Source organism: Pseudomonas sp. GW823-FHT03E05 (genome assembly GCF_058796855.1).
The window spans coordinates 628,371-742,872 of sequence record NZ_JBXAJB010000002.1; the positions used below are offsets into that span (position 1 = coordinate 628,371).

Annotated in this window: 97 protein-coding genes (2 of these 97 only partly in view); 35 read left to right on the plus strand and 62 right to left on the minus strand. The window is 63.4% G+C overall.

What is annotated here, in order from left to right; all coding sequences use genetic code 11:
- The 11 genes from lpxD to rpsB form a co-directional block, all read right to left on the minus strand.
- Positions 1-1,000, minus strand: the 5' portion of a protein-coding gene (lpxD, locus tag AC1RCO_RS10660) for a UDP-3-O-(3-hydroxymyristoyl)glucosamine N-acyltransferase (protein ID WP_011059534.1). Its footprint begins 56 nt before the window's first position; the window shows 1,000 of its 1,056 coding nt (coding positions 1-1,000); it begins with the start codon at positions 998-1,000; its stop codon lies off the left edge, out of view.
- Positions 1,001-1,003: 3 nt separating this feature from the next.
- Positions 1,004-1,507, minus strand: coding sequence for an OmpH/Skp family outer membrane protein (locus AC1RCO_RS10665; protein ID WP_011059533.1), 504 nt, complete (start codon positions 1,505-1,507; stop codon positions 1,004-1,006).
- Between the two features lie 45 nt (positions 1,508-1,552).
- Positions 1,553-3,943 carry an outer membrane protein assembly factor BamA gene (gene bamA, locus AC1RCO_RS10670; protein WP_011059532.1) on the minus strand — a complete coding sequence of 797 codons (2,391 nt, stop codon included), beginning with the start codon at positions 3,941-3,943 and terminating at the stop codon, positions 1,553-1,555.
- Between the two features lie 74 nt (positions 3,944-4,017).
- Complete coding sequence (gene rseP / locus AC1RCO_RS10675) at positions 4,018-5,370, minus strand: sigma E protease regulator RseP (RefSeq protein ID WP_011059531.1); 1,353 nt, start codon at positions 5,368-5,370, stop codon at positions 4,018-4,020.
- A gap of 49 nt (positions 5,371-5,419) precedes the next feature.
- Positions 5,420-6,610 (minus strand): 1-deoxy-D-xylulose-5-phosphate reductoisomerase, encoded by a 1,191-nt coding sequence (ispC, locus tag AC1RCO_RS10680; protein ID WP_125062630.1) that lies wholly within the window; start codon positions 6,608-6,610, stop codon positions 5,420-5,422.
- On the minus strand, positions 6,607-7,413 hold the full coding sequence (locus AC1RCO_RS10685; protein ID WP_011059529.1) for a phosphatidate cytidylyltransferase: 807 nt from the start codon (positions 7,411-7,413) through the stop codon (positions 6,607-6,609). Before AC1RCO_RS10685 ends, ispC begins: the two co-directional genes overlap by 4 nt.
- Positions 7,413-8,168: a polyprenyl diphosphate synthase gene (gene uppS, locus AC1RCO_RS10690; protein ID WP_011059528.1), complete on the minus strand. Its 756-nt coding sequence runs from the start codon at positions 8,166-8,168 to the stop codon at positions 7,413-7,415. The genes AC1RCO_RS10685 and uppS overlap by 1 nt, the downstream gene beginning before the upstream one ends.
- Before the next feature lie 15 nt (positions 8,169-8,183).
- Positions 8,184-8,741: a ribosome recycling factor gene (frr, locus tag AC1RCO_RS10695; RefSeq protein WP_011059527.1), complete on the minus strand. Its 558-nt coding sequence runs from the start codon at positions 8,739-8,741 to the stop codon at positions 8,184-8,186.
- The gene (gene pyrH / locus AC1RCO_RS10700; RefSeq protein ID WP_011059526.1) at positions 8,738-9,481 is read right to left on the minus strand and encodes a UMP kinase; all 744 of its coding nucleotides are present in this window, start codon (positions 9,479-9,481) and stop codon (positions 8,738-8,740) included. The genes frr and pyrH overlap by 4 nt, the downstream gene beginning before the upstream one ends.
- Positions 9,482-9,690: 209 nt before the next feature.
- Positions 9,691-10,557, minus strand: coding sequence for a translation elongation factor Ts (gene tsf / locus AC1RCO_RS10705; RefSeq protein WP_011059525.1), 867 nt, complete (start codon positions 10,555-10,557; stop codon positions 9,691-9,693).
- 203 nt (positions 10,558-10,760) lie between these two features.
- Positions 10,761-11,498 (minus strand): 30S ribosomal protein S2, encoded by a 738-nt coding sequence (rpsB, locus tag AC1RCO_RS10710; protein WP_011059524.1) that lies wholly within the window; start codon positions 11,496-11,498, stop codon positions 10,761-10,763.
- A 407-nt stretch (positions 11,499-11,905) separates the two neighbouring features.
- Between rpsB and map the strand changes: the two genes are divergently transcribed.
- From map to dapC, 3 genes are read left to right on the plus strand one after another with little or no spacing between them, the layout of a single operon-like run.
- Positions 11,906-12,688 (plus strand): type I methionyl aminopeptidase, encoded by a 783-nt coding sequence (gene map / locus AC1RCO_RS10715; RefSeq protein ID WP_011059523.1) that lies wholly within the window; start codon positions 11,906-11,908, stop codon positions 12,686-12,688.
- A gap of 48 nt (positions 12,689-12,736) precedes the next feature.
- Positions 12,737-15,439 carry a [protein-PII] uridylyltransferase gene (locus AC1RCO_RS10720; RefSeq protein ID WP_015634331.1) on the plus strand — a complete coding sequence of 901 codons (2,703 nt, stop codon included), beginning with the start codon at positions 12,737-12,739 and terminating at the stop codon, positions 15,437-15,439.
- Between the two features lie 38 nt (positions 15,440-15,477).
- Positions 15,478-16,677: a succinyldiaminopimelate transaminase gene (dapC, locus tag AC1RCO_RS10725; protein ID WP_065364550.1), complete on the plus strand. Its 1,200-nt coding sequence runs from the start codon at positions 15,478-15,480 to the stop codon at positions 16,675-16,677.
- Between the two features lie 55 nt (positions 16,678-16,732).
- On the opposite strand, the gene AC1RCO_RS10730 is transcribed toward dapC, so the two are convergent.
- A complete protein-coding gene (locus tag AC1RCO_RS10730) occupies positions 16,733-18,379 on the minus strand; it encodes a Na+/H+ antiporter (protein WP_015634329.1) in 1,647 nt (548 codons plus the stop codon).
- A gap of 237 nt (positions 18,380-18,616) precedes the next feature.
- Here AC1RCO_RS10730 and AC1RCO_RS10735 point away from each other — a divergent pair, with 237 nt between their 5' ends.
- The 4 genes from AC1RCO_RS10735 (at position 18,617) to AC1RCO_RS10750 (ending at position 21,736) form a co-directional block, all read left to right on the plus strand.
- The gene (locus tag AC1RCO_RS10735) at positions 18,617-18,979 is read left to right on the plus strand and encodes an ArsC family reductase (RefSeq protein WP_011059519.1); all 363 of its coding nucleotides are present in this window, start codon (positions 18,617-18,619) and stop codon (positions 18,977-18,979) included.
- Between the two features lie 33 nt (positions 18,980-19,012).
- On the plus strand, positions 19,013-20,047 hold the full coding sequence (gene dapD, locus AC1RCO_RS10740; RefSeq protein WP_011059518.1) for a 2,3,4,5-tetrahydropyridine-2,6-dicarboxylate N-succinyltransferase: 1,035 nt from the start codon (positions 19,013-19,015) through the stop codon (positions 20,045-20,047).
- Between the two features lie 76 nt (positions 20,048-20,123).
- Positions 20,124-21,329, plus strand: coding sequence for an aminotransferase class V-fold PLP-dependent enzyme (locus AC1RCO_RS10745; protein WP_404674126.1), 1,206 nt, complete (start codon positions 20,124-20,126; stop codon positions 21,327-21,329).
- Positions 21,326-21,736 carry a SufE family protein gene (locus AC1RCO_RS10750; RefSeq protein ID WP_065364552.1) on the plus strand — a complete coding sequence of 137 codons (411 nt, stop codon included), beginning with the start codon at positions 21,326-21,328 and terminating at the stop codon, positions 21,734-21,736. The genes AC1RCO_RS10745 and AC1RCO_RS10750 overlap by 4 nt, the downstream gene beginning before the upstream one ends.
- Positions 21,737-21,818: 82 nt before the next feature.
- Here the strand turns inward: AC1RCO_RS10750 and tcdA are convergent, their stop codons facing one another.
- Positions 21,819-22,634: a tRNA cyclic N6-threonylcarbamoyladenosine(37) synthase TcdA gene (tcdA, locus tag AC1RCO_RS10755; RefSeq protein ID WP_404674127.1), complete on the minus strand. Its 816-nt coding sequence runs from the start codon at positions 22,632-22,634 to the stop codon at positions 21,819-21,821.
- A gap of 217 nt (positions 22,635-22,851) precedes the next feature.
- Here tcdA and AC1RCO_RS10760 point away from each other — a divergent pair, with 217 nt between their 5' ends.
- From AC1RCO_RS10760 to AC1RCO_RS10775, 4 genes are all read left to right on the plus strand, one after another.
- A complete protein-coding gene (locus AC1RCO_RS10760) occupies positions 22,852-25,443 on the plus strand; it encodes a glycosyltransferase (RefSeq protein WP_011059514.1) in 2,592 nt (863 codons plus the stop codon).
- A 185-nt stretch (positions 25,444-25,628) separates the two neighbouring features.
- Positions 25,629-26,780, plus strand: a complete 1,152-nt coding sequence (gene dapE, locus AC1RCO_RS10765; protein ID WP_492617691.1) for a succinyl-diaminopimelate desuccinylase — start codon at positions 25,629-25,631, stop codon at positions 26,778-26,780.
- A complete protein-coding gene (locus AC1RCO_RS10770) occupies positions 26,780-27,589 on the plus strand; it encodes a putative RNA methyltransferase (RefSeq protein WP_041116198.1) in 810 nt (269 codons plus the stop codon). Before dapE ends, AC1RCO_RS10770 begins: the two co-directional genes overlap by 1 nt.
- A gap of 85 nt (positions 27,590-27,674) precedes the next feature.
- The gene (locus tag AC1RCO_RS10775; protein WP_011059511.1) at positions 27,675-28,052 is read left to right on the plus strand and encodes a hypothetical protein; all 378 of its coding nucleotides are present in this window, start codon (positions 27,675-27,677) and stop codon (positions 28,050-28,052) included.
- 103 nt (positions 28,053-28,155) lie between these two features.
- Here AC1RCO_RS10775 and AC1RCO_RS10780 read toward each other — a convergent pair whose 3' ends face one another.
- The gene (locus tag AC1RCO_RS10780; RefSeq protein ID WP_011059510.1) at positions 28,156-28,365 is read right to left on the minus strand and encodes a cold-shock protein; all 210 of its coding nucleotides are present in this window, start codon (positions 28,363-28,365) and stop codon (positions 28,156-28,158) included.
- A gap of 247 nt (positions 28,366-28,612) precedes the next feature.
- Between AC1RCO_RS10780 and plsB the strand changes: the two genes are divergently transcribed.
- Genes plsB through AC1RCO_RS10795 form a run of 3 tightly spaced genes read left to right on the plus strand, consistent with a single transcriptional unit; the run spans position 28,613 to position 32,282 of the window.
- Positions 28,613-31,117: a glycerol-3-phosphate 1-O-acyltransferase PlsB gene (gene plsB, locus AC1RCO_RS10785; protein WP_011059509.1), complete on the plus strand. Its 2,505-nt coding sequence runs from the start codon at positions 28,613-28,615 to the stop codon at positions 31,115-31,117.
- A 52-nt stretch (positions 31,118-31,169) separates the two neighbouring features.
- Entirely contained in the window at positions 31,170-31,568 is a 399-nt protein-coding gene (locus AC1RCO_RS10790; protein ID WP_011059508.1) for a YbaY family lipoprotein, read from the plus strand.
- A 24-nt stretch (positions 31,569-31,592) separates the two neighbouring features.
- Positions 31,593-32,282 (plus strand): DUF4197 domain-containing protein, encoded by a 690-nt coding sequence (locus tag AC1RCO_RS10795; protein WP_492617692.1) that lies wholly within the window; start codon positions 31,593-31,595, stop codon positions 32,280-32,282.
- Between the two features lie 122 nt (positions 32,283-32,404).
- On the opposite strand, the gene AC1RCO_RS10800 is transcribed toward AC1RCO_RS10795, so the two are convergent.
- Positions 32,405-35,461, minus strand: coding sequence for an efflux RND transporter permease subunit (locus AC1RCO_RS10800; protein ID WP_011059506.1), 3,057 nt, complete (start codon positions 35,459-35,461; stop codon positions 32,405-32,407).
- A gap of 6 nt (positions 35,462-35,467) precedes the next feature.
- Positions 35,468-36,556 carry an efflux RND transporter periplasmic adaptor subunit gene (locus AC1RCO_RS10805; protein WP_011059505.1) on the minus strand — a complete coding sequence of 363 codons (1,089 nt, stop codon included), beginning with the start codon at positions 36,554-36,556 and terminating at the stop codon, positions 35,468-35,470.
- Positions 36,557-36,650: 94 nt separating this feature from the next.
- Between AC1RCO_RS10805 and AC1RCO_RS10810 the strand changes: the two genes are divergently transcribed.
- The gene (locus AC1RCO_RS10810; RefSeq protein WP_015634319.1) at positions 36,651-37,286 is read left to right on the plus strand and encodes a TetR/AcrR family transcriptional regulator; all 636 of its coding nucleotides are present in this window, start codon (positions 36,651-36,653) and stop codon (positions 37,284-37,286) included.
- Positions 37,287-37,384: 98 nt separating this feature from the next.
- Here the strand turns inward: AC1RCO_RS10810 and AC1RCO_RS10815 are convergent, their stop codons facing one another.
- On the minus strand, positions 37,385-38,167 hold the full coding sequence (locus tag AC1RCO_RS10815; protein WP_019093907.1) for a class I SAM-dependent methyltransferase: 783 nt from the start codon (positions 38,165-38,167) through the stop codon (positions 37,385-37,387).
- Positions 38,168-38,261: 94 nt separating this feature from the next.
- On the opposite strand from AC1RCO_RS10815, the gene AC1RCO_RS10820 reads away from it, so the two are divergent.
- Complete coding sequence (locus AC1RCO_RS10820; protein ID WP_015634318.1) at positions 38,262-38,879, plus strand: hypothetical protein; 618 nt, start codon at positions 38,262-38,264, stop codon at positions 38,877-38,879.
- An 8-nt stretch (positions 38,880-38,887) separates the two neighbouring features.
- Here the strand turns inward: AC1RCO_RS10820 and AC1RCO_RS10825 are convergent, their stop codons facing one another.
- The 7 genes from AC1RCO_RS10825 to ppc form a co-directional block, all read right to left on the minus strand.
- Complete coding sequence (locus AC1RCO_RS10825) at positions 38,888-39,586, minus strand: extensin-like domain-containing protein (RefSeq protein WP_077933409.1); 699 nt, start codon at positions 39,584-39,586, stop codon at positions 38,888-38,890.
- Positions 39,587-39,599: 13 nt separating this feature from the next.
- On the minus strand, positions 39,600-40,430 hold the full coding sequence (locus tag AC1RCO_RS10830) for an isocitrate lyase/PEP mutase family protein (protein WP_065364557.1): 831 nt from the start codon (positions 40,428-40,430) through the stop codon (positions 39,600-39,602).
- 33 nt (positions 40,431-40,463) lie between these two features.
- Positions 40,464-41,324 carry a DUF72 domain-containing protein gene (locus tag AC1RCO_RS10835; protein WP_026020060.1) on the minus strand — a complete coding sequence of 287 codons (861 nt, stop codon included), beginning with the start codon at positions 41,322-41,324 and terminating at the stop codon, positions 40,464-40,466.
- Positions 41,321-41,623 (minus strand): hypothetical protein, encoded by a 303-nt coding sequence (locus AC1RCO_RS10840; protein WP_015634315.1) that lies wholly within the window; start codon positions 41,621-41,623, stop codon positions 41,321-41,323. The genes AC1RCO_RS10835 and AC1RCO_RS10840 overlap by 4 nt, the downstream gene beginning before the upstream one ends.
- Before the next feature lie 186 nt (positions 41,624-41,809).
- A complete protein-coding gene (tsaB, locus tag AC1RCO_RS10845; RefSeq protein ID WP_019093910.1) occupies positions 41,810-42,484 on the minus strand; it encodes a tRNA (adenosine(37)-N6)-threonylcarbamoyltransferase complex dimerization subunit type 1 TsaB in 675 nt (224 codons plus the stop codon).
- A 90-nt stretch (positions 42,485-42,574) separates the two neighbouring features.
- Positions 42,575-43,222, minus strand: a complete 648-nt coding sequence (adk, locus tag AC1RCO_RS10850; protein WP_015634313.1) for an adenylate kinase — start codon at positions 43,220-43,222, stop codon at positions 42,575-42,577.
- Between the two features lie 289 nt (positions 43,223-43,511).
- Positions 43,512-46,142 (minus strand): phosphoenolpyruvate carboxylase, encoded by a 2,631-nt coding sequence (ppc, locus tag AC1RCO_RS10855; protein WP_011059495.1) that lies wholly within the window; start codon positions 46,140-46,142, stop codon positions 43,512-43,514.
- A gap of 204 nt (positions 46,143-46,346) precedes the next feature.
- Here ppc and AC1RCO_RS10860 point away from each other — a divergent pair, with 204 nt between their 5' ends.
- From AC1RCO_RS10860 to lptF, 3 genes are all read left to right on the plus strand, one after another.
- Positions 46,347-46,691 carry a hypothetical protein gene (locus tag AC1RCO_RS10860; RefSeq protein WP_015634311.1) on the plus strand — a complete coding sequence of 115 codons (345 nt, stop codon included), beginning with the start codon at positions 46,347-46,349 and terminating at the stop codon, positions 46,689-46,691.
- A 288-nt stretch (positions 46,692-46,979) separates the two neighbouring features.
- Positions 46,980-47,393, plus strand: a complete 414-nt coding sequence (locus AC1RCO_RS10865) for a DUF4398 domain-containing protein (protein WP_011059493.1) — start codon at positions 46,980-46,982, stop codon at positions 47,391-47,393.
- 53 nt (positions 47,394-47,446) lie between these two features.
- Positions 47,447-48,235, plus strand: coding sequence for a lipotoxin F family OmpA-related lipoprotein LptF (gene lptF / locus AC1RCO_RS10870; RefSeq protein WP_011059492.1), 789 nt, complete (start codon positions 47,447-47,449; stop codon positions 48,233-48,235).
- A gap of 112 nt (positions 48,236-48,347) precedes the next feature.
- On the opposite strand, the gene AC1RCO_RS10875 is transcribed toward lptF, so the two are convergent.
- The 7 genes from AC1RCO_RS10875 to prfB all read right to left on the minus strand — a co-directional run bounded on the left by AC1RCO_RS10875 (position 48,348) and on the right by prfB (position 55,194).
- Positions 48,348-48,674 (minus strand): PA3694 family proteiin, encoded by a 327-nt coding sequence (locus AC1RCO_RS10875; protein ID WP_011059491.1) that lies wholly within the window; start codon positions 48,672-48,674, stop codon positions 48,348-48,350.
- On the minus strand, positions 48,671-49,597 hold the full coding sequence (locus AC1RCO_RS10880) for an alpha/beta hydrolase (protein ID WP_019093912.1): 927 nt from the start codon (positions 49,595-49,597) through the stop codon (positions 48,671-48,673). Before AC1RCO_RS10880 ends, AC1RCO_RS10875 begins: the two co-directional genes overlap by 4 nt.
- 117 nt (positions 49,598-49,714) lie before the next feature.
- Positions 49,715-50,992, minus strand: coding sequence for a flavohemoglobin expression-modulating QEGLA motif protein (locus AC1RCO_RS10885; protein WP_011059489.1), 1,278 nt, complete (start codon positions 50,990-50,992; stop codon positions 49,715-49,717).
- 35 nt (positions 50,993-51,027) lie between these two features.
- On the minus strand, positions 51,028-51,573 hold the full coding sequence (locus tag AC1RCO_RS10890) for a hypothetical protein (RefSeq protein ID WP_015634309.1): 546 nt from the start codon (positions 51,571-51,573) through the stop codon (positions 51,028-51,030).
- An 88-nt stretch (positions 51,574-51,661) separates the two neighbouring features.
- A complete protein-coding gene (locus AC1RCO_RS10895) occupies positions 51,662-52,378 on the minus strand; it encodes a TetR/AcrR family transcriptional regulator (protein WP_065364558.1) in 717 nt (238 codons plus the stop codon).
- Between the two features lie 105 nt (positions 52,379-52,483).
- Entirely contained in the window at positions 52,484-53,986 is a 1,503-nt protein-coding gene (gene lysS, locus AC1RCO_RS10900) for a lysine--tRNA ligase (protein ID WP_072451182.1), read from the minus strand.
- 112 nt (positions 53,987-54,098) lie between these two features.
- Positions 54,099-55,194 (minus strand): peptide chain release factor 2 gene (gene prfB, locus AC1RCO_RS10905; RefSeq protein WP_100255254.1). Its coding sequence is split into 2 segments (ribosomal slippage): positions 54,099-55,121 and positions 55,123-55,194, totalling 1,095 coding nucleotides; the frame shifts between segments, so codons are not numbered across the junction.
- Positions 55,195-55,382: 188 nt separating this feature from the next.
- Here prfB and AC1RCO_RS10910 point away from each other — a divergent pair.
- A complete protein-coding gene (locus tag AC1RCO_RS10910; RefSeq protein WP_492617693.1) occupies positions 55,383-55,898 on the plus strand; it encodes a hypothetical protein in 516 nt (171 codons plus the stop codon).
- A gap of 5 nt (positions 55,899-55,903) precedes the next feature.
- Here the strand turns inward: AC1RCO_RS10910 and AC1RCO_RS10915 are convergent, their stop codons facing one another.
- The 8 genes from AC1RCO_RS10915 to AC1RCO_RS10950 form a co-directional block, all read right to left on the minus strand.
- Complete coding sequence (locus AC1RCO_RS10915; protein WP_011059483.1) at positions 55,904-56,905, minus strand: response regulator; 1,002 nt, start codon at positions 56,903-56,905, stop codon at positions 55,904-55,906.
- Between the two features lie 48 nt (positions 56,906-56,953).
- On the minus strand, positions 56,954-57,964 hold the full coding sequence (locus AC1RCO_RS10920) for a chemotaxis response regulator protein-glutamate methylesterase (protein WP_011059482.1): 1,011 nt from the start codon (positions 57,962-57,964) through the stop codon (positions 56,954-56,956).
- Entirely contained in the window at positions 57,961-60,291 is a 2,331-nt protein-coding gene (locus AC1RCO_RS10925) for a hybrid sensor histidine kinase/response regulator (protein WP_011059481.1), read from the minus strand. Before AC1RCO_RS10925 ends, AC1RCO_RS10920 begins: the two co-directional genes overlap by 4 nt.
- A complete protein-coding gene (locus AC1RCO_RS10930) occupies positions 60,288-60,974 on the minus strand; it encodes a chemotaxis protein CheW (protein WP_015634305.1) in 687 nt (228 codons plus the stop codon). The genes AC1RCO_RS10925 and AC1RCO_RS10930 overlap by 4 nt, the downstream gene beginning before the upstream one ends.
- Complete coding sequence (locus AC1RCO_RS10935; RefSeq protein ID WP_492617694.1) at positions 60,971-62,245, minus strand: CheR family methyltransferase; 1,275 nt, start codon at positions 62,243-62,245, stop codon at positions 60,971-60,973. The genes AC1RCO_RS10930 and AC1RCO_RS10935 overlap by 4 nt, the downstream gene beginning before the upstream one ends.
- Positions 62,242-62,778 (minus strand): chemotaxis protein CheW, encoded by a 537-nt coding sequence (locus tag AC1RCO_RS10940; protein ID WP_011059478.1) that lies wholly within the window; start codon positions 62,776-62,778, stop codon positions 62,242-62,244. Before AC1RCO_RS10940 ends, AC1RCO_RS10935 begins: the two co-directional genes overlap by 4 nt.
- On the minus strand, positions 62,778-64,400 hold the full coding sequence (locus AC1RCO_RS10945; RefSeq protein WP_065364560.1) for a methyl-accepting chemotaxis protein: 1,623 nt from the start codon (positions 64,398-64,400) through the stop codon (positions 62,778-62,780). The genes AC1RCO_RS10940 and AC1RCO_RS10945 overlap by 1 nt, the downstream gene beginning before the upstream one ends.
- Before the next feature lie 216 nt (positions 64,401-64,616).
- Positions 64,617-65,342, minus strand: coding sequence for a tellurite resistance TerB family protein (locus tag AC1RCO_RS10950; RefSeq protein ID WP_011059476.1), 726 nt, complete (start codon positions 65,340-65,342; stop codon positions 64,617-64,619).
- 272 nt (positions 65,343-65,614) lie between these two features.
- On the opposite strand from AC1RCO_RS10950, the gene AC1RCO_RS10955 reads away from it, so the two are divergent.
- The 4 genes from AC1RCO_RS10955 (at position 65,615) to AC1RCO_RS10970 (ending at position 68,872) form a co-directional block, all read left to right on the plus strand.
- Complete coding sequence (locus AC1RCO_RS10955) at positions 65,615-66,025, plus strand: hypothetical protein (protein ID WP_053149228.1); 411 nt, start codon at positions 65,615-65,617, stop codon at positions 66,023-66,025.
- Positions 66,015-66,458, plus strand: coding sequence for a hypothetical protein (locus AC1RCO_RS10960; RefSeq protein ID WP_047284078.1), 444 nt, complete (start codon positions 66,015-66,017; stop codon positions 66,456-66,458). Before AC1RCO_RS10955 ends, AC1RCO_RS10960 begins: the two co-directional genes overlap by 11 nt.
- Positions 66,459-66,508: 50 nt before the next feature.
- Positions 66,509-67,531: a hypothetical protein gene (locus tag AC1RCO_RS10965; RefSeq protein WP_401402592.1), complete on the plus strand. Its 1,023-nt coding sequence runs from the start codon at positions 66,509-66,511 to the stop codon at positions 67,529-67,531.
- A 147-nt stretch (positions 67,532-67,678) separates the two neighbouring features.
- The gene (locus tag AC1RCO_RS10970; RefSeq protein WP_492617695.1) at positions 67,679-68,872 is read left to right on the plus strand and encodes a DUF418 domain-containing protein; all 1,194 of its coding nucleotides are present in this window, start codon (positions 67,679-67,681) and stop codon (positions 68,870-68,872) included.
- On the opposite strand, the gene AC1RCO_RS10975 is transcribed toward AC1RCO_RS10970, so the two are convergent.
- Complete coding sequence (locus tag AC1RCO_RS10975) at positions 68,869-69,402, minus strand: GNAT family N-acetyltransferase (protein WP_011059471.1); 534 nt, start codon at positions 69,400-69,402, stop codon at positions 68,869-68,871. The two genes, AC1RCO_RS10970 and AC1RCO_RS10975, sit on opposite strands and share 4 nt — an antisense overlap.
- A gap of 200 nt (positions 69,403-69,602) precedes the next feature.
- On the opposite strand from AC1RCO_RS10975, the gene AC1RCO_RS10980 reads away from it, so the two are divergent.
- Positions 69,603-71,222, plus strand: coding sequence for a glucan biosynthesis protein D (locus AC1RCO_RS10980; RefSeq protein ID WP_011059470.1), 1,620 nt, complete (start codon positions 69,603-69,605; stop codon positions 71,220-71,222).
- A 160-nt stretch (positions 71,223-71,382) separates the two neighbouring features.
- On the opposite strand, the gene AC1RCO_RS10985 is transcribed toward AC1RCO_RS10980, so the two are convergent.
- From AC1RCO_RS10985 to AC1RCO_RS10995, 3 genes are all read right to left on the minus strand, one after another.
- Positions 71,383-72,489, minus strand: a complete 1,107-nt coding sequence (locus tag AC1RCO_RS10985) for an NADH:flavin oxidoreductase/NADH oxidase (RefSeq protein WP_011059469.1) — start codon at positions 72,487-72,489, stop codon at positions 71,383-71,385.
- Between the two features lie 410 nt (positions 72,490-72,899).
- Positions 72,900-74,609 carry a single-stranded-DNA-specific exonuclease RecJ gene (recJ, locus tag AC1RCO_RS10990; RefSeq protein WP_072451195.1) on the minus strand — a complete coding sequence of 570 codons (1,710 nt, stop codon included), beginning with the start codon at positions 74,607-74,609 and terminating at the stop codon, positions 72,900-72,902.
- 57 nt (positions 74,610-74,666) lie between these two features.
- Complete coding sequence (locus AC1RCO_RS10995) at positions 74,667-75,209, minus strand: YaeQ family protein (protein WP_011059467.1); 543 nt, start codon at positions 75,207-75,209, stop codon at positions 74,667-74,669.
- Between the two features lie 219 nt (positions 75,210-75,428).
- On the opposite strand from AC1RCO_RS10995, the gene AC1RCO_RS11000 reads away from it, so the two are divergent.
- Together AC1RCO_RS11000 and AC1RCO_RS11005 are read left to right on the plus strand one after the other, a co-directional pair.
- Positions 75,429-77,165, plus strand: a complete 1,737-nt coding sequence (locus tag AC1RCO_RS11000; RefSeq protein ID WP_492617696.1) for a hypothetical protein — start codon at positions 75,429-75,431, stop codon at positions 77,163-77,165.
- A gap of 70 nt (positions 77,166-77,235) precedes the next feature.
- Positions 77,236-78,954, plus strand: a complete 1,719-nt coding sequence (locus tag AC1RCO_RS11005; RefSeq protein WP_065364565.1) for a tetratricopeptide repeat protein — start codon at positions 77,236-77,238, stop codon at positions 78,952-78,954.
- Positions 78,955-78,983: 29 nt separating this feature from the next.
- Here AC1RCO_RS11005 and AC1RCO_RS11010 read toward each other — a convergent pair whose 3' ends face one another.
- The 6 genes from AC1RCO_RS11010 to bacA all read right to left on the minus strand — a co-directional run bounded on the left by AC1RCO_RS11010 (position 78,984) and on the right by bacA (position 89,186).
- Positions 78,984-79,673 carry a phospholipase D-like domain-containing protein gene (locus tag AC1RCO_RS11010; protein WP_011059464.1) on the minus strand — a complete coding sequence of 230 codons (690 nt, stop codon included), beginning with the start codon at positions 79,671-79,673 and terminating at the stop codon, positions 78,984-78,986.
- 36 nt (positions 79,674-79,709) lie between these two features.
- Positions 79,710-84,857, minus strand: coding sequence for a DNA repair ATPase (locus AC1RCO_RS11015; RefSeq protein WP_445494462.1), 5,148 nt, complete (start codon positions 84,855-84,857; stop codon positions 79,710-79,712).
- A gap of 176 nt (positions 84,858-85,033) precedes the next feature.
- The gene (locus tag AC1RCO_RS11020; protein WP_011059462.1) at positions 85,034-87,109 is read right to left on the minus strand and encodes a flotillin family protein; all 2,076 of its coding nucleotides are present in this window, start codon (positions 87,107-87,109) and stop codon (positions 85,034-85,036) included.
- Positions 87,110-87,146: 37 nt separating this feature from the next.
- Positions 87,147-87,788, minus strand: a complete 642-nt coding sequence (locus tag AC1RCO_RS11025; RefSeq protein WP_011059461.1) for an OB-fold-containig protein — start codon at positions 87,786-87,788, stop codon at positions 87,147-87,149.
- Positions 87,789-87,854: 66 nt separating this feature from the next.
- Entirely contained in the window at positions 87,855-88,550 is a 696-nt protein-coding gene (locus AC1RCO_RS11030; RefSeq protein WP_015634287.1) for a PspA/IM30 family protein, read from the minus strand.
- Between the two features lie 15 nt (positions 88,551-88,565).
- Positions 88,566-89,186, minus strand: a complete 621-nt coding sequence (gene bacA, locus AC1RCO_RS11035) for a biofilm formation regulator BacA (protein ID WP_011059459.1) — start codon at positions 89,184-89,186, stop codon at positions 88,566-88,568.
- Between the two features lie 320 nt (positions 89,187-89,506).
- Between bacA and AC1RCO_RS11040 the strand changes: the two genes are divergently transcribed.
- Both AC1RCO_RS11040 and AC1RCO_RS11045 read left to right on the plus strand, forming a co-directional pair.
- Positions 89,507-90,706 (plus strand): CaiB/BaiF CoA transferase family protein, encoded by a 1,200-nt coding sequence (locus tag AC1RCO_RS11040; RefSeq protein WP_015634286.1) that lies wholly within the window; start codon positions 89,507-89,509, stop codon positions 90,704-90,706.
- Positions 90,707-90,782: 76 nt separating this feature from the next.
- The gene (locus AC1RCO_RS11045) at positions 90,783-91,634 is read left to right on the plus strand and encodes a TIGR02285 family protein (protein ID WP_065364568.1); all 852 of its coding nucleotides are present in this window, start codon (positions 90,783-90,785) and stop codon (positions 91,632-91,634) included.
- Between the two features lie 168 nt (positions 91,635-91,802).
- Here AC1RCO_RS11045 and AC1RCO_RS11050 read toward each other — a convergent pair whose 3' ends face one another.
- Complete coding sequence (locus AC1RCO_RS11050; RefSeq protein WP_011059456.1) at positions 91,803-92,090, minus strand: DUF3509 domain-containing protein; 288 nt, start codon at positions 92,088-92,090, stop codon at positions 91,803-91,805.
- A 208-nt stretch (positions 92,091-92,298) separates the two neighbouring features.
- Here AC1RCO_RS11050 and AC1RCO_RS11055 point away from each other — a divergent pair, with 208 nt between their 5' ends.
- Positions 92,299-92,961: a response regulator gene (locus AC1RCO_RS11055; RefSeq protein WP_011059455.1), complete on the plus strand. Its 663-nt coding sequence runs from the start codon at positions 92,299-92,301 to the stop codon at positions 92,959-92,961.
- Here AC1RCO_RS11055 and AC1RCO_RS11060 read toward each other — a convergent pair.
- The 6 genes from AC1RCO_RS11060 to xerD all read right to left on the minus strand — a co-directional run bounded on the left by AC1RCO_RS11060 (position 92,958) and on the right by xerD (position 102,744).
- Positions 92,958-94,217: an EAL domain-containing response regulator gene (locus tag AC1RCO_RS11060; protein WP_492617697.1), complete on the minus strand. Its 1,260-nt coding sequence runs from the start codon at positions 94,215-94,217 to the stop codon at positions 92,958-92,960. The genes AC1RCO_RS11055 and AC1RCO_RS11060 overlap by 4 nt on opposite strands.
- A 90-nt stretch (positions 94,218-94,307) precedes the next feature.
- A complete protein-coding gene (locus AC1RCO_RS11065) occupies positions 94,308-97,910 on the minus strand; it encodes an ATP-binding protein (RefSeq protein ID WP_492617698.1) in 3,603 nt (1,200 codons plus the stop codon).
- Between the two features lie 100 nt (positions 97,911-98,010).
- The gene (thrC, locus tag AC1RCO_RS11070; protein ID WP_011059452.1) at positions 98,011-99,420 is read right to left on the minus strand and encodes a threonine synthase; all 1,410 of its coding nucleotides are present in this window, start codon (positions 99,418-99,420) and stop codon (positions 98,011-98,013) included.
- Positions 99,421-99,527: 107 nt separating this feature from the next.
- On the minus strand, positions 99,528-100,832 hold the full coding sequence (locus AC1RCO_RS11075; protein ID WP_011059451.1) for a homoserine dehydrogenase: 1,305 nt from the start codon (positions 100,830-100,832) through the stop codon (positions 99,528-99,530).
- A 134-nt stretch (positions 100,833-100,966) separates the two neighbouring features.
- Positions 100,967-101,698, minus strand: a complete 732-nt coding sequence (locus AC1RCO_RS11080; RefSeq protein ID WP_011059450.1) for a thioredoxin fold domain-containing protein — start codon at positions 101,696-101,698, stop codon at positions 100,967-100,969.
- Positions 101,699-101,847: 149 nt separating this feature from the next.
- Positions 101,848-102,744 carry a site-specific tyrosine recombinase XerD gene (gene xerD / locus AC1RCO_RS11085; RefSeq protein WP_011059449.1) on the minus strand — a complete coding sequence of 299 codons (897 nt, stop codon included), beginning with the start codon at positions 102,742-102,744 and terminating at the stop codon, positions 101,848-101,850.
- A 107-nt stretch (positions 102,745-102,851) separates the two neighbouring features.
- Between xerD and AC1RCO_RS11090 the strand changes: the two genes are divergently transcribed.
- The gene (locus AC1RCO_RS11090) at positions 102,852-104,654 is read left to right on the plus strand and encodes a cation:proton antiporter (RefSeq protein WP_065364573.1); all 1,803 of its coding nucleotides are present in this window, start codon (positions 102,852-102,854) and stop codon (positions 104,652-104,654) included.
- A 69-nt stretch (positions 104,655-104,723) separates the two neighbouring features.
- Here the strand turns inward: AC1RCO_RS11090 and AC1RCO_RS11095 are convergent, their stop codons facing one another.
- The gene (locus AC1RCO_RS11095; RefSeq protein WP_019094772.1) at positions 104,724-105,137 is read right to left on the minus strand and encodes an acyl-CoA thioesterase; all 414 of its coding nucleotides are present in this window, start codon (positions 105,135-105,137) and stop codon (positions 104,724-104,726) included.
- A gap of 324 nt (positions 105,138-105,461) precedes the next feature.
- On the opposite strand from AC1RCO_RS11095, the gene AC1RCO_RS11100 reads away from it, so the two are divergent.
- Positions 105,462-107,588 carry a DUF4132 domain-containing protein gene (locus AC1RCO_RS11100; RefSeq protein WP_492617699.1) on the plus strand — a complete coding sequence of 709 codons (2,127 nt, stop codon included), beginning with the start codon at positions 105,462-105,464 and terminating at the stop codon, positions 107,586-107,588.
- A 58-nt stretch (positions 107,589-107,646) separates the two neighbouring features.
- Here AC1RCO_RS11100 and rplS read toward each other — a convergent pair whose 3' ends face one another.
- The 5 genes from rplS to ffh form a co-directional block, all read right to left on the minus strand.
- Positions 107,647-107,997, minus strand: a complete 351-nt coding sequence (rplS, locus tag AC1RCO_RS11105; protein ID WP_009047143.1) for a 50S ribosomal protein L19 — start codon at positions 107,995-107,997, stop codon at positions 107,647-107,649.
- 45 nt (positions 107,998-108,042) lie between these two features.
- Entirely contained in the window at positions 108,043-108,816 is a 774-nt protein-coding gene (gene trmD / locus AC1RCO_RS11110) for a tRNA (guanosine(37)-N1)-methyltransferase TrmD (RefSeq protein ID WP_019094770.1), read from the minus strand.
- Positions 108,798-109,334 (minus strand): ribosome maturation factor RimM, encoded by a 537-nt coding sequence (rimM, locus tag AC1RCO_RS11115; protein ID WP_011059444.1) that lies wholly within the window; start codon positions 109,332-109,334, stop codon positions 108,798-108,800. The genes trmD and rimM overlap by 19 nt, the downstream gene beginning before the upstream one ends.
- 5 nt (positions 109,335-109,339) lie before the next feature.
- A complete protein-coding gene (rpsP, locus tag AC1RCO_RS11120; RefSeq protein WP_007927680.1) occupies positions 109,340-109,591 on the minus strand; it encodes a 30S ribosomal protein S16 in 252 nt (83 codons plus the stop codon).
- Between the two features lie 250 nt (positions 109,592-109,841).
- Complete coding sequence (gene ffh, locus AC1RCO_RS11125) at positions 109,842-111,218, minus strand: signal recognition particle protein (protein ID WP_011059443.1); 1,377 nt, start codon at positions 111,216-111,218, stop codon at positions 109,842-109,844.
- 209 nt (positions 111,219-111,427) lie between these two features.
- Here ffh and AC1RCO_RS11130 point away from each other — a divergent pair, with 209 nt between their 5' ends.
- From AC1RCO_RS11130 to AC1RCO_RS11140, 3 genes are all read left to right on the plus strand, one after another.
- Positions 111,428-112,240 carry a cytochrome C assembly family protein gene (locus tag AC1RCO_RS11130; RefSeq protein ID WP_011059442.1) on the plus strand — a complete coding sequence of 271 codons (813 nt, stop codon included), beginning with the start codon at positions 111,428-111,430 and terminating at the stop codon, positions 112,238-112,240.
- A 9-nt stretch (positions 112,241-112,249) separates the two neighbouring features.
- Positions 112,250-113,479 (plus strand): transporter associated domain-containing protein, encoded by a 1,230-nt coding sequence (locus tag AC1RCO_RS11135; RefSeq protein WP_445494475.1) that lies wholly within the window; start codon positions 112,250-112,252, stop codon positions 113,477-113,479.
- Positions 113,480-113,769: 290 nt separating this feature from the next.
- Positions 113,770-114,502, plus strand: the 5' portion of a protein-coding gene (locus tag AC1RCO_RS11140) for an MFS transporter (RefSeq protein WP_492617700.1). Its footprint extends 584 nt past the window's final position; 733 of the gene's 1,317 nt are visible here — the first part of the coding sequence; its start codon is at positions 113,770-113,772; its stop codon lies off the right edge, out of view.

Here is a 114,502-nt window from a genome sequence, read left to right on the forward strand (position 1 = left end):
ACTGACGCAGGCGCCGTGCAAGGTCATCCAGCTGGCGGATGCGTGCCGCGCTTTTGCGCCACTCGGCAGCAGGCTGCATGGCCGTACCGGAAGAGTAGGCGCCCGGCTCGGTAATCGAGTGGGTCACCATGGTCATCCCGGTGAGGAATACGTTGTCGCAAATATCGATATGCCCAACCAGGCCCACGCCACCGGCGAGCATACAGTGCTTGCCGATCTTGGTACTGCCGGAGATCCCCACACAAGCAGCCATGGCGGTGTGATCACCGACCTGGACGTTGTGGGCGATCTGGATCTGGTTGTCCAGCTTCACGCCATTGCCAATGACGGTATCGGCCAGGGCACCGCGGTCGATCGCCGTGTTGACGCCGATTTCCACATCGTCACCGATGGTCACGCCGCCAATCTGGGCGATTTTCTGCCAGACGCCTTTTTCATTGGCAAAACCAAAGCCTTCACCCCCCAGCACAGCACCTGACTGAATGACCACACGCTTGCCGATACGCACGTCGTGATACAGGGTCACCCGTGGTGCCAACCAGCCACCTTCGCCGATTTCGCAGCGGGCGCCGATAAAGCAGTGAGCGCCGATGGTCACACCTGCAGCAATCCGCGCACCGCTCTCGATCACGGCAAAGGGGCCAATGCTGGCCGCAGGATCTACCTGCGCATCAGCGGCAATCACCGCAGAAGGATGAACACCTGCCTGTGCCTTTGGCTTGGGATCGAACAAATGGGAAATGCGCGCATAGGCCAGGTAGGGATCGGCCACTACCAGTGCATCACCGGCATAGGCTTCGGCATCCGCGGCCTTCAACAGCACCGCGCCGGCCTGACAATCCACCAGGTACTTGCGGTACTGGGGATTTGCCAAAAAGCTCAACTGAGCTGGGCCAGCCTCCTGCAAGGTGGCTAGCCCAGTGATTTCCTTCTCCCCGTCGCCACTCAAGGTGGCGCCGAGGAACTCGGCCAACTGGCCGAGCTTTATGGTCGCGGTCATGGCTTACTTCAGCTGATTCATACGCTCGATAACCTGGCGAGTGATGTCGTACTGAGGTTTGACATCAATCACTGCGCCACGCTCGAAGACCAGGTCGAAACCGCCTTTCTTGATGACTTCTTCCACAGCGCTGTCCAGCTTCGGCTTCAGCTGCTTGAGCATTTCGCGGTCGGCAACGGCTTTGGCTTCGTTCAGCTCCTTGGACTGGAACTGGAAGTCACGGGCCTTTTGCTTGAACTCGAGCTCCAGGCGTTCACGCTCGCCCTGCTGCATCTTGTCGCCACCGGCCACCAGACGGTCCTGGATGCCTTTGGCGCTGCTTTCCAGAGTCTTCAGCTTGGTCAACTGAGGGCCGAACTTTTTCTCGGCATCCACGGCGTACTTCTTGGCTGCGTCAGATTCCAGCAGGGCCATCTGATAGTTCAGGACGGCGATTTTCATTTCGGCAAATGCCGGGCTCGCGACCAGAACGGTGGCCAGGAGAACCAATTGAGTCAACTTACGCACGATGCACTCCTACAAAATCCATTGTCGTTATCTTGGATCAGGCTATTAGAAAGTCTGACCGAGAGAGAATTGGAACACCTGGGTTTCAGCGTCATCCGGTTTCTTGATCGGCATCGCCAGGGCGAAGCTCAATGGACCCAGAGCGGTGACCCAAGTCACACCGACACCAACCGAACTGGCCAGATTGCTCAGGCTGATATCGTTGCACTGCGTTTTCACGTTCGACGCCGCAATGGTGTTTGACGTGCTTTCACAGCGAGAGTTGAAGACGTTACCCACATCCCAGAACAAGGAGGTACGCAGCGAGCGCTGATCCTTGACGAAAGGCAACGGGAACAGCAACTCGGCACCACCCTGGATCAATACGTTACCGCCGAATGGCAGTGGATCCTGGTCCGGGTCGGCAGCCGTACCGACGTTACCGGTTACACCAACACCACGACTAGGAGTACTGCGTGGGCCCAGAGTGCTGTCCTTGAAGCCACGTACCGAGTTGAAGCCACCAGCATAGTAGTTCTCGTAGAACGGCAAGCCCTTGGTATCACCAAAGCCGTCGCCATAACCCAGCTCGGTATGGAAGCGCATGGTGTAGTTCTCACTCAACGGCGTGAACAACTGGCCACGGTAGTCGAGCTTGAAGAACGACAGGTCGCTGCCCGGGGTAGTGGTTTCCAGCACCAGGCTTTGCGAGTGACCGCGGGTCGCCAATACGCCTTTGTTCAGGGTCGACTCGGACCAGCCGGCCGAGGCCTTGAAGTTCAGGTAGCTGTCGCCCTGCTTGTTCACGAAGTCGAAGATTTCGTCGACGGTGTACAGGCCGGTCTTGATCTTGTCCTGCTGCGCAGTCAGACCGAAGGTCAGACGCGAAGTCTCGCTGATCGGGTAGCCCACGCTGACGCCGGCACCCAGGCTGTCCACCGCATAGCTGGCCACGTCGACGTCGAGGTCTTTGTAGTCAGTGGTGCGATAGAAGGCGTTGTAGCCCAGGCTCACGCCATCGGCGGTCCAGTAGGGGTCTACGTAGCCGAAGTTGTAGCGGCTCTGGTATTCGCTGCGGGTCAGGCCGATGCTGACCTTGTTACCGGTACCCAGGAAGTTGTTCTGGGTGATCGAACCACCGAGGATCAGGCCCGCGCTCTGGGCAAAGCCGACGCTGGCGGTGATCGAACCGGACGCTTGTTCTTCAACCGCGTAGTTCACGTCTACCTGGTCATCCACACCCGGCACGGCCGGGGTCTCGACGTTGACTTCCTTGAAGAAGCCCAGGCGCTCAAGACGGGTCTTGGATTGATCGATCAGGTAGGTCGAAGCCCAGCCGCCTTCCATCTGGCGCATCTCGCGACGCAGCACTTCGTCCTCTGACTTGGTGTTGCCACGGAAGTTGATGCGGTTGACGTAGGCACGCTTGCCCGGGTCCACCACAAAGGTGATGTCCACGGTGTGGTCTTCATCGTGAGGCTGAGGCACGCCGTTGACGTTGGCGAAGGTATAACCCTCGTTGCCCAGGCGGCGAGTGATGAGTTCGGAAGTGGTGGTCATCAGCTTGCGCGAGAACACCTGGCCCTTCTCCACCAGCAGCAGCGCCTTGACCTGGTCTTCAGGGACTTTCAGGTCACCGCTGAGCTTTACGTCACGAACGCTGTACTTCTCGCCTTCGTTAACGTTGACGGTGATGTAGACATGCTTCTTGTCCGGGGTGATGGACACCTGGGTCGAGGCGATATCCATGTTGATATAGCCGCGGTCCAGGTAGTAGGAACGCAGGCGCTCCAGGTCACCGGAGAGTTTTTCACGGGCGTACTTGTCGTCGTTCTTGAAGAACGACAGCCAGTTGGTGGTCTTGAGTTCGAACAGGCCGATCAGGTCTTCATCGGGAAAGACGGTGTTGCCTACCACGTTGATGTGCTGGATGGCTGCGACTGTGCCTTCGTTGATCTTGACCTTCAGGCCAACCCGGTTACGTGGCTGCGGCACGACTTCGGTTTCAACGCTGGCCGAGTAACGACCCTGAGCGACATATTGACGCTGCAGCTCGTTGCGCACGCCTTCGAGGGTCGCGCGCTGGAAGATTTCACCTTCCGCCAGGCCGGACTGCTTGAGCCCTTTCATCAGGTCGTCAGTGGAGATCGCCTTGTTGCCTTCGATCTCGATACTGGCAACCGACGGCCGTTCGACTACCGTGATGACCAGGACGTTGCCATCGCGGCCCAGCTGGATGTCTTGAAAGAAACCGGTTTTGAACAGCGCACGAGTGGATTCCACCAGGCGACGGTCGTCCGCCTGCTCGCCGACGTTCAACGGCAAGGCACCAAAGACGCTACCCGCGGAAACGCGCTGGAGGCCGTTGACGCGGATATCGGAGATAGTGAAGGACTCGGCGTGAACTTCGGCGATCATCAATACGGTGAGAACCGCAGTTAGCAGCAGACGTTTCATGAAGTCCTTTCTTATTCCAACTGGCAATAAACAAACTGCCGCAAAATGCGGCAGATTCGCAATTCAGCGAAGCGTTACAGACGACCCAGATCGTTGACCAGAGCAAGCAGCATGACTCCGACCACCAAGCTGATACCGATCTGTATCCCCCAACCTTGCACCCGATCCGACAAGGGACGACCACGCGCCCACTCGATCAGATAAAACAGCAAATGCCCCCCATCCAGTACCGGGATGGGCAACAAATTCAGAACACCCAGGCTAATACTCAGATAAGCAAGGAAATTCAAGAAATCAGCAATGCCCGACTGGGCAGAAGCGCCCGCCACTTTAGCAATGGTTATCGGTCCACTCAAGTTTTTTACCGAGAGCTCGCCGAACAACATTTTCTTCAGCGATTCGAGGGTCAGGACGCTCATGGTCCAGGTCCGTCGGGCCCCTTCACCAATCGCCTCCAACGGCCCGTAGCTGACCTCGCGAAGCATCTGCGGCGGCCAATCTACCGCTTTCACCCCGGCCCCCAGGTAGCCATTTGGCGCTTTGCTTTCGCCGCGGCTGGCCAAGGTCACGGGGACGTCGATTTGAGCACCATCGCGCTCGACATGCAGCACAATTTTCGTATCAGGGTGCACACGGACCCAATCCACCACTTGCTGCCAGTCATTGAGGGGCTGGCCATCAAGGGCCAACAGACGATCGCCGGTCTTCAGGCCAGCGGCCTGGGCCGGGCCCTTGGGGTCAAGTTCAGCCAGCACCGGCGGCAGGGCCGGACGCCACGGACGAATGCCCAGGGAGCGAATCGGATCCGGCTCATCAGCCCCTTTCAACCATTTATCCAATTCCAGCTGGCGTGGCGAATCCACAGTGGCGCCCTGCTCACGCACCAGCACCTGCAGCGCACCGCTTTCACCCAGGCGCCGCACCAGTTGCAGGTTCACGGCCGCCCAGCCGGTAGTCGGCTCGCCGTCGATGGCGACGATTTCCTGGCCGGCACTGAGCCCGGCCTTGGCAGCAATACTGCCAGCCTCTACATCACCGATGACCGGCCGCACCTGCTGGCTGCCCAGCATCGCCAGGGCCCAGAAAAACACCAGTGCGAGGAGGAAGTTGGCAATCGGACCGGCAGCAACAATCGCGATACGCTGGCGAACCGACTTGCGGTTGAAGGACTGATCGAGCTCCTCGGCAGCTACCTCGCCTTCACGCTCATCCAGCATCTTCACATAGCCGCCCAGCGGGATAGCGGCGATGACGAACTCGGTGCCGCGACGATCATGCCAGCGCAGCAAGGGCATGCCAAAGCCCACGGAGAAGCGCAGAACCTTGACGCCACAGCGACGGGCGACCCAGAAGTGACCGAATTCATGGAAGGTGACCAGCACACCCAGGGCTACCAGGGTGCCGACAATCATATAGAGCGCGCTCATCTACTTTCTCCGCAATCCTATTCGCCGCCACTCGCCCCGGTCGCGAATCCTATCGCCCGTTACGCTGCAACCATTGTTGCGCCAGGACTCGAGCCCTGGCGTCTGCCGCAAACACTGCGTCGAGTTCATTGACTGCGACCACAGGCTCACGGGTTAAAACCTCATCGATGATACTCGCGATCTCCGGGTAGCGGATGCGCCGCTCGAGAAACGCCGATACCGCCACCTCATTGGCCGCATTCAGCATGGCCGGAGCGCTGTTACCCGCCTCGGCAGCTTGCCGTGCCAGGCGCAGGCAAGGGAACCGCTGCTCGTCGGGTGCCTGGAAATCCAGGCGAGCAATGGCGAACAGATCCAGCGGCGCTACACCGGAATCAATGCGCTCCGGCCAGGCCAGGGCATTGGCGATCGGGGTGCGCATATCCGGATTACCCAACTGAGCCAGGACCGAGCCGTCGACGTAATCCACCAGCGAGTGGATCACGCTTTGCGGGTGCACCACCACTTCGACCTGGGAAGGCCTGGCATCAAATAGCCAGCAGGCCTCGATCAGTTCCAGCCCCTTGTTCATCATGCTTGCCGAGTCCACGGAGATCTTGCGCCCCATGGACCAGTTCGGATGGGCACAGGCCTGTTCGGGGGAAACATGCTCAAGCTCTTCCAGAGGCGTCTGACGGAAAGGACCGCCCGAAGCCGTCAGAAGAATACGTCGCACACCGACCCGACTCAGCCCGCGGGAAAAATCCGCGGGCATGCATTGAAAGATCGCATTGTGTTCACTGTCGATAGGCAACAGCACGGAACCACTCTTGCCCACTGCCTCCATGAACAGCGCGCCAGACATCACCAGCGCTTCCTTGTTGGCCAACAGGATCTTCTTGCCAGCCTCAACCGCCGCCAGAGTCGGGCGCAACCCCGCCGCACCGACAATCGCCGCCATCACGGCATCGACTTCCGGAGCCGAGGCCACCTCGCACAACCCCTGCTCCCCCACCAGCACCTGGGTAGCCAGGCCGGCGGCGCGCAAATCTTGCTGAAGGCGGCTGGCGGCCGCGGCCTCGGGCACCACCGCAAAACGGGGCTCATGTTTTACGCACAACGCCAGCAACTCGGCCAGACGCGTGAAGCCCGTCAGGGCAAACACTTGATAACGATCCGGATGACGGGCAATCACATCCAGGGTGCTCAGACCGATAGAGCCGGTAGCCCCCAGAACCGTGATCTGCTGTACAGCAGTCACAGCGCAGCCATCCACAACAGCACGGCAAACACCGGAATGGCCGCGGTCAGGCTGTCGATGCGGTCCAGCACCCCACCATGACCGGGCAGCAGGTTACTACTGTCCTTGATACCCGACTGGCGCTTGAACATGCTCTCGGTCAGGTCGCCGACCACCGAAATGAATACAACGATCGCTGCACCCAGCAGCCCCAGAATCATCTGCCCCAGGGTCCAGTCACGCACCAGCCCCACCACCGCGGTGATCACCAGGCTCAACGCCAGGCCGCCGTACACGCCCTCCCAGCTCTTGCCCGGGCTGACCTGGGGCGCCAGCTTGCGCTTGCCGAAGGCCTTGCCGGAGAAGTAGGCACCGATATCCGCACCCCACACCAGCACCATCACCGCCATGATCAACCAGTTGCCCAGTGGCAGTTGCTTGATGAACACCAGCCCTTGCCAGGCCGGCAGCAGGATCAGCAGGCCGATCAACAATTTGGGTGCGGCACCGGACCATTGCTCGCTGGAACGCGGATAGGTCAGCACCAGGTAGGTCGCCAGCGCCCACCACAGCACCGCAGCACCCAGCACCCAGGGCGCAACGCCCGGAACCAGATGCATCAGGAACAACAGCGCCGCCACCACCACGGCGAAGGCCACCCGAGCCGGCTGCGCCTCGAAGCCCGCCAGACGCGCCCACTCCCAGGCACCGAGGCTTACCACCAGACCGATGAACAGGGCGAACCCCGAGCCTTCGAGCAGGAAGAACCCGCACAAGGCGATCGGCAGCAGGATCAGCGCAGTAATGATTCGTTGTTTAAGCATTAAACCCGGGCTCCAGCCTCGACCTGCTCGCTCGTCTTACCGAAGCGCCGCTGCCGAGATGCGTAATCGGCCAGCGCATTGCGCATGGCTTCGTGTTTGAAGTCCGGCCAGAACAGGTCGGAGAAATACAGCTCGGCATAGGCCAGCTGCCACAACAGGAAATTGCTGATGCGATGCTCGCCACCGGTCCGGATGCACAGGTCCGGCAGCGGCAGGTCGCCGGTCGCCAGGCAGGTCTGCAGCAGGCCCGGAGTGATGTCCTCGGGCCGCAGATGCCCGGCCTGGACCTCGCGCGCCAGGCGTTGGGCGGCCTGAGCGATATCCCACTGGCCGCCATAGTTGGCGGCGATCTGCAGGATGAAACGATCACTACCCGCGGTAATGGCCTCCGCTTCGCGCATCGCCGCCTGCAACTCGGGATGGAAGCGTGAACGATCGCCAATGATCCGCAGGCTGATGTTGTTCTCGTTGAGGCGCTTGGCTTCACGACGCAGGGCCTTGAAGAACAGATCCATCAAGGCACTGACTTCGTCAGCCGGGCGCTGCCAGTTTTCACTGGAAAAGGCAAACAGGGTCAGCACCTCGACCTTGGCCTCAGCGCACACTTCGATCACTGCACGTACCGCATCGACACCCGCCTTATGCCCGGCGACACCCGGCATAAAGCGTTTTTTTGCCCAGCGGTTATTACCGTCCATGATGATCGCCACATGGCGCGGCACCGAGGACAACACAGACTGCTTGGTCTTTTCCATGAAAACGCCTGACCCTTATACGGCCATCAAGTCCTTTTCTTTTTCCTCAGTCGCCTTGGCGATCTGAGCTTCAAAGTCCTTGATCAGCTTATCGATTTCGGCGCTGCCACGGCGCTCTTCGTCTTCGCTGATTTCCTTGTCCTTGGTCAGCTTCTTCAACTCACCCAGGGCATCGCGGCGAATATTGCGCACTGCAACCCGCGCATCCTCGGCGGCAGCACGCGCCTGCTTGGTGAAGCCCTTGCGGGTTTCCTCGGTCAGCGGTGCCATCTTGATCAGCAGCAGCTCACCCAGGTTGGTCGGATTGAGGTTAAGACCGGCACTGCCGATGGCCTTGTCGATGGCTCCGAGCATATTGCGCTCGAACGGCACTACCTGCAGGGTCTGGGAGTCCTTCACGGTAACGTTGGCAACGCCACTCAACGGTGTGTCGGTACCGTAGTAAGGCACCATCACACTGCCCAGGATGCTGGGGTGAGCCTTGCCGGTGCGAATCTGGCCGAATGCATGGGCCAGGGACTCCAGGGATTTCTTCATGCGCTCTTGAGCGTCTTTCTTGATTTCGTTGATCATTGCTCGCCTTCCTCGATCAGGGTTCCTTCAGCGCCACCATGCACGATATTCAGCAGGGCGCCGGGCTTGTTCATGTTAAATACCCGCAGCGGCATCTTGTGGTCGCGGCACAGGCAGATTGCCGTCAGGTCCATCACTCCCAGCTTGCGATCCAGCACTTCATCGTAAGTCAGATGATCGAACTTCTCGGCATGCGGGTCCTTGAACGGGTCTGCAGTGTAAACACCATCGACCTTGGTTGCCTTGAGCACCACGTCGGCATCGATCTCAATAGCGCGCAGGCAGGCTGCGGAGTCGGTGGTGAAGAACGGGTTGCCGGTACCGGCCGCGAAGATCACCACCTCTTTGGAGTTCAGGTGGCGCATCGCCTTGCGACGGTCATAGTGATCGGTCACGCCGACCATGGAAATAGCCGACATCACGATGGCCGAGATATTCGCACGTTCCAGTGCATCACGCATGGCCAGGGCGTTCATCACAGTGGCCAGCATGCCCATGTGGTCGCCCGTGACCCGATCCATCCCGGCCGCGCTCAATGCAGCGCCACGGAACAGGTTGCCACCACCGATCACCAAGCCTACCTGGACGCCGATACCAACCAGCTGGCCGACTTCCAGCGCCATGCGATCCAGCACCTTGGGATCGATCCCGAACTCTTCCGAGCCCATCAGGGCCTCGCCGCTAAGCTTGAGTAGAATGCGTTTATAGCGAGCTTGATAACCACTGCCCTGCTGAGCCATTGCGAATCTCTCCTGCGGCGTATTTAAAAAATTCTTTGCGGGCTGTTTACAGCCTGCGTTCACTCTAGCTTGACGCTGTCACAGCGCCATCAGAACACGACTTTGTAAGGCGGTTCCGAGGATAAACAACTAAATTACCCTGCCCATTTGAAAAGAGGCTGCGCGCGTGAGCGGGCAGCCTCTTCTGGGCGACAGTTGAAAAAACCGTCTTACTGTTGCTTGGCAGCAGCCAGTTGTGCAGCAACTTCTTCGGCGAAGTTGTCTTCTTTCTTCTCGATGCCTTCACCTACCGCGAAACGGGTGAAGGAAACGATTTCAGCGCCGCCTTTCTTGGCCAGAGCACCTACGGTGATTTCTGGGTCCTTGACGAAAGCTTGCTCAACCAGGCTGGCTTCGGCCAGGAACTTGCTGATACGGCCAGCGATCATTTTTTCAACGATTTCGGCTGGCTTGCCTTTCATCTTGTCTTCGTTCAGCTGCAGGAACACAGCCTTTTCACGCTCGATCGCTTCAGCCGAAACTTGCGATGGCAGCAGGAACTCAGGGTTGCTGGCCGCTACGTGCATGGCGATGTCTTTGGCCAGTTCAACGGAACCGCCTTTCAGAACGACCGCAACACCGATCTTGTTGCCGTGCAGGTAGGTGCCGACCACGTCGCCTTCAACGCGAGCCAGACGACGGATGTTGACGTTCTCGCCAGTCTTGCCAACCAGGATCAGGCGGGCAGCTTCTTGAGCTTCGATCAGCGGAGCGGCGTCGGTCAGCTTGTCAGCGAAAGCCTTTTCCACGCTAGCGGCAACGAATGCCTTGAAATCGTCCTGCAGAGCCAGGAAGTCGGTCTGCGAGTTGACTTCCAGCAGGACAGCGGCTTTACCGTCGTCCTTGATGGCGATAGCGCCTTCAGCAGCAACGTTGCCTGCTTTCTTGGCAGCCTTGATGGCGCCGGAAGCACGCATGTCATCAATGGCTTTTTCGATGTCGCCGCCGGCCTTGGTCAAGGCCTTTTTGCAGTCCATCATGCCTTCGCCGGTACGCTCGCGCAGTTCTTTGACCAACGCTGCAGTAATCTCTGCCATTTTCAAAATCCTCTTGGATAGGTTTTCAACCATTCCACCCGATCGAACGGGCGCTCAATTCTTGGGCATTGCCCCGAAACCACTTCATAACAGCCCCGCATTACAGAAACTGTCGGGGCGCGACGACGAAATGATTTTCGAGTTGGCAAAAAGGGGGCCAAGCCCCCTTTTTGCGTGCTGAGTCAACGCTACGCGTCAGTTACTCAGGCTTCAGCCGCCGGTGCTGCAGCTTCTTCGAACACTTCGGTGCCGCCAGCAACGTTGTTGCGACCACGGATCACAGCGTCAGCCATCGAACCCATGTACAGCTGGATGGCGCGGATGGCGTCATCGTTGCCTGGGATGATGTAGTCAACGCCTTCCGGGCTGCTGTTGGTATCGACAACGCCGATGACCGGGATGCCCAGCTTGTTGGCTTCGGTGATCGCGATGCGCTCGTGGTCAACGTCGATCACGAACAGTGCGTCAGGCAGGCCGCCCATGTCCTTGATACCACCCAGGGAACGATCCAGCTTTTCCAGATCGCGAGTGCGCATCAGCGCCTCTTTCTTGGTCAGCTTGGCGAAGGTACCGTCTTCTGCTTGCACTTCAAGGTCACGCAGACGCTTGATGGAAGCACGGATGGTTTTGTAGTTGGTCAGCATGCCGCCCAACCAGCGGTGATCGACGTACGGCGAACCGCAACGTGCTGCTTCTTCAGCAACGATCTTGCCAGCGGAACGCTTGGTGCCGACGAACAGAATCTTGTTTTTGCCCTGGGCCAGACGCTCTACGAAAGTCAGAGCTTCGTTGAACATTGGCAGGGTTTTTTCAAGGTTGATGATGTGGATCTTGTTGCGCGCGCCGAAAATGTACTTGCCCATTTTCGGATTCCAGTAACGGGTTTGGTGACCGAAGTGCACACCGGCCTTCAGCATATCGCGCATGTTGACTTGGGACATGATAGTTCCTTAATAAGTCGGGTTAGGCCTCCACGTATCCCAATGACCAACCAACAGCTTGTGCTGAGGGCACCCAGGTCATCGTGTCGACACGTGTGTGGGTTTGAGCTTTTCGGGGCATCCCCGGAAAGCGGCGCATTTTATACCACAGCAAGGGCAAAAACGGAACCCGGATTCACACTCGGCGATCCGCAGGCATTTTGCCCGCCTCTTGGAATCGGTCCAGAATGCACCATTGTATAGAGAGAAGCGCCAGCAGAACCTCAGATTTGCGCTGAGCCTCTGTTAGAATCGCACCTTTGCGGCTTTTGAAAACCTTGCTGGCCCATCGTAGGCCAAGCTTTGCGCATGCGGGTTTTCGAGCCATTTCCGTGTTTATCGCGCCCCTGGGCGTCAAGAGAGCCTGTATGACCGTCACCCTCAAAACTCCCGAGGACATCGCCAAAATGCGTGTCGCCGGCAAACTGGCCGCCGACGTGCTGGAAATGATTGCCGAGCATGTCAAACCCGGTGTCACCACCGAAGAACTGGACCGCATCTGCCATGACTACATCGTCAATGTGCAGGGTGCGATCCCTGCCCCGCTGAACTACAAGGGCTTCCCCAAATCCATCTGCACCTCGATCAACCACGTGGTGTGCCACGGCATTCCCAACGAGAAGCCGCTGAAGGATGGCGACACCCTGAACATCGATGTGACCGTCATCAAGGACGGCTACCACGGCGACACCAGCCGCATGTTCCACGTTGGCACCGTGCCGGTCTGGGCCGAGCGCCTGTCGCAGATCACCCAGGAATGCATGTACAAGGCCATTGAACTGGTGAAACCGGGCTGCCGCCTGGGCGACATCGGCGAAGTGATCCAGAAGCACGCGGAAAAGAACGGTTTCTCGGTGGTTCGCGAGTTCTGCGGCCACGGCATCGGCAAGGTGTTCCACGAAGAGCCGCAGATCCTGCACTACGGCCGTGCCGGTACCGGCATGGAACTCAAGGCCGGCATGACCTTCACCATCGAGCCGATGATCAACCAGGGCAAGGCCGACACCAAGGTCCTGGGCGACGGCTGGACCGCCATCACCAAGGACCGCAAGCTCTCCGCGCAGTGGGAACACACCCTGCTGGTGACCGAGACCGGCTACGAGATCTTCACCCTGCGCAGCGATGACACCATCGCCCGGGTATCTGCCTGATCCACAACGCTGCGTCCCGACCTTATAGATAGAAAGGAAAGCCAATCGATGCCGCAGGTGGACCCCGAACTCTTCGACCGCGGCCAGTTCCAGGCGGAACTGGCCCTGAAGGCCAGCCCTATCGCCGCCTTCAAGAAGGCCATCCGCCAGGCACGGGAAGTGCTGGATACGCGCTTTCGCAGTGGGCGGGAGATCCGTCGGCTGATCGAAGACCGCGCCTGGTTCATCGATAACATCCTGCAAAAGGCCTGGGACCAGTTCAGCTGGAGCGACGACGCCGACATCGCCCTGGTGGCGGTCGGCGGCTACGGTCGCGGCGAGCTGCACCCCTATTCCGACATCGACCTGCTGATCCTCCTGGACAGCGCCGACCACGAAATTTTCCGCGACTCCATCGAACGCTTTCTTACCCTGCTCTGGGACATTGGCCTGGAAGTCGGGCAAAGCGTGCGCTCGGTGGACGAATGCGCCGAACAGGCGCGGGCCGACCTGACGGTGATCACCAACCTGATGGAAAGCCGCACCATTGCCGGCCCCGAGCACCTGCGCCAGCGCATGCTGCAAGTGACCAGCACCGAGCACATGTGGCCGAGCAAGGATTTCTTCCTGGCCAAGCGGGCCGAGCAGAAGGCCCGCCATCACAAGTACAACGACACCGAATACAACCTGGAGCCCAACGTCAAAGGCTCGCCGGGTGGGTTGCGGGACATCCAGACCATCCTCTGGGTCGCGCGCCGCCAGTACGGCACCCTGAACCTGCGGGCCCTGGCCGGCGAAGGCTTCCTGGTGGAAAGCGAAAACGCGCTCCTGGCCTCGTCCCAGGAGTTCCTGTGGAAGGTCCGCTACGCGCTGCACATGCTCGCGGGGCGCGCCGAGGACCGCCTGCTGCTCGATCACCAGCGCTCCATCGCCACCTTGCTGGGCTTCGAGGGCGAAGATGCGAAACAGAGCATCGAAAGCTTCATGCAGCAGTACTACCGGGTGGTGATGAGCATCGCCCAGTTGAGCGACCTGATCATCCAGCACTTCGAGGAGGTGATCCTCGCCCCCGAGGACGAGGCACCGCCACAGCCGATCAATGCGCGCTTCCAACTGCACGACGGCTACATCGAGGCGATCAACGACAACGTGTTCAAGCGCACGCCGTTCGCCATGCTGGAGATCTTCGTGCTGATGGCCCAGCACCCGGAAATCAAGGGCGTGCGCGCCGACACCATCCGCCTGCTGCGCGAACACCGGCATCTGATCGATGACGACTTCCGCCACGATATCCGCAACACCAGCCTGTTCATCGAGCTGTTCAAGTGCGAGATCGGCATCCACCGCAACCTGCGGCGGATGAACCGCTACGGCATTCTCGGACGCTACCTGCCGGAGTTCGGCTTCATCGTCGGGCAGATGCAGCACGACCTGTTCCACATCTATACCGTGGACGCCCACACGCTGAACCTGATCAAGCACCTGCGCAAAATGCAGTACACGCCGATCTCCGAGAAATTCCCGCTGGCCAGCAAGCTCATGGGCAAGCTGCCCAAGCCCGAGCTGATCTACCTGGCCGGTCTGTACCACGACATCGGCAAGGGCCGTCATGGCGATCACTCGGAAATCGGCGCCGTGGATGCCGAAGCCTTCTGCGTGCGCCACCAGTTGCCGCAGTGGGATACCCGGCTGATCGTCTGGCTGGTGCAGAACCACCTGGTGATGTCCACCACGGCTCAGCGCAAGGACTTGTCCGACCCGCAGGTGATTCACGATTTCGCACAGATCGTGGTCGACCAGACCCGCCTCGACTACCTCTACGTACTGACCGTCGCCGATATCTACGCCACCAACCCGACGCTGTGGAACTCCTGGCGCGCCAGCCTGTTGCGCCAGCTCTACACCGAGACCAAGCGAGCCCTGCGCCGCGGCCTGGAAAACCCGGTGGACCGCGAAGAGCAGATCCGCCAGACCCAGAGCGCCGCCCTGGACATCCTGGTGCGCAACGGCACCGACCCGGACGAAGTGGAACAACTCTGGTCCCAACTGGGGGACGACTACTTCCTGCGCCACACCGCCGGCGACGTGGCCTGGCACAGCGACGCGATCCTCCAGCAGCCGGCCGATGGCGGGCCACTGGTGCTGATCAAGGAAATCACCCAGCGCGAGTTCGAGGGCGGCACCCAGATCTTCATCTACGCCCCGGACCAGCACGACTTCTTCGCGGTGACCGTGGCCGCCATGGACCAGCTCAACCTGAACATCCATGACGCGCGCATCATCACCTCCAGCAGCCAGTTCACCCTCGACACCTACATCGTCCTGGACAACGACGGCGAATCCATCGGCAACAACCCGCAGCGAGTCGAGCAGATCCGCAAGGGCCTGACCGACGCCCTGCGCAACCCCGACGACTACCCGACCATCATCCAGCGCCGGGTGCCGCGCCAGCTCAAGCATTTTGCCTTCGCCCCCGAGGTGACTATCCACAACGACGCCCAACGCCCGGTGACCGTGCTGGAACTCAGCGCCCCGGATCGCCCGGGTTTGCTGGCGCGGATCGGCAAGATCTTCCTGGAGTTCGACCTGTCGCTGCAGAACGCCAAGATCGCCACCCTGGGCGAGCGCGTGGAAGACGTGTTCTTCATCACCGATGCGCACAACCAGCCCCTGTCCGACCCCCAGCTGTGCAGCCGCTTGCAGGATGCGATCGTCGAGCAGTTGAGCGTCAGCCACGAACCGACTATCGAAATGACCCGCCTGAGCATCTGACGGGTCCGAACCACCGCTTTGAGTGAGATACCGCCTCCATGAACAACGCTCTGAACCAGTTGCAGCCCTACCCGTTCGAAAAGCTGCGCGCCTTGCTCGGCACCGTGACGCCCAACCCGGACAAGCGCGCCATCGCCCTGTCCATCGGCGAACCCAAGCACCGCTCGCCAAGCTTTGTCGCCGAAGCCCTGGCCAGCAACCTCGATCAGATGGCGGTCTACCCCACCACCCTGGGCATCCCGGCGCTGCGCGAAGCCATCGCAGGCTGGTGCGAGCGGCGCTTTGGCGTGCCCGCGCTCTGGCTCGACCCGGCGCGCAATGTACTGCCGGTCAACGGCACCCGCGAAGCGCTGTTCGCCTTCACCCAGACCGTGGTCAACCGCGGCGAAGACGCCCTGGTGGTCAGCCCCAACCCCTTCTATCAGATCTACGAAGGCGCAGCCTTCCTCGCCGGGGCCAAGCCGCACTACCTGCCGTGCCTCGACGAAAACGGCTTCAACCCGGACTTCGACGCCGTGCCGGTGGAGATCTGGCAGCGCTGCCAGATCCTCTTCCTGTGCTCGCCGGGCAACCCCACCGGCGCGCTGATCCCGCTGGATACCCTGAAGAAGCTGATCGCACTGGCCGACGAGCACGACTTCGTGATCGCCGCCGACGAGTGCTACAGCGAGCTGTACTTCGACGAACAGACACCGCCGCCGGGCCTGCTCAGCGCCTGCGTCGAACTGGGCCGCAAGGACTTCAAGCGCTGCGTGGTGTTCCACAGCCTGTCCAAGCGCTCCAACCTGCCGGGCCTGCGCTCGGGCTTCGTCGCCGGTGATGCCGAGATTCTCAAGGGCTTCCTGCTGTACCGCACCTACCACGGCTGCGCCATGCCGGTGCAGACCCAACTGGCCAGCGTCGCCGCCTGGAACGACGAAGTGCACGTGCGCGCCAACCGCGCCTTGTACCGGGAGAAATTCGACGCGGTGCTGGCGATCCTTGCGCCCGTGATGGATGTGCAGCGCCCGGACGGCAGCTTCTACCTGTGGCCGAACGTGGCCGGGGATGACGCAGCCTTCTGCCGCGACCTGTTCGAACAGGAGCATGTGACCGTGGTTCCGGGCTCCTACCTGTCGCGAGAAGTGGACGGCACCAACCCGGGCGCCGGCCGGGTACGCATGGCACTGGTAGCACCGCTGGCGGAATGCGTGGAAGCCGCGGAACGGATTCGCGATTTCGTGCTGCGTCGCACTTGAGGCCTTTCGCCGGCAAGCCGGCTCCCACAGCAGGAGCCGACTGCCGGCGAACGCCTCACTTCACCTGCCCCAGATTGGCCTCGCTCATATCCAGGTCGGCCAGTACTTCGCGTAGCACATCGTCGCCAATCTGATGCTGGCGGCTCAGCCGATACAGCTCCAGCCGTTGCGCTCGCAGGGCCTTGATCCGCAGGCGCCGCTCCAGCAAGTCCATCTGGAACGCCAGGGCCTGGGCCTCGGCGGAATCGTTGTAGACCTCCAACTGATGCCGGTACTCGGCCATCAAGCGCCCCTTGAGTTCGGTAGCCAGGGCCGCCTGGGCAGCATCCGGGGTTTCACCGGTGTCAGCCACTTCTTCGGCTTCCAGGGCATGGATCGCCGCTTCGGCAGTCTTGCGCCAGGCATCCCGCACTTCCCCACGGCGCTTGTCGTCAGGGCTCTTCACAATGCCGCGCAGCAGCAGCGGCAGGGCAATGCAGGCCGCCACCAGGGACAGCAGGATCACCCCGGCAGCGATGAAGATCAGCAGGTCGCGCTCCGGAAAGGCTTCGCCGGCACCGAGAAACAACGGTACCGACATCACACCGGCCAGGGTTACCGCCCCGCGCACTCCACCCACGGTCAGCAACCAGCAGGAACGAGCGGTCGGCACCAGGGTCAATTCGCCCTTGCCGCGCCAGCGCCGCAGCAGGCCGGACAGGCGCCAGATGCTCTGCACCCAGATGAAACGCAACACCAGCAGCACCAGGAAAATCGCCACCACATCCAGGCAACGGTAGAACAGGGTCGGCCACAGCGAGGTCTCGTGACTGACCACGGCCTTGATGATGTCCGGCAGCTGCAACCCCAGGAGCAGGAAGATCAGGCCATTGAAGGCGAACTCCAGCAGTGACCAGACGCTGCGATTGAGCAGCCGGGTGCTGGTCTGGCGCGGCAGCAGGTCGAGCCAGCTCTGCATCATCCCCGCCGCCACCGCCGAGAGAATGCCCGAGGCCCCCAGGCGCTCGGCCAGCACATAGGCGGCGAACGGCAAAAGCAGCATGAACACCACGTGGGTCGCCGGGTCATCCCAGCCTCGGGCGATCATCCAGGCCCGCAGGCGCCCCACCAGCCAGCTCAGTGCCACCCCGACCGCCAGGCCGCCCACCGCCACCAGGACGAAGGTCAGGCTGGCGTTGGCCAGGGAGAACACCCCGGTCACCGCCGCTGCCAGGGCGAACTTGAAGGTCACCAGGCCCGAGGCGTCATTCATCAGCGCCTCCCCCTGGAGCATGTGCATCAGGGGCGTGGGCAAGCGATTCTGGGAAATCGCCGATACCGCCACGGCGTCGGTGGGCGAAAGCACGGCGGCCAGGGCAAAGGCCACCGGCAACGGAATGCTCGGCAGCAGCCAATGGATGAAGTAGCCGGCGCCCACCACGGTGAACAGCACCAGCCCTACTGCCAGGGTCAGGATCGGCCCGCGCAGGCGCCAGAATTCGCGCTTGGGCATGCGCCAGCCATCGGAAAACAACAGCGGCGGCAAGAACAGGAAGAGAAACAGCTCCGGGTCCAGGGCCACGTGCAGCCCCAGGGTCGGCCAGGCCAGCAAGGCGCCGGCGGCAATCTGCACCAGGGGCAGCGGCAGTGGAATCACCCGTCCGACAAGACGCGAGAGGCTCACCAGCATCAGCAGGATGAGGACGGTATAGGCGGTTTGCATAAAGCGGGCTTCCCGATCTGAAACTTCAAAGCAGACACACAACAGCGGCAGGAATTCACCGCAGAAGTGCCATATTAGCCGCTTAAGCTGCGTTTACGCCGCTGCACAAAAGTCGCAACGGCGCCCGGGCGTGGAAACACAATGCGACAAAGCCCCGCAGCAGCCGACGCCGAATCGGCGCGGTCGTGGCATAATCCGTGACCTTTCATCTCCAGCATCTCCAAAGGGGGCAATTCCTTGACCGCTTCAAGCAAAACGTTGCACCTTTTCGGCATCAAAGCCTGTGACACCATGAAAAAGGCGCGCACCTGGCTCGATGAACACGCTGTCAGCTATGACTTCCATGATTACAAAACCTCCGGCATTGACCGTGAGCACCTGAATCAGTGGTGCGACGAGCACGGCTGGCAGGTGGTGTTGAACCGCGCGGGCACGACCTTTCGCAAACTCGATGACGAAAGCAAAGCCGATCTCGACCAGGCGAAAGCCGTTGAACTGATGCTCGCGCAACCTTCGATGATCAAGCGCCCGGTGCTCGATCTCGGAGACAAGACCCTGATTGGCTTCAAGCCAGACCTTTACGCAGCAGCGCTCAAGTAAGCCTGCTCAATCAATTTCGCAAGAGGTAACTGCATGTCCACTACCCTGTTCAGCCTGGCATTCGGTGTCGGCACCCAGAACCGCCAAGGCGCTTGGCTGGAAGTGTTTTACGCATCGCCCCTGCTCCAGCCTGCGGCTGAAATCGTCGCTGCCGTAGCGCCGATCCTCGGCTACAGCGAAGGCAACCAGGCCATCACCTTCACCACCGCCCAGGCCGCGCAAATGGCCGATGCCCTGAAAAGCATCGACGCTACCCAGGCAGCCCTGCTGACCCGCCTGGCCGAAAGCCACAAGCCGCTGGTAGCGACCCTGCTGGCCGAAGACGCTCAACTGACCTCCACTCCAGAGGCCTACCTGAAGCTGCACCTGCTGTCCCACCGTCTGGTCAAGCCGCACGGCCTGAGCCTGGCCGGCGTGTTCCCGCTGCTGCCGAACGTGGCCTGGACCAGCCAGGGCGCGATCGACCTCGGCGAGCTGGCCGAGCGTCAACTGGAAGCCCGCCTGCGCGGCGAGCTGCTGGAAGTGTTCTCCGTGGACAAATTCCCGAAAATGACCGACTACGTGGTGCCGAGCGGCGTGCGTATCGCTGACAGTGCGCGGATCCGCCTGGGCGCCTACATCGGCGAAGGCACCACCGTGATGCACGAAGGTTTCGTCAACTTCAACGCCGGCACCGAAGGCCCGGGCATGATCGAAGGCCGGGTTTCCGCAGGCGTGTTCGTCGGCAAGGGGTCGGACCTGGGCGGCGGTTGCTCCACCATGGGCACCCTGTCGGGTGGCGGCAACATCGTGATCAAGGTCGGCGAAGGCTGCCTGATTGGCGCCAACGCCGGTATCGGCATCCCGCTGGGCGACCGCAATACCGTGGAGTCGGGCCTGTACGTGACCGCCGGCACCAAGGTGGCGCTGCTGGACGAGAACAACCAGCTGGTCAAAGTGCTCAAGGCCCGGGAACTGGCCGGCCAGCCGGACCTGCTGTTCCGTCGCAACTCGGAAACCGGCGCCGTGGAGTGCAAGACCCACAAGTCGGCCATCGAGCTGAACGAAGCGCTGCACGCTCACAACTAAGCAGCGATTCGGTTTCACTGGAACCGGCCAGGCGCTTATCATCGGCGCCCGGCCTGTTCAAACGAGTTCTGCCACCATGCTTGTAGCCTCCCCCTGGCGCGCCGACTTCCCGGCCATCGCCGCCCTGCATCGCCAGGACCAGACGTACCTGGACAACGCCGCCACCACGCAAAAACCCCAAGCCCTGCTGGACGCGCTGGCGCACTACTACGCCAATGGCGCGGCCAATGTGCATCGTGCGCAACACCTGCCCGGCGCCCACGCCACCCAAGCGTTCGAAGACAGCCGCAGCAAGGTCGGCCAATGGCTGAATGCCGGTGACAGTGGGCAAATCGTCTTCACCCACGGCGCGACCTCCGCGCTGAATCTTCTGGCCTACGGCCTGGAGCACCAATTTTCCCCGGGCGATGAAATCGTCATCAGCGCCCTGGAGCACCACGCCAATCTGCTGCCCTGGCAGCAACTGGCCCAACGTCGCGGTCTCAAGCTGCTGGTCCTGCCCCTGGACCCGGACGGCCTGATCGACGTCGACGCGGCAAGCCGCTTGATCGGCCCGCGCACCCGTTTGCTGGCGGTGAGCCAGCTGTCCAACGTGCTTGGCGCCTGGCAACCCTTGACCCCACTGCTGGCCATGGCCAGGGCCCAGGGCGCACTGACGGTGATCGACGGCGCCCAGGGCGTGGTCCATGGCCGCCACGATGTCCAGGCCCTGGGCTGCGACTTCTATGTGTTCTCCAGCCACAAGCTGTACGGCCCGGATGGGGTCGGCGTGCTGTTTGGCCGTCATGCAGCACTCAAGGGCCTGCGCCACTGGCAGTTCGGCGGTGAAATGGTCCAGGACGCCGATTACCAGCACGCCAGCTTCCGCCCCGCCCCCCTGGGCTTCGAGGCCGGTACACCGCCGATTGCCGGGGTCATCGGCCTGGGTGCCACCCTGGATTATCTCGCCGGCCTGGATCAGCAAGCACTGGCCGACCATGAAGCAGCGCTGCACGCCTACCTGCTGCACGGCTTGCAGGCGCGCAATGGCATCCGCCTGCTGGGCTCGCCGCAAGTGGCCCTGGTCAGTTTTGTCGTGGATGGGGTGCACAACGCCGACCTGGCGCACCTGCTGACCGAACAAGGCATTGCCGTACGCGCCGGGCATCACTGCGCCATGCCGCTGATGAAGAGCCTGGGGTTGGCCGGAGCGATTCGCGTGTCATTGGCGCTGTACAACGATTCCGAGGACCTGGAGCGTTTCTTCGAAGCCCTGGATCAGGCCCTGGAACTGCTGCGATGAGCCTGCCGGCGGATGCCGTCGCCGCCCTGGAGATTTTCCAGGGGGCTGCCGGCTGGGAACAGCGGGCGCGCCTGCTGATGCAATGGGGCGAGCGCCTGCCGCCCCTGAGCGAGGCCGACCGGGTCGAGGCCAACCGGGTGCACGGCTGTGAAAGCCAGGTCTGGCTGGTGGCGGCCCTGGAAAACGGTCATTGGCAGTTTGCCGCGGCCAGCGACGCGCGGCTGATTCGCGGGCTGGTGGCCCTGCTCCTGGCGCGGGTCAATGGCCTGACGGCACAGCAGTTGCGGGAAGTGGACCTGGCCGACTGGTTCAACCAGTTGGGCCTGTCGCGCCAGCTCTCGCCCTCGCGCAGTAATGGCCTGAACGCCGTCTTGCAACGCATGAGCGAACTGGCCAGCGCCCCCTAACTCCGTAGGAGCCTGCTTGCTGGCCAACAGGCCCATAAGCCTTGCACCCTCCTCGCGGCCCTCTTCGCTGGCAAGCCAGCTCCTACGGGGCGGCGGGCTTGCTGCGCTCCGACGGGCGGCGCACGCCGGCGACAATCTTGTCCACTGCCTTGGTCGCCGCCACCATGCCGAAGGTCGCGGTCACCATCATCACCGCGCCAAAGCCGCCGGCACAGTCGAGCTTGACGCCATCGCCGACAAAACTCTTCTGCAGGCAGATGCTGCCGTCCGGCTTCGGATAACGCAGCTGCTCGGTGGAAAACACGCAAGGCACGCTGTAGTGCCGGGTTACGGTGCGCGAGAAACCGTAGTCGCGGCGCAGGGTGGACCGCACCTTGGAGGCCAACGGGTCATTGAAGGTACGGTTCAGGTCGCAGACCTGGATCAGCGTCGGGTCGATCTGCCCCCCCGCGCCGCCGGTGGTGATGATCTGGATCTTGCGTCGCTTGCACCAGGCAATCAGCGCCGCCTTGGCATTGACACTGTCGATGCAGTCGATCACGCAATCGATGTCTGGGGTGATGTACTCGGCCATGGTCTCGCGGGTGACGAAGTCCGGCACCGCGTGCACCCTGCAGCCCGGATTGATGCCCCGCAGGCGTTCGGCCATGACCTCGACCTTGGGCTTGCCCACGGTGCTGTCCAGCGCGTGCAACTGGCGGTTGCTGTTGCTGACGCAGACATCGTCGAGGTCGAACAGCGAGATCTCGCCCACCCCGCAACGGGCGATGGCTTCCGCCGCCCAGGAACCGACCCCGCCGACGCCAACGATCGCCACATGGGCCGCCCGCAGCCGTTCCAGGCCTTCAATGCCATACAAACGGGCGACGCCGGCAAACCGTGGATCTTCTGTACTCATGACCATCACCTAAAAAACCGGCGCGCATTATAGGGCCTCAACGCGACAAGTTTTAACCTTGAAGCTACAAGTAAAGAACTTAAACCCGAATACAGTGCCCAAGGTCTGGCTTTCCTCTGTGCGCTGTACGCTCAGTTGAGGGCCGGTGTAGGATGCCCGCCGTTTGGCGCCTGCCAACCCTTCCCTCGTTCCACACCTTTTGGAACCCGAAATAGCTATGTCATCGCGTAAATTTGGACTCAACCTGGTGATAGTGCTGGCCATTGCCGCGCTGTTCACCGGTTTCTGGGCGCTGATCAATCGCCCGGTCTCGGCCCCCGACTGGCCGGAACAGATCTCCGGTTTTTCCTACTCGCCTTTCCAGCAGGGCCAGTTCCCGCAGAAGGACCAGTACCCGTCCGACGATGAAATGCGTCGCGACCTGGAGATCATGAGCAAGCTGACCGACAACATCCGTACCTATTCGGTGGACGGCAGCCTGGAAGACATCCCGAGGCTCGCGGAAGAGTTCGGCCTGCGCGTGACCCTGGGGATCTGGATCAGCCCGGACCTGGAGCGCAACGAGCGGGAAATCATGCGTGCCATCGAACTGGCCAATACCTCCCGCAGCGTCGTGCGGGTGGTGGTGGGTAACGAGGCGATCTTCCGCAAGGAAATCACCGCCGACCAACTGTCGGTGATTCTCGACCGGGTGCGTGCCGCGGTAAAAGTTCCGGTCACCACCTCGGAGCAATGGCACGTCTGGGAGGAAAACCCGGGGCTGGCCAAGCACGTCGACCTGATCGCGGCGCACATCCTGCCCTACTGGGAGTTCATCCCGGTGGACAAGGCCGAGCAGTTCGTCCTCGACCGCGCCCGGGACCTGAAGAAGATGTTCCCGAAAAAACCGCTGCTGCTGTCCGAAGTGGGCTGGCCGAGCAACGGCCGCATGCGTGGTGGCGCCGACGCCAGCCCGGCGGACCAGGCGATCTACCTGCGTACCCTGGTCAACAAGCTCAACCGCCAGGGCTACAACTACTTTGTCATCGAAGCCTTCGACCAGCCGTGGAAGGCCAGCGACGAAGGTTCGGTGGGCGCCTACTGGGGCGTGTTCAACGCCGCGCGCCAGCAGAAATTCAACTTCGAAGGCCCGGTGGTGGCCATCCCGCAATGGCGGGTGCTGGCCATCGGCTCGGTGGTGCTGGCGCTGCTGTCGCTGACCCTGCTGATGATCGACGGCTCGGCCCTGCGCCAGCGCGGCCGGACCTTCCTGACCTTTATCGCGTTCCTCTGCGGTTCGGTGCTGGTGTGGATCGGCTACGACTACAGCCAGCAATACAGCACCTGGTTCAGCCTGACGGTGGGCTTCCTCCTGGCCCTCGGCGCGCTGGGGGTGTTCATCGTGCTGCTGACCGAGGCCCATGAACTGGCCGAAGCGGTGTGGATCCACAAGCGCCGGCGCGAATTCCTGCCGGTGGAGGGGGACTCCAGCTACCGGCCGAAAGTCTCGATCCACGTGCCCTGCTACAACGAGCCGCCGGAGATGGTCAAACAGACCCTCAATGCCCTGGCCAACCTCGATTACCCGGACTTCGAAGTCCTGATCATCGACAACAACACCAAGGACCCGGCGGTCTGGGAACCGGTGCAGGCCTATTGCGAGACCCTCGGCCCGCGCTTCAAGTTCTTCCACGTCGCGCCCCTGGCCGGCTTCAAGGGCGGTGCGCTGAACTATCTGTTGCCGCACACCGCCAAGGACGCCGAAGTGATCGCGGTGATCGACTCCGACTACTGCGTCGACCGCAACTGGCTCAAGCACATGGTGCCGCACTTCGCCGATCCGAAGATCGCCATCGTGCAGTCGCCCCAGGACTATCGCGACCAGAACGAAAGCACCTTCAAGAAGCTCTGCTACGCGGAATACAAAGGCTTCTTCCATATCGGCATGGTCACCCGCAACGACCGTGACGCGATCATCCAGCACGGCACCATGACCATGACCCGACGCACAGTGCTCGAAGAGCTGGGCTGGGCCGACTGGTGCATCTGCGAAGACGCCGAGCTGGGCCTGCGGGTGTTCGAGAAAGGCCTGTCGGCGGCGTACCACCACGAAAGCTACGGCAAGGGCCTGATGCCCGACACCTTCATCGACTTCAAGAAGCAGCGTTTCCGCTGGGCCTATGGCGCGATCCAGATCATCAAGCGCCACACCGCCAGCCTGCTGCGCGGCAAGAACACCGAGCTGACCCGTGGCCAGCGCTACCACTTCCTCGCGGGCTGGCTGCCGTGGGTAGCGGACGGCATGAACATCTTCTTCACCGTCGGCGCCCTGCTGTGGTCGGCGGCGATGATCATCGTGCCGCAACGGGTCGACCCGCCGCTGCTGATCTTCGCCATCCCGCCGCTGGCGCTGTTCGTGTTCAAGGTGGGCAAGATCATCTTCCTCTACCGCCGTGCAGTGGGGGTCAACCTCAAGGACGCGTTCTGCGCGGCCCTGGCGGGCCTGGCCTTGTCCCACACCATCGCCAAGGCGGTGCTGTACGGCTTCTTCACCAGCAGCATTCCGTTCTTTCGCACCCCGAAGAACGCCGACAACCACGGCTTCTGGGTGGCGATCTCGGAAGCCCGGGAAGAGCTGTTCATCATGCTGCTGTTGTGGGGCGCGGCGCTGGGGATCTTCCTGGTGCAGGGCCTGCCGAGCAACGACATGCGCTTCTGGGTGACCATGCTCCTGGTGCAGTCTTTGCCTTACGTGGCAGCGCTGGTCATGGCCTTCCTTTCGTCGCTGCCAAAACCGGCGGAAGAAAGCCAGCCGGCTCCAGCTGCCTAAATCGATCCAAAGCACTAAACGGCGGCCTCTGGCCGCCGTTTTGCTTTAAGATATCCGCCATTTTGCGCGCCTCGCCCAACCCTGTAGGAGCTGGCTTGCCAGCGAACCAAGCAACGCGGTGTATCGATTAAACCGCCCTCGCCGCCCCGCCGGCTCCTGCACAATGCCTTGCACCGGAGTTACCCATGACGGCCCATGCCGAGCTTTCGCCGACCCTGCAACTTGCCTGTGATCTGATCCGTCGCCCCTCGGTGACGCCGATCGACGCCGACTGCCAGAAGCTGATGATGCAGCGCCTGGGGGATGCCGGCTTCAAGCTGGAACCGATGCGCATCGAGGACGTGGACAACTTCTGGGCCAGCCATGGCCAGCATGAAGGCCCGGTGCTGTGTTTTGCCGGCCACACCGACGTGGTGCCTACCGGCCCGGTCCAGGCCTGGCAGAACGACCCGTTCGACGCTCTGATCGACGAGCACGGCATGCTCTGCGGCCGTGGCGCAGCGGACATGAAGGGCAGCCTGGCAGCCATGCTGGTGGCCGCTGAGCGTTTCGTCACCGACTACCCGGACCACAAGGGCTCGGTAGCCTTCCTCATCACCAGCGACGAAGAAGGCCCCGCGCACCATGGCACCAAGGCCGTGGTGGAGCGCCTGGCAGCACGCAAGGAGCGCCTGGACTGGTGCATCGTCGGTGAGCCTTCGAGCACCAGCCTGGTGGGCGACGTGGTCAAGAACGGTCGTCGTGGCTCCCTCGGCGCCAAGCTCACCGTGCGCGGGGTACAGGGCCACGTGGCCTACCCGCACCTGGCGAAGAACCCGATCCACCTGGCGGCCGCAGCCCTGGCGGAACTGGCGGCGGAGCACTGGGATGACGGCAACGCCTTCTTCCCACCCACCAGTTTCCAGATCTCCAACCTCAATTCCGGCACCGGCGCCACCAACGTGATCCCCGGTGATCTGGTGGCGGTGTTCAACTTCCGCTTCTCCACCGAATCCACGGTGGAAGGCCTGCAGCAGCGGGTCGCGGCCATCCTCGACAAGCACGGCCTGGACTGGCATGTGGAGTGGGCCCTGTCCGGCCTGCCGTTCCTCACCGAACCCGGCGCCCTGCTGGACGCGGTATCGGCCAGCATCAAGCAGGTCACCGGGCGCGACACCAAGGCCTCCACCAGTGGCGGCACCTCCGACGGGCGCTTCATCGCCACCCTGGGCACCCAGGTGGTGGAACTGGGCCCGGTCAACGCCACCATCCATCAGGTCAACGAGCGGGTACTGGCCAGCGACCTCGATGTGCTGACCGAAATCTACTACCAGACCCTGATCAAGTTGCTCGCCTGATGCTTGCCTGTCCTCTCTGCAGTGCCCCGCTGAACGCCGTGGACAACGGCGTGGTCTGCCCGGCCGGGCATCGTTTCGACCGGGCACGCCAGGGCTACCTGAACCTGCTGCCGGTGCAGCACAAGAACAGCCGTGACCCGGGCGACAACCAGGCCATGGTCGAGGCCCGCCGCGACTTTCTCAACGCCGGGCACTACGCCCCGGTGGCCCGGCGCCTGGCGGAGCTGGCGGCAGAACGCGCGCCCCAGCGCTGGGTCGACATCGGCTGTGGCGAGGGTTACTACACCGCGCAACTGGCCCAGGCCCTGCCCGCTGCCGATGGCTACGCCCTGGATATTTCCCGGGAGGCGGTGAAGCGCGCCTGCCGTCGTGCCCCGCAACTGACCTGGATGGTCGCCAGCATGGCGCGCATCCCCCTGGCGGACGCCAGCTGCCAGTTCCTGGCCAGCGTCTTCAGCCCCCTCGACTGGCTGGAGGCCAAGCGCCTGCTCAGCCCCGGCGGCGGCCTGATGAAGGTAGGTCCCACCAGCGGCCACCTGATGGAACTGCGCGAACGCCTGTACGACGAAGTACGCGAATACACCGACGACAAGCACCTGGCCCTGGTGCCCGAAGGCATGGCCCTGGCCCACAGCGAAACCCTGGAGTTCAAGCTGCACCTGGAACGCCCGCAAGACCGCGCCAACCTGCTGGCCATGACGCCCCACGGCTGGCGCGCCAGCGCCGAGCGCCGCGCCGCGGTGATCGAGCAGGCCGAGCCTTTCGAGGTCAGCGTATCGATGCGCTACGATTACTTCGTGCTGCAATAACCCACTAAAACCCAAGGCCCCGAGCCTGTGCTCGCGGCCGAAGAAATCCGCGAATGGATTTTTCAGACCGGCAATGAGGACATCCATGCGCCAGCCCGATATCGAGATTTACCTGAAAGACGCCGACGTCGACTACAAGGCCATCGCCGCCTGGCTTGGCGCCGTGCTTGGCCCGTGCAGCGACTGGGTACAAAAAGGCCAGACCTACAAATGCACCGCAGGCCAGGTGCCCGTGACCTGGCTGCCCAAGGCCGTGGGCAAGTGGAACAGCCTGTACCTGGAAAGCGACCAGACCCCGTGGGATGACGACATCGCCTGCGCCCGCGCCGCCTTTGCCGCGTTGAATGTGGAGGTGCGCTGCGCACCGGGCAGCTGGGTCGAGGAAGAGGGTGAAGAGTCCGCCGATCGCTGGATTCGCATCAGCGCCGACGGTGAAGAAGAGATTACCTGGCGCACTGCCTGAACAGTGCATACCCGTAGGAGCCGGCTTGCCGGCGAAGAGGCCTTCAAGACTTGCGTTCGATAGACGGGCGCCTTCGCTGGCAAGCCAGCTCCTACAGGGTGGGTTACAGGCCGACGACGTCTTCGGCTTGCAGACCTTTCTGGCCTTCGACCACAGCGTATTCCACCTGCTGGCCTTCGGTCAGGGAGCGGTGGCCTTCGCCACGGATCGCCCGGTAGTGGACAAATACGTCCGCCCCGCCTTCACGCTGGATAAAACCGTAGCCCTTGGCGTCGTTGAACCACTTCACGTTGCCTGTCTCACGAGTAGTCATGAATCCATACCTCATTTTTTTATTATTGGATTGGCGCACTGCAACCAAACCCTGAGAACTTTCCCCCAGCCTGCCTCTCTATGAGTGAAAGCGATACGACCGCGGGAGAGTCGGCCGAGTATATGACAGGCGTAAAAACTCTCAACTCAATCTTGTTTCGGCGCTTTTTTGCCGATTTTCGGCGAATCCGGCACACTACCGGCCCCGAGCAGTTGCTCGGTTTTCTACTCACTCACGCAGAAGCCGTATGACCCGCTCCCCGATCCGCCGTCTTGTGTTTGGCACCTTGCGCCGACTGCTGTACCTCTGGGTCCGCTCGGAAACCATCAACCAGTCGTCCTTCACCCTCGACCTCGACCGCAGCCGACCGGTGTTCTACGTCCTGCAAAACCCGTCCCTGACCGATCTCGCCGTGGTCGATACCGAATGCACCAAGGCTGGACTGCCACGTCCGGTACTGCCGGTGTCGGTGGGCAACCTGCTGGAACCGGCGGCCTTCTTCTACCTGACCCCGGAGCCCGACTGGCTTGGTCGCCAGGACAAGCGCGGGGCGCCACCGACCCTGACCCGGCTGGTCAGCGCACTGACCCAGAATGCCGCCGAAGATGCACAGATCATTCCGGTCAGCGTGTTCTGGGGCCAGTCGCCGGACAGCGAGTCGAGCCCGTGGAAGCTGCTGTTCGCCGACAGCTGGGCGGTCACCGGGCGCCTGCGCCGGCTGCTGAGCATCATGATCCTGGGACGCAAGACCCGGGTGCAGTTCTCCGCACCGATCAACCTGCGCGAGCTGATCGAGCACAACAAGGGCCACGAGCGCACCGTGCGCATGGCCCAGCGCATCCTGCGGGTGCACTTTCGCAACCTCAAGGCTGCGGTCATCGGCCCGGACATTTCCCACCGGCGCAACCTGGTCAAGGGCCTGCTCAACCAGCCCCTGGTGAAACAGGCGATCCTCGACGAGGCCGAGCGCGAAAAGATTTCCCCGGAAAAAGCCAAGGCCCAGGCCCTGCGCTACGGCAACGAGATCGCCTCGGACTACACCTACACCGCGATCCGCTTCCTGGAAGTGGTGCTGAGCTGGTTCTGGAACAAGATCTACGACGGGATCAAGGTCAACCACCTCGAAGGCGTGCAGAAGATCGCCCAGGGCCACGAAGTGATCTACGTGCCCTGCCACCGCAGCCATATCGACTACCTGCTGCTGTCCTACCTGCTGTTTCGCAACGGCCTGACCCCGCCGCACATCGCCGCCGGGATCAACCTCAACATGCCGGTGATCGGCGGCCTGCTGCGTCGCGGCGGGGCCTTCTTCATGCGCCGCACCTTCAAGGGCAACCCGCTCTACACCTCGGTGTTCAACGAATACCTGCACACCTTGTTCACCAAGGGTTTCCCGGTGGAGTACTTCGTCGAGGGCGGCCGTTCGCGCACCGGGCGCATGCTGCAACCCAAGACCGGGATGCTGGCAATCACCCTGCGCAGCTTCCTGCGCTCCTCGCGCATGCCCATCGTCTTCGTACCGGTGTACATCGGCTATGAAAGGGTGCTGGAAGGCCGGACCTACCTGGGCGAGCTGCGCGGCGCGAGCAAGAAGAAAGAGTCGATCTTCGACATCTTCAAGGTCATCGGCGCCCTCAAGCAGCGCTTCGGCCAGGTGGCAGTGAACTTCGGCGAACCGATCAAGCTGGCGGAATTCCTCGACCAGGAACAGCCGGACTGGCGGACCCAGGAGCTGGGCCCGCAGTACCGCCCGGCCTGGCTCAATGAAACTACCAACCGTCTCGGCGAGCGGGTGGCCCAGCACCTCAACGAAGCCGCGGCGATCAACCCGGTGAACCTGGTGGCCCTGGCCCTACTCTCCACCACCCGTCTGGCCCTAGACGACCGCGCCATGGCGCGGGTCCTGGACCTGTACCTGGCACTGCTGCGTCGCGTTCCCTACTCGCCCCATACCACCTTGCCCGAAGGCGACGGCCGGGCTCTGATCCAGCACGTCAAGGACATGGACCTGCTGGCCGAACAGAGCGACGCCCTGGGCAAGATCCTCTACCTGGACGAGCAGAACGCCGTCCTGATGACCTACTACCGCAACAACGTGCTGCACATCTTCGCCCTACCGGCGTTGCTGGCGAGCTTCTTCCAGAGCTCGTCGCGCATGAGCCGCGAACAGATCCTGCGCTATACCCGCGCGCTCTATCCCTACCTGCAATCGGAGCTGTTCATCCGCTGGCCGCTGGATGAGCTGGACGCGGTGGTGGACCAGTGGCTGGAGGCCTTTGTCGAACAGGGCCTGCTGCGCTTCGAGAAGGACCTGTACCAGCGCCCGGCCCCAAGCTCGCGGCATTTCGTCCTGCTGACCCTGCTGTCCAAGAGCATTGCCCAGACCCTGCAACGCTTCTACATGGCTATTTCCCTGTTGCTCAACAGCGGCCAGAACAGCATCAGCGCCGAGGAGCTGGAAGACCTGTGCACGGTCATGGCCCAGCGCCTGTCGATCCTGCATGGCCTCAATGCCCCGGAGTTCTTCGACAAGAGCCTGTTCCGCCACTTTATCCAGACCCTGCTGGACCAGGGTGTGCTGCGCCGCGACGAAGCCGGCAAGCTGAGCTACCACGAAGCGCTGGGGGAACTGGCCGAAGGTGCCGCCAAGCGCGTGCTGCCGGCAGAAATTCGCCTGTCGATCCGCCAGGTCGCCCTGCACCGCAGCGAAGACGCCGCCGACCAGCTCGCGGCACCTGCGCAAAACGACTAGATTCTTACGGGCGCCGGGAGCAGCTGCGGCGCCCTCGATACGGAGATCCGCGATGAAAAAGCTCAGCCTGCTGGCCGCCACTGCGCTGCTCGGCGCTTGCCAGTCCATGAATCCCGCTGCCAAGGCCAGCCTCGACGGCGAAGTCTTCTACTTGCAGCGCATCGCCCTGCCTCCGGCCGCCACCCTGAGCGTGAGCCTGCAGGACGTGTCACTGGCCGACGCCCCTGCCGTGGTCCTGGCCGAGCAGAGCGGTCCGGTCAAGGGCCAGGTGCCGCTGCCCTTTCACCTCAGCTACGACCCGGCCCAGGTCAAGCCCGGCCACCGCTATTCGGTCAGCGCGCGGATTGAAGTGGCTGGCCAGCTGGTCTTCATCACCACCGAAAACAACGCCGTTAAACTCGACGGCAGCGACCCGCAGCCCTTGAAGCTGCGGGTCGACGCTGTTCGTTAATTCTTATTGCACAAGGAAGCCGCCATGCTCCGTACTTCGCTTCGTTTCACCAGCCTGTGCGCTGGCCTGTTGATCTCCGCCAGCGCCCTGGCCCTGTCCCTGAGCGACCTGTCCCAGGGTGACGCCAGCGGTGGCCTGAAAGATGCCCTGACCCAGAGTGCGCAGATCGCCGTCAAACAGCTGGGCACCCCAGGTGGTTTCAGCAACAACCCCGAGGTGCGCATCGAGCTGCCGGGCAACCTGGGCAAGGTCGCGAAAAAAATGAAACAGTTCGGCATGGGCGACCAGGTCGATCAGCTTGAAACCAGCATGAACAAGGCTGCCGAGGCCGCTGTGCCGCAAGCCCAGGCCCTGTTGGTGGATGCCGTGAAGAAGATGACCGTGGCTGACGCCAAGGGCATTCTTGCCGGCGGCAAGGACTCCGCCACCCAATACCTGGACAAGAGCAGCCGCGAGCAGATCCGCGCCAAGTTCCTGCCGATCGTCAAGCAGGCCACTGACCAGGTCGGCCTGGCCAAGCAGTACAACTCCTTCGCCGGCCAGGCTGCGACGCTCGGCGTGCTGGATGCCAAGAGCGCAAACATCGAGAGTTACGTGACCGAACAAGCCCTCAATGGCCTGTTCGAAATGATCGGCAAGCAGGAAGAAACCATTCGCCAGAACCCGGCGGCAGCCGCCACCAGCCTGGCCAAGAAAGTCTTCGGCACCCTGTAAGCCTCCCCGCTACCTGTAGGAGCCAGCTTGCCGGCGAAGATGTCGCCAGGACAAGCGCCTGCCCCAAGGGCCTCTTCGCCGGCAAGCCGGCTCCTACAGGATGTATTCCCGCATACCGGTTCCTAGGTTTTCTTGACCCTGAACCAGGCCGCATACAGCGCCGGCAGGAACAACAGGGTCAGCGCCGTCGCCACGATCAGCCCACCCATGATGGCCACTGCCATCGGCCCGAAGAACACACTGCGCGACAGCGGGATCATCGCCAGCACCGCCGCCAGGGCGGTCAGCACGATGGGCCGGAAACGCCGCACCGTGGCTTCGATGATCGCATCCCAGGGCTTGTGCCCCGCCTTGATGTCCTGCTCGATCTGGTCCACCAGGATCACCGAGTTGCGCATGATCATCCCCGACAGGGCAATGGTGCCGAGCATGGCCACGAAGCCGAAGGGCTGGCGGAACACCAGCAGGAACAAGGTGACCCCGATCAATCCCAGGGGCGCCGTGAGGAACACCATGGCCGTGCGCGAGAAACTGCGCAGCTGGATCATCAGCAAGGTCAGCACCACCACGATGAACAGCGGCACGCCGGCCTTCACCGAGTTCTGGCCCCGGGTCGAGTCCTCGACCGTGCCACCCACTTCCAGCAGGTAGCCATCGGGCAGCTCGGCGCGAACCGGCTCCAGGGTCGGCAGGATCTGCTGCACCAGGGTCGCCGGCTGCTCCTTGCCGTAGATGTCGGCGCGCACGGTGACGTTGGGCAGGCGGTTGCGGTGCCAGATCACCCCTTCTTCGAAGCCGTACTCCAGGGTTGCCACCTGGGACAGGGACACGCTCTGGCCATTCTCGGTAGGCACGGCCAAGCTCGGCAGCAACGACAGCTCGGTGCGTTCCTCGCGGGTGCCCCGCAGCAGGATCTCGATCAGCTCGTTGTCTTCCCGGTACTGGCTGACGGTGGAACCGATCAGCGAACTCTGGAGGAATTTCGACAGGTTGGCGGTGCTCACTCCCAAGGCCCGGGCCCGGTCCTGGTCGATGTTCAGGTAGACCACCTTGCTGGGCTCTTCCCAGTCCAGGTGCACGTTGACCACATGGGGGTTCTCTCGCACCTTGGCCGCTACCTTGCGCGCCAGGGCGCGGACTTCCTCAATGTGCTCGCCGGTGACCCGAAACTGCACCGGGTAGCCCACGGGCGGCCCGTTCTCCAGGCGCGTGACCCGCGAGCGCAGCGCCGGGAACTGCTCGTTGAGGGTTTCGATCAACCAGCCGCGCAGCTCTTCACGCTCCTCAATGCTCTTGGCCAGCACCACGAACTGGGCAAAGCTGGTGGCCGGCAGTTGCTGGTCCAGCGGCAGGTAGAACCGCGGCGAACCGGTGCCCACGTAGGCCACGTAGTTGTCGATGCCCGCATGCTCCTTGAGCAGGGCTTCCAGGCGCTTGACCTCATCGGCGGTGTTGCTCAGGGACGCGCCTTCCGCCAGCTTCAGGTCGACCATCAGTTCCAGGCGACCCGAGGCCGGGAAGAATTGCTGGGGAACGAAACGGAACAGCATCACCGAGCCGACGAACAGCAGGATGGTCAGGACGATCACCGTCTTGCGCCGCTCCACGCACCAGCCCACTACCCGCCGTACCCGCTGGTAGAAGGGTGTACCGTGGGGATTGGATTCGGCGCCGTGCTTGGCGGCGTGGATCTTCGCCAGGTCCGGCAGCAGTTTTTCCCCCAGGTACGGCACGAACACCACGGCTGCAATCCACGAGGCCACCAGGGCAATGGTCACCACCTGGAAGATCGAACGGGTGTATTCGCCCGTGCCGGACTGGGCCGTGGCGATCGGCAGGAAGCCCGCCGCAGTGATCAGGGTGCCGGTGAGCATGGGGAAGGCGGTACTGGTCCAGGCGAAGCTGGCGGCCTTGATCCGGTCGAAGCCCTGCTCCATCTTGATCGCCATCATCTCTACCGCAATGATCGCGTCGTCCACCAGCAAGCCCAGGGCCAGCACCAGCGCCCCCAGGGAAATCTTGTGCAGGCCGATCCCCAGGTAGTACATGGTGGCGAAGGTCATCGCCAGCACCAGGGGAATCGCCAGGGCCACCACCATCCCGGTCCGCACTCCCAGGGAGAAGAAACTCACCAGCAGCACGATGATCAGGGCCTCGGCCAGCACCCGGACGAACTCGCCCACCCCAGTCTTCACCGCCGCCGGCTGGTCGGATACCTTGCGCAGTTCCATCCCCGCCGGCAGGCTTTTCTGCAGGCGCGAGAACTCGCCTTCCAGGGCCTTGCCCAGCACCAGGATGTCACCCCCCTCCTTCATCGCCACAGCCAGGCCGATGGCGTCTTCACCCATGAAGCGCATGCGCGGCGCGGGCGGATCGTTGAAACCACGACGCACGTCCGCCACATCACCGATGCGGAAGGTACGACCGGCGACGCGGATCGGGAAATTGCGGATCTGCTCCACGGTCTGGAAATTGCCCGACACCCGCAGTTGCACCCGCTCGCTCGGGGTCTCGAAGAACCCGGCGGTGGACACTGCGTTCTGTTCTTCCAGGGCCTGTTGCACCGCCGCCAGGGGCAGGCCCAGGGTCGCCAGCTTGACGTTGGACAGCTCGATCCAGATTTTCTCGTCCTGCAGGCCCAGCAGGTCGACCTTGCCCACGTCCTTGACCCGTTGCAGCTGGATCTGGATGCGGTCGGCGTAGTCCTTGAGTACCGCGTAGTCGAAGCCCTGCCCGGTCAACGCATAGATATTGCCGAAGGTGGTGCCGAACTCATCGTTGAAGAACGGCCCCTGGATACCGGGCGGCAGGGTCTGCCGAATATCGCTGATCTTCTTGCGTACCTGGTACCACAGCTCGGGAACCTCGTTGGAGTGCATCGAGTCCCGGGCGATGAAGGTCACCTGGGACTCCCCCGGCCGCGAGAAGGACACGATGCGGTCGTACTCGCCAGTCTCCATCAGCTTCTTTTCAATGCGCTCGGTGACCTGGCGCGAGACTTCCTGGGCCGTGGCCCCGGGCCAGTTGGTGCGGATCACCATGGCCTTGAAGGTGAAAGGCGGATCCTCGCTCTGCCCCAGCTTGGTGTAGGACAGCGCACCGACAATGGCCAGCAGCAGCATCAGGAACAGAACGATCTGGCGATTGCGCAACGCCCAGGCGGAAAGGTTGAAACCCATCGGGGATTACTCCTTGGCCGCCAGATTGACCACGCGGTTGGAGCGATCCACCGGGCGCACCTGCAAGCCCTCATGGAGCACATGCACCCCCGCGGCCACCACCCAATCGCTGGCGCTCAGCCCTTCCAGCACCGGCACGCTCTTCTCGCCGAAGGCGCCGACCCGCACCGGGGTCTTGTGCAGGGTATTGTTGGCATCCACCCGCCAGACATAAGTCGCCCCGCCTTCCGCGGACAACGCCGACAGCGGCACCGACAGCGGCACCGCATCGCCGCTCTGGATGAACACCCGGGCACTCTGGCCCAGCTCGGCGGGAACCTTGCCGGCAGTGAAGGCAATACGCGCGGCGAAGGTCCGGGACTTGGGATCGGCAGCAGGCGACAGCTCGCGGATGCGCCCGTCGAAACGCTGGCCCGGCTGGGTCCAGAGCTCCACCGATACCGGCTGGCCGACCTTGAAGCGGCCGTAGTTCTGCTCGGGGAAGCTGATCAGCACCTCACGCTCGCCATCGGTGGCCAGGGTGAAGACCGTCTGCCCGGCCGCCACCACCTGCCCCACTTCCACCGCACGCTTGGCCACCACGCCGTCCTGCGGCGCGCGCAGCACCGCGTAGCCGGCCTGGTTGTTGGCCACATCGAACTCGGCCTTGATCTGCTTCAGGCGCGCTTCGCCGGAACGGTAGAGGTTCTCGGCGTTGTCGTATTGGGAATGGCTGACCATCTGCCGCTCCAGCAGGGTCTTGTAGCGATCACGCTCGGCGCGCACCAGGTTGAGGTTGGCGCTGGCTGCAGTGACCTGGGCCCGGGTGGCTTCAAGTTGCAGGCGCACGTCCTGCGGGTCGAGCTCCGCCAGGGGCTGGTTGGCCTTGACCCGCTCGCCCTCCTCCACCAGCCGTCGGCTGACCTTGCCGCCGATACGGAATGCCAGGTCCGGCTCATAGCGGGCGCGCACCTCGCCCGGGTAGCTGTCCGAAGCTCTTGCCGAGGGCTCTGGCTGGACCACCATGGCCGGCCGGATGCCAATTTGAACGGGCTCTTCGTGCCCACAAGCAGACAGAAAAAAAGCCAGGCTGACTGGCAAGGCATAGCGGAACATGGCGGCGACCTTTCGCTAATGGTGCTTGGAATATTTATACTGGCCGGTATGTTATTAATAGCAAACTCACCAGTCCAGTATTAACAGCGAAAAAATGTCCGACAATATTTCCGCAAACGTTGGGCCAGGCAGGCCCAAGGATCTGGCCAAGCGCCAGGCCATTCTCGAAGCAGCCAAAGTCCTGTTCTTGAGCAATGGCTACGCCAGTACCAGCATGGATGCGGTCGCCGCTGAGGCCGGGGTTTCAAAGCTCACGGTCTACAGCCATTTCAATGACAAGGAGACCTTGTTCACCGCCGCTGTGGTGGCCAAGTGCGAAGAACAGCTGCCCACGCTGATCTACGAACTGACCCCCGACACGCCGGTGGAGAATGTTCTGCTGAACATCGCCCGGGGCTTTCACCATCTGATCAACAGCGACGAGTCGGTGAACCTGCACCGCCTGATCATGACGCTGGGCAGCCAGGACCCCAAGCTCTCGCAGATCTTCATCGAGGCCGGTCCCGAACGGGTGCTGCTGGGCATGGAGCGGCTGCTGGCGAAGATCAATCAGCTGGGCACCCTGCGCATCGACAAGCCGCGCAACGCCGCCGAGCACTTTTTCTGCATGCTCAAGGGCGGGGCGAATTTCCGCCTGCTCTACGGCTGCGGCGAACCCTTGAGGGGCGCCGCCGCAGAGGAGCATGTGCAGGAAGTGGTGGCGCTGTTCATCCGCGCCTACCGGCCGTAGAAACCAGCAGGTGCAGGAGCTGGCTGATGTAGGAGCGGGCTTGCCAGCGAAGCGGACTGAAGACCGCCTTCGCCGGCAAGCCGGCTGCTACAGGGGGCTCAGGCCTTGAGGGCCTTCTTCGGGTAGATGTCGTAGCGGCTGGATTTGCCCTCCAGCCCATGGCTGGGCTTGGGCCCTTCGATGCACGGCGCCTTGCGCGGACGCTTGACCACCACCCGGTGGCTGGCCAGGGCCAGGGCCGCGGCGAGCAGGGCCGGGGCGTCGTTGTCATCGCCCACCAGTGGCCGGAACAAGCGCATTTCCTTCTTCACCAGGGCACTTTTCTCCCGATGGGGAAACATCGGGTCGAGGTAGATCACCTGGGGCGGTTCACCCTGCCAGTTGCGCATCAGCTCGATGGAATTGCCCTTGAGCAGGTGCATGCGGGCCACGATAGGCCCTACCTCGGCGTCCAGCGCAGCGCGGGCCAGGCCGTCTTCCAATAGCGCACCAATCAATGGCTGGCGCTCGATCAGGCTCATCTCGCAACCCAGGGTCGCCAGCACGAAGCCGTCCTTGCCCAGACCGGCCGTGGCATCCAGCACCCGTGGCCGCACGCCCTGGGCCACACCCACCGCCTTGGCGATCATCTGCCCGCTGCCGCCGCCGTACAGCCGCCGATGGGCTGCACCACCCTCGACGAAATCCACCCGTACCGGCCCGGGCGCGTCCGGCCCCAATTGCTGCAACTGCAGGCCCTGCTCCCCCACTTGCAAGGCGAACTCGGCCTCATCGACCTGCAGCGCCAGCCCCAGGCGCTCGGCCCATTGCTCGGCCGCTGGGGCGAATCCGGCGCCCAGGGCCTCGACTTTGATGCGGCAGGCTGCGGGTTGCTCATTCATTTGAAAACACACTCAAAAAATTAATGATCGGCAAAAACTGCCGATAACAGGACTATCGGCCATTTTGCCAGAGCTCAAGCGTCGACCGAGAGCAATGTCAGACATTCAACGCACATCGATAGGTTATATCTCGCCCCACGGCGACTATGGCCTGCGCAACTCCCAGGCACTGAGCGGCGTCAGCCATCTGTGGCAGGACTTCTTTGCCCAGGCCCTGGCCGAGCAACGGGGTGAAGGTGCGAGCGTTGAATCGGTACCGGCGGTGGCCATCGATGGCCCGGTTGAACCGGCTGGCGGCAGCGATGTGCTGGCGCAGATCGTCAATCAGCGTCATTGCGACGTGCAAGACACCGAGGTCCGCCCGCCGGAGCCGCTGTTCCTGCCTATCGCCGAGTTTGAAATGGACCTGCTGGATAAACCCGCCCCGCCCTTCCCGCCAGAAGAGATCGTGGCCCAGCAGCGCCAGCAGGATTTCGAAAGTGGCTGGGTACGCCCGATCGTGCTCAACGCCGGCCAGCCGATTCCTGCTCCAGGCCCTGCGCCGGAGCCCCGCCCACTGCACCTGCCGATCGCCGAATTCGAACTGGACCTGCTGGACAAACCCGCCGAGCCGTTCCCGCCTCAGGAACTCATCGAGCAACAGCGGGCGATGGACTTCGATATCGGCTGGGCCCGCCCACTGATCCTGCAGAACCTGCGCATCGCCGCCTGAGCCCAGCCTCAGCGACACACCCACCAAGGCCCTACATCCAGATGAAAGTGGTTGCGATGGGCATTGTTGTAGTCCGGCCCCAGCACCACGTTGAACGCATCACAGGCGCCATCCCGGGCCAGGCGCAGAAACCGGCCTTCATTGCTGTCCTTGGGCCAATCCCGGAGCACGCTGATGCTGCGCCCATCCCCCAGGCGAAAGCCGGCGATGTCCAGGGCGTTGGCACTGGCATGCTGGCTGCGGGCACCGCTCTCGCGGCTGTACATGTTGCGGCAGGCGAAACTGCCCAGGTGATCGACTCGCGCCACCCGCTGGCCGTACACCGCCTGCGCGGCCGACTGCAGCCCATGGCGCTCATACAGGGCAAAGGCCACCGCCAGCGGGCAACTGGCGAGAAAGCTGCTGCTCAGGGCCACGTCGCCACCCTGTACACGCAGGGTATTGCTCAATGGGCAAGCGACGTCCGTGCGGCTGTCGGGCTGGCGGCTGGTACGCAAACCCGAGCCCGCCAGCACCTGGTCGCACAGTTGCGGGTCATCCCGCAGCCGCGCCAGCTTGAAACGGGTCAACAGGTTGGGCTTGGCCCGCACGTCCAGCGGCGCCCAGGGATTCCAACTGTCCGCGACGGGCAACCAGCCCAGGCGAACACCGATCAACAACAGGGCGCCCAGCAACAACAAGGCGCCCAGGACTTTCACTACCCGCACAGACACTCCCGTTTCACGGCTGCTTGAACATTTGATTGATCTGCCCGAACGGCATCGCCCGGTCGGCAAAATCGAAACGCCCGTGGCTATGGATATCTTGCGCAGCCCGGTAGAAGGCTCCGTAAGCGGCCCGCGCCAGGGCCGAACCGACACTGATGCGCTTGACGCCCAGCTCCGACAATTGCGCCACGCTGAGGTTGAGGCCTCCCGACATCAGCACGTTCACCGGCTTGGGCGCCACCGCCCGCACCACCTGCTGGATATCCTCGGCACTGCCCAGGGCCGGGGCATAGAGCACATCGGCACCGGCCTCGGCAAAGGCCTGCAAGCGGCGAATGGTGTCTGCCAGATCATCACGCCCGTGCAGCAGGTTTTCCGCCCGGGCGGTCAGGGTAAAGGGAAAGGGCAGACTGCGAACGGCCGCCACGCAGGCCTCGATGCGTTCCACCGCCAGCTGGAAATCGTAGATCGGCTGCTCGGCATGGCCCGTGGCGTCCTCGATCGAAGCACCGACCACACCGCTGGCCGCCGCAAGAAGCAGCGCCTGGGCACAGCCTTCGGGGCTGTCGGAAAACCCGTTTTCCAGGTCCGCCGCCACCGGCAGGCTGCTGGCGCCGACGATGCTGCGCACGTTGTCCAGCGTGTCCTCCAGGCTGAGTGCACCTTCGGCATCCGGGCGCCCCAGGGAAAAGGCATAGCCGGCGCTGGTGGTGGCCAGGGCCTCGAAGCCGAGGCTGGCGAGCATCTTCGCCGAACCGGCATCCCAGGGGTTGGGAATGACGAAGGCTCCGGCGCGTTCATGCAGGGCCCTGAAGGCAGTGGCTCGAAGGGTTTGCGCGTCCATTGGCTCGCTCCTGAAGAAGGCCGTGAAGGCGCTTCAGAGCAAGCCGAGTTGCTCCGCAGCGGGCTCTCTGTATAACTCAGGCAATGCGGGCAAGCCAGGCAAACGTTGCATCAGCCGGGCGTGAAAACGCCGCGCCAGTTCGGCCGCCAGACGGTTGTCCGAAGTGTGCAGGAACACGTAGGGCGTACGCCCCTCTTCGATCCAGCCGGCGACCTTGTCGATCCAGGGCTCAAGGAAAGGATCGTTGGCCTCAAGCTCCGGATGACCGATGAAGCGCACCTGGGGAAACTGGGTGAAGGCTGCGGGGCGCGGTGGCACCTTGGGCTTTTTCGACTGCGCATGCAGCACCGCAGGAGCGGTCGACGTGCAACTGAACAGGGCCCGCGGGTCGAGGCAGATGCGTTCCACGCCACGCTCGCGCAGCAGCCGGTTGAGCATGCGCTCGGCATCGCCCTTGGTGAAGAACTCCGGATGTCGCACTTCCACCGCCAGCGGCCGCTCCAGGCCATCGATGAACCCGGCCAGTTCCGCCAGACGCTGGGGCGCAAAGCTGGCCGGCAACTGCAGCCACAGCGGCGACACCCGCTCACCCAGGGGGCTGAGCAGCTGGATAAAGGACTCAGCGGCGCTCAACTGCTCGCGCAGGTCGCCGCCGTGACTGATGTCACCGGGGAACTTGGCGGTAAAGCGAAAGTGCTCGGGCATGATCTCGGCCCAGCGCTGCACGGTTCCGGGCGCCGGCCGTGCATAGAAGGTGGTATTGCCTTCGACGGCGTTGAAGACCTGGCAATACAGGCCGAGGAAATCATTGGGCCGGGCGTCTTCCGGGTACAGGTACTCACGCCAGGCGTTTTCGCTCCAGGAAGGACAACCGAGGAAATAAGGCAGCATCAGATATGCAGGTCGAGACCCACCACTTCCATATCCCAATCGACAAAGCCGGCGGTGGTCAGGTAGCTGGCCAGGGCGTTGGCCACGCTCTTTTTCATCGCCCGCTGGAAGATCATGTCCTGGGGGCGGGCGGGAAGATTGCCGGTGCGTGGGGAAGAAGCCTGGGAACGGCTCTGGGCCGAAGGCTCGGGCTGCACTTCAATGGCGTCGGCATCGTCCAGGGACTCGTCTACCAGCGCACGGCCTTTGCGAGGCTTGCGCTTGATGGGGTAGGACTGAGAGGAGATGCCGTCTATACGCATACAGAAAAGCCCGGGGTCGATGATGGCAATTTAGCGGCACCGCTTCGACTTAGCAAATGCCCAAGTGATAACTAGAACACAGAAAAGCCAAAAGGTTTAAAACCGGGCAGGTTCAGGCTGAAAAAACGGACGATTGGCGGGCGTATGCAGGAGTTATCCACATAACCGCGCACATTTGTTCTGGGTTCAACGGGCCTTGGGAGTAGCGACCTTGTCCCGCAGATAGACAGGTTGGGCCTGGTCGGCAACGATCGCCTCGCCGCGCTCCCAGGCAAATTGCGCCAGGGTCAGCAGGTCGACCGCATGCGGCAGCATGCCGGCGTCCTGGCCGCTGAGTTCGACGGCAATGCGCTCGCCATACCCCCAACCGGTGCCCGCACCGAACCAGTCGCCGCTGGAGCCTTCGGGCAGGGCCGCGACTTCCGGCGGCAATACCGCTTCCGCGCCCACCAGGCGCATCTCGCCGGCAACTTCCTGGTAGCAGCCCCAATAGACTTCATCCATGCGCGCATCGATGGCCGAAGCCACCTGGGTCGCGCCATGCTCGCGCAGAGCCCGCTGGGCCAGCACCGCCAGGTTGGATACCGGCAGCACCGGGCGCTCCAGGGCAAAGGCCAGGCCCTGCACCACGCCGATGGCGATGCGCACCCCGGTGAAGGCGCCCGGGCCACGGCCAAAGGCAATGGCCTCGACCTGTTGCAAGGTCACCCCGGCATTGGCCAGCAGCTCCTGGATCATCGGCAACAGCTTCTGCGCATGCAGGCGCGGGATCACCTCGTAATGGCTCGTGACCTTGCCGTCATGCAGCAAAGCAACGGAGCAAGCTTCAGTCGCGGTGTCCAGGGCCAGCAAGGTGCTCATTCGGGGTTCCATAGGCATTGAAAAAAGTGACGCATTATAAACAGCAACGGCCCGCAAGCGGGCCGTTCAACGATCAAACGCTCAGGCAACTCAGCTCAGGGCTTCGAGTACCTTGCCGGTGATCACTTCCACCGAACCGACGCCAGGGATATGGCTGTACTTAGGCTTGCCCTGGGTGGCAGCCAGTTGCTGGTAGAACTCCACCAGCGGCTTGGTCTGCGAGTGGTAGACCGACAGGCGATGACGCACGGTTTCCTCGGTGTCGTCCTTGCGCTGCACCAGGTCTTCACCGGTGATGTCATCCTTGCCGGCGATCTTCGGCGGGTTATAGACGGTGTGGTAGACCCGGCCCGAAGCTTCGTGCACACGGCGACCGGCGATGCGCTGGACGATCTCTTCGTCGTCGACGGCGATTTCCACCACGTTGTCCAGCTCGACTCCGGCCTTCACCAGCGCTTCGGCCTGGGGAATGGTGCGCGGGAAGCCGTCGAACAGGAAGCCATTGGCGCAGTCGGCCTGGCTGATGCGTTCCTTGACCAGGTTGATGATCAGGTCATCGGACACCAGGCCACCGCTGTCCATCACGCTCTTGGCCTTCAGGCCCAGCTCGGTGCCGGCCTTGACCGCAGCACGCAGCATGTCACCGGTGGAGATCTGTGGAATACCGAACTTTTCGGTGATGAACTTTGCCTGAGTACCTTTACCGGCCCCGGGAGCTCCCAGCAGAATTACGCGCATCGATGTGCTCCTCAATTTTTTATTTAGAAACGCTCGGATTCGCCTCGTGGGGCCAATCTCAAAAATGGGGGTGTGGCCGCCCAAACGGCCAAAGGCTGATCAAGATACACAGCCGACACAGCGCACACAAGCAGTCGAAAGTCGGAGGAACCCGGCCCTTTTGTGCCCCATTGGCCGGGTAGAACAAGTCGCAACCCGACAACAAAGTGTCGCCAGATGAACCAGAACGACACCTCGCAATTGCCTTGATCGGGGCTGCCGCGCAGCTGGCCGGCAGCCCTCTCGCACCTCAGCCGGTATTGCGCAAGCCAGCGGCGATACCGGCCACGGAGACCAGCAACGCCTGTTCCACGGGGCTTCCTTGCGGCGCCTGCTGCTTGCGCGAGCGCGCCAGCAGCTCGGCCTGCAACAGATGCAGCGGGTCGAGGTAGGTGTTGCGCAGGCGGATGAACTCCAGGGTATCGGGGCTGTGCGCCAGCAGTTGCGACTGCCCGGTCAGGCCCAGGACCACCGCGCAAGCCTGCGACAATAGGTCGCGTAAATGCTCGCCCAACGGCAACAGTTCGGCCTCCACCAGGCGCTCGTCATAGGAGCGGGCAATATCCGCATCGGCCTTGGCCAGCACCATCTCCAGCATGTCGATGCGGGTGCGGAAAAACGGCCATTGCTCACGCATCTGCCCCAGCAGGTCACCCTCGCCACGGGCCAGGGCCTTGCTCAAGGCCGCTTCCCAGCCGAGCCAGGCGGGCAACATCAGGCGGGTCTGGGTCCAGCCGAAGATCCAGGGGATCGCCCGCAGGCTCTCGATGCCCCCGGCACGGCGCTTGGCCGGGCGGCTGCCCAGCGGCAGGCGGCCCAGCTCCTGTTCCGGAGTGGACTGGCGGAAGTACTCGACGAACTGCGGATTGTCCCGCACCACCTCGCGGTAGGCCCGGACGCCATCGCTGGCCAGCTCGTCCATCAGGTGACGCCAGGCCGGCTGCGGTGGCGGCGGCGGCAACAGGGTCGCCTCCAGTACCGCGGCCAGATAGAGATTGAGGTTCTGCTCGGCGATGTCCGGCAGGCCGAATTTGAAGCGGATCATTTCCCCTTGCTCGGTGGTGCGGAAACGCCCCGCCACCGAGCCCGGCGGCTGCGACAGAATGGCCGCGTGGGCCGGGCCGCCGCCACGCCCCACGGTGCCACCGCGGCCGTGGAACAGCAGCAGTTCCACCTGTTGCTCGCGGCAGATGTCCACCAGCCGCTCCTGGGCCCGGTACTGGGCCCAGGCAGCAGCCGTGGTGCCGGCATCCTTGGCCGAGTCGGAGTAGCCGATCATCACTTCCTGCGGCCCTTGCAGGCGCGAACGATAGCCCGGCATGTGCAGCAGTTTTTCCATCACCGGGCCGGCGTTGTCCAGGTCCGCCAGGGTCTCGAACAGAGGCACCACGCGCATCGGCCGCAGCACACCGGATTCCTTGAGCAGCAACTGCACTGCCAGCACATCGGAGGCCGCGCCGGCCATGGAAATCACATAGGAACCCAGGGACGCCGCTGGCGCACCAGCAATTTCGCGGCAGGTGGCGAGCACTTCGGCGGTGTCCGCCGAGGGCTTGAAATAGCCTGGCAACAACGGCCGACGGCTGCTCAGTTCGCGCATCAGGAAGGTGATGCGATCCTCCTCGCTCCAGTCCTCGTAACGCCCCAGGCCCAGGTAATCGGTGATTTCGGTCATGGCCGAGGTATGCCGGCTGGAATCCTGGCGTACATCCAGGCGCACCAGGAACAGACCGAAGGTCACTGCCCGGCGCAGACAGTCGAGCAGCGGCCCGTCGGCAATCACTCCCATGCCGCACTCGTGCAACGACTGGTAGCACAGCTGCAGCGGCTCCAGCAGGTCACGGTTGTTGTGCAACACCTCGGCGCCCGCCGGCACCGCCGCGCTGAGCGCCGCGTGGGCCCAGTTGCGGGTGGCCCGCAGGCGTTCGCGCAATTGCTTGAGCAGCGCCCGATAAGGCTCGGCGCTATCTCCGGCCCTGGCCAGGAGCGCCGGGCTGGCCTGCTGCATGGACAGCTCGGCCGCCAGGTGGTCGATGTCCCGCAGGTACAGGTCGGCGGCCATCCAGCGCGCCAGCAGCAGCACTTCGCGGGTTACCGCAGCGGTGACATTGGGGTTGCCATCACGGTCGCCGCCCATCCACGACGCAAAGCGGATCGGCGCCGACTCCAGCGGCAGGTGCAGCCCGGTGGCCTCGAACAAGGCCTTGTCGGCCTTGCGCAGGTAATTGGGGATCGCCTGCCACAGCGAATGCTCGATCACCGCAAAGCCCCACTTGGCTTCATCCACCGGAGTGGGTCGGGTCCGACGGATTTCCTCGGTGTGCCAGGCCTCGGCGATCAAGCGTTGCAGGCGCTCCTGGATCTGCCCGCGCTCGGCGCTGGTGAGGTCACGGTGGTCCTGGGCCGCCAGTTGCCCGGCAATCGCATCGTATTTCTGGATCAGGGTGCGGCGCGCCACTTCGGTGGGGTGAGCGGTCAGCACCAGCTCGATTTCCAGGCGCCCCAGTTGCCGGGCCAGAGCATCGGCGCTGTGCCCTTCGGCGCGCAGGCGAGCCAGCAGCTCCGGCAGCACCCGAGCCTCGAAGGGTGCAGGCTGCGACTCGTCGCGGCGGTGGATCAACTGATACTGCTCGGCGATGTTCGCCAGGTTGAGGAACTGGTTGAAGGCCCTGGCCACCGGCAGCAGTTCGTCCTCGCTCAACTGGTCGAGGCTGGCGCTCAGCTCGGCCCCCGGCGAGCCCCGGCGATCGGCCTTGGCGCCTTTGCGAATCTGCTCGATCTTGTCGAGGAAAGCCTCCCCGTACTGGTCGCGAATGGTATTGCCCAGCAGTTCCCCCAAGAGGTGAACGTCTTCGCGCAAGCGCGCATCAATATCGGTCATCGAGGTGTTCTCCAGCGGACTCAAGGCGGCACGGAAGGCTCAAGAGTGCCGCCTGCACACCTCGCTTAGCAAGCGTGGGGCAAAGCGCACCAAACCTTCGGCGATGCAGCTAGTCTCAAGCATAGGCCGCACGAGGGCCGCCTACCGGCCCCGGCCGGTCCACTCAACCCAGCCTGCCACGAGCAGGTGTTCATTGAGGTCATCATGAAAATCCGTGAACTTGCGCAACACTGGGAAGAAAACGCCAAGGGTCGCCTGACCCGGACCGGCTACCGGATTCACCTGGATGTGGAAGCCGCCGCACGCCTGGCCGCCCTTTCCGAGATGTACCCCAAACGCCAGACCGAAGAACTGCTCGGCGAACTGATCGGCGCCGCCCTGGAAGAGCTGGAGGCGAGCTTCCCCTACATCCAGGGCCAGCACGTCGTGGCCACCGATGAAGAGGGCGATCCACTGTACGAGGATGTGGGTCCCACCCCTCGTTTCCTGGCATTGTCGCGCCAGCATCTGCACCTGCTGGCGAGCCAGTCCGACAAGCCCAAGCACTGACCTTCCACACTCCCGCGCACACCTGACAATCATCCTTCCCGGCCCTGCAAAGGGTCGGGGATACCCCTGCGCACGGCAAAAGTTCCCGATCTAGAGCCCTGTCCGATGCGTCAGATTTTTTTCCGGCCAATCGCCATCTTTCTCTGAACTATTCAAAAAAGCCTCGGGTCACACCCATTAGCCATCACTGGAACGGCCGTTTCAAATTTTGCCATCAGCGCTCGTCGTCACTGAAGCGTCACGGCGCCAGAACCAGGATGGATTTTGATGTTTTCCAGGAGTTACCCAATGGAGTTGAAGACCATGAAGATCAGCACTGCCAAATCCTCGTTCACCTCTCTGCGCGGGCTGAAGCTGGCCGCGCTGGCCCTCGGTAGCAGCATGGTTCTGGCCGGTTGTGCCGGGAACCCGCCCACCGAGCAGTACGCGGTCACGCAATCTGCGGTCAATAGCGCAGTGAGCGCAGGCGGTACCGAATTTGCTGCCGTGGAAATGAAGTCGGCGCAGGACAAGCTCAAGCAAGCCGAGATTGCCATGCACGACAAGAAGTACGACGAAGCCCGCCGCCTGGCTGAACAAGCCGAGTGGGACGCCCGCGTAGCAGAGCGCAAGGCCCAGGCCGCCAAGGCCGAGCAGGCGCTGAAAGACTCGCAGAAAGGCGTTCAGGAACTGCGTCAGGAAGGCATGCGTAGCGTGCAATAAGAAGCCGCCGCCGATTCCCACGTACTCGTATTTGATTGAAAGGACGAACCATTATGCGCAAACAATTGATGATCCCAGCCCTGTTGGCCATGAGCGTAGCCCTGGCGGCCTGCTCCACCCCGCCTAACGCCAACCTGGAAAACGCCCGCACCAACTTCTCCGCCCTGCAGGCCAACCCGCAGGCCAGCAAGGTCGCCGCCCTGGAAACCAAGGACGCCGCCGACTGGATGGACAAGGCCGACAAGGCCTACCTGAACAAGGACGACGAGAAGAAGGTCGACCAACTGGCCTACCTGACCAACCAGCGGGTTGAAGTGGCCAAGGAAACCATTGCCCTGCGCACCGCCGAAGCCAAGCTCAAGGACGCCGGCGACCAGCGCGCCCGCGCCATCCTCGATGCCCGCGACGCGCAGATCAAGCAGTTGCAGGACAGCCTCAACGCCAAGCAGACCGACCGCGGCACCCTGGTGACCTTCGGTGACGTGCTGTTCGCCACCAACAAGTCCGACCTGAAATCCAGCGGCCTGGTGAACATCAACAAGCTGGCGCAATTCCTCCAGCAGAACCCCGATCGCAAGGTGATCGTCGAAGGCTACACCGACAGCACCGGCAGCGATTCCTACAACCAGTCGCTGTCCGAGCGCCGTGCCGGCTCGGTGCAGATGGCTCTGATCCGCATGGGTATCGACCCGGCGCGCATCGTCAGCCAGGGTTATGGCAAGGAATATCCGGTGGCCGATAACGGCAGTGTTTCCGGCCGCGCCATGAACCGTCGCGTGGAAGTCACCATCTCCAACGACAACCAGCCGGTAGCACCACGTTCGTCGGTCAGCCGCAACTGATCGGGCACCCTGCCTATATAGGCAGGTAAGACAAAACGCCGCCGACCTCTTCAGGTCGGCGGCGTTTTTTTATGCCGTTATCCATGTAGGAGCCGGCTTGCCGGCGAACAGATCACTGCTCCAGTTGCGGGGTTTCCTGCCCCATGCAACGCACGGCCTGCTTCTTCTTGTTCACCAGCACCCCGGTCAGGCCTTTCTGCTGGGTGTCGAACAGCACCAGTACACCGTCGATGCACTGGGCCACTTCATCGGCCGGTTGCAGGGAGATCTTGTAGTCCTCGCCGGGCACGGTCTTGAGCATGGTGAAGTCGCTGAGCAGCAATGCATCCTCCGGTTTGGCGAAGTGCAGGTAGCCGTAGTACCACAGGCTGCCCACGGTGACGATGATGCTGCAGATACCGGTGATGATCATGGGAATGGCGTTGCGTTCTTCACTCATTGCGGACTCTCTGGAGGTTCAACTGCTGAATTCGGGGGCGTCGGGTAATTGGGGATCTCCCCCAGGCGGCGCAACCCGTCGAAATGCTGCGGATCATCGAGGTAGCGCAGCATCACGCGGCGCCAGGTCGGATCGGCAAAGGTTTGCACATGGCCGCCGCGGGTCAGTTGCAGGACCCTGGGCGGGGGCGCAGCTTGATACACACGGATGCCATTGGAAAGGGGCACGATGGGATCGTCGATGCTGTGGTAGATCAGTTTCGGTACCCCGGTCAGGCGCGGCATCGAGTGAATCGCGCTGTCGGTGTCCGGCACCAGCCACGACAACGGCACCTGCAACGGCCAGGTCAGCCAGGAAGTGCTCAGGGCATAGCGCCCGACATCGCGATAACTGGCCGGTACGCCATCGAGGACGATGGCCTTGAGCTGGGCCTGACGTTCGGGGTGCTGTACCAGGTAGTGGATGGCCAGGGCGCCGCCCAGGCTTTGCCCCAGCACGATCAATGGCTTGCCCTGCACTTCGGGGGCCTGGTCCAGCCACTTGAACGCGGCATCCAGATCCTGATAGATCGCCGGCAGGCTCGGTGCACCTTCGGACAGGCCATAACCGCGATAGTCCACCAGCAGCACCTGATAGCCCTGCTCCGGCAGCCACCAACTACCCCCCAGGTGCCAGGCCAGATTGCCGCCGTTGCCATGCAGGTGCAGCACCGTGCCCTTGACCGCCACTCCGGGTTTGGCCGGCAGCCACCAGCCGTGCAGCTTGAGGCCATCGGCGGTGGTCAGGGTCACGTCACGGTATTCGAGCCTGGCCCGCTCAGGGGTGAAAGGCAGCCCGGGTTCGGGATAGAACAGCAACGAACTGCAGCCCTGCAGGCCCAGCAGCAGGGCAAATACCGCGCAACACTTCAGTAGCCGGCTCATCCGCAGCCCCCTGGCCTGTACCCGGATGGGCGCTGAAGGCCCTGCGGGCCTTGTCGCAGCCTGTGCCAGTGGCTACAGCTGTCTGTGGATACGTCCATGTACGCCCCCCGGCAGAAGTCAAAGAATGTTGGAGTAGTCCGCCTCGATCCGGTCCAGGCTCAGATGGTTGAGGAAGTTGGAGAAACACATCCAGGCCGACAGCGCGTTCATGTCGCGAAACTGTTCGGGCAGGTACTTGGGTGCCACCACCAGCCCTTCGTCCACCAGCTGGCGCAGGGTGCGCATGTCCTCGAGGGTGGTCTTGCCGCAGAACAGCAGCGGCACCTGCTCCAGCTTGCCCTTGCGCACAGCCAGCTGAATGTAGTTGTAAACCATGATGAAGCCCTTGAGGTAGGACAAGTCTTTGGTAAACGGCAGCCCCGTGGGCACCGACCCGCGGAACACCCGGCTGGCATTGCCGTAGCTCTCGGCCATCTCGAAGCCCTGCTCGCGGAAGAACTCGAACACCTGCAGGAAGTCCGCGCCCTCCTCCACCATATGGATGGCCCGGGTGCGGTTGGTCAGCTTGCGCAAGCGGCTGGGGTAAGAGGCAAAGGTGATGATCTCCATCAGGATCGCCAGCCCCTCCTGGGTCACCGTGGACGAGGGCGGGCCCTTGGCCAGGAAGGTGCAGATCGGCTGGTTGAGGCCGTTCAGGGTGGTGCCCACGTGCACCAGCCCCTCATGGACTTCCAGGGCTCGCACGTCACGGTTGTTGAACATCGCATCGCTGCGGATCTTGATGTAGTCGGCGCCCGCCGCGGCGTCGGCGACGATACCGTCGGACTCGAACACCCGGATGGTTTCCTCCGCCTCGCCGAACACCTTGTTCAGGCGGCTCTGCAGCAGGCTCACGGCATCCTTGGCACTCAGGGTCTTGGGTTCGTCCTTGAGATCGCCCCGACCGTCGATGTTGTTCAGGTAATCGGACATCATCAGCCCCAGGTCCGCCAGGGTCGGGTCGCCGGCATGGAAGGCATCGGATGCGGCGCCGTACAGCTCCTGCGAGATCAGGCCGAAGTCGCCGGTACCCCGTGCTTCGAGCATGCGTACCACCATGCGGTATTCCTTGCACATGCGGCGCATGATCTGCCCCACCGGGTTGAACTGGCCCAGTTGGCGGGTGATGTCGCGCTCGATGTTCTGGAATTCCAGCTTCACTGCGCCAGAATCGAAAGACAGTGGCCGCCCCTCGTAATAGGCGCGGTCCACCGCCGGCATTTCCTTGCCCTTGGCCTTGAGAAAGCCTTTGCGGACGTTCTCGTCCCACTTCACCGCATCCAGCACGCGGATCGGTGTCTGGGCCAGCACTATGCGATCGGACAAGGTGCGTATCGTCTGCTGGTAATCGTCCACCAAAAGCTCCTATTGAATGGGTCTGTAGCGCGGGGTCACTTGCCCACGCGCTTGAAGCGCGCCGCCTCGACGAACAAGTCGGAATTGGCGGGGTCGTCAAGGTAGGCGAAGACCTCGGGCAAGGGGCTGCTGATCAGCACGCCATCGCCTTCGGCCGTGGCCATGGGCTCACCGTTCAAGGCCTTTTGACCCAGGGCCTGGCGAATCTGTTCCAGGTCCAGGGTGTAAAGCACCAGTTCGTGCCTTGCCGTCAACTCGAAGCCGGCAATGCTGTAGTGCCCGCCAAAGGCCTGGGGCACCGCCGCTGACAGGTACCAGCGGTTGCCATGCCGGGACACGGTGAAATCATAGGTGTCCCGCGGGCGCGCCGTGCCGCCTGGGTAACTCGAGGCACGGTAGCGGTTGGCGCCGATCTGGCTGAGCTGGATGTTCAGCGGCTCGCCCCAGGCATTCTTGCTGGCCCACTTGCCCAGCAATTGGGCAGGCGCCGCCTGCGCAGCCGGCAGCGGCTCCTTGAAGGCCACCAGGCAACCGCTGAGCAGCAGGAACGACAGGGCAATCAGGACGCGCCAGGCTTGCATGCAACTCTCCCATGAACACCAGAATCACTGTAGCCGCTGGCGCGGGCCACGACCGCCAGGCCGCAGCCGGCAAGCCAGGCCGGGCGGCTCAGACCGAAGCCAGAACCAGATGCATGTAGCGCGTGAGGATGCCGAGCATCTCTTCTTCCACCAGCGGCTCGGCGCCGTTGAGCAGGCCCTGATATTCCATCCGGCCGATTATCGACGTCAATACCTTGGCATCCTGCTGCGGCTCCCGCGAGCCCAAGACCTGGAAAAACTGGCAAGTGCCGTGCAGCAGGATCTGCTGGTGCGAGCGCACCAGCTGCGCCAGGCGCGGGTTAAGCAAGGCTTCCTGGCGGAAGGCCTGTTCGGCCATCAAGTGTTCACGACGGGTATTCAACTGGCGCCGTACGTAATCGGCGGTCATACGCGCGATATCGTCGGCCAGTTGCGAGCGCGAGGCGGCGCTGCCGTCGCCATAGGCGACCATTTCCCGCAGCAGCCCCTCGTTGCTGGCCCACAGCTTGGCCATGAACGCCGCGCTGCGCTCCACGTACTGGGCAAAGGTATCGGTGAGCAGGTCATCGATATCCTTGAAGTAATAGGTGGTGGCCGACAAGGGCACACCGGCTTCGGCGGCCACCGCACGATGGCGCACGGCCCGCACGCCGTCACGCACGACAATGCGCATGGCGGCATCGAGAATATCCTGTCTACGCTGCTCACTGCCTTGGCGGCTGGCCTTGCGGCCCTGGTACTGAACACTTTCAGCCACCGCAGTGGCGATGCCAGCTGCACCTTCTTGAGCAATTGCGCGGTTCACGACAGGTATTCCCTCTTAAAAATCACACAGAATTAGAAGCGGTACGTCAGTTCCAACCAGACAATAAAAAGCCGCCTGATAAAGGCGGCTGATTATTCAGAGCACTTAAGCTTGCGGCCGCATGTGCGGGAACAGGATCACGTCGCGAATCGACGGCGAGTTGGTCAGCAACATCACCAGGCGGTCGATACCGATGCCCTCGCCGGCGGTGGGCGGCATACCGTATTCCAGGGCACGGACGAAGTCGGCGTCGTAGTGCATGGCTTCGTCATCACCGGCGTCCTTGTCCGCCACCTGGGCCATGAAGCGCTCTGCCTGGTCTTCCGCGTCGTTCAACTCGGAGTAGGCGTTGGCGATTTCGCGACCACCAATGAACAGCTCGAAACGGTCGGTGACGTTGGGGTTATCGTCGTTGCGACGGGCCAGCGGCGACACTTCGAACGGGTACTGGGTAATGAAGTGCGGCTGCTCCAGCTTGTGCTCCACCAGTTCCTCGAAAATCATCACCTGCAACTTGCCCAGGCCTTCGAAGCCCAGCACCTTGGCACCGGCCTTCTTGGCAATGGCGCGAGCCTTGTCGATGTCGTTCAGGTCATCAGCGGTCAGTTCGGGGTTGTACTTGAGGATCGAGTCGAACACCGACAGGCGCGCGAACGGCTCGCCGAAGTGGAACACCTTGTCGCCGTACGGCACGTCGGTGCTGCCCAGGACCAACTGCGCCAGTTCGCGGAACAGTTCTTCGGTCAGGTCCATGTTGTCTTCGTAGTCGGCGTAAGCCTGGTAGAACTCCAACATGGTGAATTCAGGGTTGTGACGGGTCGAAACGCCTTCGTTACGGAAGTTGCGGTTGATCTCGAACACTTTCTCGAAACCGCCAACCACCAGGCGCTTCAGATACAGCTCAGGGGCGATACGCAGGAACATTTCCATGTCCAGCGCGTTGTGGTGGGTTTCGAACGGCTTGGCCGCCGCGCCGCCAGGGATGGTCTGCAGCATCGGCGTTTCGACTTCGAGGAAGTCGCGCTTCATCAGGAAGCTGCGGATGTGGGCGATCACTTGCGAACGCACGCGGAAAGTCTGGCGTACTTCTTCGTTGACGATCAGGTCGACGTAGCGCTGACGGTAGCGCTGCTCGGTGTCGGTCAGGCCGTGGTGCTTGTCCGGCAGCGGGCGCAGCGACTTGGTCAGCAGGCGCACATTGGTCATTTCAACGTACAGGTCACCCTTGCCGGAACGGGCCAGAGTGCCTTCGGCAGCGATGATGTCGCCCATGTCCCAGGTCTTGACGCAGGCCAGGGTTTCTTCGGACAGGGTTTTACGGTTGACGTAGACCTGAATGCGACCGGTCATGTCCTGGATCACCATGAACGAGCCACGGTTGAGCATGATGCGACCGGCAACCTTGACCGGGATTGCAGCCTCTGCGAGCTCTTCCTTGGTCTTGTCCGCGTATTTCTTCTGCAGATCTTCGCAGTAGTTTTCGCGGCGGAAGTCGTTCGGGAAGGCATTGCCCTTGGCGCGCTCGGCAGCAAGCTTTTCCTTGCGCAGGGCGATCAGGGAGTTTTCTTCCTGTTGCAGGGCTTGCGGGTCGAGTTGTTGGTCGCTCATGTCTTTTGAAATTCCATCACAGGTTCATTGCCCCCAGGCCTTCGGCCTGGAGATCGCCGGCAAGCCGGCTCCTACGGGATCGCACCGTGTCAGCCGATCCCGTATTGCAGTATTACAAGCCCGATTTCAGGCTGGCTTCCAGGTATTCGTCGATGTCGCCGTCGAGTACCTTGTCGCAGTCGCTGCGTTCGATGTTGGTGCGCAGATCCTTGATCCGCGACGCATCGAGCACGTAGGAGCGGATCTGGTGACCCCAGCCGATGTCCGACTTGGTGTCTTCCAGCGCTTGCGACGCGGCGTTGCGCTTCTGCATTTCCTGCTCGTACAACTTGGCCCGCAGCATTTTCATGGCGGTGTCCTTGTTGGCGTGCTGGGAACGTTCGTTCTGGCAGCTGACCACGGTGTTGGTCGGTACGTGGGTGATACGTACGGCCGAGTCGGTGGTGTTTACGTGCTGACCACCGGCACCGGAGGAACGATAGGTGTCGATCCGCAGGTCTGCCGGGTTGATTTCGATTTCCACCTTGTCGTCGATCTCGGGCGAGACGAAAACGGCGGAAAACGAGGTGTGGCGACGGTTGCCGGAGTCGAACGGGCTCTTGCGCACCAGACGGTGCACGCCGATCTCGGTGCGCAGCCAGCCAAAGGCGTATTCGCCCTTGATGTGCACGGTCGCACCTTTGATACCGGCGACTTCACCGGCCGACAGTTCCATGATGGTCGCGTCGAAACCGCGTTTGTCGGCCCAGCGCAGGTACATGCGCAGCAGGATGTTGGCCCAGTCCTGGGCCTCGGTGCCGCCGGAGCCGGCCTGGATGTCCAGGTAGGCGTTGTTCGGGTCCATTTCGTGGCTGAACATGCGGCGGAATTCGAGCTTGGCGAGGTTTTCCTCGAGACGGGCCAGCTCGGCGACGACATCGCCCACCGCGCCTTCGTCCTCTTCCTCGACCGCCATGTCCAGCAGATCGCGGCAATCGGCCAGGCCGCCGTTCAGTTCGTCCAGGGTCTCGACGATCTGTGCCAGCGCTGCGCGCTCGCGGCCCAGTTCCTGGGCGTATTCGGGTTTGTTCCAGACACTCGGATCTTCAAGCTCGCGATTGACCTCGGTCAGACGCTCATGCTTTTGATCGTAGTCAAAGATACCCCCGAATAGTTTCGGAGCGCTCGGACAGGTCCTTGATGGTGTTCAGGATCGGGTTGATTTCCATGGGGGGCGGCACTCGTTGGCGAACTTTTGAAAGCCGGAGATTATAACGGAATCACTGATTCACGGCAGCCCGCTTAGCGGCTTTAAGCGCAATTAGACCCGCTAATTTAAGCGCCAGGACCTATACAATCCGAGCGTGAATGCCACTTCTCGCACTCGATTGCCAGCAGAACCAGGAAACAGCCCGCCATGGAGAGAACCCTCAGCGACTCGCAAATCCGCTACATCAAGGCCCGCGAGCGTCGCAATCTCAGGGGAGCACAGGCATTCATATGCCTGTTCCTGAGCCTGTTCGTGCTGATCCTGCTGCAAGGGGTCTGGCTGTTGATCTCCCCACAGCTGGCCTGCGCCCTGCTGGTGCCGTGGGCGATCTTCCTGTGGCGGTGGGTCTTCCATCGTCTGAAAGGCCAGCAAAGCGAGGTGGCAGCCCGGACCCAGTGGCTGCAAGGTCAATTCAGCGCCACCTGGGTCTCCAGCCACAGAAATGGCCACTTCAGCTACAGCTTCGGTGACTACCCCATCGCCGCCTGCTGCCGGCTGAACAACCTCTTCAACGAGAAAAGGCTCGACCTGCACACCCGATACAGGGTCGAAGCCGCCCTTCTCACCTGCTCGCAAACCGCAAGCCACAGCTACTACCTGTTCGGCGACACCCTGGTGCCCGTCACTCGGGCCCCGGCGACCGACGAGCAGCCTGGAAGCTGAGGCGGTTACTCGATCCCGACCTGGTTGCGGCCGTTGTTCTTGGCCAGGTACAGCCCCTTGTCCGCCGCCGAAATCAACTGCCGGCAATGGCTGTTGGGCTGCGGCGTTACGGTGGAAAGACCGATGCTGATGGTCAGGCTCGCGCCCTCCACCGGCGCGATATGGGGGATTTTCAAGGCTTCCACCGTCTGGCGCAGCTTCTCGGCCACCAGTCGCGCCCCGCCCGGCGAGGTATTGGGCAGCACCAGCACGAACTCTTCGCCGCCGTAGCGGGCCGGCAGGTCGGAAGGCCGGCTGCTGGCCTCGCGAATCGCCGTGGCCACCTTGCGCAGGGCTTCGTCGCCCTCCAGGTGGCCGAAGGTGTCGTTGTAGGTCTTGAAGTAGTCGACGTCGATCATCAACAGCGACAGCTGGCTCTGTTCACGCATCGCCCGCCGCCACTCCAGCTCCAGGTACTCATCGAAATGCCGGCGGTTGGACAGCCCGGTCAGGCCGTCGGAGTTCATCAGCCGTTGCAGCACCAGGTTGGTGTCCAGCAGTTGCTGCTGGCTGACCCGCAGGGCGCGGTAGGCCGCGTCACGCTGCAACAGGGTCATGTAGGAGCGGGAGTGATAGCGAATGCGCGCCACCAGCTCGATGTTGTCCGGCAGCTTGACCAGGTAGTCGTTGGCCCCGGCGGCAAAGGCCGCGCTCTTGATCAGCGGGTCTTCCTTGGTGGAGAGAACGATGATCGGGATGTTCTGGGTCGCCGGGTGGTTGCGGTACTCGCGCACCAGGGTCAGGCCGTCCAGGCCCGGCATCACCAGGTCCTGGAGAATCACCGTGGGCTTGATGCGGATCGCCTGGGCAATGGCCTGGTGCGGATCGGCGCAGAAGTGGAAATCGATGTTTTCCTCGTTCGCCAACCCACGCCGCACCGCTTCGCCGATCATGGCCTGGTCGTCCACCAGCAACACCATGGCGGCATTTTCGTCGGTCTTGAATTCGTCGAGCTGTAAATCATTCATGGGTTGTCACCTGAATTGCTACCTGGCCAGGACAGCTGCGTTTATCAGTCATTTGGCAAATATCTCCAGCAAACGTGGAGCGATCTTGTCCAGCGGGCGAATCTCTGAGGCGGCGCCGATGGCAGCGGCCGCCTTGGGCATGCCATACACCGCACTGCTGTTCTGGTCCTGGGCGATGGTCAGATAACCCTGATCACGCATCAGCTTCAAGCCCTGGGCGCCGTCACGGCCCATGCCGGTCAGCAGCACCCCCACCGCATCGCCATTCCAGAAACTGGCAACGCTCTCGAAAAACACATCGATGGAGGGCCGGTAGATCTCGTTCACCGGCTCGGCGGTATAGGCCAGGGTGCCGTTCTTCAATAGACGGATATGATGGTTGGTGCCCGCCAGCAGGACCTTGCCGCTTTGCGGCGGCTCGCCTTCCCGGGCCAGGCGCACCTCCAGGCCGGAGGCACTGCTGAGCCATTCGGCCATGCCTGCGGCAAACACCTGATCAACGTGCTGGACCAGCACGATGGCGGCGGCAAAGTCCTTTGGCAAGCCCTTGAGCAACACTTCCAGAGCCGCCGGCCCACCCGCGGAGGAGCCAATGGCCACCAGGCTCTGGCGTGGCGCACCGCTGCGCAGTGGCTGGGGCGCAGAACGCACCCGGCTGCCGCGCTGGCCGATCAGCCAACCGATATTGAGGATCTTGCGCAACAGTGGCGCCGCCGCTTCCTGGGCATTGCCCGCGCCCAGGGCCGGAGTGTCCACCACATCCAGCGCGCCGTGGCCCATGGCTTCGAACACCCGGTGCACATTCTGCTGGCGATCGACGGTGACGATCACGATGGCGCACGGCGACTCGGCCATGATCCGCCGCGTGGCCTCGACGCCATCCATCACCGGCATGATCAGGTCCATGAGAATCAGGTCCGGGGTCAGTTCGGCACAGTACTTCACCGCTTCCGCACCATTGGTGGCGACCCACACCACCTCGTGGCTGGGGTCGAAGGCCAGGGCACGGCGCAGGGCCTCCACGGCCATGGGCATGTCATTGACTATCGCTATCTTCATGCCCGCGCTCCTCCAATCAGTTCCACCACTGCATCCAGCAGGGCGTCGTCATGGAAACTGGCTTTGGCTAGATAATAGTCGGCACCGGCATCCAGTCCACGGCGCCGGTCTTCCTCACGGTCCTTGTAGGACACCACCATCACCGGCAGGGACTGCAGGCGATTGTCACGACGCAAGAGTGTGACCAATTCAATTCCATCCATTCGCGGCATGTCGATGTCGGTGATCAACAGGTCGAAGCTTTCCGAACGCAAGGCATTCCAGCCATCCATGCCATCCACTGCCACCGCCACGTCGTAACCGCGGTTGATCAGCAGCTTGCGTTGCAATTCACGCACCGTCAGCGAATCGTCCACCACCAGAATACGCTTGCGCGCGGCCTGTGCGTGCTGCTGATGGTTGCGCGCAATGCGCTCCAGACGCCCGGTATTGAGCAGTTTGTCCACCGAGCGCAGCATGTCCTCTACATCCACGATCAGCGCCACCCGGCCGTCATCGAGCAGGGCTCCGGCGGAGATGTCCTGAATCTTGCCCAGGCGGTCGTCCAGCGGCAGCACTACCAGGGTGCGCTCGCCGATGAAACGCTCCACGGCGATCCCGTACACCGCATCGCGCTCGCGGATCACCACCACTTTCAGAGTTGGCGCGCTTTCCTGGGTTGCCGGCCGCTGCAGCAACTGGCTGGCGGCGACCAGGCCGACATGCCGGCCTTCGTGCCAGAAATGCTGGCGCCCTTCCACCTGGACGATGGCCTCGGGCTCCAGGTCGCACATGCGTTCGATATGGGCCAGCGGGAAGGCGTAGGCCTCGTCGCCGACCTCCACCACCAGGCTGCGTACCACCGACAGGGTCAGCGGCACCTCCAGGTGGAAACGGCTGCCCTGGCCAGTGTCCTGTTCCAGCACCACCGCCCCGCGCAGCTGACGCACCATGTGCTGCACCGCATCCAGGCCGACGCCGCGACCGGAGACCTCGGTGACCTTGTCCCGCAGGCTGAAGCCCGGCAGGAACAGGAAGGTCAGCAACTCTTCCTCACTGAGCTGGGCCGCGGTCTGCGCCGGCGACAACTGGCGCTCGACAATGCTCTGGCGCAAACGCTCCAGATCGACCCCATTGCCGTCGTCACTGAGTTCCAGCACCAGCAGACCGGCCTGGTGGGATGCCCGCAGGCGAATCACCCCTTCCGCCGGCTTGCCCGCCAGCAGGCGCTGCTCCGGCAGTTCGATGCCGTGATCGACGGCGTTGCGCAGCAAGTGGGTCAGCGGCGCTTCGAGTTTCTCCAGCACATCGCGGTCGACCTGGGTCTTCTCCCCCTCGATCTCCAGGCGTACCTGCTTGCCCAGGCTGCGACCCAGGTCGCGAACCATGCGCACCTGGCCGGTGAGTACGTCGGCAAAGGGCCGCATGCGGCAGGCCAGCGCGGTGTCGTAGAGCACCTGGGCGCGCTGGCTGGCCTGCCAGCCGAATTCGTCGAGCTCGGCGGTTTTCTCCGCCAGCAACTGCTGGGATTCGGCCAGCAGGCGCCGCGCATCCGCCAGGGCCTCCTGAGCCTCCAGGCTCAAGGCATGTTCCTTGAGGTGCAGGTTGAGGTTTTCCAGGGCGGTCAGGCTGTTGCTCTGGATCCGCCGCAGGCGCTGCAAGGTGGCCAGGTAGGGCTTGAGCCGCTGGGTTTCCACCAGGGATTTGCTCGACAGGTCCAGCAGGCTGTTGAGACGTTCGGCCGTGACCCGCAGCACCCGCTCGCCGCCTTCAGTCATGCGCTTGCCCGGGCGAGCGGGCTCATGGGCGGGTTCGCTGGCAGCCAGCAGCACGGGCTCGGCCTCGGCCTCGGGCTCGCCCAGGAACGCTCCATGGGCTTGCACCGGGGCTTGCGGTTGTGCGATTGGCAGCTCCGGTACTGGCGGTTCCGGCATTTGCGCCGCCGGCATCGCGGCCCCTGGGGTCAACAGGCGCTCCATCAGGGCCACGTACAACGGGATGTCCGCGGCGACCAGCTCCGCACCGCCCGGGGTGGCGATGCGCATCAGCAGATCGGTGCCCTGCAGCAGGGCATCGATATGCTCGGGCTGCAGGTACAGCCGCCCTTCCTGGGCGCTCACCAGGCAGTCTTCCATCACGTGGGCAACGCTGACCCCGGCATCGACCCCGACAATCCGCGCCGCGCCCTTGAGGGAATGGGCTGCGCGCATGCAGGCTTCCAGCTGGTCGGCCTGGGTCGGGTTGCGCTCCAGGGCCAGCAGCCCGGTGCTGAGCACCTGGGTCTGGGCTTCGGCTTCCAGGCTGAACAGCTCCAGCAGCGAGGCGTCGCGCATCTGATCGGGGGTCATGTCAGGCTCCGGGTCACGGCCGCGAGCAATTGCTCTTCGTCCAGCAGGCGCAGGCTGCGCCCCTGCCATTGCAACACGCCACGGGTGTACTTGGCATTGGCCTGCTCGCCGGAGGCCGAGGCGCCGTTGAGGATGCGCTCGTCGATGGCGTGGATGCCGTGCACTTCGTCCACCGGCACCACCACCGGGCCTCCGGCGGCGCCGATGATCAGCATGCGCGGCATCACCCGTCCTCCCGCCGGCGCGGCCGGGGAAGGATCCAGCCCCAGAAGCTCGGTCAGCGACAGGCAGGCCACCAGCGCCCCGCGGACATTGGCCACCCCCAGCAGGGCGCGCGAGCGCTGGTGCGGCAAGGAATGAATCGCCTGCTGCGGTGCCACTTCCAGCAGGCAGCGGGTCGGCAGGCCCAGCCACTCTTCGCCGAGGCGGAACATCAGCAGCGAGCGAGTGACCACATCGCTGTCGGCCTCCAGCACCACCGAATGCTCGCGGTCCTCCTGGCGCAACGAATAGCGGTCCAGCAGGCGGGTGGCGGCGGCCGAATACACCGAGCAGTTGCGGCAATGAATGTGCTCGGCCAGCAACGGGCAGGACTTGTCGCCATGGATACCGATGCGGTTCCAGCAATCATCGATGGCCTGCGCATCTTCACGGGTGACGTCCAATGAATAGGGATGGCTCATCGTTTCAACTCACTGTCGGCAGAGCGAACGCTGCGGGCCGCGCGCTCCTGCAATCGTTGGGCCCCGGCCACATCACCCTGGGAAGCCAGCAGCGCGCCCAGGTGCGCCAGGGCTTCGGGGTGCTGGGGCGCCAGGTACAGGGCCTTGCGGTAGTAACCCTGGGCTTCCATGGCGTTGCCGGCCACATCACTGAGCAGGCCCAGCCAGTAGAACACCTGGGCCACCGGCTCGTGCTGCTGCAAATAACGCTCGCAGGCGGCACGGGCCTCGGCGCTCTTGCCCTCGTTGGCCAGGGCGGCAATGGTGGCCAGCAGGCTGGCGGCATCGCTTTCCATCAGCGCGCCGTCGCTCAACGGCGCCGCTACCGGGCGCCTGGCGAACGGCCGTGGGCGCGGCGCCGGGGGCACCACGCTGCGCACGGGAACCGGCAGCGGCAAGGGTTGCGGCAGCACCACCGGGGCCGGCTCGGGCTCATGGTGGCGGCTGAAGGCGAAGGACTGCGAGATGCCGATGGAGCGCATGCCCAGGCGGCCCAGGAGGCTGCCTTCGGCGGGGCCGATGAACAGCACGCCCTCTTCATGGGTCAGGCGCTTGAGCACCTCGAACACCTGGCGCTGGGTCGGCTGATCAAAATAGATCAGCAGGTTGCGGCAGAACACGAAATCGAAGGCCGGTTCACTGGCCAGCAAGCCCGGATCCAGGACATTGCCCACCTGCAACCGCACCTGCTCACGAACCCGCTCGCTCAGGCGATAACGCTCGCCTTCTTCAGGGTTGAAATGCCGCTCGCGAAACTCGATGGGCTGGCCACGAAAGGAATTCTTGCCGTACAGCGCAGCCTTGGCCCGCTCCACCGACAACGGGCTGACGTCCAGGCCGTCGACCTTGAACTGATGCGGCGCCAGGCCGCCATCGAGCAGGGCCATGGCGATGGAATAGGGCTCCTCGCCGGTGGAGCACGGCAGGCTCAACAGGCGCAGGGCCCGCATGCCCTTGATCTGCGCCAGCCGCGCCTTGGCCAGCTTGACCAGGGTAGCGAAGGATTCCGGATAGCGGAAAAACCAGGTTTCCGGAACGATCACCGCTTCGATCAGGGCCTGCTGCTCATCCCGCGAGCCTTGCAGTTTCTGCCAGTACTCATCGCTGCTGCGGGCATACAGGGCATTGCAGCGCTGGCGTACCGCGCGCTCTATGATCGCCGGCCCCACGGAGGCGACATCCAGGCCGATACGTTCCTTGAGGAAATCGAAAAATCGTTGCTCCTCGCTCATCGAGGCTCCTCAAGCGATGCCGGATCCAGGGGCACGGCGGGAAACAGCAGCTCACGCACCTTGAGGGGCAGCAGGTCGTCGACCCGCACCCATTGCAGCAGGCCCTGGGCGTCTTCGCGCACCGGCCCCAGGTATGGCGCCTGGCGGTTGTCCAGGCCATAGGGCTGGAACTGCGCCGGGTCGCAGCGCAGGGTGTCGTTGGCCTGCTCCAGCAACAGCCCGAGAATCCGCGCCGGCTGCCCGGCATCACCGCGGTAGTGCACCAGCACCAGCCGGGTACTGGTGCGCAACTGCGCCGGGCGGCCGAAGGTCAGCTCGCACAGGTCGATGACTGGCACCACCACGCCGCGATAGGCAAACACCCCGGCCACCCAGGACGGCGCCTGGGCAATGGGCTTGAGCTGCAGGCGCGGCAACACCTCCACCACATCCACGGCCTGCAGCGCATAGCGCTCCTGGCCGATGCGGAACACCAGGAACAGAGCATTCCTGGCGCCAGTTGCGCCGTTGCGCTTGTGCGCGAGCTCATCCATCAGACTTTGAAACGCGAAACGCCGCTGCGCAGCCCCACCGCCACCTGGCTCAGCTCGTCAATGGCAAAGCTGGCCTGGCGCAGGGACTCGACGGTCTGGCTGCTGGCATCCCCCAGTTGCACCAGGGCATGGTTGATCTGCTCGGCACCCGTGGCCTGGGCCTGCATGCCCTCATTGACCATCAACACCCGCGGAGCCAAGGCCTGGACCTGATGGATGATCTGCGACAGCTGTTCACCCACCTGCTGCACCTCGGCCATGCCGCGGCGCACCTCCTCGGAAAACTTGTCCATGCCCATGACCCCCGCCGACACCGCCGACTGGATCTCACGGACCATCTGCTCGATGTCATAGGTGGCCACTGCGGTCTGATCCGCCAGGCGCCGCACTTCAGTGGCGACCACGGCAAAACCACGGCCGTACTCGCCGGCCTTCTCGGCCTCGATGGCGGCGTTGAGCGACAGCAGGTTGGTCTGGTCGGCGACCTTGACGATGGTCACCACCACCTGGTTGATGTTGCCGGCCTTCTCGTTGAGGATCGCCAGCTTGGCGTTCACCAGGTCTGCCGCGCCCATCACCGAGTGCATGGTGTCTTCCATGCGCGCCAGGCCCTGCTGGCCGGAGCCGGCAAGCACCGAGGCCTGGTCGGCGGCGCTGGACACTTCGGTCATGGTGCGCACCAGGTCCCGGGAGGTCGCGGCGATCTCCCGCGAGGTGGCGCCGATTTCCGTGGTGGTGGCGGCCGTCTCGGTGGCGGTGGCCTGTTGCTGCTTGGAGGTGGCGGCGATCTCGGTCACCGAGGTGGTGACCTGCACCGAGGAGCGCTGGGCCTGGGACACCAGGGCGGTGAGCTCGGTCATCATGTCGTTGAAGCCGGTTTCCACGGCGCCGAACTCGTCCTTGCGGTCCAGGTTCAGGCGGCCGCTCAGGTCACCGGTGCGCATGATTTCCAGAATGCTCACGATGCGGTTCATCGGCGCCATGATTGCGCGCATCAGCAGCAGGCCGCAGAGCCCGGCAGCCAGCACCGCCAGCAGCAACGACACGCCCATGCTGACCTTGGCCGCGGCCACTGCATCGTCGATGGCGGCGGTGGCGGAGTCGGCCACGGCCTTGTTTTCGCTGATGATGTCGTTGAGTTTCATCCGCCCGGCGGTCCAGGCCGGGGTCAGTTGCTCATTGAACAGGCGGATTGCCTCGGCCTCCTGGCGACGCTGGTGCAGATCGAGCACGGCGGCCTGGATGCGGTTGAACTCCTGGTGGTCCTTCTCGAAGGCATCGAACTCGCTCTGGTCCTCGCGGCTGTTGATGGTCTGCTTGTAATTGGTCATCTGGGTCTGCAGGCGTTCTTCGAAGGCCTTGAAGTCCGCCTTGTCCTCGGCGCTGATGTCCTGATTCTGCTTGAGGCCGATGATTTCCTGGGTCTGCAGGTAGGTGTCGACCCAGGCGCTGCGGATCATCGAACTGAAATAGACCCCGGGCACCGCGTCATTGCGCATGCGCTCTTCACCGGATTCGATCTTCAACAGCCGCGAGTACGAGACGACGACCATCAACAGCATGATGGCGATAATCACCGCAAAGCTCGCCAAAATGCGTTGGCGCAACGTCCAGTTCTTCACAGTCAGTCCTCGAGGCCATTCAAAAATGTGGGGAGTATAGCCGAGGACGATGCAGGTTTTATGGGTGGTTTAGCACCACGGTTGGCACTTTCGATAAATTTGTGCACCCGCTCTGGATGGCGGCTCAGCGGCGGTTTTATCACCCCTGCCAAGGCAATTCGGCAAATCCACCCGGCAGAACCGCCATCCGTGGCGAACGGCACTCCCAGCGCCGCTTCAGAGATTGTTCTGGCGCACCTGGTTCTCCAGTTCGGCCTTGAGCCCCGGCGCCAGTTGCAACTGGCGCGCCAGCTCGTCCAGGTAGGCTTTTTCCATGAAGTGCTCTTCATCCACCAGCATCACGCTGGCCAGGTACATTTCCGCGGCCATTTCCGGCGTGCTCGCGGCCCGGGCGACGTCCGCCGGGTCCAGGGGCTTGTTCAGTTCACTGTGCAGCCACTGCTGCAATTGCGGGTCGTTGTCCAGTTTGCGGAACTCGCCCTCGATCAGCGCCCGCTCGCGCTCGTCCACATGGCCATCGGCCTTGGCCGCCGCCACCAGCGCCTTGAGGATCGCCTGGCTGTGCAATTCCACCTGCTGCGCCGGCAGGCGGTCCAGGGTCTGGGGTTCGCTGCGCGGGGCGGCGCCCTGCTGCGCCTGCCAGTTGCCGTAGGCTTTGTAGGCCAGCACGCCGAGGGCCGCGAGACCGCCGTAGGTCAGGGCCTTGCCTCCGTACTTGCGGGCCTTCTTGTTGCCCAGCAGCAGGCCCATGGCCCCGGCTGCCAAGGCACCGCCACCGGCGCCGGAAAGCAGCCCACCGAGGCCGCCGGACTGGCCACCGAGCAAGCCGCCGAGGCCGCCCTGCGAGCCCTTGCCGTGCTCCGCCGGCGCTGCGCCTGCCTTGTTCTGCAGCATTTCCTGGCCGGACCTGAGTAATTGATCGAGCAATCCACGGGTGTTCATCTGCTGCCTCCGGAAAATAGGTGTCATGTCGACACATAAGGCTGTAAGCCTAGAGAGAAGTGCCCGGGTCGATGCGGCGATAGTGCTTCTGAATGTTGCTTTGCCCGGCCTGGAACACCGGCGTCGCCCCACTGGATTGGCGCCCCGAGTTACGGCACTATCCGCCTCCTGAAAAGCACCGGCGCCACTGCCCGGGCTCACCCCAAACCTTCCGGCAGCAAGGATGCTCCCATGCCCCGTGACAACCCCACCACCGCCTGCGAGTGCCGCCCATGAGCCTGGACGCTGCCAGCCGTTATCAGGTGACGCGAATCCTCACCGGCCTGGTGCCCCATTGCCTGCCACCGCTGCTGTTCTACTACGCCCATGTCTGGGGCATACCGGTGTACCGCAGCCACTTCGGCGCTCTCGCCAAGGGCTTCGGTCTGGGGATGATGGTGGAACTGCTGCTGCAACTGCTGATCGTCGTCAGCTTCCTGCTGGTCCTGGTGCCCCAGCTCAAGGTCAAGCTGGTCCTGATTGGCACCCTGGCGCTGTTCACCGCCTGGGCAATGTTTCCCGACCATCCGATACGCGGCTACGTCTACTGCTTCCTGATGACCGTGCCGCCATTGCTGGCGATCTGGCTGGCGCAGGGTCTGTGCCGGCTGTGCCTGCCCAGGGAGCAGTTGCATGCCCAGTAGAAACACCCCAATTGCGCGCTTCTGGCTGGCGCTTGTACTGCTGATCATGGGCCGCCCCTGCCTGGCCATGAGCCTGGAGCAGCAGTTCGCCGGGCTTGCCGACTGCTCCATGGAAAACGTCTACCTGGACGCCAGCGACCACCAGCCCCGGGGCGCGTACTTCAGCGAACGCCAACTGCAGCCCTGCGAGCTGGACGAAGCCGCCCGCTATTGCGTCGACGACCAGTACCACGGCCTGGCAGTCAGCGCGGTGATGATTCCCTATCGCGGGCCGTTCTCGGTCCACGCCCTGTATCTCAAGGACAGTGTCGACAGCGTGCGCCAGCACCTGGGAACCGCCTTCTTCGGTGATGGCCGGGAACGCCCGCTGCTCACCGAAGACCGCCATACTCCCGGCAGCTCGGTGCTGTATTGCGACCCGCAAAGCCAATGAGCCTGCTTGCCCACATGCCTGTTCTGTATCGCCCCCGGATGACCCTGCCGATGCCCACCCCCCGTCGCTGTTTGCACCTGATCGCCCTGAGCCTGATGCTCGGTGCCGCCGCCCAGGCCGCCGCCGCACCTGCCTGCCCGTCCAGCGACCTGAAGGTCTTTGCCCAGGCCTTTGCCAGCAGCCCGGAACTGCAGCAGGCATTCACTGCCGTGCCACTGGTCGAGCAACGGCCGATCACTGACGAGCGCGGCCGGGAAGTCACCGCGCGCTACAAGCTCACGGGCGACACCCACCACCTGTTGACCCTGCTCGCCCCCAAGGCCCAGGCCGAAGCTGGCCTGCAGACCTTCTGGGAGGGCAATACCCTGGTGGTCAACGATCCCCTGGGCGATGTGGTGCAAGCCTTCGTCTTTGAACAGGGTGCCTGCTGGCAACTGGTGCGCGTCGAGCAATGGTCCATGGACGAATTGCTCACACACAACGCCCCCGCAGGCGAAAGCGCCCTGCAGCGACAGATGCGCAAGGCTGACCTGTTCCTGGGCTACGGTGGACGCGAGCAGTACCCGCTGACCGCGTACTTCTTCGAGCTCGGGCAACGCATCCTGCTCGATGCCGCCCGCCACGGCTCACCCAAGGCCGCGGTGCAGGCGGTCAGCCTCGGCTACTCGGGCATGGCCCCGGCGCTCAAGCCGGGGGAGCCGGAAGAACTGCTGCTGCCCTACGCCAAGACCGATGCCGAGGCGGCGCTGATGCTGTCCATGTACTACTGCGACCCAGTCGGCGATGGCTCGATCACCCAATGCCAGCAGCCGCGCAAGTCCGAAGAGCTGGTGCTGCGCACCGCCAGGGAACTGGATTCAGGCAGCGCCTTCTACTACCTGGGCAGTGGCTATGCCGATGGCCAGTGGGGCGTCACCGACAGACCCAGGGCCCTGGCCTGTCACCAGGAAGCACTCAAGCGCGGTGACCTGCATAGCCTCTGGCCGCTGACCTGGTGGAGCAAAAAGAATGAGATGCCGGCCAGCGGCGCCCAGTGCCTGGAACCTTCAGCGCCCGCCCAGGCGGGAAGCTGAGCCCGCATCTTGACGCTTTTTAACAAAATCCCCATAGCTGCGCCCCGGCCTGATCGGGTTAATTGAGCCTCTGGCTCGATCAACCCCGGAGGTCCGTTCCATGCGCTGTACCCCGCTTTCATCACCGCTGTTGCCGGTACCCCGCAGATGACGGCCTCCGGAGCGACGCAAGCAGCGCGCCTGGAGCAGGTGGACGCCCTGCGCGGTTTCGCCCTGCTGGGCATCCTGGCGGTGAATATCTGGTCCTTCGCCGATCCGTACTACGCCTCGTCGGTGAGCAACCCGGGCTACGCCAGTAGCCTTGACCACCTGGTTCGCTGGCTGGTGTCGGTGTTCTTCGAGACCAAGTTCTACCTGCTGTTCTCGTTCCTGTTCGGCTATAGCTTCACCTTGCAGATGACCTCCGCCGAACGCTCGGGGGAGCGCTTCGTGCCGCGCATGTTGCGCCGGCAACTGGCCTTGCTGGTGATCGGCCTGATCCACGGCGCCCTGCTGTTCTATGGCGAAATTCTCTCGCTGTACGCCGTGCTGGGGCTGGTCCTGCTGATGCTGCGCGGCTTGTCGGTCCGCTGGGCGGCGGCCCTGGCCGCACTGTTGATCAGCGGCACGGCGGCGCTGTTCCTGCTGTTCGGCATCACCCTGCTGGAGGCCGGCCTCTACACCGGCGCCGCCGATGGCGGGCCGGTACTCAAGGACCTGGCCCTGAGCGGCAGCGCCCTGCAAACCCTGGCCTACAACGCCTCGCACCTGCTGGAAACCGCCTCGGCGCTGTGGCTGCTGCAGGGCCCCTGCACCCTGGCAATGTTCCTGCTGGGCTATGTGGCGGGGCGCAACAAGCTGCTGGTGGCGCCCTACGCCTTCGAACCGCACCTGGCACGGCTGCTGAGGATCAGCCTGCCGCTGGGCCTGGGTGGCGCCCTGCTCTACGGCTACTGGCCGGCCTATGCGCCCGGCGGCGGCCTGGAAGTGCTCGGCTACGGCATCAGCCAACTGACCGCACCACTGCTCTCGGCCAGCTACGCCATGCTGCTGCTCAAGGCCTTCGGCTCGGCCCCGGGCCAACGCCTGTGCCGACGGCTGGCGCCACTGGGGCGCATGTCCCTGAGCAACTACCTGCTGCAATCGCTGATTCTGGGGCTGCTGTTCACCGGCTACGGGCTGGGGCTGGTCAACCACTTGCCGCCGCTGTGGATTGTGCTGCTGGTGGTTGCCATCTACCTGCTGCAGATGCAGCTCAGCACCCTGTGGTTGCGCAGCCACCAGTACGGCCCCTGCGAGTGGCTGCTGCGGGCCGTGACCATCGCGGCCTGGCCAAGCTGGCGCAAGCGCCTGGCGGCCTAGGCCAGGCGCAGGTACAGGTGGATGTCCTCGGGCTCGATGCGCAGCAGTTGCGGGTCGGGCGTGGCCAGCAGTTCGCAGCCCAGGCGCATGTAGAAATCCACCGTATGCCGCGACGGCGTGGCCGACACATACAAGCCCTGCCCCCCCAGGACCAGGGCCTGCTCCCGGGCCAGCGCAAACAACTGCCGGCCCAGGCCAAGGCCGCGATAGGCCTGGCTCACATGGAGGAACTTCAATTGCCGCAGATCCAGCCCGGCACAGGCGATCGGCAGGCAATCCACCACCACCGCGGCCACCAGCGCCGGGCCGTCGAACACCCCGTACAGCCAACCGCCACGCCGGTAACACTGCTGCAAGATCAATGCATCATGCTCGGCCTCGCCCTCCGGCCAGCCCTGCACCACTTCATGCTGGGCGTAGCAGCTCAATTGCCCATTGCACAGGCGGTAGAACTCATCGATGACCTCGGCGCGGTCGATCCATTTGAGCAAGGGGATATCGTCTTCGCCGAGCAAGCGCGGGTGCAGCATGGGAGCAGTTCCTGAAGGGGATCGGGCGGTTACCAATGGACACAAGCTAATCATTTTTCTGCCCCTGGCGAACCGTTTATTCTATCCGGCGTCTGTTTATAGTCCGTTGCGTTTGGCCGATGGCATGACCGAACCACCCCTCGCGATCCCCCCACGCAGCCAGGAACGGCTTGGGATCTTTCTCTGATCAAGGTTCAACCATGCACCGCAGGAATCTCCTCAAAGCCTCCATGGCCCTGGCGGCCTATACCGGCCTCTCGGCCAGCGGCCTGCTGGCCGCCCGCGCCTGGGCCGGCGCCGCTGATGGCCAGGCCCAGGCGTTCGATTTCGAGCAGCTCAAGGCCCAGGCCAAGCAACTTGCTGCCAGCCAGTACGTGGACACCAAGCAGGTGTTGCCGCCCACCCTGGCGAAGATGACCCCGCAGAACTTCAACGCCATCCAGTACGACAGCAAGCACTCGCTGTGGAACGAGTTGAACGGGCAGTTGGACGTGCAGTTCTTCCACGTCGGGATGGGCTTCAAGCAGCCGGTGCGCATGCACAGTGTCGACCCCAAGACCCGCCAGGCGCGGGAGGTGCACTTCCGCCCGCCACTGTTCAACTACCAGAACACCAGCGTCGACACCGCCCAGCTCAAGGGCGACCTGGGCTTTGCCGGGTTCAAGCTGTTCAAGGCCCCGGAACTGGACAAGCACGACGTGGTGTCCTTCCTTGGTGCCAGCTACTTCCGCGCAGTGGACGCCACCGGCCAGTACGGCCTCTCGGCCCGTGGCCTGGCCATCGACACCTACGCCAAGCGCCGCGAGGAGTTCCCCGACTTCACCCAGTTCTGGTTCGAGACCCCGGACAAGGACAGCACCCGCTTCGTGGTCTACGCCCTGCTGGACTCGCCGAGCGCCACCGGTGCCTACCGTTTCGACATCGACTGCCAGGCCGAACGCGTGGTGATGGACGTCGACGCCCACATCAATGCCCGCACCGCCATCGAGCAACTGGGCATTGCACCGATGACCAGCATGTTCAGCTGCGGCACCCATGAGCGGCGCATGTGCGACACCATCCACCCGCAGATCCACGACTCCGACCGCCTGGCCATGTGGCGCGGCAACGGCGAGTGGATCTGCCGCCCGCTGAACAACCCGGCGAACCTGCAATTCAACGCTTTCGCCGACAAGGACCCGAAAGGCTTCGGCCTGGTGCAGACCGACCACGAGTTCGCCAGCTACCAGGACACCGTGGACTGGTACAGCCGCCGCCCGAGCCTGTGGGTCGAGCCCACCACTGCCTGGGGCGAAGGCAGCATCGACCTGCTGGAAATCCCCACCACCGGCGAAACCCTGGACAACATCGTGGCCTTCTGGACCCCGAAAAAACCGGTGGCCGCCGGGGACTCGCTGAACTACGGCTACAAACTCTACTGGAGCGCCCTGCCGCCCGTGGGCACGCCCCTGGCGCGAGTACACGCCACCCGCTCCGGCATGGGCGGTTTCGTCGAAGGCTGGGCCCCGGGCGAGCATTACCCGGAAGTCTGGGCGCGGCGCTTTGCCGTGGACTTCACCGGCGGCGGCCTGGATCGCCTGCCAGCAGGCACTGGCATCGAGCCGGTGGTCACCGCGTCTAACGGCGAGGTCAAGGACTTCAATGTACTGGTGCTGGACGAGATCAAGGGCTACCGCATCACCTTCGACTGGTTCCCCACCAACGACAGCGTCGAACCGGTGGAGCTGCGCCTGTTCATCCGCACCAACGACCGTACCCTGAGCGAGACCTGGCTGTACCAGTACTTCCCGCCGGCGCCGGACAAACGCAAATACCCGTGACCTGCTGACAGCCCCGGCCCGCCCTACGGGCCTCTTCGCCGGCAAGCCGGCTCCTACAGACCACACCGCCCCCGTAGGAGCTGGCTTGCCAGCGAAGGCAGCCTGAAGCCAGGCACAAAAAACGGCCCGCACGGGCCGTTTTTTTTACATCGGCAAAAGCCTAATCGCGCAAATCCGACTCATGAATCGGCTGGTCCCTGTGGGTCGCCCGCTGGTACTGCGCCGGCCAGATCGCCTTGCGCCCGCCCAGGTCGTCATCGGCATGCAGCGGCCAGTAAGGGTCCCTCAGCAGCTCCCGGGCCAGGAAGATGATGTCCGCCTGACAGGTGCGCAAAATATGCTCCGCCTGGGCCGGTTCGGTGATCATCCCCACGGTCCCGGTGGCAATCCCCGACTCCTTGCGCACTCGCTCGGCAAAGCGCGTCTGATAACCCGGCCCGGTGGGAATCTCGGCATTGGCCGCGGTGCCTCCGGACGACACATCGATCAAATCCACCCCCAGGTCCTTGAGGCGCCGCGCCAGCTCCACGGTCTCGTCCGGGTTCCAGCCGTCTTCCACCCAATCGGTGGCCGACACCCGCACGAACAGCGGCAGCTCCTCGGGCCACACCGCGCGTACCGCCTCGGTCACCTGCAGCACCAGGCGAATGCGGTTCTCGAACGAACCACCGTATTGATCCTGGCGCTGGTTGCTCAGGGGCGAGAGGAACTGATGCAGCAGGTAGCCATGGGCAGCATGCACTTCCACCACCTTGAAACCGGCCTCCAGCGCGCGTTTGGCGGCCGCGACGAAGGCCTGGATGACTTCGCCGATCTGCCCTTCATCGAGCTGGGTCGGCGGTGTGTGCTGCGGGTCGAAGGCAATCCGCGAGGGCCCCACCGGCACCCAGCCGCCGTCCTCGGGCTTGACGCTGCCGGACTTGCCGAGCCAGGGCCGATGAGTACTGGCCTTGCGCCCGGCATGGGCCAGCTGGATACCCGCCACCGCGCCCTGGGCGGTGATGAAACGGGTGATGCGCTGCAAGGGTTCGATCTGCGCGTCGTTCCACAGGCCCAGGTCCTGGGCGGTGATCCGGCCTTCGGCGGTAACCGCCGTGGCCTCGGTGAAGATCAACCCGGCGCCGCCGACGGCGCGGCTGCCCAGGTGCACCAGGTGCCAGTCGTTGGCCAACCCGTCCACCGACGAGTACTGGCACATGGGCGACACGGCGATGCGGTTGAGAAGGGTCAGTTGACGCAGGGTATAGGGTTCAAGCAGCAGACTCATGGGGCACCTCTCGGTCAATGGTCAGGCTCCAGGGTTCTGTTTGAACGGTCGACGAGTGACTGCGAAGTGAAGCGCCCGCCCCCGCGGGTAGAAGAATGACAAAAGGTCACAAGGCCAATCAGACAGTGCTTAGAGACTAGTCGACAACACTGTCGCCGGCAGGGTTCCTGATGCATGCCCGGGCAAAAAAGGCGCTGCTCCCCTTGTAGCCGCTGCCGCAGGCTGCGATCGGCTGCACAGCAGACGTGGGGCTTCAAAGGCCCTCAGAGGTCGGCGCAAGATTGCCGGCAAGGCCCTGCGGGCCTTTTCGCAGCCTCGCCACAGGCTCGGCAGCGGCTACAGGGGTTGCCAGCAGAGGCGGGGGAAGGTGGTGGGGACGCACAAGGCAAGGCCCGGCGCCCTGTCGCAGGTCAGCGCGGTTCGATGTGGGCAATCATCAACTGCACGGTTTCCTGGCCACGGAACTCGTTGAGGTCGAGTTTGTAGGCCAGCTCCACCCAGCGGATGGTCGGGTTGGGCCAGACTTCGCGGTCGATGCCGAAGGCAATGCCGTCCAGCTTCAGCGAGCCGCATTCGCTGCGCAGCACCACTTTCAGGTGGCGTTCGCCAACGATGCGCTGCTCCACCAGTTCGAACACGCCATGGAACATCGGCTCGGGGAAATGCTGGCCCCAGGGGCCGGCGTGGCGCAGGGCGCGGGCCAGTTCCAGGTGGAACTCTTCCACGGCCAGGGTGCCGTCCGACAGCAGGCGCCCGGTGAGGTCTTCTTCGCGCAGCTGGCGCCGCACTTCTTCGTCGAAGGCCTCGGCAAAGGCCGGGAAGTTCTGCTCCGGCAGCGACAGGCCGGCGGCCATGGCATGGCCGCCGAACTTGCTGATCAGTTGCGGATGGCGCGCGGCCACGGCGTCCAGGGCGTCACGGATATGAAAGCCCGGCACCGAGCGCGCCGAACCCTTGAGCATGCCGTCGCCGGCATCGGCAAAGGCAATGGTCGGCCGGTGGTAACGCTCTTTCAGGCGCGAGGCGAGAATCCCGATCACCCCCTGGTGCCAGTCGGCGTCGAACAGGCACAGGCCGAACGGCATCGACTCCACCGGCAGTTCCTTGAGCTGGGCCAACGCTTCGCGCTGCATGCCCTGCTCGATGGATTTGCGGTCCTGGTTCAGTTCGTCCAGCTGGGCGGCCATGGCCCGAGCGGCGGAAACGTCGTCGCTGAGCAGGCACTCGATACCCAGGCTCATGTCGTCCAGGCGCCCGGCGGCGTTGAGCCGCGGGCCGAGGATAAAGCCCAGGTCGGTGGAGGTGATGCGCGAATGATCACGCTTGGCCACTTCGAGAATCGCCTTGAGCCCCGGCCGCGCGCGACCGGCGCGAATCCGCTCCAGGCCCTGGTGCACCAGGATGCGGTTGTTGGCGTCCAGGGGCACCACGTCCGCCACGCTGCCCAGGGCCACCAGGTCCAGCAGCTCGCCGATGTTCGGCTGCGGCCGGGTTTCATAGCGCCCCAGGCTGCGCAGGCGTGCGCGCAGGGCCATCAGCACATAGAAGATCACTCCGACCCCGGCCAGGGCCTTGCTCGGAAACTCGCAGCCCGGCTGGTTGGGGTTGACGATGGCGTCCGCCGCCGGCAGTTCATGGCCGGGCAAGTGGTGGTCGGTGACCAGCACTTGCAAGCCTGCTGCCTTGGCCGCCGCCACGCCCTCGACACTGGAGATGCCGTTGTCCACGGTGATCAGCAGCTGCGGTTCGCGCTGCAGGGCCACGGCGACGATTTCCGGGGTCAGGCCGTAGCCGTATTCAAAGCGGTTGGGCACCAGGTAATCGACATGGGCCGCGCCCAGCAGGCGCAGGCCCAGCAGGCCCACGGTGCTGGCGGTGGCGCCGTCGGCGTCGAAGTCGCCGACGATGAGGATGCGCTGGCGCTGGTCCAGGGCGGTCACCAGCAGGTCCACCGCGGCATCGATGCCCTTGAGCTGCTGATACGGGATCAGCCGCGCCAGGCTCTTGTCCAGCTCCTCCACCGACTGCACGCCACGGGCGGCGTAGAGGCGGGTCAGCAGTGGCGGCAGATCGCCGAGAAAGGGCAGGACGGCGGGCAACTCACGGGGTTCGATACGCATGGGCTAACAGCAACTTCTCTGGGGGGACGGTGGATCGTTCAGGGGCAGAGCGGGCGATCAGCCGCGCTCGCCCAGCAGCCATTCCAGCTGCACTTCGTGCTGGCCGCGATCATCGGTGACGAAGATCGTGCCTTCGCTGATCATCACGTCCCACTTGATGACGCGCGGCATGTCCTTGGCCAGGGTCTCGAGGACTTCCTGGGGCACGCCGGCGATATTGAGGTTCTTCAGGTTCTTCACCGCGTCCAGCACCCGGGTCTGCCAGACCCGCAGGCTGCCGTAGGCCAGGAGGCTGGTGCGTTCGGTGCGGCGCGAGCACCAGGTCAGGCGATCGGCGTCCGGCTGGCCGACTTCGATCCAGTGCAGCACGCGGTCGTCCAGGCTCTTTTCCCACAGGGCGGGTTCATCCACGTCCGACAGACCCCGACCGAACGACAGGTGCTCGTTGTACCAGAAGGCGTAGGCCAGCAACCGTACGGTCATGCGCTCTTCGGTTTCCGAAGGGTGACGGGCGATGGTCTGCTTGACGCTTTCATAGACCCCACGATCGAGGTCGGTCAGGTTCAATTCGAATTTGTAGGTGGTGGACGGCTGGGCCATGTGCGGGCTTCTTGAGTGTGCGAAAAGGCGGCAAGTCTAACCCGAAACCTGCCGCCCTGCCCGACCGCTGACCGGGCCGCCCCCGCCCTGGATGACATCCGCTGAAACGCATTGGCTGGGTAAAGTCGGTTGCCAGCCTGTAGCCATGGCTTTATAACCCCGCGCAAACCGGCTGACGCGCACCGCGCCAGAGCCGCTGTGCAATAGAAAAGGACGTCCATGACCCTCTTTGTCACCCTGCTCGTCATCGTGTTGCTGTTCATCGCACTGATCCTGTACTTGCGCCAGAAATCCGCGGACCAGCAGCAGTACCTGGAACAGACCGGCAACCTCACCGCCCAGATCAATCAGACCCTGCTGATGAGCAAGGCCGAGCCGCAGCTGGCCCTAGAACTGGCGCTGCAACTGCCGGAGGGCGAAGCGCAGCAGTTGGCCCTGCAACTGGTGGCCAGCGAGCTCTATGTAGCTGGGCACAAGGCCCAGGCCACGGCGATCTACCAGCAACTGCCGCCTCACGCTCGGGAATACGTGCTCAATACCCTGATTGAAACGCTGCTCGACAGCCAGGATACCCAGGCCTGCCTGGAGCTCCTGGAGCACTGGGGCGAATCCCTGCCCAGCTGGCCGCTGCTGCAGGTGCCAATCCTCCAGGCCCGCGGTGAACAGGAGCGCGCCCTGGCCCTGATCGGCGAGCTCGGCGACCCGAAAAACCCTGCGGCCCATGAACGCCAGAGCATCGGCAATCTGCTGATGCTGTCGCGCCTGCAATTTCAGGCGGGCATGCAAGACGCCGCGCTGATCAGCCTCGAACAGGCCTGGGCGAGCTTCCAGCAACCCGGGCAGGAGCGCTATCACACTGTGCTGCGCAGCCTGTTCGACGCGTTCGCCACCCAAGGGCATGCCGAGCGGATTCTGGCCCACTCGGCCGAACTGCCGGCCGAGGAACAGGTGCAGGCGCTGATCGCGCTGTTCGATGCCGGCCAGGTGGAGCCGGCCTTCAGCTTGCTGGCCGACAACGGCACCCTCTACTCCTCGACCTACAGCGACCTGATGGACTCGGCCCTGAAACGCCAGCCAACCGAAACCGCCCTGCGCCTGCTGGACCTGACCCCCGAGATGCACCAGCACAGCCTGCTGCTGCAACTGCTCAACCATCTGGCGGCCCAGGGCCAGACCGCCGAAGCCGAGGCCCTGCTGCAGGCGCGAGCCAGCCACGAGTCGCAGCGTCCGGGGCTGATGCTCAACCTCTGCGATGAGTTGCACCAGGCGCAGCCGCAATGGACCACAGCCCTGCTGGCCCAGGCCCTGCAACTGATCGACGGCTACAAGAATGAACATGAGTTCTACAACAGCTTGCGCATGCAGGCCCTGCAAACCCAGCTACTGATGCAAAGCCACCTGCCAGCTCATCGCCGGGACAGCTGGCTGGTGCGCAGCAGCATCGAGGAAATGCACCGCCTGCGCCAGCAGATGCCCGGTGACGAGCAATTGCTGCACCTGTGCGACCAGGCCAAGCTGCTGCACGCCCTGGACCAGACCGCCCAGGCCAGGTCCCTGCTGGAGCAGGCGGTGCAGCTACTGGATGGCGAGCCGCTGCCGGATGTGGATGAGATGGACGCCCGCTTCTACCTGGAGGACATCGCCAGCGCCTACCTGAACATCGACGATGTACAACAGGCCCAGGCCCTGCAGGACCGGCTCAACGCCGAGGATTCGGGCAGTCGCATCCTGGAAGAGGAACTGCTGCTCAACCATATCCAGCATCAGCGTTACGCCCAGGCCATCGAGGGCCTGAACCTGGGCATCCTGCTCAGTGACAAGAAGCCCCTGTCGCTGCTGTACCAGGCCCTGGAAGACCTGCAGCAGCGTGCCCCCGAACGTGCCGGCGAGCTGAAACAGCAGCTGATGGCGCGCATCGCCAACGGCCAGATCTGGCTCAGTTCCCAGACCAACTGACGCCCCCCCGGTTGCGCGCCCTTGGCGGGGCGCGTCACCGGCCAACAGCCGCACCCGAGGAAGATTCATCATGGAAGTACTTGTCATCCTGCTGCTGATTACCGGCGTGATAACGCTGCTGGTGGTCTATGCCAACAAGCGCAGCGCCGGCAATGACCTGGGCATCACCCTGGACGAGGCGGCGCAGATCAATCGCGCGGCGCACCTGAGCGCCATCGAACCGCAAGTGGGCCTGCAACTGGCCCAACGCCTGACGGGCAAAGCCCGGCAACTGGGGCTGTTCCAGATGCCCGCAGCGCTGTACCGGCAGGGGCACCCGGAACAGGCCCTGGAAGTACTGGCCGAGCTGGATGAAACCTACCAGCCCATGGCACTGAACCAGTTGCTCGAAACCCTGCTCGACAACGACGGCCCGCAGGCTGTGCTGGGCTTGCTGGAGCGCCTGCATCAACCCCTGCCGTCAGCGCCCTTGCTGCGCATCCCGCTGCTGCTGGCCAAGGGTGAACACGAGCAGGCCCGCGCCTTGCTGGTGACCTTCGGCGTCAACCAGCTGAGCCCGGACTCCCCCGGCGAGCACCGGCAGTTGGCTGCCCTGCAACGCAGCTTGGGCCTGGCCGACGAGGCTGCCATCAGCATCGGCCTGGCCTGGCAACTGCTGCTCAAACAGCCGGTCAACGAACTGGACCCACACGAGATAGAGCAGACCCTGCGCGAGTACCGTGCCCAGGGGCAAGATGCGCAGTTCCCGGCCATGGCTGCGCAATTACCCGGATCGGCTCGGATCATCGTCGTGACCCTGCTCATGGAAACCGGGGAATTCGAGGCCGGGTTCGAACTGCTGGCGCAGGCCCCCGAGCCCGAGGACTACTTCGGCTACCCGCCGCTGCTCAAGCTGATACTGGACGCCAACCGCCCGGATCTGGCTCCACGGCTGATCGCCCAGATACCGGAAAGTTACGCCAGCGATCTACTGCTGAGCCTGTTGAACTGGCATGTCGGGCGCAATGAAATGGCCGAGGCCGAGGCGGCCTTGCAGGCCTGCGCCGTTTCGCCCTCGCAGCGTATCTGGTGCCTTGTCTGTCTGTGGGGGACCTACGTCGAGGAACACTCGCAATGGTGCGCCCATCTGCTGGAGCAAGCCTTGCTGGCACTGGAGACCTTGCGTGGCGATGAGCAATGGCCGTGGTTGCGCCTGCTGATCCTGGAAACCCAACTGCGGGTGCAGGCCGACCTACCGCGCCTGCGCCGCGACAGCTGGCTGATCCGCAACAATCTGGAGGAAATGGCGCGCCTCAACACCCAGCTCGAATACGCCGATCGACCGATGAAACTGGCCTTGCAGGCCAAGCTGCTGCACGACCTGGAGCAGACCCGGCAAGCCGGTGAACTGCTGGACCAGGCCGTGCAAGCCCTCGACGACAGTCAGAATGCGCCTCTGGATCCAGCGGAAAAAAACTTCTTCCTGGAACAGCTGGCGCTGAGCTACGTCTACATCGACGACCAGGCAAAGGCTGTCGAACTGAAAGCTCGCCTGGAGCAGCAGGCGGCCTACACCCACCAGTTGAGCCAGGCCATGGTGCTCAAGCACATCCACGAGCAACGCTTCGACGAGGCGATTGCCGGGCTGGAACCGAGCAACCTGTTTATCGGCGAAAACCCGGTGCAACAGTTGCACCTGGCCCTGGAAACCCTGCGCCAGAGCGCCCCGGAAAAAGCCCAAGGGCTGTGCCAGAAGTTGATCGACCACCTGGCCGCCGAGAGCGCCTGGGGCCAGCCGAACGCCGCCTGAGGCCGCGTCAAGGCCCGCCGCTGCACGCCTTAACGCGGCGCGTAGCGGCTCCAGAGTTCGTTGAACTCCTTGAGGTAACTGGCCACCAGTTGCGGGTGGTCGATCACCAGCAGGTTTTCCTCATTGCCGGTGGTGGCGCTGCGGGTCCAGTTGAAGCTGCCGTTGAGCAGGGTCCGGCCATCGAACACGGCGAACTTGTGGTGCATGTGGAACGGCGTGTCGTCGATCCGCACCGGCACCCCGGCCTCGCGCAGCGCGGCGATATCGCTGCCGACATCGAACTGCTTTTCACTGTCGCTGATCACCCGTACGGCCACGCCGCGCTGGTGGCAGGCGCGAATTTCGTCGCTCAGTTGATCGTCGGAAATGGTGAACACGCAGATATCCACCGAGATTCGGGCCTGGCGGCACAGGTCGCGGATCTTGCGCCGGCAGTCTTCGCCGGGGCTGAAGTGGGCGCTGGCCATGTCCCGCACCGGGGCGCTGTTGGCGTCCAGGGTCTTGATCACTTGTTCCAGCCACTTCAACGCCGGCAGCACATTGACGCTGTCCGCCAGCGCCAGCTCGCGTACCAGGTCAAAGGCACGGTTACGCATGTAGCGCACCTGGTCCTGGCCCAGTTCGCTGCCCAGCTGGCGCAGCTCGTCCCGCTCTTCGTTGCTCAGTTTCAGGTCCAGCACGCTGTCGCGCAGTTGCTGGTCCAGGTGGGCAAAATCCATGTCGTGATCCTTGGCTGTTCGCCGGCAAGCCGGCTCCTACGGTTGGGAGTCCTTGAGGGTCGGAACCTCGCCGTTACTGAGCATCTGGCTCAGTTCGTCGAGGCGCGTGGCAATGTCGCCAATGCGCTGGTGGCTGTGCAGGTCGACATCGATCTTCTTGTGCATGACCTTGAGCAGCGGCAGGAAACTCTGCTCCAGGTGCTCGGAGAGGTTCTCCAGCACTTCACGCATGCCTTGCTGCGGCGCGGGCCGGGCCAGGCCGCGCACGCCTTCCACCAGATCGTTGAGCTGGGCCACGACGCGGGTACCGACATCGCTGTCGCTGCCGCCCATGGAACGGTTGCGCACGAAGTCGCGCTTGATCTGGGTCCAGCGCTCGCTCTGCTCCGGGGTCTGGTTGCCCCGCAGTTCGGCGAGCTTGAGCAGGTTCTCTTCGGCGCCGGTGGTCAGCAGCTGGGATTCGCCCTGGTAGTGGTCGGCCAAGAGTTGCAGGAGCTCGGCGTCGTTCATCACCGCCGAGATCTTCTCGGCCATCTTGTTCATGTTGCGGTAGCTGCCCTGCAGCTTGAACGGCGGCTCGCTGCGGTACTGGTCGGCCTGGGCGGCGCTGGCGATGTACTGCTGGTTGACCCGCAGCACCACGTCGCGCACCTGCATCAGGCGTTGCAGGGTGGTGGTGATCTCGTTGATCTCGGCACCGCTGTAGCTGTGGCTCAGCTCGTTGCTGGAGAAGGCCTTGCCCTCGGCCTTGGCGACGAAGCGGTAGACGTCCGCCATGTCGCGGGTGGCCAGTGGCGCCAGCACCGGGTTGGAGGTCAGGCCGTTCTCGATGTAGCTCAGGGCGAAGGCGTCCTGCATGCCCCCCAGGGTGTCGCCGAGGTTATAGATGTCGGCCCGGTTGGCCAGCATGTCGGGGATCTTGAACACTTCGCCGGACTCGGTATACGGGTTGCCCGACATCACCACGCAGAACTTCTTGCCGCGCATGTCGTAGGTCTTGGTGCGGCCTTTCCACACGCCTTCGATGCGCCGGGTGCCGTCGCACAGCGAGATGAACTTCTGCAGGAATTCCGGGTGGGTGTGCTGGATGTCGTCGACATAGAGCATCACGTTGTTGCCCATCTCCAGGGCCAGGTTGAGCTTCTCCAGCTCCTGGCGCGAAGTGGCGTCCGGCGCCTGGGCCGGGTCCAGGGAACGGACCTGGTGCCCCAGGGCCGGGCCGTTGATCTTCATGAAGATCAGGCCCAGGCGGTGCGCCACGTACTCCATCAGGGTGGTCTTGCCGTAGCCCGGTGGCGAAATCAGCATCAACAGGCCCATCAGGTCGGTGCGCTTGTTCTCGCCCACGGTGCCCATCTGCTTGGCCAGGTTGTCGCCGATAAAGCCCAGGTACACATCGTTGATCAGCTTGTTGCGCACGAACGAGCTCAGCGGCCGCGGCTTGAATTCGCTCAGGCGCAGGGCCGAGCGTTCGCGGCTGATGATGCCCTGGCGCAGGCTCTGGTAACGCTGCAGGCCAGGCAGGAATTGTTCGCGATGGGCCCGCAGGCGAGCGAAGAAGCCGTCCACGGTGAGGGACAGGCTGCGCTCCTGGATGCGCGGGTGTTCGCCCATCAGGTTGTCGACCTTGAACCGCAGATCGACTTCGGTGATGCGCTTGGCAAAGTCTTCCCGCAGCAGCGACAGGGCCACCGCCTCGGGCACGTAGTCGGCCCACTCGACGAACTCGCCCTCGGCGCACAGGGCCGAGAGCCAGTTCTCGGTCAGCGCCCACTGCGCAGCGGGCCGTTCCACCAGCCGCGCCAGGGCCTGCTGGTAGTCGTCCCACATCCGCGCGCCCTGCAGACGCAGGGTCAGGGCTTCCTGCAGCTGCTTGGCGTATTTGCTGAAGGTGAATTCGATGCGTTCTGCGGCCAGTTCCTGAACCAGGTACTCGGCAGCCTCCGGCAACAGCTCCGCGGCCAGGGTGAAGGCGTGCTGCTGATGCCAGTCACCCAGCGCCACGAGGATTTCCTCCTGCAATTGCAGCAAGCCTTCACGACGCCCGAACAGTTGCTGGATATGCCGGCTGGTACGGGCACGTTCCACCCATTGCCGAGGTTGCGGCTGTTCCTGCTGGCGATCCCAGTAGAGGCAGGCAAAGGCACGGGCCGCCGCGCCGAAACGCAACAGGCCGGCGCTGTCGCGCAGGGGCAGCAGTTGCAGGAGAATCGCTGCGGCGTCGTGGTCGTGGATGCCTTTCTCGTAGCCTTCCTTGTAGCGCGGCGCGGCAAAGTCGCGGATCACCCGCGCCAGTTCTTCAGGGTGCGCCAGCAAGGGTTTCAGGCTTTCCAGGCTCAGGCCTTCCTGGCCGCGGTCGGCAGCGTCCAGCACCTGCCCGGCCAGGTATTCGGCGCGGTACAACTGGGCCGATTCCGACTCCAGGGCTACCTGCCAGAAGTCCCGCAGGGCCTCCAGCTCGGGGTCGCGCAGGGGTTCGAGGAAATCCGTGCCGGTGAGGTGCAGGTGCAGCTCATCGCCCCGGGGCATCAGGGTCAGGTCCAGCTCCTGGGTGTTGACGCTGAAGCGGTGGCGCGGCCCCAGCTTGATGACGTTGCCGCCCTCTTCGAACAGCTCGGTCTTGTCGCGCAGGGCACGCACGGCCTGGTCCCGGGCGCCCTTGAGGCGCGACTCGACATCGTCGGCCTTGACGCTGTCCTTGAGCTCGCGCAAGCGCTCGGCCAGCTCCCGCAGCTTGAGGATCAGCGGGTCGGCGGCGAAGAACGCATTGAGCTCTTCGGCCTGGGTGAACTTGGCGGTGCGCCGACCGAGGCTGTCGAGAATCCGCCGCGCGGCATCCAGCAGGCCCTGGGCCTTGCGCTGGCGCTCGTCGAGCAGCGATTGCTTGTGGGCCTCGAAGGTTTCCAGCAACTCCTCGCGCTTGCCGAGGATGTCGCCGAGGAACTGTTCGTGATCGCCAAAGCGACTCTCCAGCTCCTCAAGCTGCACCAGCAAGCGCGACAGTTGCTCATCGCAACGCTCGGGGTCCTGGGCCTGGGCCAGGGCGTTGGTGATGCCCTGGCTGAAGAGTTTGAACTGGGCGCCGAACTGGGCCACGGTCTCGGTCGAACCCAGGGCCTTGCGCCGTTGTTCGGCGCGGGCCTTGGCCTGGTTCAGGCGGGCGTAGATCTGCGAGATGGATTCGATGATGCGGGTGCGCTGGGTGGCGTCGTCGATCTGCAACGAAGCCATCAGGCTCGACAGCATGTCCAGGTCCCCGGCCATGGCTTGCAGGGCGCCCAGGGGCTCGCTGAGCTGGGCCACGGTTTCGGCTTTCTGCGCCTGGGCGTCCAGGGTTTCCAGCTGGGTGACGAAGGGTTGCAGGGCCTGCTCGCTGGCAAGGAAGGTCGCGGTGCCGGCGGCAGTGCGTTCCTGGGCCTTGAGCAGCTCGGCTTCCATGGCGTCGATGCGCGCCACGTCGATGTAGCGGTAGTCGCGAATGGTCAGCAGCAGGCCGCGCTGGGTGGTGATGCCGTTCAGCGCATCGACGAAGCTCTGGACCTGGTCCCAGCTGTCCACCAGCAGGCTGTCCAGCAGGGCTTTCTGCTTGGCCTCCGCGGCCACCATGGCCTGGTCCGACTGGCGGCGGATGCTTTCGACCTTCTCGTATTCGTCCAGCACCAGCTCCGACGTGGACGCCACTTCCCGCAGCAGCGGGGCCAGGCCGTCCAGCTCGTCGCTGCCCAGCCAGTGGTACACATCGAACAGCCGACGGGTGTTCTGGCACAGCAGCGAGTAGCGCTGCACCGACACCGCCGGGGTGTCGATCTCGCGGCACAGGTCGTAGAGGTCGGAAACGCTGCGCACCAGTTCGGCGTTGCCGATGCGCCCGAGGAAACCGCTGCGGGTCGGCTGCCGCGCGGCGTACTCCTCGGTGAAGAACGGTGTCTGCCAGACCTGCATCGGATGCACCCGGGTCGGCTCTTCGCCCTCGGCGGCGAAGATCACCATGCGCCCGTCTTCCAGGCGTGCGTAGCCGTGGCCGAACAGCGGGTTCTGCAACTGGCGGTTGATCATGTTGTAGGTCAGCAGCACCGAGCGGCCCTGCTCCGGGTGGTAGAAGATGTACTGCACATCTTCACCGTTGGGCGAGCGCACCGAGCGCTTGTAGCGCATGCCCTCCATGGACTGCTCGAAGGTCTTGTACTCGCCGCTCTGCAGGTAGTAGCCGCCGGGGAAGATGATCCCGTGGTCCTCCGGCAACTGCACGCAGGCCAGGCCGATGGCGTCGATGCGCTCCACCTGGCGGGTCAGGCTGTTGAACACCAGGTAGCGCCACTGCTCTTCGCGGTACGGCAGGACCTTGAGCAGGATCAGGCTGCCCAGGCGGGCGAATTCGATCTGCGAGTCGTCCAGGGACTGGGTCTTGTCCAGCACCTCTTCGCGATAGATGCCCAGGCCCGACTCGGTGTTGTTCTCGACCTTGATGGTCAGGTCGCCACCGATGGTCTCGACGAACACCGTGTCGAGGATGTTCAGGTGCGGGAAGCGGCCTTCGACCACCATCTCGCGGGTGGCTTTCTTCCATTCGAAATCGAAGGGTGCCGGCAGGGCGATATCCCGTTCGCCCCGGTTGTCGATGTAACGGACATCACGCCCGTCCACCGAGATCGACCAGCGGAACACCCGCACATCGGTGACCCGCTCGCCGATCTGGAAACTTGCCAGCAGCTTGCCGTCACGGATCGCCAGTTGCAGCAGGCGGGTGTTCTTGTAATAGGTATAGAGCTCGTTGAAATCGTTGAGGAAGCCCTGGGCCGCCAAAAAGCTGCCTTCCAGGGGCACGGGCTCGGCTTCGTAGCCTTCGCCCTCTTCCACCAACCGATAGAGGGAAAACACGTCAGCGACGCTGGTTTCCTTCTTCAGGCCGATAAACACGTTGTAGCCGAACAGCAAGCAGTCGCCGACCTGGACGATGTCCCGGGCGATGCAGTTGTTCTCGGTACGGATGCGCACCCGCCCGACCACTTCCATGCGGCTGTTGCCGAACTCGTCGAGACGCCTCTGGTTGAGGTCGTCAGTGGTGGCCCGCAGGCGCTGGCCCTGGTCCAGCAGGCGCTTGTGCAGCACCTCATAGGCGCCGCCTTCGGCGACGGCCTTGTCCAATACGTCCTGTGGGGGAGTTGCGACTTGAGCGTCCGACATCGTGGCCTTCCTGGATCTACGGCGGTATGCAAAAAAGCGAGCTCCTCAAACCTGGAGCCCAGCACCTGAAACCAGCCAGCTGAAACCCGCCGCCTGCCACCTGCCCTGCAGCCGTCGATAAAAACGACGGCTACAGGATCAGGCGAGGGCTGGCGAATCAGCTGTGGTCAGGCATTTCAGGCTTCGGCAGACGGAGCGTCGGCCTTGCGCGTAACGGCAGCGGCGGCCAGCTCAGCGGCTACGGCCGGAGCGCCCTTGCCATTGAGCAGGCGTGCCAGCACGTCCTGGACCACCGGGCTCTTGCCCACCACGCCCTCGATGGCCTTGCCCACCGACAGCGACTTGGCGAAGGAATTGAAGAAGTCGCCTTCGCCGCCGACGATCTCGATCTTGGCCTTGCTGAGGGCAGCCGACAGCACTTCGGCCTGGTCCTTGGCGATTTCCTTGTTGGCGGCGATGGCAGCCATCGCTTCCTCGAAGTTCTTCTCCAGTTGCATGCGGAACTCTTCGTGGGACCGCGCGCTGTCGCTGAGGGAGTCCAGGGCACCGAACTTCTTGCCCAGGCCTTCGGCCTCGGCGTTCAGGCGCTGCAGCAGCACTTCGGCTTCGGCCGAACCCAGGTCCTTGGTGGCCTTGGCCTTGGCCGCGCCCAACTGTTCTTCGCCACGGGCCTGGGCACCGAGCTTCTCTTCCATGACCTTGGCTTCAGCGAGGCCGTCCTTCTCTTTGGCAGCCGCCTGGGCTTCCATGATGCGGGCGTCGGCCAGGCCTTTTTCCTGCTCGCCACGGGCTTCGGCAATCAGCTGCTCGGTGCGTACGCGAGCCTGGGCCAGGCCTTCTTTTTCCTGGGCCGCTGCGGTGATTTCCAGCACCCGGGCATCGGCCAGGCCAGGCGCGGCGCGCTCGGCTTCCAGGCCTTCGGCCAGGCGTTTCTTGGCTTCGGCCTGCTTGGCCGCGGCTTCCAGTTCGGCCTGGGCCAGGTTGTTGATTTCCACGGCCTTGTGCTTGGAACGGGTCTCGTCGGCTTCGGCCTGTTTGACCTGGCGCACCAGATCCTGCTCGGCTTCGGCCTGGGCCTGGATCACCACCACTTGCTTGGCGCGCTCGGCTTCGGAGACTTCGCGCACTTCCTTGATCCGCTCTTCCTCCTGGGCCACGGTCTTCTCCACCGCTACCCGCTCACGGATCACGGTGGCGATGTTCTTGCGCTGCTCTTCCAGAGCCTTTTCTTTCTCGATGCGTTGCAGTTCCACTTCACGCTCGCGGGCCACCACTTCCAGGTCCTTGGCGCGGGTGACTTTCTCGACTTCGATGACCACCGCACGCTGGCGGTTCTGCTGGGCCACTTCGACTTCGCGCTGATGGTTCTCGGTGCGCACGTCGATTTCCTGCTGGGACTGAATGCGTGCCTGTTCGGCCTTCAGGCGCTCTTCTTCCTTGACCTTGGCAGTCTCGGCTTCCTCGCGGGCACGGATGGTTTCGATCTCGCGCTTCTGCCGGGCTTCGGCATCGGCCTGCTGGCGTTCGAGGGACAGCGAGGCTTCGCGGGTCTCGACGTTCTTCTTCTGGATCGCCAGTTCCTGGTTGCGCTCCAGTTCGTTGGTGATGACGTTCTGCGCCGCGGTCAGCTCGGTGATCTTGCGGATACCCTCGGCGTCGAGAATGTTGCTCGGGTCCAGGGAGTGCTTGGCGGTCTGCTCCAGGTAGTCGATGGCCACGTCTTCCAGCACATAGCCGTTGAGGTCGTTGCCGATGATCTCGATGATGCGGTCGCGGAAGTCCTGGCGGTTCTCGAACAGCTGGACGAAATCGAACTGCTTGCCCACGGTCTTCAGCGCTTCGGAGAACTTGGCGTTGAACAGTTCGTTGACCGCGGCGCGGTCGGAGGCACGGTCGACACCGATGGCCTTGGCCACCTTGAGCACGTCTTCCTGGGTTTCATTGACCCGCAGGTAGAAGGCCACGGTGATGTCGGCGCGCATGTTGTCGCGGCAGATCAGCCCGTCCTTGGCCCGACGGTCGACTTCCAGGGTGATCAGCGAGATGCGCATGAACTCCTTGAGGTGGATCACCGGGTACACCAGGGCACCGGTGAAATGCACCTTGGGGGTCGAGGACATGTCGTTGACGATCAACGCCGTGCCTTGGGGAACCTTGATATAGAAGGCCTTGAACAGGGCCAACAGGCCGAAGACCACCAGGACGACGAGGCCGATCCCGAGCAGGATGGGCAGCAGCGACGGTAAATTCATGCAATCAATCTCCTTTGATTCTTGAGGGAGCCCGGGCTCAGAGGCCGCGAAACTCGTCCTCTGTAATGACCCGATAGGCGTGTTGCGCCTCCAGATACTCCAGTAACACGACGCGATCGCCGCGTTTGAAAGCTCGTGCCTCATCGGCACGCACACGCAGGATCAGGCCCGCGCCGCCGTCCTCGAGCACGGCTTCGCCATGTTCCAGGGTGACTCTGCCGCTGCGTACCACAGCCGTCTGCCCCAGCACCGACTTGCTGCTGGTGGCCTCCATCTTGAGAAACAGCGGGCGCAGCGGACGACAGATCGTCGCGCTGATGGGCGCTGCCAGGAACAGTGCGAGCACCGCCAGCAACAGGCCCAGGGGATAGCGCAGCCAACCCAGGGGCAGGTGGCTGAGCACGTAGAGTTCGGCGAAATAGGTCAGGAACCAGCTGAAGAACATCAGCAGGGTCAGCACCAGGGTGACCGGCACCCCGTTGAGTTTGAACTTGATCAGCAGCCCGGCCAGGCCTTCGCCGGCGTGGGCACTGTCGAGCAGCGAGTCGGCCTCGAAGTCCAGCAGGTCGACTTCAAGCATGCCCATGGCCACCACGGCCCAGTAGATCACGGCCAGGCAGAGCATGAAGCTGAACAGCACTGTGGGGAACGACAACACTGTCTGCAGGAAGATTTCCATTGCTTTCCTATCCCTGAAAAAGCCGGGCAAGGCCAGGCGGCCCCGCCCCTACAACACAACGGTGAATCAGGACTTGCTACGGTCCTTGAGGCGCGCCAGCACGCTGTCGGCGCTGGTGCTGCCGGCAACGATCCCGGCTTCACGCAACTTGGCATCCAGGGCATCGTCCGGGCTGCTGGTACTGGCCAGCTCGGCCGCGGCGTCCATCTTTGCCGCGCGCTCGGCCTGCTTCTGCTTGATCCGCTCCAGGGACTCCACGGCGGTGTGCAGCTTGCTCTGGGAGCCGCCGTAGCGCTGGGCCACGGCCTGCTGGGCCTTCTGCACGCTTTCGGTGGCCTTGACGGTATCCACCTGTTGTTTCAAATGCTTGATATTGCCCTCGGCCTGGGTCACGGCCTTGCGCAACTGCGCGACGCTGGCGGCAAAACCATCGGCCTGCTCACGCTCCACGGCCAGGTCATTTTCCAGGTTGGCGATCTTTTGCGCCACTTCCTGGGCAAGGGCTTCGTTGCCCGCTTCCAGGGCCTTGAGGGCGTAGCTTTCATACTCGGCGATCTTGGCCGCGCTGCCGTTGGCGCGCTCGGCGGCGAGTTTCTGCCGGGCCATGATCTCGGCCAGGGCTTCCTTGGACTTGCGCAGTTCCTGATCGGCGTCGCGGATCTCCTGATCGAGAATCCTCAGTGCCTGGCTGTCCACCAGGGCCTCGCCCGCCTCATTGGCACCACCGCGCAGCGCGGTGAGCAGCTTGCTCCATACGTTCATGTGCATTCCTCCAGGTCAGGCCTGAGCCTTCAGGTAGCCTTCGTAGGCCTCGGTTGCCCTGATCACGTTGCTGGCCAGGGTTTCGATCTCGTAGAGCACGTTGGAGAGAATCGAGGTTGCGCTCAGGGCGCCGTACATCATGTAGTGGCGCTCACCGCCAAAGCGGGTTTCCAGGCCGATGCTCGACAGCGGGAACAACTGGCGGCTGAGCAACACTTCCTCGTTGAACGCGGCCACATCGGTCACTTCGCTTTGCGGCCACAGCAGCGCCTCCACCAGGATCTGCTCGCCGGACAGGGCCACGAACAACGGCAGGTCGCCGTATTCGCGCATGGTCACGTGCAAGCTCGGCTCGGCACCCTCCAGCAGTTCAACGCTGGCTTCGCCACTGCTGAACAACTCGGTGGCTACCAGGGCCTGGCACAGCGATCGGGCATTCCAGATCTGCGGCATGCTCATTTCTCCATCCTTTTCCACAGGAGCCAGCCCTTCTGAGGGCTGACGCAGTTTGCGTTCAACCGCCAGCAACGCCTGGGCGTTCTCCGGCAGTATCCAGACTTCCTTTTTCACCAGGCCCTGATCACGCAGGCGCTGGCGGAATAAACGTTGGTAATGGGCTGAGGATTTGTTTTCCATGGCGCAGAGACTAGAACATCACATGTAAGGTTTTCAATTCATCACATGTAAAATTTACAGGCGACATTTGTAACAAGAAATATCAGGAGGATCGCTCGGCAAACAGCCGCAAGGCATCCATCGCTGCATAGACCCTTTTACAGCTTTCGCAACCGCTCTTTTTTCAAGCGGCGTCATTAAACCCTGCCGCCCAATGGAATGAGAAGCACAATAATCCTTGGCCCGAGCGGGAAATAATCGGCAAAGGCAGGCGTCAGGCGCTGCCTTAATGGCGACCAATGGTCTAGGCTAGGCGGATTTTCCTGCCCAGCGGATGCCCCATGACCAGCCTCAGCAAGCCCCTCGCCGGATTGAAAGTGATAGAACTCGGCACCCTGATCGCCGGCCCTTTCGCCGCGCGCATCTGCGCCGAGTTCGGTGCCGAGGTGATCAAGGTCGAGTCACCCGATGGCGGCGATCCGCTGCGCAAGTGGCGCAAGCTGTATGAAGGCACCTCGCTGTGGTGGTTCGTCCAGGCACGCAACAAGAAGTCCCTGACCCTGAACCTCAAGCACCCGGAAGGCCTGGCGGTGCTCAAGCAACTGCTGGGCGAAGCGGACATCCTGATCGAGAACTTTCGCCCCGGCGTGCTGGAAAAACTCGGCCTGGGCTGGGACGTGCTGCACGCCCTGAACCCCAAACTGGTGATGGTGCGGCTATCGGGCTTTGGCCAGACCGGGCCGATGAAGGACCAACCGGGCTTCGGCGCGGTGGGCGAATCCATGGGCGGCCTGCGCTACATCACCGGTTTCGAGGACCGCCCACCGGTGCGCACCGGAATTTCCATCGGCGACTCCATCGCTGCCCTGTGGGGGGTGATCGGCGCGCTGATGGCGCTGCGTCACCGCGAGGTCAACGGCGGCCAGGGGCAGGTGGTGGACGTGGCGCTGTACGAGGCGATCTTCGCCATGATGGAAAGCATGGTTCCGGAGTTCGATGTATTCGGTTTCATCCGCGAACGCAGTGGCAACATCATGCCCGGCATCACCCCTTCGTCGATCCACACCAGTGCCGACGGCAAGCACGTGCAGATCGGCGCCAACGGCGATGCGATCTTCAAGCGCTTCATGCTCCTGATTGGCCGTGAGGATCTGGCCAATGACCCGGCCCTGGCCAGCAACGACGGGCGCGACACCCGCCGCGACGAACTCTATGGGGTGATCGACCGCTGGGTGGCGTCCCTGCCCCTGGAGCAGGTGCTGGAGCAGTTGAACCAGGCCGAAGTCCCGGCGAGCCGGATCTTCAGCGCCGAGGACATGTTCCACGACCCGCAATTCCTCGCCCGGGAAATGTTCCTCCAGGCCAGGCTGCCGGACGGCAAGGCCTTCAAGATGCCCGGCATCGTGCCAAAGCTCTCGCAGACTCCGGGCTCGGCCGACTGGGTCGGCCCCGAGCTCGGCGAACATTCCAGCGAAGTTCTGGCCGGCCTGGGCTACAGCAGCGAGCAGATCCAGGACCTGCGCAACTCTGGGGCAATCTAAGCTGAAACAGCCGTCTCACACTGCCCCCCCGCAACGGGCCCAGCGACGCCCGAGGCCAGGCCTTGGCCGGTTGACGATGGCGCTCGCAACCTGCCTGCTGTGGCTGCCCTGCGCCCCCGGCCACGCCGGCGAAATGCTCACCTGGCTGCTGCGCGACCTGCCGCCGCTGAATATTTTCGAGGGCCAGCAAAAAGATCGAGGAGTGGTCGACCTGCTGATGCCGCAATTGATCGCCAGCCTGCCGGAGTACCAGCACGAACTGGTACGGGTCAATCGCGCCCGGGGCATGCAGATGTTGCGCGACCCCAGCTTCACCTGTGATCCGGCGCTGATCTGGAACAAGGAGCGTGCGCAATGGGTGGCCTTCTCCATCACCAGCTTTCGAGTGCTGAGCAATGGCCTGGCGATCCGCCGTGCCGACCGTGAACAGATCGCGCACTTCATCCATGACGGCAAGGTCGACCTGCATGGCCTGCTCGACAGCGGCAAGGAACTGATCGGGGTGGTGGCCGAGCGCAGCTACGGGCAACAGCTCGACAACCTGCTGCAGCAGGTTGCTCCGCAGCAGATCCGCGCCCACTACGGCAACGACGCCCTGGGCAGCCTGCTGCAGATGCAGCGCCTGGGGCGCCTGCAACTGCTGTTGGGCTACTGGCCGGAAATCCGCTACCAGGCCGTGCAGCAGGGCATGGACCCGCAGGATCTGGAGTTCTACCCGGTCGAAGGCACCAGCAAGTATCAGGAAATCCACGTCGGCTGCTCCGATACCCCGCAGGGCCGCAAAGCCATCACCCGGATCAACCAAGCCCTGCTCAAGCTGCGCGAGGAGCGACTGGTGGAGTTGTATGCCGCCTGGCTGGACCCCGGAATGCGCGATGAATACCGCGCCGATGCCCGGGCCTACTTCCAGGACTTGAAGGACCACTGACAAACGCCGGGCAAAAAGAAACCCCGAGAAGTGGGGAGACGACTCGGGGTTAAACGTGGTCTTTGCAGACCCGTACCAGCAGGCCACAAGCACCGGAGCACAATGCCTGATCCTGCTGATACTGAGTCTGACTGACGGGCCTGGCGGAAGGTTCCGTAAAATTTCAGATCAATTGCGCCGGGCGAACGCCTTGTCTTCGGCGGCATGGCGCAGGGCGGCGATCACGCAGGGTTCGAGCCGGCCTTCGGCGATCAGCACATCACGGTGCAGGCCGTCCACCACATCAGTGAGCAGGCGCTTGTCAGTGAGCTGCGCCCGATTGACCTCACGCTCCACCACGATGGCGCCGGCAGCATTCTTCAAGGTCACCAGGCATTCGCCCCGAGCCCCGCAAGGCGTCAGAGCAACCTGGTAAGGGCTCAGGGCCTCACTCAATAAAAGACTGATACTTTCCATCTAGATCACCACTCAATAGCTCGAATTAAAGGTTCGAAAACAAAAATGCCGGTAGCTTTCTGACATTCAAGTGACCATCGCTCAGAGAAGAAAGTTCGCCACACCTACTGCTGCCGACCTGAGTCAATCGAGCATGCACGGGTAATATGACAGCTGAAAAACGGCCGACCAGGCGCAAACAACGCCGCCTTTGCATTGGAGCTCAGCTTTGAAAGCAACGACGAACAACAAATTGCGCATCATCCTTGCCGACGACCACCCGATCTTCCTCATTGGCCTGCGCGCCGTCCTGGAACAGGACGACAGCCTGGCCATCGTCGGCGAGGCCAGCTCGCCCTCCGCCCTGGCGCAACTGATGCAGGAGATCGAATGCGATGTGCTGGTGACGGATTTCATGATGCCAGCCGAACAGCAGAACGACGGCCTGCGCCTGATCGAACAGCTGCGCCGCCGCCACCCCGACCTGCCCATCGTGGTGGTGACCATGCTCAACCACCCCGGGCTGTTCCGCTCGATCCTCGATCTGGGAGTAACGGGCCTGCTGAGCAAGGCCAGCCTGGCGGACGAGCTGCCGACCGCCATCGCCCGGGCGCGGCAACACAAGCCCTACATCGCCCAGGCCATCAAGCAGGCCCTGAGCCTGGCCGGCGAAGTGGGGCCGGACCGCCTGGTTTCCAGCGATCAGTTGTCGCCGCGGGAGCTGGAAGTGATCCGCCTGTTGGCCGCTGGCCATGCGGTCGGGGAAATTGCCGCGCAACTCAACCGCAGCAAGCAGACCGTCAGTGCGCAGAAGGTCAGTGCCATGCGCAAGCTCGGCCTGTCCAGCGAAGCCGCGCTGTACATCTACGTGCAGGAGCACGGGCTGTCCTAGGCACACAGGCCCTCAGCGCCAGCCCCCTCAGCACCCCGGTCCAGCGCCTGCGCCAGCCACTGGCGCATCTGGGCAGCGCTCATCGGCCCGGCCAGGAAGCAGCCCTGCAGATGGGCCGCCCCCAGGGCCTTGGCCGCCTTATAGTCGGCCTCGCTCTCGATCCCGGCCACCACCACTCCCAGGGACATGCGCCGGGCCATGTTCATCGCCCCACCGACCAGGGCCACCTTGCGCTCGTCGGCCGCCATGCCCGCCACGAACACCGGGGGAATCTTCAACTCGGTAAAGGGCAGTTCCAGCAGGCGCTGCAGGCTGGTGCCGCCGATGCCGAAGTCGCCGATGGACAATTTGCAGCCGACCATCCGCAGGCGCAGCAGCGCCTCCACATGGGCGGTATCGGTCTGTAGCCGGGTGGTGTCGATGATTTCCAGGGTCAGCAGCCGGGCGGGCACTTCGAAACGCCTGAGCAAGGCCTCCAGCTGACGGGGAAACAGCGGCCGTTCAAGGATGCCGATGGGAATGTTCACTGCCACCGGCAACGAATGGCCCATCACCAGCTTCACCCCGGCCGCCAGCTCCAGGGCCTGTTCCAGCATGTGCCAGGTAAAGATCTCCTGCAGGCCGGCGAACTCGATCAATGGCAAAAACTCCCCGGGCATCAGCAGCCCGCGCTCGGGGTGCTGCCAGCGGGCCAGGGCCTCGACCCCCTGGAGCTCGCCGTGGGGCTGGATGACCGGCTGGAAATGCGCCACGCCGTGGCCCAGGATCGCCGCCAGCCCTTCCTCCTGGGTGACGCTGTCGAGGGAAAACGGCTCCAGCCCGAGCAAGTCCCGCAGCAACGCCTGGTCCGGCGCAGGCGCCCCCTGCCTGGAGTGCTGCTGGTAGGCCGTGAGCAAGTCGCCGATCACCGCCACCGAGGCCGGCTTGGGCAGGCAGCCCAGCACTTTCAGGCCCAGCTCCCGGGCCATGCCGGCCGCCCCCTCCAGCACATCCTCTTCAGCATCTCTGAGGATGATCAGCGCCCGAGCCCGCTCCTGACGGGCCAGGTCACGGATCAACTCCAGCCCGTCGGCCTGCTCCAGGTACAGGTCGCAGATGGCGATATCCACCGGCCCCTTGCTGTCCAGCGAACGCCGCGCGGCCTCGACACTCTCGGCGGTCAGCACATTGAACACGCCATTGGCGTTGAGCATCTGGTGCAGGGCCATCAATTGGAACGAGTTATCTTCGAGAATCAGCACTTTAAGCGAATGCATGGGGCAACCTCCGGTACGACGTGCGTGGCAAGTATCCACAACGAGCCGGCAGGTTAATCAGACAATTCCTACACACACATAGGACAAGTCTTAATCATCCAGGACAGCCTGGATATCACTGCGCAAGCTGGCGATGACCTCGAGCAACAATGGCCAATGACGATCGATGGCCTCGTCCTGCCGCCCCTTGACCAGCCCCTCGAGCTCGATACAGGCCCTGGCCAGGGGCAGGGCATCGATCAGGCAGCACACGCCCTTGAGCCGATGCAGGGTACCCCCTAGGCGTTCCCGGTCGCGGGCCTGGTGCGCCGCTTCCAGCGCCTGCTGCTCCTCGGCGAGGTTGCGCAACAACTCGTGCAGCATGCGTTGCAGCACCTGGTCGTCGGCCTGGGTCATGCTGCGCAAGGTCTGGATGTTGAAGGATGGCGGCGGCAGGAAGCGCGCCAGGGCCTGGGCCAACTGATCCAGGGTTACCGGCTTGACCAGCAGTTGATCCATTCCGGCCTCCTCGCAGCGCTCGCGTTCGTCTTCAAAGGCATTGGCGGTGCAGCCGATCACCGGACAACGCCCTCGCCCGTCCTGTGCCTCGGCCTGGCGTATCGCCTCGGCCAGGGCGTAGCCGCTCATGTCCGGCATGTTGCAGTCAGTCATCACCACGTCGAAGGTGCCGCTACGCCATTGCTGCAATGCCTCCCGGGCATTGTCACAGGCCACCACCCGGTGCCCGAGGAACATCAGTTGCTGGCACAGGACCATGCGGTTGGCGCTCAAGTCATCCACCACCAGCACCTCCATGCTCCGGCTCGGCGGACGTTCCTGCGTCGACGCCGACCCAGACTCGAAATCGTCACTGACCCGCTCCAGGTACAACTCCAGCGACACCACGGTACCGACCCCGGGCTCGCTGAGCAGGTGAATCCGCCCGCCCATCAGTTCCACCAGTTGCCGGCAGATACTCAACCCCAGCCCGGTGCCGCCGTAGGCTGACGAGGTCATGGCATCGGCCTGGACAAAGGGCGTGAACAGCTTGGCCTGCTGCTCGGCGCTGATACCGCGGCCGGTGTCCGCAACGCTGATGCGCAGGCACTCAAGGCCGGACTCGTCAGGCTGGCACTCCACCGTCATCCGCACCTCGCCCTGGGCGGTGAATTTCAGCGCGTTGCTCAACAGGTTGTGCACTACCTGGCGCAGGCGCGCCGGGTCGAACAGATAACGGCCCTTGGCCCGCTCACTGAACACCAGCTGCAACTGCACGCCCTGGTTGCGCGCCGTGACCTCGAACAACTGCCGGATACTCTCGAAAAACGGCTTGAGGGCGGTGACCTGGGGCACCAGGTGCATATACCCGGCCTCGATCTTGGCCAGGTCCAGGCTATCGCCCATCAGGCCGATCAATTCCTGGGCAGACTGGTAAGCCACCCGCAGGGCTTCGGAAAAGGGCACGCCGCGCAGCCGCGCCTGCTCTTTCTCCAGCTCCAGCAGGCCAAGGATGGCGGTCATCGGTGTGCGGATCTCGTGGCTCATGGTGGACAGGAAAGCCGTCTTCGCCGCGTTGGCCTGATCGGCCGCCTGGCGCGCCTCCACCAGTTGGTTCTCCAGGCGCTTGCGCTCGGTGATGTCGATCCAGCCGCCCAGCAAGCCCTGCAACTGCCCTTCTGCGCTGTAGAAGGGCACTGCCCACTGATAGACATCGATAGGGCCATCCCTGGACTCCACCTGTCGGTCGGCGAACACCGACTCACCGGAGGCCAGCAACTGCATGAACTCACCATGCAACTGCTGGGCGGTGGCCGGCGGCAGGATGTCCAGTTCGGTCAGTTGCCGCCCCTGGATCTGCGCCAGGCTGGTGCCCAATTGCTGTTCATAACTCTTGTTGCAGGTCATCAAACGCCCCTGCAGGTCGCGCACGAATATCGGGTTGGGAATACCGTCGAGCAAGGCCCGCTTGAACACCAGTTGATCATTGAGCCGCTGTTCAGCCAGCAATCGCTGCTGGATCTGGCGCTTGAGGCGACTGTTCCAGGCCAGGGAAATCAGGCCGAACAGCAGTGCTGTGGCAATCGCCCAATACACCCAGTTCGGCACGCGCTGCCAGGCAGGCACCGGCACTGGCGTAGCCCCCAGCCATTTCAGGCGCAGAGCGCTGAGCTCCGCTACCGGCAAGGCTTCCAGTGCCTTGTTGAGAATGCTCAGCAGCTCGGGCTGGTCCTTGCGCACGGAAAACTCGTCGGCCGACCAGGTGCCCTCGACACTGCGCCCTACCATCACCCCGGTCTCGGCCGGCCCCAGGGCCTGCACCTCGCTCTGGATAGTCGCCATGGCCTCGCCATTGCTGACCAGGGCCCGGGCCTCTTCATAGCTGGCAACGCTGCGCAGGCGAATGTCCGGGTAGTTGCGCCGGATAAAGCTCTCCAGGGTGTGCCGGGCCGGAAGCACCAGCACCTCCCCCGCCATCTGCTTCAGGCTGCTCAGGCGCCGGTCCTCGGGACGCACCACGAACACCCAGGCCGCGCCGCCGAAGGCATGGGAGAAGTTCAGGAACAGCCGCCGGTCGTCGCTGGCCGTGAGGGTGGTGTTCATCTGCGCCTGCCCGCTTTCCAGCAGTTCCAGAGTCTGGGCAGTAGTCTGGCTTTCCTTCTGCACGAAATGCAGCCCGGTCATGCGCGAGATACGGTTGAGCAGGTCGATATTGAGGCCGGTCCACTGGCCTTCCTTGTCCTTGAACACATGGGGCGGGTATTGCTGGGAGGCCACCACCACATGCTGGTGCTGGAGGATCCAGGCCTGTTCCTGGGCGCTGAGCTCGATCGGCTCGGCGAAGTTGCTCGCCCCAAGGCCAGTGGTCCAGCGTGCCTGGATTTCCCGGCGTATGGATTCATCGATGCTTTGCAGGGCCTTTTCCAGCAACTGCGCCAGCAGCACATTGCTGTCGCGGGTGGCGAAGGCAAAGCCGGTGGGCGGCAGGCGGCTTTCCACGTGGATCTGCAACCCCAGGTAGGGACGCAGGGCCTTGTAGGCGCGAACGATCACCTCGTTGCCGATGAAGGCGTCGGCATCCCCCTGCTTCACCGCTTCCAGGCCGCTGTAGAGGTTCGGTGAAAGCATGATCTGGCTGTCGGGATAGGCCGCATGGACCTGGGCGGCATTGGCGTAGCCGTCCAGCAGCACCACCTTCTTGCCCGCCAGGTCGTCACTGGGCTGCGGCTCGTCCCGACGCACCACGACCACCGCCAGGTCCGGCATGTAGTCACTGGTAAAACGCAGCCCCGGCGCTCCGCGCTCATAGCCGTTGGCACTGGTCAGCACATCGATGGTGCCGTTGCGCAGCGCTTCCACCGCCTGCTCGCGCTCGGAAAAGCCCAGGACCTCCATGGACGTTCCCAGGCGCTCGCCCACCAGGCTCAGGTAATCGGCGCTGATGCCCTGGTAACGGTTACGGTCGCGAGTGATGTCGATGGGCTGGTAGTCATCGATGGAAATCCCCACCCTTAGGGTCCGGTGGCTTTTCAGCCATCGCTGCTCGGCGGGAGCCAGGGGCAAGGGGTCGAGATCGACAAAGGCCGGCACCAACTTGAAAGACAGGTTCTGAGCGGCGTAGGCAGGTGCCGCCCAAGCGAATATTGCACAGACCAGCACAGGCCCGCACAGCCAGCGCTGGACGGGCAGTTTCCGATAGGTTCGACGGCGAATCATCCGGGCCTCCCGGCGTCTTGCGAGCCACACTCATGCCACTGGGGCAAGAAAAAACAAAGCCCGTCAGAAGACGGGCTTGTTAGTCGGCAAAGCCAATGAATCAGAGCGGCTTGCCACGATTGCCGTGCTGGCTGACAAAAGCCTGCACCGCTTTCAGGTCGTTGGCCAGGACCGTGCAGCGCTCTTCACGCTGGAACAGGTCGGACAGGTGCGCCGGCAGCTCCAGAGCCTTGCCGACACCGGCCTTTTCCACCGCATCCGGGAACTTGACCGGGTGCGCGGTGCCCAGGACCACCATGGGTGTATCCAGGCTGCGCCGACATTCACGAGCGGCCTTGACCCCGATCGCGGTGTGCGGGTCCAGCACTTCGCCGGTCTGGGCGAAGACTTCGGCGATGGTTTCGCAGGTCTGCTCGTCGTTCACCGCCAGGGAGTCGAACAGCTTGCGCGCTTCGGTCCAGCGATCCTGTTCGACGCTGAAACCGCCGCCCTGCTTGAAGCTGTCCATCAAGGCCGCCAGGGCCGCGCCGTTGCGACCGTGCAGGTCGAACAGCAGACGCTCGAAGTTCGACGAGACCATGATGTCCATGGACGGCGACAGGGTCGCGTGCAGGGTTTCCTTGACGTACTGATTGCCGCTCATGAAGCGGTGCAGGATGTCGTTGCGGTTGGTGGCGACGATCAGTTGGCTGATCGGCAGGCCCATGTTGCGCGCCAGGTAACCGGCGAAGATGTCGCCGAAGTTGCCGGTGGGCACCGAGAACGCGATGGAACGTGCCGGGCCGCCCAACTGCAGGGCCGCGTGGAAGTAGTAGACGATCTGGGCCATGATCCGCGCCCAGTTGATCGAGTTCACCGCCACCAGGCGAGTGCCCTTGAGGAAGCCCTGGTCGGCGAAGCTGGCCTTGACCATTTCCTGGCAGTCGTCGAAGTTGCCTTCGATGGCGATGTTGTGGATGTTCTCGCCGAGGATGGTGGTCATCTGCCGGCGCTGCACTTCCGATACACGGTTGTGCGGATGCAGGATGAAGATGTCGACGTTGTCGCACCGCTTGCAGCCTTCGATGGCCGCCGAGCCGGTGTCACCGGAGGTGGCACCGATGATCACCACGCGCTCGCCGCGCTTCTCCAACACGTAGTCCAGCAGGCGACCCAGCAGTTGCAGGGCGAAGTCCTTGAATGCCAGGGTCGGGCCATGGAACAGCTCCAGCACCCACTCGTTGCCGTTGAGCTGGCGCAGCGGCGCAATGGCGTTGTGGGAGAAGGCGCCGTAGGTTTCTTCAAGGATCTTCTTGAAATCGGCGTCCGGAATGCTGCCGGTGACGAACGGGCGCATGACCCGGAACGCCAGCTCGTGATACGGCAGGCCAGCCCAGGAAGCGATTTCTTCCTGAGTGAAACGCGGCAGGTTCTCTGGCACATAGAGACCGCCGTCGCTGGCCAGACCTGCCAGCAGCACATCTTCGAAATTCAGGGCCGGTGCCTGGCCACGAGTACTGATATAGCGCATGGGGACAAACCTTCGGTTTGAGCCTCAAGCCGCAAGCTTCAAGCCTCAAGTCAAAGCCGATCAGCTTCTGACTTGGCGCTTGCCGCTTGCCACTTGCGGCTGCTTCATTAATTCAAATGTTCGACGCGGATACGCACCACCGGGCCAACGACGCCCTGCAGGGCCTCCAGGGCGGTGATCGCATCGTTGATGTGCTGCTCCAGAACACGGTGGGTCAGCAGGATCATCGGCACCAGGCCGTCCTGCTCTTCCACTTCCTTCTGCATGATCGATTCGATGTTGATGCCGCGCTCCGAGAGGATGCTCGCCACCTGGGCCAGTACGCCCGGGTGATCCTTGGCCTGGATGCGCAGGTAGTAGGCGCTCTCGCAGGACTCGATCGGCAGGATCGGATGATCCGACAGCGAGTCAGGCTGGAACGCCAGGTGCGGCACGCGGTTTTCCGGGTCACTGGTCATGGCGCGAACCACGTCCACCAGGTCGGCCACCACCGAGGAAGCGGTCGGCTCCATGCCCGCGCCGGCGCCGTAGAACAGGGTCGAACCGGCGGCATCGCCATTGACCATGACCGCGTTCATCACACCGTTGACGTTGGCGATCAGGCGATCGGCCGGAATCAGGGTCGGGTGCACCCGCAGCTCGATACCGGCCTCGGTGCGGCGCGCCACACCCAGGTGCTTGATGCGGTAGCCCAGGGCCTCGGCGTAGTTCACGTCGGCGGTGGTGAGCTTGGTGATGCCTTCGGTGTAGGCCTTGTCGAACTGCAGCGGGATACCAAAGGCGATGGAGGCCAGGATGGTCAGCTTGTGCGCGGCATCGATGCCTTCGACGTCGAAGGTCGGGTCGGCTTCGGCGTAGCCCAGGGCCTGGGCTTCGGCCAGCACGTCTTCAAAGGTGCGGCCCTTCTCGCGCATTTCCGAGAGGATGAAGTTACCGGTGCCGTTGATGATCCCCGCCAGCCAGTTGATACGGTTGGCCGACAGGCCTTCGCGGATCGCCTTGATCACCGGGATGCCACCGGCCACGGCGGCTTCGAAGGCCACGATCACGCCCTTCTCCTGGGCCTTGGCGAAGATCTCGTTGCCGTGCACGGCGATCAGCGCCTTGTTCGCGGTGACCACGTGCTTGCCGTTCTCGATGGCCTTGAGCACCAGGTCACGGGCCACGGTGTAGCCGCCCACCAGCTCGATGACGATATCGATTTCAGGGTTGGTGGCCACGGCGAAGACATCGTTGGTAATCGCAATACCGGTCGTTTGGAACTGCGGCTTTGGCGTACGGGTAGCAATCTGCGCTACTTCGATTCCACGCCCGGCACGGCGGGCAATCTCCTCGGCGTTGCGCTGAAGTACGTTTAGGGTACCGCCACCGACAGTACCCAGCCCACAGATGCCTACTTTGACCGGATTCACTCTGAACTCCCCATAAAACGGCCGACTCTAGGCCGGCCGTGGAATACAGCCGCAAACTGCGCGGCTCTCTATTAATGGCCCGCCGGCTTGACCGGCGGGCCATGATCGTCAAAGGCTAGCGTGACGATGCAGGATTATTTCGCACCCAGGGCCAGTTTGGCGATCTGCGGTGCCGGCTGGTAGCCGGGAATCACCTGGCCATCGGCCAGAACGATGGCCGGGGTGCCGTTGACACCGATCGACTGGCCCAGGGCGAATTGCTTGGACACCGGGTTGGCGCACTTGGCGGCCTTGATTTCCTTGCCGTCGACCATCTTGTCCATCGCGGCTTTCTTGTCCGCCGAGCACCAGACCGCCTGCAGCTGTTCGTCACCCGGCGAGCCCAGGCCCTGGCGCGGGAACGCCACGTAGCGCACTTCCACACCCAGCTTGTTCAGCTCGGGCACTTCGGCGTGCAGCTTGTGGCAGTACGGGCAGGTGGTGTCGGTGAACACGGTGATGTGGGTCTTGGTCTCGCCAATGGCTGGATAGACCACAGTTTCCGCGACCGGAATGCCGTTGATCAACTTGGAAATGCCCAGGCGCTCGGTTTTTTCGGTGAGGTTGACCGGCTTGCCATCCTTGAGCTGGAACAGGTAGCCCTGGACCACGAACTGGCCGTCGGCGCTGGCGTACAGCACACGACTGCCCTTGAGCTTGACTTCGTACAGGCCACCCATGGGGCTGGCGGTAATGCTTTCCACAGGCGTTTCGAGCTGCAGGGTCTCGAGGCTCTTGCGGATGGCTTTCTCGGCACTGTCATCGGCCATGGCAAAAGTGCTGAGCAGCGCCAGGGAGGCGGCGGCAAAAATCTGGGTCAAGCGCATGGGAACTCCTGAAGGCGGGCAAATGGGCCACTCGCAGCGATCACCATGGCAACCGCTCGCAAACAGCCGTTTTGCAAACCGGCAAAGCCTATCACATCTGTTTGCCGGCACCGACTACGGGCGACGCAAAGCGCGGCCCGGAAGGCAAATCAACCGCGCGGATGGTGCTTGGCGTGCAGATCCTGCAGCCGGGCGCGGGCCACATGGGTATAGATCTGGGTGGTGGACAGATCGCTATGGCCCAACAGCATCTGCACCACTCGCAGGTCGGCGCCGTGATTGAGCAGATGGGTAGCGAAGGCATGGCGCAAGGTGTGGGGCGACAGCGCCTTGCCGATCCCGGCGACCTTGGCCTGGTGCTTGATCCGATGCCAGAAGGTCTGGCGGGTCATCTGCTCGCCACGCAGGCTGGGGAACAGCACGTCGCTGGGACGCCCGCCCAGCAGCTCGGCACGGGCATCACGCATGTAGCGCTCGACCCAGACAATCGCCTCCTCGCCCATGGGCACCAGGCGCTCCTTGCTGCCCTTGCCCATGACCCGCAGCACGCCCTGGCGCAGGTTGACCTGCTCCAGGGTCAGGCTGATCAACTCGGTAACCCGCAGGCCGCAGGCATAGAGCACTTCGAGCATGGCCCGGTCGCGCTGGCCGATGGCCTCGCTCAGGTCCGGCGCGGCCAGCAGCGCTTCCACATCCGCCTCCGACAGCGACTTGGGCAACGGACGCCCCAGTTGCGGCATGTCGATCTGCAAGGTGGGATCGATTTCAATCAGCTTTTCCCGCAGCAGATAGCGATAGAAACCACGCACGCCCGAGAGGAATCGCGCTGTCGAGCGGGGCTTGTAGGCTTGCTCCACGCGCCAGGCCAGGTGATCGAGGATCAGCTCGCGCCCGGCCCGCGGCAACTCCAGCCCCTGCTCCTGCAACCAGCCGTTGAACAACGCCAGGTCACTGCGATAGGCGTCGCGCGTGTTGTCGGACAGGCCTTTCTCCAACCACAGGGCGTCGAGAAAACGGTCGATCAGGGGGTGGTCGATGGCAGGCATAAAGACTCGAAAGGCGCGGCCCAGAGGCCAGGCGTAAAAAAATAGTGAACTGCGCGCAGGGTCGCTAGTCTTTCATAGCCAGCCATTTTCAGGAACAGGGTGCATTGATGAGTGAACAACAGATTCTGCTGGCCTTCGGCGGCATCGGCGTGGCCGCGCTGGGCTGCCAGTGGCTGGCCTGGAGGCTGAAACTGCCGGCCATTCTCTTTCTGTTGCTCAGCGGCATTCTGGCCGGGCCGATACTGGGCTGGCTCGACCCGCAGGAGATGTTCGGCCCGCTGCTGATGCCCCTGGTTTCGCTGGCGGTGGCGCTGATCCTGTTCGAAGGCAGCCTGACCCTGCACCTCTCCGAGTGGCGCGAGATCGGCAGTGTGGTGCACCGCCTGGTGACCATCGGCGCGCTGTCCACCTGGGCCGTGATCACCCTGGCCACCCACTGGCTGCTGGGCTTCGACTGGATGCTGGCCCTGCTGTTCGGCACCCTGACCCTGGTCACCGGACCGACGGTGATCGTGCCCATGCTGCGGGTAGTGCGGCCCAAGGCCTCGATCGCCAATATCCTGCGCTGGGAAGGCATCGTCATCGACCCTATCGGCGCCCTGCTGGCGGTGGTGGTCTACAGCTTCATCATCGCCAGCGCCGAGGGCGCCGGTCTGAGCCAGAGCCTGCTGACCTTTGGCGGGGTGATTCTGTGCGGCAGCCTGTTCGGCATCGCCGGCGGCTGGGTCCTGGGCAGCATCATGCGCCGCCAGTGGCTGCCGGAATACCTGCACAACCTGGCAACCCTGGCGGCAGTGCTGGGAATCTTCATCGCTTCCAACCAGGTGATGCACGAATCCGGACTGCTGGCGGTGACCCTGATGGGCATGTGGATGGCCAACATGAAGGGCGTGGATGTGCGGCACATCCTGCACTTCAAGGAAAACCTCAGCGTGCTGCTGATTTCCGGGCTGTTCATCCTCCTGGCGGCACGCCTGGACCTCAAGGCGCTGATTGCCCTGGGCCCGCTGGTGCTGATCCTGCTGCTGGTGATCCAGTTCATCGCCCGGCCACTGAACGTGCTGCTGTCCACGGCCGGCTCCAGCCTCAACTGGCGTGAACGCGCCTTGCTGGCGTGGATTGCCCCACGGGGGATTGTTGCAGCAGCGGTGTCGGCGATCTTCGCCATCCGCCTGGACGAAGCCGGTCATGAGGGGGCATTGCTGCTGGTGCCACTGACCTTTGCCGTGATCATCGGCACCGTGGTCCTGCAAAGCGCCACGGCTCGCCCCCTGGCGCGCCTGTTGAAAGTCGCCGAGCCGGCGCCCAGCGGCTTTCTCATCGTCGGCGCCAACGGCCCGGCACGGACCCTTGGCAAAGCCTTGCAGCAACTGGGCAGCCGGGTGCTGTTGACCGACTCCAGCTGGGAAAACATTCGCGCGGCGCGCATGGAAGGGCTGCCCACCTATTTCGGCAACCCGGCCTCGCAGCACGCCGATGCCCATCTGGACCTGGTGGGCCTGGGCCACTTGCTTGCACTCTCGCCCTCAGGAGAGCTGAACACCCTGGCCGCCATGCGCTTTCGCCACGACTTCGGCCACCAGCGCCTGTTCGCCCTGGCCAACAGCCAGGAAAGCCGGCGCACCGACAAGCACCGGGCCAGCCACGAACACCGCGGCCAGTTGCTGGGCAGCGAGGCCTTGACCTACACCAAGCTGGCCAGCCTGCTGGGCCAGGGCGCGGAGCTGTACAGCACCAACCTGACCGAAGCCTTTGGCTGGGACGATTACCAGGCCCTGCACGGCGAACGCGCCACTCTGCTGTTTGCCCGCGACAGTAGCGGCTGGGTGCATGTCGTCACCCCAGACAGCAGCCTCAAGCCGGCGGCAGGCTGGACGCTGCTGGCCCTGATCCAGCCCGAGTCCCTGTAACGCTCCCCCTTGCAGGAACTGGTTTGCCAGCGAAGAGGCCCGATGGCTTATTCGCCGGCACGCCGGCTCCTACGTCGCAAACCCTGGAAGCACCGGCACCGGGCGCTTGTCATCGTCGATGGCGACAAAGCTGAACAAACCATGGATGGCCTTTTCCCGACCATCACAGCTCATGCTCTCTACAAACACCTCGACTTCGACCTTGAGGCTGGTGTTGCCCACCTTCACCACTCGCCCCACCAATTCGACGATCGAACCTGCGGCAATCGGATGGTTGAAATCAATGCGATCGGTGGACACCGTCACCAACGGCAGCCGGCAGAAACGGGTCGCGGCGATAAACGAAACCTCGTCCATCCAGGCCAGGGCAGTGCCGCCGAACAGGGTATTGTGATGATTAGTGGTGGACGGGAATACCGCCTTGGTCACGCGGGTCACCGAGAGTTCGGTACGGCGCTGGATTTCTTGCTCACGAAGGGTCATCGGACTACTGCCTGAATGGATGGATCCGCGCACGGGCACGCTGCGGGCATGGAACGCCCATGAGCGCTGCAGGGCAGCGACCCAAGGCTTGATGGGAATAATCGGGGCGGCCTGCCTGTGGATAGAACCAGGCCAGGATTGCCGGGAGGATGCGACGCACCCTGGGCGTCCGTGCAGGCTGCACGGATCGGGCGATCACACTTTATTGGGCCGGCGAGTATATCGCCGCCCGGCAGGGGCCGAAAGAACCCGCCAGGGGCCAGAGGCCACAACCGGCGATAAAAAATGCGATTATCCGCGCACTGAAAAAGGAGACCCGCCGCCATGGATGCCCCGCTCGCGCCTTCGCTCGTCGCGCACCTGCAACAACGCCTGAACACGGACCGAGTGGATCATCCGAACTTCATCGGCCCGCCGCCCGACATCAGCCCATTGACGCCCACTCAATTGGGCAGCCTGTGGCCGGCCATCCGCCGGGCCCTGCGCGACCATGCCAACCCGGCGGCGCAGCAACTGGCGACCGCGATCGTGCAGCAGGCCACGCAACTGGAGCTGAGCCCGGCCCTCGATCAAACCACCCTGCTGGAGGCGCTGCGCAGTTGCGTGAACTGGCAGGAAGCGCTGGAACAACTGGCCTGTTTCAGCGGAACACCGAGCCCCGCCTTGACCGAGGAACTGCGCAGGATCCTTGCGGAACCGGGCCCACAGTGGGCGCTGTACTACCACCAGGCGTACGTGCTGGCGCAATGGGTGGATGAAGAAACCCGCACGGCGCTGCGGCGCTGTGTGGAACAACACTACGCCGATGCGCCCTACCCCCGGCAGGAGTTCGAACTGCTTGGGCAACTGGAGCCTCGCTCACGGCAGGCCCTGGCCGGCAGCGAGTACTGGACCGGCCATCATCACCTGAGCGCCGATCCGGCCAGGGTGCTGATGGATGACGCGGCGTACGTCGAATTCTCACAGCAGATCCTCAGTACCGCAGCCCAGCGCCTGGACGCCATCCACAACGGCGCCACGCCCTATGTGGCCGATGGCGCCTTTACCACCGATGACACTCCGGTGATTGCCCGCGCCGCGCGGGTCGCCCTGCTGCGCGATGCCTCCTGGCTGCCGCCACTGATGGACATTTTGCTGCCCAAGGCCTGCGTCGCCCCGACCCAGGCCAAGACTGCGCCGTCGCAGTCCCTGGCCATTGCCCTGGGGCATTGCATCGAGCAGGTGCCAACCCCGGAAAGCGTGCAGGCACTGCGCAGCGCCCTGGGCCTGGTGCGCCATGCCAGCATCCAGAAAAAACTCGCCCGCAACCTCAAACCTGCCGAACGCGGCCTGGCCCAACGCCCCGAGATCGCCCTGCGCCTGGCCCCCACCAGCACGCCCGGCAAGGCCCAGCACGGGCTTCTGGCCAGTTGCCTGGAATCCGGGCTGTGGCAAGCCTTTGAGTTGTCTTTCAGCGACTGGCGAGCGCAACTGGCGGACTCCGCCGTGGGCTCGCCCTTTGCCCGCTCACTGGTTTGGGTTGCCCATTGCACAGATGGCCAACGCCGCAGCTTCCTGCTGGACGCCAATGCGCAAGCGCTAGACTCCCGGGGCCAACCGCTGAGCCTGGATGCCGGGTGCAGGATTTCGCTATGGCACCCGCTGTCAGCCAACGCCGCAGAGCGCCACGCCTGGCAGGCCCTGATCAGCGAACGCCGGATCAAACAACCGCTGCGCCAAGTGTTTCGCGAGTACTACCTGCCCTCTCAGCAGGAGCTGGAAAGCCACACCTGCCAGGCATTCGCCGGATACAGCCTGTCCATCCGCCCCCTGATCGGCCTGGCCCGCCGCGAAGGCTGGAAGATCGACAGGGACAGCGGCCTGAGCCGGAACCTGGGGGATATCCGGGTGAGCTTTGCGGTGGACGCGGCACTCTATCCTGGGCTGCAGGGGCACTGCCTGTCCGGCAGCGCAAGCTTCGCTCGGCGCACCGATAAACACTGGCAGCCGATGCTGCTGCAGGATGTGCCGCCGCAGGTGTTTTCAGAAGCCTGCCGGGCCATCGACCTGCTGGTGAGCGTCAGCAGTTTCGCCATCGAAGAGCTGGCACAGAGCGCCACCGGCCAGCCCCTGCCGCAAATGCCGGCCGCCAGGCGCGAGCAACGCCTGAACCTGCTGGCCGGGCACAACCTCACCCAGATGGCTCTGATGCGCCAGCACGTGCTGGGCAGGGCTTTCGCCCCACTTATCGAGCAGGGGGTGTTGTCGATGGAGGGGAGTCATGTCCGCATCGGCGACCATGCGGTGCATCTGGCCACCGGGCGCGTGACACGCGATGGCGAACCCGTGGAGATGGCCCTGGCGGCACAAAGCGGCAAATTGACCGCCCTGCCCTGGCTGCCTTATGACGAGGTACTGCTGGAACGGATCGCCAACACGGTCTGCGCCCTGCTGAACCGCTCCGGGCATTAAATGACAGGCAACAAAAAAGCAGCCCGTAGGCTGCTTTTTTCTGCATCGGAAGCTGGACTTAAGCCAGTTTTTCCTTGATGCGAGCTGCTTTACCCGACAGGTCGCGCAGGTAGTACAGCTTGGCTTTACGCACGTCACCGCGACGCTTGACAGCCATGCTGTCGATCTGCGGGCTGTAGGTCTGGAAAGTACGCTCTACGCCAACGCCGTTGGAGATTTTACGTACGGTGAACGCGCTGTTCACACCGCGGTTGCGCTTGGCGATAACTACGCCTTCGAACGCCTGCAGACGGGAACGATCACCTTCCTTCACTTTCACCTGAACGACAATGGTGTCGCCCGGGGCAAAGGCTGGGATCTCTTTGGTCATCTGCTCTGCTTCGAGTGCAAGGATGATTTTGTTGGTCATGCTGTGCTCCTAAGGTAAATCGTCGGATCTACCATCGATACGTTGTTAACTATCGTCCCGCTCGCGGAGATATTCCTCGAGCAGCTTCTTCTCTTCTCCAGAAAGCGAGCGGCTTTCCAGAAGATCGGCGCGTCGTTCATAGGTCCGACCAAGGGACTGCTGTAAACGCCAACGCCGGATGTGTGCGTGGTTGCCACTTAGCAACACGTCGGGAACACGCTGATCCGCATACACCTCCGGTCGGGTGTAGTGCGGGCAATCCAGCAGACCGTCCGTGAAGGAATCTTCCTCCGCGGAATCCACATGCCCTAAAGCTCCGGGCAGCAGTCGCGTAACCGCATCAATCAGGACCATCGCCGGCAGCTCGCCACCGGAGAGTACATAGTCGCCAATCGACCACTCTTCATCGACATGAGCATCAATAAAACGCTCGTCAATGCCTTCATAACGACCAGCAATCAGGATCAATGCATCCTCATTCGCCAACTCGCGCACCGCCGACTGATTCAGTTGGCGGCCTTGGGGCGACAGGTAGATCACCTTCGCGCCCTCCCCGGCTGCGTTTCTGGCCTGAACCAGTGCATCTTCCAGGGGCTTGATCTTCATCACCATGCCCGGACCACCGCCAAACGGGCGATCGTCCACAGTGTGATGTCGATCCGTGGTGTAGTCTCGCGGATTCCAACAGGTCAGCTGCAAGAGCCCCTGTTTCACCGCGCGGCTGGTTATGCCGTACTCGCTGATGGCGGAGAACATCTCGGGAAACAAACTGATCACTTCTACGCGCAAGTTAGCCACGCTTAGAAGTCCGCATCCCATTCCACCTTCATCTCGCCCGCGGCCAGGTCGACGGCCAACACGCATTGCTCGGTATAGGGCAACAGGCGTTCGCGATCATCCAGGCTGCCAGCGCAAGGCTTGACCACCATTACATCGTTCGAGCCGGTCTCCAGCAGGTGATCGATCTTCCCGAGCAGTTGCCCGAGGCCGTCGATAACCTTGAGACCTTGCAGCTGGTACCAGTAGTACTCGCCGTCGGTCAGTTCAGGGAACAGGCTGCGCGGCACGCAGATCTCGTAACCGGCCAGAAGACGAGCTTCCTCGCGATCATCAAGACCCTTGAGCTTTGCGACCAGGAACTTGTCGTTCCCGCGTCCGCTGACCAGCTCAACCTGCTTCACGCTACCTTCGCGCTTGAGCGTCCAGGTTTTGTAGTCCAACAGGTTTTTAATCGGATCAGTAAAGGAAAAGACCTTCACTTCGCCGCGAACGCCATGAACAGAGTAGATTTTGCCGATAACGATCAAATCATCAGCAGGAGCTGGCGTCGCGTTCATAGGGTTCAGGCTGCAGCCTTAGCCGATTCCTTCAGCAACTGAGCAACACGCTCAGAAGGCTGTGCACCAACGCTCAGCCAGTAGGCTACGCGCTCTTGGTTCACGGACAGGCGGACTTCTTGACCACGAGCGATCGGGTTGAAGAAGCCAACTTGTTCTTTGTGCGAACCGTCGCGTGGGTTGCGGCTGTCGGTCACGGTCAAGTGGTAAAACGGGCGCTTTTTGGAGCCGCCAAGGGCAAGACGGATTGTTAGCATGTGAACATCGTTCCTGTAGTCGGTGCTGCAAATCTAAATGCACAGCGGGCATGGGTGCCCGAAAGGCCGCATATTCTAAGGAATATCCGGACTTTTGCAAATGACTTTTTCCGGCGCCCGTCGGCTGCCATTCAGATTTGCCATGGAGCTGCCGCAAGCGACAGCGGGTGAGCGCACCCCAATCGAGGGTTTGCCCGGGATTCCACGTCCCCGTGGAAAAAGCGCCGGCATGACGGCCGGCGCGGATTCTTCAGATCTTCGGCATGCCGCCGCCGGGCAACATACCGCCCATGCCGCGCATCATCTTGGCCATACCGCCCTTGGCGGAGAACTTCTTCATCATCTTCTGCATCTGCTTGTGCTGCTTGATCAAGCGACCGATGTCCTGCACCTGGGTGCCGGAACCCAGGGCGATCCGGCGCTTGCGCGAACCGCTGATCAGCTCGGGGTCGCGGCGCTCGGCCGGGGTCATGGAGTTGATGATGGCTTCCATCTGCTTGAACTGCTTCTCTGCCGCGCCCTGGGCATTGCCCATCTGCGCCAGGTTCACGCCACCGATGTTCGGCAGCTTGTCCATCAGGCCGCCGAGACCGCCCATGTTCTTCATCTGCTGCAACTGATCGCGGAAGTCTTCGAGGTCGAAGCCCTTGCCCTTCTTCAGTTTTTTAGCAAGCTTGTCGGCCTTGTCCTTGTCGAGGGTCGCTTCAGCCTGTTCGATCAGGCTGAGCACGTCGCCCATGCCGAGGATGCGCGAAGCGATGCGCTCAGGGTGGAACGGCTCCAGGGCTTCGCTCTTCTCGCCCATACCGATGAACTTGATCGGCTTGCCGGTAATGGCCCGCACCGACAGCGCGGCACCACCACGGGCATCGCCGTCGACCTTGGTCAGGATCACACCGGTCAGCGGCAGCGCGTCGCCAAAGGCCTTGGCGGTGTTGGCGGCGTCCTGACCGGTCATGGCGTCGACCACGAACAGGGTTTCCACCGGCTTGATGGCCGCGTGCAGCGCCTGGATCTCGTCCATCATCTCGCTGTCGATGTGCAGGCGACCGGCGGTGTCGACAATCACGACATCGATGAACTTGAGCTTCGCTTCCTTAATAGCCGCTTCGGCGATAGCTACCGGCTTCTGGCTCAGGTCCGATGGGAAGAAGGTCACGCCAATATCATTCGCCAGGGTTTCCAGCTGTTTGATAGCCGCCGGACGGTAGACGTCCGCGGAGACCACCATCACGCTCTTTTTCTTGCGCTCTTTAAGGAAGCGCGCAAGCTTGCCGGCGGTGGTGGTTTTACCCGCACCCTGCAGACCGGCCATCAGCACCACGGCCGGTGGCACTGCGCTGAGGTTCAAATCTTCGTTGGCCGCGCCCATCAGGCTTTCCAGCTCGGCCTGGACGATCTTCACAAAAGCCTGGCCCGGCGTCAGGCTGCGGGACACTTCGGTGCCGACCGCACGCTCCTTCACGGAGTTGACGAAGTCCTTGACCACCGGCAACGCAACGTCGGCTTCGAGCAGCGCCATGCGCACTTCGCGCAGGGTGTCTTTGATGTTGTCCTCGGTCAGCTTGGCCTTGCCGGTGACATGGCGCAGCGTCTGCGAGAGACGGTCGGTTAGGTTTTCAAACATGCTCGATCCTTTCAGGCCCAAGGTAGACCGGGGGTAATGGCGGCCCAGAGCGTAATAAACAGGTGCTCGATGAGCCTGCGGCGTGGGCAGGTCGCGGATTATAGCGAAGACTGTGCGTGGCGGACACCTCGCCGTCTGCTTGCCTGGTCTTTCAGGGCTCTGGGTTCTATGCCAAACTCAGCGACTTTCGGGCCTGCCTAACAGGATTTATGCTCCCCTTGTCACCCAGTTTGCTACCCACCCTCGCCGCCGCCGTCCTTTATGCCGCTGCGACCTTCTACCAAGGCTCCCGCCTGGCCACAGGCGCCAAGGCGAACAAGCGCCTGCTGGTTACGCTCGGCATCCTGGCCTTGCTGGCCCATGCCGCCAGCCTGCTGACCCACTTGCTGACTCCGGTCGGCCTGGGCCTGGACTTCTTCAGCGCCGCCAGCCTGATTGCCGCTGCAGTCATCGCCCTGACCCTGCTGGCCTGCTGGCGCATCCCGGTGGAAAACCTGCTGGTACTGCTGTTCCCGCTCGGCGCCCTGACCGCGCTACTGGCGCAATTCGTCCCCACCGGCACAGTGCCGGTGATCGATGAGGAACCCGGGATCCTCGCCCACATCCTGTTGTCGATCCTGGCCTACGGCATGTTCACCATCGCGGTGTTCCAGGCCTTGTTGCTGCTGGTGCAGGACCATCAGCTGAAGAACAAGCACCCGTCCGGGCTGATCAGGAACTTCCCGCCGCTGCAAACCATGGAAAGCCTGCTGTTCGGTTTTCTCTGGGCCGGCTGGACCCTGCTGTCGCTGTCGCTGATCTCCGGCTGGCTGTTCGTCGAGAACCTGTTCGCCCAGCACCTGGTGCACAAGACACTGCTGGCCTGCCTGGCCTGGGTAGTGTTCAGCGTGCTGCTCTGGGGCCGCAATCGCCTCGGCTGGCGCGGACACAAGGCAATTCGCTGGACCCTGGCAGGTTTCTGCCTGCTGATGCTGGCCTACTTTGGCAGCAAGCTGGTTCGTGAATACATCCTGCACATCTGACGACCGGCCATGACCGACTCCCTGCCCACCGGGCCCATGCTCGCGGTAATCGCCCTGCTCATCGTCTGGTCGGGCCTGTTCACCGCTATCGATGCCGCCCAGCAGCACCTGCTGACCCTGCGCGGCAACTCGCGCAATGGCGACAAGTCCCAGGCACGCCTGGCCTTCCCCAAGGAAAGCCTGATCCTGTGCAATACCCTGTGCCGGGTCCTGGCGGTGATCATCAGCACCCTGCTGGCGCTGTTCTACTGGGCGGAAAATGGCCCCTGGCTGGCCTGCCTGATCAGCACCTGCGCCCTGCTGGTGCTGGCCGAATACCTGCCGCGGGCCCTGGCCGTGCGCTACCCGGAAGGTACCTTGGGCTTTGGCAACAGCCTGCTGCTCATCCCGATGAAAGTCGTCTATCCCCTGGCCTGGCTGCTCGACACCCTCAGCCAGTTGCTGCTGCGCCCGTTTGCCCGAAAGGCCGGCGCGGTCAAGCAGAGTGACGACGACCCGGCGCTGCTGGACGACGAGCCCATGCCACAGGAGCCACATGCCCTGTCCGGCATCCACGCCCTGGACAACATCACCGTCAATGACATCCTGGTGCCCCGCAGCGAAGTGGACGGCATCAACCTGGACGACCCGATCGAGGACATCATCGCCCAACTGCGCCTGAACAGACGCACACGGCTGCCGGTGTTCCACAGCGATATCAACCAGGTCGAAGCGGTGCTCAACACCCGGCAGATCCGTCACCTGCTGCCGGACGCCAGCCTGACCAAGGACGCCCTGCTGGCGGCCTGCCACGAGCCCTACTTCGTCCCGGAAAGCACCCCGTTGCAGTTGCAACTGCTCAACTTCCACAAGCAGCAACGGCGCCTGGGCATGGTGGTGGACGAATACGGCGAAGTGCTGGGCATCGTCACCCTGGAAGACATCCTCGAAGAAATCGTCGGCGAGTTCGAAAGCGAGCACAGCCTGGACAACCCGCACATCCACCCCCAGGCCGATGGCCGCTATGTGGTGGAAGGTGCGGCATCGATCCGCGAGCTGAACAAGAGCCTGGGCTGGCACCTGCCCAGCGACGGTCCCAAGACCCTCAACGGCCTGGTCACCGAAGCCCTGGAAACCATCCCCGACAGCGCGGTGTGCCTGAAAATCGGCCGCTACCGCCTGGAAATCCTCGAAACCGAGGAAAACCGCGTCAGCCGCGTACTGATCTGGCACACCAGCAGCGTCCCCGCCCGCATCTGATCGCCTGCCGCCGCAGCCAATGGCCCCCCTGAAGGTCGAAAACCTTCTCGCCAGCCCGGCAGCCGCCAAGCCCCTTGTTGAATCGTTAGCGGCCTTTCTATAATCGATCCGCTTACCCAAGCCCTGTGCAGACCCGCTTGCTACCCGCACCCAGCGCAAACCTGCCGATAACCAGCCCTTCTGTTCGACGTCACTCCCATCCCGAGGGACGACCGCGCCAAACCCACATCCCTGGGTGCTCGACCATAATAATTCGCTCCACCGGAGCACAGACTGTCAGGGATAACCGCATGACGACCAGCACCGCCTACAGCGCCACCACGCCTGCCCAACCGAGCAATTCCGCCTCGCGGGTGGCCACTGCCAGCTTTATCGGCACCGCCATCGAGTTCTACGACTTCTACGTCTACGCCACCGCCGCCGCACTGGTGATAGGCCCGGTATTCTTTCCCCAGACCTCCGGCACCGCCCAGATGCTCTCGGCGTTCCTGACCTTCGGCATCGCCTTCCTTGCCCGCCCCCTGGGCTCGGCACTGTTCGGCCACTTCGGCGACCGTATCGGACGCAAGTCGACCCTGGTTGCCTCGCTGCTGCTGATGGGCGTGTGCACCACCCTGATCGGCGTACTGCCAGGCTACGCCAGCATCGGCGCCTGGGCGCCCATCCTGCTTTGCGTGCTGCGCTTCGGCCAGGGCCTTGGGCTGGGTGGCGAATGGGGCGGCGCCGCGCTGCTGGCCACGGAGAACGCACCAGAAGGCAAGCGCGCCTGGTTCGGCATGTTCCCGCAGTTGGGCCCCTCCATCGGTTTTCTCGCTGCCAACGGCCTCTTCCTGGCCCTGGCCATGGGCCTGGATGACGAGCAGTTCCGCTCCTGGGGCTGGCGCATTCCCTTCCTGCTCAGCGCCGCCCTGGTGATGGTGGGCCTGTACGTGCGCCTGAAGCTGCACGAAACCCCGGTCTTTGCCAACGCCGTGGCACGCCAGGAACGGGTGAAGATGCCGCTGGTGGAACTCTTCAGCCAGT

Excerpts from the sequence above, each read along its gene's own strand:
- bamA (WP_011059532.1), bottom strand. The coding sequence starts at position 3,943 with ATGAAACGTCTGCTGCTAACTGCGGTTCTCACCGTATTGATGATCGCC.
- rseP (WP_011059531.1), bottom strand. The coding sequence starts at position 5,370 with ATGAGCGCGCTCTATATGATTGTCGGCACCCTGGTAGCCCTGGGTGTG.
- AC1RCO_RS10685 (WP_011059529.1), bottom strand. The coding sequence starts at position 7,413 with ATGCTTAAACAACGAATCATTACTGCGCTGATCCTGCTGCCGATCGCC.
- uppS (WP_011059528.1), bottom strand. The coding sequence starts at position 8,168 with ATGGAAAAGACCAAGCAGTCTGTGTTGTCCTCGGTGCCGCGCCATGTG.
- frr (WP_011059527.1), bottom strand. The coding sequence starts at position 8,741 with ATGATCAACGAAATCAAGAAAGACGCTCAAGAGCGCATGAAGAAATCC.
- pyrH (WP_011059526.1), bottom strand. The coding sequence starts at position 9,481 with ATGGCTCAGCAGGGCAGTGGTTATCAAGCTCGCTATAAACGCATTCTA.
- tsf (WP_011059525.1), bottom strand. The coding sequence starts at position 10,557 with ATGGCAGAGATTACTGCAGCGTTGGTCAAAGAACTGCGCGAGCGTACC.
- rpsB (WP_011059524.1), bottom strand. The coding sequence starts at position 11,498 with ATGTCCCAAGTCAACATGCGCGATATGCTGAAGGCCGGTGTGCACTTC.
- map (WP_011059523.1), top strand. The coding sequence starts at position 11,906 with ATGACCGTCACCCTCAAAACTCCCGAGGACATCGCCAAAATGCGTGTC.
- AC1RCO_RS10720 (WP_015634331.1), top strand. The coding sequence starts at position 12,737 with ATGCCGCAGGTGGACCCCGAACTCTTCGACCGCGGCCAGTTCCAGGCG.
- dapC (WP_065364550.1), top strand. The coding sequence starts at position 15,478 with ATGAACAACGCTCTGAACCAGTTGCAGCCCTACCCGTTCGAAAAGCTG.
- AC1RCO_RS10730 (WP_015634329.1), bottom strand. The coding sequence starts at position 18,379 with ATGCAAACCGCCTATACCGTCCTCATCCTGCTGATGCTGGTGAGCCTC.
- dapD (WP_011059518.1), top strand. The coding sequence starts at position 19,013 with ATGTCCACTACCCTGTTCAGCCTGGCATTCGGTGTCGGCACCCAGAAC.
- AC1RCO_RS10745 (WP_404674126.1), top strand. The coding sequence starts at position 20,124 with ATGCTTGTAGCCTCCCCCTGGCGCGCCGACTTCCCGGCCATCGCCGCC.
- AC1RCO_RS10750 (WP_065364552.1), top strand. The coding sequence starts at position 21,326 with ATGAGCCTGCCGGCGGATGCCGTCGCCGCCCTGGAGATTTTCCAGGGG.
- tcdA (WP_404674127.1), bottom strand. The coding sequence starts at position 22,634 with ATGAGTACAGAAGATCCACGGTTTGCCGGCGTCGCCCGTTTGTATGGC.
- AC1RCO_RS10760 (WP_011059514.1), top strand. The coding sequence starts at position 22,852 with ATGTCATCGCGTAAATTTGGACTCAACCTGGTGATAGTGCTGGCCATT.
- dapE (WP_492617691.1), top strand. The coding sequence starts at position 25,629 with ATGACGGCCCATGCCGAGCTTTCGCCGACCCTGCAACTTGCCTGTGAT.
- AC1RCO_RS10770 (WP_041116198.1), top strand. The coding sequence starts at position 26,780 with ATGCTTGCCTGTCCTCTCTGCAGTGCCCCGCTGAACGCCGTGGACAAC.
- AC1RCO_RS10775 (WP_011059511.1), top strand. The coding sequence starts at position 27,675 with ATGCGCCAGCCCGATATCGAGATTTACCTGAAAGACGCCGACGTCGAC.
- AC1RCO_RS10780 (WP_011059510.1), bottom strand. The coding sequence starts at position 28,365 with ATGACTACTCGTGAGACAGGCAACGTGAAGTGGTTCAACGACGCCAAG.
- plsB (WP_011059509.1), top strand. The coding sequence starts at position 28,613 with ATGACCCGCTCCCCGATCCGCCGTCTTGTGTTTGGCACCTTGCGCCGA.
- AC1RCO_RS10790 (WP_011059508.1), top strand. The coding sequence starts at position 31,170 with ATGAAAAAGCTCAGCCTGCTGGCCGCCACTGCGCTGCTCGGCGCTTGC.
- AC1RCO_RS10795 (WP_492617692.1), top strand. The coding sequence starts at position 31,593 with ATGCTCCGTACTTCGCTTCGTTTCACCAGCCTGTGCGCTGGCCTGTTG.
- AC1RCO_RS10800 (WP_011059506.1), bottom strand. The coding sequence starts at position 35,461 with ATGGGTTTCAACCTTTCCGCCTGGGCGTTGCGCAATCGCCAGATCGTT.
- AC1RCO_RS10805 (WP_011059505.1), bottom strand. The coding sequence starts at position 36,556 with ATGTTCCGCTATGCCTTGCCAGTCAGCCTGGCTTTTTTTCTGTCTGCT.
- AC1RCO_RS10810 (WP_015634319.1), top strand. The coding sequence starts at position 36,651 with ATGTCCGACAATATTTCCGCAAACGTTGGGCCAGGCAGGCCCAAGGAT.
- AC1RCO_RS10815 (WP_019093907.1), bottom strand. The coding sequence starts at position 38,167 with ATGAATGAGCAACCCGCAGCCTGCCGCATCAAAGTCGAGGCCCTGGGC.
- AC1RCO_RS10820 (WP_015634318.1), top strand. The coding sequence starts at position 38,262 with ATGTCAGACATTCAACGCACATCGATAGGTTATATCTCGCCCCACGGC.
- AC1RCO_RS10830 (WP_065364557.1), bottom strand. The coding sequence starts at position 40,430 with ATGGACGCGCAAACCCTTCGAGCCACTGCCTTCAGGGCCCTGCATGAA.
- AC1RCO_RS10840 (WP_015634315.1), bottom strand. The coding sequence starts at position 41,623 with ATGCGTATAGACGGCATCTCCTCTCAGTCCTACCCCATCAAGCGCAAG.
- tsaB (WP_019093910.1), bottom strand. The coding sequence starts at position 42,484 with ATGAGCACCTTGCTGGCCCTGGACACCGCGACTGAAGCTTGCTCCGTT.
- adk (WP_015634313.1), bottom strand. The coding sequence starts at position 43,222 with ATGCGCGTAATTCTGCTGGGAGCTCCCGGGGCCGGTAAAGGTACTCAG.
- ppc (WP_011059495.1), bottom strand. The coding sequence starts at position 46,142 with ATGACCGATATTGATGCGCGCTTGCGCGAAGACGTTCACCTCTTGGGG.
- AC1RCO_RS10860 (WP_015634311.1), top strand. The coding sequence starts at position 46,347 with ATGAAAATCCGTGAACTTGCGCAACACTGGGAAGAAAACGCCAAGGGT.
- AC1RCO_RS10865 (WP_011059493.1), top strand. The coding sequence starts at position 46,980 with ATGGAGTTGAAGACCATGAAGATCAGCACTGCCAAATCCTCGTTCACC.
- lptF (WP_011059492.1), top strand. The coding sequence starts at position 47,447 with ATGCGCAAACAATTGATGATCCCAGCCCTGTTGGCCATGAGCGTAGCC.
- AC1RCO_RS10875 (WP_011059491.1), bottom strand. The coding sequence starts at position 48,674 with ATGAGTGAAGAACGCAACGCCATTCCCATGATCATCACCGGTATCTGC.
- AC1RCO_RS10880 (WP_019093912.1), bottom strand. The coding sequence starts at position 49,597 with ATGAGCCGGCTACTGAAGTGTTGCGCGGTATTTGCCCTGCTGCTGGGC.
- AC1RCO_RS10890 (WP_015634309.1), bottom strand. The coding sequence starts at position 51,573 with ATGCAAGCCTGGCGCGTCCTGATTGCCCTGTCGTTCCTGCTGCTCAGC.
- lysS (WP_072451182.1), bottom strand. The coding sequence starts at position 53,986 with ATGAGCGACCAACAACTCGACCCGCAAGCCCTGCAACAGGAAGAAAAC.
- AC1RCO_RS10910 (WP_492617693.1), top strand. The coding sequence starts at position 55,383 with ATGGAGAGAACCCTCAGCGACTCGCAAATCCGCTACATCAAGGCCCGC.
- AC1RCO_RS10915 (WP_011059483.1), bottom strand. The coding sequence starts at position 56,905 with ATGAATGATTTACAGCTCGACGAATTCAAGACCGACGAAAATGCCGCC.
- AC1RCO_RS10920 (WP_011059482.1), bottom strand. The coding sequence starts at position 57,964 with ATGAAGATAGCGATAGTCAATGACATGCCCATGGCCGTGGAGGCCCTG.
- AC1RCO_RS10925 (WP_011059481.1), bottom strand. The coding sequence starts at position 60,291 with ATGACCCCCGATCAGATGCGCGACGCCTCGCTGCTGGAGCTGTTCAGC.
- AC1RCO_RS10930 (WP_015634305.1), bottom strand. The coding sequence starts at position 60,974 with ATGAGCCATCCCTATTCATTGGACGTCACCCGTGAAGATGCGCAGGCC.
- AC1RCO_RS10935 (WP_492617694.1), bottom strand. The coding sequence starts at position 62,245 with ATGAGCGAGGAGCAACGATTTTTCGATTTCCTCAAGGAACGTATCGGC.
- AC1RCO_RS10940 (WP_011059478.1), bottom strand. The coding sequence starts at position 62,778 with ATGGATGAGCTCGCGCACAAGCGCAACGGCGCAACTGGCGCCAGGAAT.
- AC1RCO_RS10950 (WP_011059476.1), bottom strand. The coding sequence starts at position 65,342 with ATGAACACCCGTGGATTGCTCGATCAATTACTCAGGTCCGGCCAGGAA.
- AC1RCO_RS10955 (WP_053149228.1), top strand. The coding sequence starts at position 65,615 with ATGAGCCTGGACGCTGCCAGCCGTTATCAGGTGACGCGAATCCTCACC.
- AC1RCO_RS10960 (WP_047284078.1), top strand. The coding sequence starts at position 66,015 with ATGCCCAGTAGAAACACCCCAATTGCGCGCTTCTGGCTGGCGCTTGTA.
- AC1RCO_RS10965 (WP_401402592.1), top strand. The coding sequence starts at position 66,509 with ATGCCCACCCCCCGTCGCTGTTTGCACCTGATCGCCCTGAGCCTGATG.
- AC1RCO_RS10970 (WP_492617695.1), top strand. The coding sequence starts at position 67,679 with ATGACGGCCTCCGGAGCGACGCAAGCAGCGCGCCTGGAGCAGGTGGAC.
- AC1RCO_RS10975 (WP_011059471.1), bottom strand. The coding sequence starts at position 69,402 with ATGCTGCACCCGCGCTTGCTCGGCGAAGACGATATCCCCTTGCTCAAA.
- AC1RCO_RS10980 (WP_011059470.1), top strand. The coding sequence starts at position 69,603 with ATGCACCGCAGGAATCTCCTCAAAGCCTCCATGGCCCTGGCGGCCTAT.
- AC1RCO_RS10985 (WP_011059469.1), bottom strand. The coding sequence starts at position 72,489 with ATGAGTCTGCTGCTTGAACCCTATACCCTGCGTCAACTGACCCTTCTC.
- recJ (WP_072451195.1), bottom strand. The coding sequence starts at position 74,609 with ATGCGTATCGAACCCCGTGAGTTGCCCGCCGTCCTGCCCTTTCTCGGC.
- AC1RCO_RS10995 (WP_011059467.1), bottom strand. The coding sequence starts at position 75,209 with ATGGCCCAGCCGTCCACCACCTACAAATTCGAATTGAACCTGACCGAC.
- AC1RCO_RS11000 (WP_492617696.1), top strand. The coding sequence starts at position 75,429 with ATGACCCTCTTTGTCACCCTGCTCGTCATCGTGTTGCTGTTCATCGCA.
- AC1RCO_RS11005 (WP_065364565.1), top strand. The coding sequence starts at position 77,236 with ATGGAAGTACTTGTCATCCTGCTGCTGATTACCGGCGTGATAACGCTG.
- AC1RCO_RS11010 (WP_011059464.1), bottom strand. The coding sequence starts at position 79,673 with ATGGATTTTGCCCACCTGGACCAGCAACTGCGCGACAGCGTGCTGGAC.
- AC1RCO_RS11015 (WP_445494462.1), bottom strand. The coding sequence starts at position 84,857 with ATGTCGGACGCTCAAGTCGCAACTCCCCCACAGGACGTATTGGACAAG.
- AC1RCO_RS11020 (WP_011059462.1), bottom strand. The coding sequence starts at position 87,109 with ATGAATTTACCGTCGCTGCTGCCCATCCTGCTCGGGATCGGCCTCGTC.
- AC1RCO_RS11025 (WP_011059461.1), bottom strand. The coding sequence starts at position 87,788 with ATGGAAATCTTCCTGCAGACAGTGTTGTCGTTCCCCACAGTGCTGTTC.
- AC1RCO_RS11030 (WP_015634287.1), bottom strand. The coding sequence starts at position 88,550 with ATGAACGTATGGAGCAAGCTGCTCACCGCGCTGCGCGGTGGTGCCAAT.
- bacA (WP_011059459.1), bottom strand. The coding sequence starts at position 89,186 with ATGGAAAACAAATCCTCAGCCCATTACCAACGTTTATTCCGCCAGCGC.
- AC1RCO_RS11040 (WP_015634286.1), top strand. The coding sequence starts at position 89,507 with ATGACCAGCCTCAGCAAGCCCCTCGCCGGATTGAAAGTGATAGAACTC.
- AC1RCO_RS11045 (WP_065364568.1), top strand. The coding sequence starts at position 90,783 with ATGGCGCTCGCAACCTGCCTGCTGTGGCTGCCCTGCGCCCCCGGCCAC.
- AC1RCO_RS11050 (WP_011059456.1), bottom strand. The coding sequence starts at position 92,090 with ATGGAAAGTATCAGTCTTTTATTGAGTGAGGCCCTGAGCCCTTACCAG.
- AC1RCO_RS11060 (WP_492617697.1), bottom strand. The coding sequence starts at position 94,217 with ATGCATTCGCTTAAAGTGCTGATTCTCGAAGATAACTCGTTCCAATTG.
- AC1RCO_RS11065 (WP_492617698.1), bottom strand. The coding sequence starts at position 97,910 with ATGATTCGCCGTCGAACCTATCGGAAACTGCCCGTCCAGCGCTGGCTG.
- thrC (WP_011059452.1), bottom strand. The coding sequence starts at position 99,420 with ATGCGCTATATCAGTACTCGTGGCCAGGCACCGGCCCTGAATTTCGAA.
- AC1RCO_RS11080 (WP_011059450.1), bottom strand. The coding sequence starts at position 101,698 with ATGCGCTTGACCCAGATTTTTGCCGCCGCCTCCCTGGCGCTGCTCAGC.
- xerD (WP_011059449.1), bottom strand. The coding sequence starts at position 102,744 with ATGCCTGCCATCGACCACCCCCTGATCGACCGTTTTCTCGACGCCCTG.
- AC1RCO_RS11090 (WP_065364573.1), top strand. The coding sequence starts at position 102,852 with ATGAGTGAACAACAGATTCTGCTGGCCTTCGGCGGCATCGGCGTGGCC.
- AC1RCO_RS11095 (WP_019094772.1), bottom strand. The coding sequence starts at position 105,137 with ATGACCCTTCGTGAGCAAGAAATCCAGCGCCGTACCGAACTCTCGGTG.
- AC1RCO_RS11100 (WP_492617699.1), top strand. The coding sequence starts at position 105,462 with ATGGATGCCCCGCTCGCGCCTTCGCTCGTCGCGCACCTGCAACAACGC.
- rplS (WP_009047143.1), bottom strand. The coding sequence starts at position 107,997 with ATGACCAACAAAATCATCCTTGCACTCGAAGCAGAGCAGATGACCAAA.
- trmD (WP_019094770.1), bottom strand. The coding sequence starts at position 108,816 with ATGGGATGCGGACTTCTAAGCGTGGCTAACTTGCGCGTAGAAGTGATC.
- rimM (WP_011059444.1), bottom strand. The coding sequence starts at position 109,334 with ATGAACGCGACGCCAGCTCCTGCTGATGATTTGATCGTTATCGGCAAA.
- rpsP (WP_007927680.1), bottom strand. The coding sequence starts at position 109,591 with ATGCTAACAATCCGTCTTGCCCTTGGCGGCTCCAAAAAGCGCCCGTTT.
- ffh (WP_011059443.1), bottom strand. The coding sequence starts at position 111,218 with ATGTTTGAAAACCTAACCGACCGTCTCTCGCAGACGCTGCGCCATGTC.
- AC1RCO_RS11130 (WP_011059442.1), top strand. The coding sequence starts at position 111,428 with ATGCTCCCCTTGTCACCCAGTTTGCTACCCACCCTCGCCGCCGCCGTC.
- AC1RCO_RS11135 (WP_445494475.1), top strand. The coding sequence starts at position 112,250 with ATGACCGACTCCCTGCCCACCGGGCCCATGCTCGCGGTAATCGCCCTG.